This window comes from Antarctobacter albus (genome assembly GCF_900101505.1).
Classification (GTDB): domain Bacteria; phylum Pseudomonadota; class Alphaproteobacteria; order Rhodobacterales; family Rhodobacteraceae; genus Antarctobacter; species Antarctobacter albus.
Window position 1 is genome coordinate 1 of the sequence record NZ_FMZI01000016.1, and the last position, 103,505, is coordinate 103,505.

Consider the following 103,505-nt stretch of genomic DNA (forward strand, 5'->3'; position numbering starts at 1 on the left):
TCGCGGAACCACTCGATCTTGACCTGGCCGAGGGTGAAATCGGTGTTCTTGATCTCACTCGGCTGCTTCATCCAGTCCAGCCGCTGCGCCTGCTCCGCCCAGAAGGCCGCCGGATCGCTGACCGAGGCCGCGTACATCTGATCATACCGCGAAAGGTCGACGTGGGCCTTGGCCGCCAGTTCGGCCGAGGGCGGATAGACGGGGGTGGCTGTCTCGGGTGTGGTCTGTTCGGTCATGAAGGAGCTCCCTCTCCGTTTTGATCCGGCGGCACGCCATTCCCTAGCGTCACCGCGTTCAAGTGGGATAATACCCGAAACGGAAAAGAAATAAATATTGTTAGCGTTATGAATGATTTAGCTGTAAATAGTTTTCACAGATAGCCTGCAAATCGTAAACAAATTTGCCCGCGAGCCGCTAAGCCCCTTGTTTTAATGACGCCTCGGTCAGCACTTTGTAGGGGCGTCTGACCGCCAATTGTGCATCTTGTGGTTGTCGCGCTTGGCGGAGCAGGTGTGACAAAAGGATGCGGTATGCCGATGTATACCGATTGTTAGCGCTCGCCAATGCGAATCCCCTTTTGGCCCAAGGCCCTTGAACCGCGGGGGCATTCGACTAACCTCCCGGCGAGGCGGAGAATACCGCTGGACACATAGGGGAGGATCATATGTCCAACATCACTGCAAAACTGCTGGCGACGACCATTGCCGCGACCCTGGCCACACAGGCCGCCGCGACGGAATGGAACGTCTCGACCTGGGGCTCGCGTCGCGCCTTTACCGAGCACCTGCACAAGATCGCCGAACTGGTCTCGGAAAAGACCGGTGGTGCCTTCACCATGAACATTTCCTACGGTGGCCTGTCCAAGAACACCGAGAACCTCGACGGAATTTCCATCGGCGCTTTCGAGATGGCCCAGTTCTGCGCCGGCTACCATCCCGACAAGAACCGCGCGATCACCGTGCTGGAACTGCCTTTCCTGGGCGTGTCCACGCTGGAAGAGGAAGTGGCCGTCAGCCATGCCATCTATGACCATCCGGCGGTGGCCGAGGAAATGGCGCAGTGGAACGCCCGAATGCTGATGACCTCGCCCATGCCGCAATACAACCTCGTGGGCACCGGAGAGCCGCGCGACGAGCTGACCGAGTTCGACGGCATGCGGGTGCGCGCCACCGGCGGCCTTGGCAAGGCGTTCAGCGCAGTGGGGGGTGTGCCGACCAGCGTGACCTCGTCCGAAGCCTACCAGGCGATGGACTCGGGCGTCGTGGACACGGTGGCCTTTGCCCAGCATGCGCACCTCTCCTTCGGCACGATCAACCAGGCGGACTGGTGGACGGCCAACCTGAACCCGGGCACCGTCAACTGCCCCATCGTGGTCAACATCGACGCCTATGACTCGCTGCCTGACGACCAGCGCCAGGCGCTGGACGAATCCGTGGACGAGGCGATCGCTTATTACCTCGAGAACTACGGCAAGCTGCTGCAGCGCTGGGACGAGGTGCTGGAGGAAAAGGGCGTTGAGAAGGTCATGATCACCGACGACGAGCTGGCCAAGTTCCGCCAGGTCGCCGGTCAGCCGCTGCACGATGCCTGGATCCAGGACATGAATGCGCGTGGCCTGCCCGCAAAGGAACTCTATGATCTGGTGTTCTCGACCCTCGAAAAGGCGCGCGCCTCCAACTGAGGCGGGCCCATCGCGCCCCGGCCTTGCGCCGGGGCCTCCCGCCGGGTCTTCGTGATCCGGCCGGAGGTTCCGACATGGGGCTGGGGCCTGCGTTTCTCCGGACATGAGAGGTGAGCGATGGCGGGACATGCCTCCGTCCTCGAAGATGACAGCCTGCTGTCGCGGCTGGACCGTGCGCTTGCGCGGGTCGAATGGGGCATGGCGCTGGTTTCCGGCGTCGGGGCCTTTGCGCTGATGTGCCTGGCGGTGATTTCCGTCTCGGGCCGCAATTTCTTCAACGAGCCGCTTCGGGGGTACGTCGACTGGATCGAGGCGGCGATGCCTTTCATCGCCATTTTCGGCATTTCCTACGTTCAACGCGTTGGCGGGCATATCCGGATGGACATCGTCATCGGCGTCCTCAGGGGCCGTGCGCTCTGGATCGCCGAGTTCATCACGACGCTGCTGATCCTCGTGCTGATGGTGCTGCTGGTCTGGGGCACCTGGGCCCATTTCGACCGCAGTTTCGATTTCAGCGCCCCGAACTGGAGCCGTGACAGTTCGATCGACATCGGCTTGCCGATCTGGCCTGCGAAACTGGTGGTGCCGGTGGCCTTTGCCGTGATCTCGCTGCGGTTGGTGGTGCAACTGGTGGCCTATGGGCGGGCGATCGTCCTGGGGCAGAGCGAGCCGGTGGCGGTGCCGTTGGTGATGTCCGCGGCGGAACAGGCGGCGGCCGAGGCCGACCAGGTACAGGGGCACGATACATGACGTCGATTGAAATTGGCCTCTGGGTCACCGGCGGCTTGCTGGTCATGGTGGTCCTCGGGATGCGTGTGGCCTTTGCCGCGGCCCTGGCCGGACTGGCCGGGCTGATCTGGATCTTCTGGTCGAAAAAGGGCTACGACCCGGAGGAATTCGGCTGGGCCCTGACCGTTGCGGTCAAGACCGCCGGGCAGGTGCCGCATGGCAAGGTGGCGTCACAGGCGCTGAGCCTTATTCCCACCTTCATCCTGATCGGCTACCTGGCCTATTACGCGGGACTGACGCGCGCCCTGTTCGAGGCCGCGAAACGCTGGATCGCCTGGGTGCCGGGCGGGCTGGCGGTCTCCACCGTCTTTGCCACTGCGGGCTTTGCCGCCGTGTCGGGGGCCAGCGTCGCGACCGCGGCGGTCTTTGCCCGTATCGCCATCCCCGAGATGCTGAAGGTGGGGTATGACAAACGCTTTGCGGCGGGCGTCGTGGCGGCGGGGGGAACGCTGGCATCGCTGATCCCGCCCTCGGCGATCCTGGTGATTTACGCGATCATCGTCGAACAGGACGTGGGGCGCCTGCTGCTGGCCGGGTTCATTCCGGGCATGTTCTCGGCCCTGGTCTACGCATTGCTGATCATCGGGCTGGCGCTGACCATCAAGGGCTTTGGTCCCCCGGTCGGCGGCTTTACCTGGCGCGAGAGGCTGGTCAGCCTGCCGCCCGCGCTGCCCATCGTGGCGGTGGTCGTCATCATTATCTTCTTCGTCTACAATCCGTTCGGCGGGGACAGCTGGGGCACGCCGACCGAGGGCGGCGCCATCGGTGCCTTCATCGTCTTCCTGATGGCGCTCTGGCGTGGCATGCGCCTGCGCGAGCTGAAGGACGCGCTGGTCGAGACGGCGAAACTGTCGATCATGATCTTCACCATCATCTGGGGCGTGCTGATCTACGTGCGCTTCCTGGGGTTCGCCGATCTGCCCTCGGCGTTTTCCGACTGGCTGACCGCCTTGCCCTATTCGCCGATGCTGATCCTGATCTGCATCCTGCTGGCCTACGCGGTGCTTGGGATGTTCATGGATGCCATCGGGATGCTGCTCTTGACGCTGCCGGTTGTCTACCCGGCGGTCATGGCGTTGAATGGCGGAATGTTCGTCAGCGCCGAAGAGGCGGCCTTTGGAATGTCGGGGCCGATGTGCGCGGTCTGGTTCGGCATCCTGGTGGTCAAGATGGCCGAGTTCTGCCTGATTACACCGCCCATTGGATTGAACTGTTTCGTGGTGGCTGGCGTGCGGCCAGAGCTGTCGGTGCAGGACGTGTTCCGCGGCGTGACGCCGTTCTTCGTGGCCGACGCGGTGACCATCGCGCTCTTGGTGGCCTTTCCGGGGATCGTGCTCTGGCTGCCCTCACTGGCCTGATAAAGAAGCCGTAAATGCAAGACCCGCGCCTGGTGGCGCGGGTCCCTTTCAGTTCTCGGCAGGTCAACGGCGTCCTTTGCCGTTTCCGCCTCCGGTATCTCCTCCAGCCCGACCGGAGGCGACGCCAGCCACTCCGCCGCCGCCCCGTGGGTCGTCCAGCTTGCCATGTGCCCGGCGGTTCATCATGCCGCGCATCTCGTCCTCACCCGGCGTCCCGATGCTGCGCGCCTGGTTGGTGTCGTGGTTCTTGGCCAGAACCGTGTCATCCTCATCCGCCCAGGGGTTGGCGTGTTCGGCCTGAACCGGCGCCGACATCAGTGCAATTCCGATGGCCGCGGCAAGCGTCGTCTTGGCTGTCAATTCACTGCTCCTTCTCATACAGGCTTGGGCGTTGGTGCGCCCAAGTGATATGCAAAAAGATTTATATTTAATAAATGGAATTCGTTAGGGTGTGATTGACACAAGCAGCAATCCGCCGCCTCGAAGGCGGCGGGCGCAAAAGCGGTTTCGGTGCCAGGGGGAGAGTCAGGCGGCCCGTCTCAATTCTGTTCGTGTCGCTCTTGCCAGGCGGCGGATTCCCTCGGCCAGGACGTCGGGCGGGTTGAGCGTAAAATTCACCCGGATCGCACGCCGGTCCTGTCCCATCGGGTCAAAGACGCTGGAGGGCGAGATGCAGACACCGTGCTCCAGCCCGGTTTTCATGAGCCGGTCGGTGTCCAGAGCCGGGTCGCGCGCCACGGCCCAGACGAACATGCCGCCCTCGGGGACTTGCCAGGTGAAAAGGTCCGACAGTTCTGCCTGCATCGCCTCGCATAGCGCATCGCGCCGGGTGCGGTAGAGATCCAGGATACCGGGGAGCAACTGTTCCGGAAGGCCACGTTCCATCGCCTCCAGCGCAACGCGCTGGCACAGCCCGCTGGTGAACATGTCCGAGCCCTGCTTGGCCGTGGTCATGGCCACGATGATCTCTGGCGCGGCGATGACCCAGCCGACACGCAGGCCCGGAGCCAGTTGTTTCGAGAATGTGCCAAGGTAGACGACTGGCCCGTTATAGACCTCGGCCCCGTTGGCGGAGAGCTCGAGCATCGGGGGCAGGGGGGCGCCGTCGTAGTAGAGGTGTCCATAGGGATCATCCTCGACCAGCCAGCAGCCCGTCGCCTCTGCCGCCGCCACCAGAGCGCGGCGCTGATCCTCTGGCACCAGCCGTCCGGAAGGATTCGAGAAATTGGGGACTGTGTAGGCGAACTGGGCCCCGGTCATGGCGGCCTCTGCGTCGAAGTCATTGGCCTCCATCACCATCGCACGATACTGCGGCGCGCGCGGCTTCCAGGCGTCGATGGCGCCCAGGTAGGCCGGGGACTGCGCCGCGATGGTCTGACCGGGGTCGAGAAAGACCTTGCCCAGCAGGTCCAGCCCCTGCATCCCGCCGGTGGTGATCAGCACGTTGTCCCGGGTCAGGTTCAGGTCGCCGTGGCTGAACTCTGCCGCGATGCGGTCGCGCAGGTCGGGCAGCCCGTCAATGGGCGAATAGCCCAGCACCTCGGCGGTGTGTTCGGTCACGACGCGGCCTGCGAAATCCGACAGGTCAGAAACCGGCCAGGTCGACGGATCGGGCAACCCGCCCGCCAGGTTCACGAGGTCGGGAATCTGTCCGGCGGCCAGAAAGGTCTGGGTCACATCGTTGGTGTCGTTCAGCCAGCGGGCAAGGGGCGCGCGTCCGGGCATGGGCTTTCTCCGGTCAGACAAGAGGCGAATATGCGGGTCCCCTAACATGCTTTGGTTAACGGGCGCCAACCGTCTGTCAAAATGGTCCACCCGCCTATTTCCGGAAAATCGGAAATAGGGCTTGTCGCAAGGTCTGTATTTCCGTATTTCCGGAAATATGAAATCTGAATCGCTCAACGCCCTTGCCGCTCTTGCCCACGGCCGTCGTCTGGACGTGTTTCGCCTGGTGATGCGGCGTTTTCCGGATGCCGTTCCCGCCGGAGAGATCGCCTTGGCGCTGGACCTGGCGCCCTCGACGCTTTCGGCGGCTTTGTCACAATTGCGTAGCGCGGGTCTTGTAACTCAGTCCCGGCACGGGACCTCGCTGATGTACGCCGCCGATACCGAGGGCGCGGGGCGGCTGTTGACCTATCTCTGGGCGGATTGCTGCCGTGGCCGCCCGGATCTTTGCCTGCCAACATCCCTGACGGAGCGCGAAATGGCTGATCGCACCTACAACGTCCTGTTCATCTGCACCGGCAACTCTACCCGGTCGATCTTTGCCGAAACCCTGCTGCGTGACCTCGCCGGAGGACGTTTTCGCGCCTTCTCGGCAGGGACCAATCCTTATAGTGAGTTGAACCCCCAGGCGCTGCAGGTCTTGCAGGACAAGGGGCATGACGTGTCCGACCTGCGGGCCAAGAACGTGTCCGAATTCCAGGGCGAGGGCGCGCCGCAACTGGATTTCGTCTTTACCGTCTGTGACCGGGCGGCGAACGAGGAATGCCCGCCCTGGCCGGGCCAGCCGATGACCGGCCACTGGGGTCAGCCCGACCCGGTCAAGGCGACCGGCACCGAGGCGGAAAGACATCTGGCCTTTCAACAGGTCTACGGCGCCCTGAAAAACCGCATCCAGGCCTTCACGGCCCTGCCCATCGGCACACTGGATCGCGAGAGCCTGCAGGCCCGGATCGACGACATCGCAAGAACGGAAGACTTCGCATGACCACCTACGCCATCAACGGGCTTGGCCGCATCGGCAAGCTGATCGTGAAACCCATGCTGGAGGCGGGGGACACGATCGCCTTTCTCAACGACGCGGTGGGCGATCCGGCCATGCATGCTCATCTGCTGGAATTCGACACCGTGCATGGCCGCTGGGACGCAGCGTTCAGCGCGGATGGCGACAGCATCACCATCGACGGCACCCGCATCCCGGTGTTCGGCACGCGTGACCTGGCGGACCTGCCGCTGGAAGGGGTGGATGTGGTCATCGACTGCACCGGCTATTTCAAGACGGCAGAGCGGATTGCGCCCTATTTCGAACGGGGCGTGAAAAAGGTGGTCGTGTCGGCCCCGGTCAAGGACGGCGGCGCCGTGAACATTGTCTACGGCGTCAATGATGACATCTATGACGCGGAACAGCACCGGATCGTCACGGCGGCCTCCTGCACGACCAACTGCCTCGCCCCGGTGGTCAAGGTGATCCACGAGAACCTGGGCATCAGGCACGGCTCGATCACCACGATCCATGACGTCACCAATACCCAGACCATCGTGGACCGCCCTGCCAAGGACCTGCGCCGCGCGCGGTCTGCGCTGAACTCGCTGATCCCCACCACGACCGGCAGCGCCACGGCTATCACGCTGATCTATCCCGAACTCAAGGGCCGCCTCAATGGCCACGCGGTGCGGGTGCCGCTGCTGAACGCCTCGCTGACCGACTGCGTTTTCGAGGTGGAGCGCGAGACGACGGCAGAGGAGGTCAACGCCCTCTTCAAGGCCGCGTCCGAAGGCGGACTGAAGGACATCCTGGGCTACGAGGAGCGTCCGCTGGTTTCGACCGACTACACCAACGACCCGCGCAGTTCGATCGTGGATGCGCCCTCGACGATGGTGGTCAACGGCACACAGGTGAAAATCTATGCCTGGTATGATAATGAATGGGGCTATGCGCACCGGCTTGTGGACGTGGCCCATATGGTCGGTGCCTCGCTCTAACCGCGGAGAAGGTCGGATGCGCGTTGCAGCCAGCCTGGTCATGGCATTCCTGGGCACATCGGCCTGCGCCGAGGGGCTTTCCTACACGGTAGGCCAGAGCGTAGCGACGGTCGTTGGCGGGGGCTTTCTGCGTTTCGGGTCCGAATGGGTGAACGGCAGGATGGCGGATAGGGGCCACTACCTGTTCCGGGCACAGGCGGATGGCGCGGCGTCATTGGGCAAGCGCACCATTGCCGGAATGATCGAAACCTGCGGCGCCGATCCCGACCTGAACGTGGCCGTCTGCACAATCCTGTCCGGGGGCACCCGCTACGTGATCGCGGATGATGGCACTGGCGATCCGGACCTGCTGTTGGCCCTCTTGATGGAGCCGGAATGGACCTCTGTCCTGGCGACGGTCGAGGTACTGGATGAGACCGGGACATCGGCGCGGGCGACCTTGCTGGATCTGGAGGTGCGGGCGCAGGATGAATACACCCGGATGGTTGAGGTGCTTGCCGGCTCCTGGCGGGATGTTGCGCGACCCGGGTCCGGGCTGATCTTCGACGACACGCGCCTTGCCGAGACCCTGCAGGATGTTCCGATCAGAAGCGGGCCTTTCGACATCCTGTCCGAATGCCGGGATCTGCCGGGCCCGCACCTGAGCGTTGCCTTCGACGACGGCGAACACCTGTGCTGGGTGATCCTTGACCAAAGCCCTGACCGTCTGCGCCTGCGCAGTGCACGCGACGGGACGGAATTCACATACGAGAAACGCTGACGCCATGAGTGACGCCACCCAAGCCCGGCCGCAGGGGTTCGCGGCCTATATCGCCGTGACCGCCGCCTACTGGGCCTTCATGCTTACCGACGGGGCGCTGCGGATGCTGGTGCTTTTGCATTTCCACACGCTGGGCTTTTCGCCGGTGCAGCTGGCCTACCTGTTCCTGCTGTATGAATTCGCAGGCATCGTCACCAACCTCTCGGCGGGCTGGATCGCGGCGCGGTTCGGGCTGACCTCGACGCTTTACGCGGGCCTGTCGCTGCAGGTCATCGCCCTGCTGGCGCTGGCCCAGCTGGACCCGGCGTGGAGCCTGACTGCCTCGGTGGTCTTCGTCATGGCGGTGCAGGGCCTGTCCGGCGTGGCCAAGGACCTGTCCAAGATGTCGGCGAAATCGGCGGTCAAGCTGCTGGCGCCAAGCGGGCAGGGCGGGCTGTTTCGCTGGGTCGCGATTCTGACCGGGTCCAAGAACGCGATCAAGGGGCTGGGCTTTTTGACCGGCGCGGCGCTGCTGGCGCTGTTCGGCTTTGTCCCGGCGGTGCTGGGCATGGCGGCGGTGTTGGGTGCGGTGCTGCTGGCGGTGGCCTTGCGGATGCCCTCGGGCCTGCCCACCGGCAAGAAGGGCGCCAAGTTCAAGGAGGTCTTTTCCAAGGACCGCAGCGTAAATTGGCTGTCGGCGGCGCGGGTGTTCCTGTTCGGCGCGCGCGATGTCTGGTTCGTCGTCGGCATCCCGGTCTATTTCTACGCGGTGCTGTCGGACGGCAGCGAAGAGGGCAACCGCATCGCCTTTTTCACCATCGGCAGCTTCATGGCGGTCTGGACGATCCTCTACGGCGCGGTCCAGGCCTATGCGCCGAAGGCCCTGCGCGCCGCCACGCGTCCGGCGGCAGAGATCGTGGGCGCGGCCCGGGGCTGGGCCTTGTCGCTGACGGTGATTCCGGCGGTGCTGGCGGTCCTGGTGCTGGCGGCGGGCGACCCGGCGCCCTGGCTGACGGCGACGATCATTGCCGGGCTGCTGGTCTTCGGCGCGCTATTCGCGGTCAACAGTTCGCTGCACTCCTACCTGATCCTGGCCTTTTCCAGGGGCGAGCGGGTGACGATGGACGTCGGTTTCTACTACATGGCCAATGCAACGGGGCGCCTGCTGGGTACGCTCTTGTCGGGGCTCAGCTACCAGGTCGGCGGGTTGCCTTTGTGCCTGGCAACGGCGGCTGTCATGGTGGCCCTCAGCGCGTTGGGCGCGGCGCGGTTGCGCGCCCTGTGAGGGTTGGTCAGGCGACCTGGACCGGTGACAGCTGGCGCCGCGACGAGATCCGGGGCAGGGGCATCTCGCGGATCAGCCGGTCACAGCCGTTCAGCGCCAGGTATTCGTCGTAGTTGTCGAACCCGTCGCGGCGGGCATAGTCGACAAAGCTCTCGGTCGGGATGCCGTTGGCAAGGATGATCTCATGGGCATCCAGTTCCACGTGCCAGTACGTAAAGCTTGCCGGCGCTTCCGAGGCGCGCATCATCCTGATGTCCGAATGGTTGATCAGGGCCGAGGCGTTGACCAGCATCCCGTCGAGCACCAGCGCGTGATCGGGCGAGACATAGAGGTCGCGCTTGGGCAAGCCACTGCCGAGGGCGCCAGCGGCAATACGGATCGGCAGCCGCCCGATGGGTTTGTTCACCGCCTGGGGGCGGACCTCCATCCGGGCCAGCCAGCGCAGGGGCAATGCGCGGCCATCGGCGGCAAGGACCAGGTCGCCATGCGCCAGCGTCTCGATCCGGCGAGGGCCGTCCGGCGTTGCGATGCGGGTTCTGGTCAGGAAGCAGTTGTAGACATTGGCATCATCGCCGGTCTGGGTGATGGCCTGGGTCACGGCAGAGAGGGTCAGCGCCGACAGATCCTCCTGCGAGGAATCGAAGGGGATATAGTATTCCCCCAACCCGTTGGTGAAGATCGCGTAGTAATTGCCACCGATGTTGATCGTGTAGCCGGAATAGCCGGTGGTGATCAGCCCGTAGTAATCCAAGGAATCGATGTTGTCGTCGTTGTTGGAGTCGTTCACCGTCGCCAGTGAGGGCGTGTAGACATAGCCCGTCAGCGGCGACAGGGTCGTGCCCGTATCGGTTGCCGTGAAGGTCAAGACGCCGTCTGCTGCAAGATCTGCCATGTGCGGTCCCTTTCATTCAGGGACAGGCTAGGTCACTACAAATTCGTAGCCTAGAAAATTACCCCAATGAATTAAGGGGCTTATGTCACAATTTTAACGAAATAGAATTTGACTGCGCAACAGTGCGCGCCGTAGTGGCCGCGGAACAGGGGCGGCGGCATCACAGGTCGGGGGGCAGCGTGTCCAGAAGTCGATCCAACCCGGCCTCGAAATCGGCCAGCGTGTCGCCCAGGCGGCGTTCCAGTTCCGCCTGGTAGGTTTTGGCCAGCGGCAGCAGCTCTGCCATGAGCGCGTGCCCCTTGCCGGTTAGGGCAAGACGCACCAAACGCCTGTCACCCGCATCGGCGGCCTTTTCGATATAGCCCGCGGCCTCCAGCCGGCTGGCCGCGCGGCTGACCTTGCTTTTCTCCATCGCCACGCGGGCTTCGATGTCGCGGACAGAGACGGTGCCGCGCCCGTCCAGCGGCTGGGCCAGGTGGACCAGCACCCGCCATTCGGGGATCGAGATGCCAAAGCGCTCGCGGTATTGGCGGGCCAGCGCCTCTGATGTCTTTTCGGCCGCAACCGCCAGCCGGTAGGGGGTAAAGCCTGAAAGGTCGAACTCTGGCAAGGGTTTGGTCATCGCGGGGTCCCGTATCAGTCTGGGCGCAGTGTAGCCCTGTCCTCGTTGCAGTTGCAATGAGGGCGCAGGCGCAATTACCAGGCCTGACAGACCTGCCCAGATTTCGAGCACCCGACCGGGTCTAGAGCACGGCGGCCAGAACCAGCCAGCCCGCTGTCTCGCTGGACAGTTGTGCCGCCCCCAGCACGTCGCCGGTCTGTCCTCCCAGCAGCTTGCGGGCCCGCCAGGCGACCCAGGCAGCGGCCAGCATCATTGCAATCAGCACAGGCAGGGCGGCCATGCCGGTGGCAAGCGCCGCGCAGAGCGTCAAAAGACCGCCCGGCAGCCACATGCGCCAGGGCGCGGCGACCCGGTCTGTGGCGGCCATTTGTCCCAACCCGTCGTGCCGGGCGGGCGGCATGAGGTCCAGCAGGATCAGCATCGCCAGGCGGCTGGCCGTGCTGACCAGCAACATGCCTGCCCATGCGGTCGCGGGCAAGGCGCTCAGCGCAGAGGCTCCAAGCCCGGTGGCAAGGATCAGTGCGATCACACCGTAGCTGCCGACCCGGCTGTCGCGCATGATCTCCAGCCGGTGCGCCCGGTCACGCCCCCCCATGCCGTCGGCGAAATCGGCAAAGCCGTCATGGTGCAGCCCGCCCGTCAGTGCGGCCAGCACCGCCAGCACGGCAAAGCCCGTGGCCAGCGGAGGCAGGTTCAGCGCCTGAAGACCGGCCAGGATCGCCCAGGCCCCAAGCCCCAGCGGCAGACCGGCCAGTGGAAAGCTCCACCGCGCCTGTGCCAGTGTCGGCGCCGGATCATCCAGCCGTCCCATCGGCAGGCGGGTCAGCATCATCATCCCCAGCCGCAGCTCGTCGATGCGGCGGCGCAGGCTCATGCGTCCGAGACACCCGCTTCGGCGAAGGTGGCCATGCCGTTGTGGCAGGCCAGCGCGCCCTTCACGATCGCGAGCGCCAGCGCCGCGCCAGAACCTTCGCCAAGTGCCATGCCAAGATCCAGCAACGGGGGTTTCTCCATCGCATCGGCCAGGCGCCGGTGCCCGGGTTCGCGGCTCATGTGGGCGATCAGGCAGTGGGCCAGAAGGTCGGGTGCGGCGGAATACAGCGGCGTGACCGCAGCGGTGCAGATGAAGCCATCCAGCAGCACCGGGATGCGGGCCATGCGCGCCGCAAGGACCGCGCCGCAAAGCGCCGCCTGCTCGCGCCCGCCAAGGGCGGCAAGGCGCATCATGGGCGCCAGCGCAGCGTGTTTCTCGACCGCCTTCGTCACGACGCGCGCCTTGAGGCTCATGCCATCGGCGTCCGATCCCGTGCCCGGGCCGACCCAGTCCGGTGCGGTGCCACCAAAGGCCGCAAGGGCCAGCGCCGCCGCAACGGTCGAATTGCCGATCCCCATTTCGCCCAAAAGCAGGATATCGGCGCCGGTATCCACCGCCGCCGCGCCCCGGTGCAGCGCGTCAAGGCATTCCTCTTCGCTCATCGCCGGTTGATCGGTGAAATCCCGCGTCGGCCGGTCGAGGTCCAGCGCGATTACGTCCAGCTCGGCGCCCGTGGTCCGGCACAGCTGGTTGATCGCGGCGCCCCCGGCGGCAAAATTCGCCACCATCTGCGCCGTCACTTCCTGCGGAAACGGGTTCACACCCTGCGCGCAGACGCCGTGGTTTCCGGCAAAGACCAGTGCCTGCGCGCGTTCGATCACCGGGCGATCGGTGCCGCGCCATCCGGCCATGAAAGCGGCCAGATCCTCCAGCCGCCCCAGCGAGCCGGGCGGTTTCGTCAGTTGCATCTGGCGCGCTGTCGCCGCCTCGGCCGCGGCCGTGTCGTAACCGGGAAGATCGAGAGAGGTCACCGCGTCCAGCGACGCAAGGGGCAGGGTGCTCATGCGGGTTTGACTTTCAGTGGGTGGCCCGCGACGCAGAACCAGAGTTCGTCGCAGGCTTTGGCGATACGTTGATTGACCAGCCCCGCCGCATCGCGAAAGGCGCGGGCCAGGGCATTTTCCGGGACGATCCCTGCGCCGACCTCGTTGGTGACGAAGATCACCGGCGCGGATTGCGCGGGCAGGGCCTCTGCCAGCGCCTCGACCGCCGCCTGCCAGTCCTCTTCGGCCAGCATGAGGTTGGTCAGCCAGAGCGTCAGACAGTCGACCAGCCGGGGCGCCGAACCATCGGTGTCCCGAAGGGCGGCCAGCAGGTCGCGCGGGGCCTCGACGGTCCGCCAGTCCGCGTCGCGGCGGGCCTGGTGCAGGGCGATGCGGTCGGCCATTTCGGCGTCATGGGCCTGCGCGGTGGCGATGTAGATCGCGGGCCGCCCGAGGTCGAGCGTCATGCGCTCTGCAAGGCTGCTCTTGCCAGAGCGTGCGCCACCCGTGATGAGGATCGACTTTCCCATGCGGTCGTGACAAAGCATGTTCCGATCTGGTTGAAAAGCCCCGAAATGACGCCGCCCGACGCCTCTGAACTGCTGTTGATTCGACACGCGCCCGCGCTGCATGACGGGCGTTTGTGCGGACGCATGGACGTGCCCGCAGAGCTGGGCGAGGCGGCGGTGTGGGCACCTCTGCAGGCCCTCGTGTCAGAGGTCGCGCACCGCGTGGTCAGCCCGGCGCTGCGTTGTCGGCAGACGGCGCAGGCGCTTTGGCCCGGGGCGGAACTGGAACAGGACGCGCGCCTCTGGGAACAGGATTTCGGCGCCCATGACGGGCTGCGGTTCGACGAGATCCCCGACATCGGTGCGCTGACCTCAGGGGAGTTGGCCGAACACCGTCCGCCCGGGGGCGAAAGCTTTGCCGACATGGTCGCGCGGGTACGGCCCGCTCTGAAAGAACTGGCGGAGAAGGCGCGGCAGGATGGGCCGGTCGCCGTCGTGGCCCATGCCGGTACGGTGCGCGGGGGAATTGCGCTGGCCCTGGGCGTTGTGCCGCCTGCGCTGGGGTTCGAAGTGGCGCCCTGGTCTGTGACACGCCTGCGCGCCTATCCCGGCGGTCTTTCCGTGATCTCCACCAACTGGCGCCCGATCTAGCCCAATGGTCTTTGTCGCGGGGCATTTCGGGGAATGGCTGCAGGGGCGGCTGGGGCCTGACGGGCCGGTGGCCCTGGTGACGCTGGTCTGCCCGGATTGGGGTGTCCGGGTGACGCGGCACGGGGATGGGCCGTTGCGGGTTTCGGGCACGCCCGAGGTACTGGCGCCGGACATGGTGCAGGGCTTTCTGACGGCTCTTGGCGTGACGCTTGAGGGGCAGGTCACGATCACACCCGATTTCCCGCCCGGGGGCGGCGCGGGCATGTCGACCGCCGCGCTTGTGGCGCTGGGCCGGCTTGCCGGGAAGGATGGCGCTGAAGTGGCGCGGGCCTGCCTGCAGATCGAGGGCGCGAGCGATCCGCTGATGTGGCCGGGGTCCGACCGACTGCTCTGGGCCTCGCGACGCGCAGAGGTGCTGGACGCACTCGGCCCGGTGCCGCACTGCGAGATCCTTGGCGGGTTCCTTGGCGCGCCGGAACGGACGGACCCCAACGACATGCGGTTTCCCGACGTGGCTGACCTGGTCGCCGACTGGCCGGGGGCCGGATTGGCGGGCAAGGCCGCGCTGGCCAGCGAATCCGCCCGGCGCTGCACGGCGTTGCGCGGCCCTGCCGATGACCCGACCGAGTCCCTGGCAAGGGACCTGGGCGCGCTGGGCCATTCCCGTGCCCATACCGGCCCCGCCCGCGCCTTGATCTATGCCCCGGGAACCTTGCCGGATGAGGCCGAGGCGCAGATGCGGGCGGCGGGCTATGCCGGGGTCTTTCGCTTCATGACGGGAGAGCCGGAATGATCTTTGCACAGGTCATGCTGATCGGCTTGCTGCTGGACGTGGCACTGGGCTGGCCCTCGGCGCTGTTCCGGCGGCTGTCACACCCGGTGGTCTGGATCGGCTCGCTGATTTCAGCGCTTGAGGCGCGGTTGAACAAGGGGGGTGCACGGCGGCGGTTTGCCACGGGCTTGCTGACCGTGATGTTGGTCCTGCTGGTCTCTGTCTGTCCTGCCGTTCTGGTGACGGTTGTGCTGGGCAAGGGCTGGGCGGCGGTCCTGGTGCTGGGCGTATTGGCCTGGCCGCTGATTGCGGTGCGCTCGATGTACGAACACGTCGCTGCCGTCCGCGATCCGCTTTTGGCCGGGGATCTGCCCGCCGCGCGCCATGCCCTGTCGATGATCGTGGGCCGTGACCCCAGTGCGCTGGACGGTGCCGGGATCAGCCGCGCGGCCCTGGAAAGCCTTGCCGAGAACACGTCGGACGGCATCGTCGCGCCGCTGTTCTGGGGCGTGGTGGGGGGGCTGCCCGGCATCGTGGCCTACAAGGCGATCAACACGATGGACTCCATGATCGGCCATCGCAATGAACGATACGAGCATTTCGGAAAGGTGGCCGCACGTCTGGACGACCTGGTGAACCTTGTTCCGGCGCGTTTGACCTCGCTTGTTTTTGCATTGGCTGCCAATGGGTTTTGGAGGTCTCTTCGAGTTGTGTCTCAAGACGCCGCGCGCCACCGCTCGCCCAATGCGGGCTGGCCCGAGGCCGCCTTGGCGGGTGGGCTGGGCGTGCGTCTGTCCGGGCCGCGCGTCTACGGTGACCGCGTTGCCCAGGAACCCTGGGTCAATGAAGGTGCCGCCGATCCGGCGGCGCGTGACATCGCCCGGGGCCTTGCGCTTTATGTCCGGGCGATGTTTCTCTGCGGCGCGGTCCTTACCGGGCTGGCGATACTCTAGGGGAAAAGATGCGCGATCACGGCGGCGATCTGGACCGGGCCAAGGCCCGCTTTGGCGATGGCGACTGGCTGGACCTGTCGACGGGGATCAATGCCGTGCCCTATCCGTTGCCAGACCTGCTGGCCCGGGCATGGGCAGCCTTGCCCACGCGGGCAGAGCTCGCTGCCTTGGAGACTGTGGCGCGGACAACCTACCGGGCCGGAGAGGACACCGAATGCGTCGCGCTCGCCGGTGCGCAGGCCGCGATCCAGCTGGTGCCGCGTCTGGGCATCGGGGGCGAGGCCCGCGTCGTCGGTCCCACCTACAACGAACACGCAGGAGCGCTGACGGCGCAGGGCTGGACCGTGACCCAGGTCGGGGATGCGGATGGCCTGAAGGGCGCGCGGCTTGGGGTCGTGGTCAACCCGAACAACCCGGATGGGCGGTTCTGGACGCCGGAAGAGCTGATCGGCCTGGCGCGGGACGTGGGCCTTCTCGTGGTCGACGAAAGCTTTGCCGACCCGGCGCCGGAATATTCGATCATTCCCTTTCTCGACAGTTTGCCCGAGGGTGTCCTGATCCTCGTCCTGCGATCCTTCGGCAAGTTCTACGGGCTGGCCGGTCTGCGGTTGGGATTTGCGCTTGGCCCGTCCGCGTTGGTGGGCGAAATGCGACGGCTGGCCGGTCCCTGGGCGGTCAACGGGCCGGCAATCGCAACCGGATGCACTGCGCTGGCGGATACGGACTGGCAAGTCCAGACGATCGCGCGGCTGTCGCGTGACGCGGTGCGCATGGATGCGCTGGCCGAGGCGGCGGGCTGGTCCCCGGTGGGGGGCACGGTCTTGTTCCGAACCTATGAGACGGGCGATGCCCTGGTCGCGCAGGAGCGGTTGGCCGAGGCGCGGATCTGGACCCGCGTCTTCCCCTACTCGGCGGGCTGGCTGCGGTTGGGCCTGCCGGGGTCCGAACCCGATTGGGCGCGTCTGGAGGGGGTGCTACAAGGCTGACGGCGCTCAGCGCGCAGCGGCAAGAATTCCCTCGACGTCCAGATGTGCCTCCAGGTGATCGGCGAGCGCCTCCAGCGTCTGTTCAACCGTCGCATCATACGAGGCGCTGGCCGCGACCCCGAAACCCTCCAGCCAGGCGGCGCGAAACCGGTCGTCGCGGAACATGCCGTGCAGGTAGCTGCCCATGACCCGGCCATCGGCGCTGATCGCACCTTCGGGATTGTCCCCGACAAAAGCGAAAGGGCGGGCGCGGTCCGGGCCGTCGCTGCGACCGATGTGGATTTCGTAGCCGTGGAACGTGGTGCCCGTGGCCGCATGGCGGGCGTTGACCTCTGTCAGGCTCTTGTCAGCGGTCATGACGGTGTCGATCTCCAGCAGGCCAAGGCCGGGATCGCGGCCCGCCGGCCCCTCGATGCCCTGCGGGTCATCGACCACCCGGCCAAGCATCTGATAGCCGCCACAGATCCCCAGCACGCGACCGCCACGGCGGTGATGCGCCATCAGGTCCACGTCCCAGCCTTGTTCACGAAGAAAGGCAAGGTCGCCGCGGGTGGACTTGCTGCCGGGCAGGATCACGAGGTCGGCGTCGCCGGGGATCGCCTCGCCGCGCCGGAGCATGGTCAGGCGCACGTCCGGTTCCTGGGCGAGCGGGTCGAGATCATCGAAATTGGCCATGCGCGAGAGGCAGAGGCACACCACATGCAAGCCTTCGGCACGGGTTTGCGCACGGATGTCCAATGCATCCTCTGCCGGCAGGCGCCAGGCCTCGGGGAACCAGGGGGCAACGCCATAGCCGCGCCAGCCCGTGCGCTCTTCGATCAGCTTGTAACCCTCGTCAAAAAGACGAGGATCGCCCCGAAACTTGTTGATAAGAAAACCGGAAATGCGGTTGGCGTCATCGGTCGGCAGGATTGCCTGGGTCCCAACGATCTGGGCGATCACACCGCCCCGGTCAATGTCTCCGGCGAGGATGACCGGCACGCCTGCGGTCTCGGCAAAGCCCATGTTGGCGATGTCGCCCTTGCGCAGGTTCACCTCTGCCGGGCTGCCCGCACCCTCGACGATCACCAGGTCATGCGCGGACCTGAGACGATTGAAGCTTTCGATAACGGAACCAAGAAGTTGCGGTTTCAACTTCGCGTAGTCCCGGGCCTTGGCGGTGGTCAGGCGCTTGCCCTGCACGACGACCTGGGCCCCCACATCCGTTTCCGGTTTCAGCAGCACCGGGTTCATGTCGGTGTGCAGCGGAAGGCCGCAGGCCAGCGCCTGAAGCGCCTGCGCCCGTCCGATTTCTCCGCCGTCAGAGGTCACGGCGGCATTGTTCGACATGTTCTGGGGTTTGAACGGGGCCACGGACAGCCCGCGCCGCCGCGCCGCACGGCAGAGGCCCGCCACCAGCATGGACTTGCCCACGTTGGACCCGGTGCCCTGGATCATCACCGCGCGGCTCAAGGCGCGATCCCCAGCCGCTTGGGCAGGTCATTGCGGTTGCGCGCGTCGAAATGAAAGGTCTGCCAGCCGCGTCGGGCGGCGGAGGCCAGGTTCTGGCGGTTGTCGTCGATCAGAAGCAGGTCTTGCGGCATCAGCCCCGACCAGCGTTCGATCTGGCCGAAGAACCCCGGATCGGGCTTGGCCACGCCCATCGGGCCGGAGGCGAAGATCGTCTCGACATGTGCCGACAAGCCCATGACATCCATGATGTAATCCGCCCGAGGAGCCGGGTTGTTGGTGCCGATCACGGCACGTCCGGGACTGCGTGCCAGCCAGTCGATCACCTGCGCATCGGGCCGGTCCTCGGCCCGCAACCAATGGTCCAGCAGGGTTTCGGCGCGGACATCCGTGTCCTGCGTCGCCAGCCAGTCGGCCAGCGCCCGTTCCAGCGGCAGCGTGCCGCGCAGCACCCGCGCCGCCTGTCCGGGCTGGTTCAGAAAGGCGCGAAAGGCGCGCGGTGACAGGCCCAGCGTCCTGTCGAGGTCGGCCACCCAACCGAAGGGGTGGCCGGGCGGTTCGGCGTTCAGGACACCGTCGAAATCCCAGACGACAAGCTCAGCCGTCATTGCGGGTAGATCAGGGCAGTTGCGACATAGCCCGCGGGCAAGGGCACGGTCGGCGGTGTTTCCAACCCCTGCGCGACGTGATCCGGCAAGAGGTGCGTGTGCGGCCCTTCAGGAGAGGCGCCGTCTGGCGGCGGGATCTCGGCGTCGATTTCCAGCCGCAGGCAGGGCGTCTCGATCACGCGCACCGGGGCGGCGTCCCTAAGCGCCAGGCCGCTGCGCGACAGGTGATCCGGCCAAGCCGTGCCTTGGCTCCGGGCCAGCTTTGTGGCCAGCGCCTTGTCGCACCGCACGGTGAACCGCGCGGCGCGGCTGCCCAGCCCCAGGTCGAAGCGCGTGCCACCGGCATCGCGCGACAAGAGCGCATCATCGTCCGGGCCCAGCGCGGTCAAGGATCGGGCGGGATCGCGCAGGGCGCGGCCCAGGGGCACAGCAAGGGCGATCAGTGTCGGCGCCTCCGGGCGGTCGATCTCGAAGGCGGTGAGATAGCGCGCGGCCTCCAGCCGCAGCGCGGCCTTTTCCAGCCGCAGGATCAGCACGCCGTCGCCGATCTGCCCCGTACATTCGGTTCCCGACAGGCGCGACAGCTCGCCCGATGCGCCCCAGATCCCCGCCACGAGGCGCGCGCCTTCCTCGCCGATGCGCCGCGCCGTTTCCGTCAACAGCGTATCCCCCTGCCAGGACAGGCGGCGCGTCTTCAGCCCCATGTTCGCGGCGCGGGCGGGCAAGGCGGCCCAGACGCCGGCGCGAAAATCGTCCGAGGCGCCGCCCCAGCAGGCGATCTCGTCAAGGCTCCGGGCGCATCCCGTGCACAGTTGCGACGCCTCGTCGATCACGCAGCGGGCGACGCAGGGGCTGGCCGGGGGCAGGCGGGTCATGCGGCTCATGGGCCTAGAACTCCACGCCTTTCTGCGCCTTCACGCCGTCGCGGAAGGGATGTTTGAGCAGCTCCATCTCGGTCACCAGGTCGGCGGCCTCGATTAACTCTGGCTTGGCGTTGCGGCCCGTCAGGCAGACATGGGTCATGGCCGGTTTCTGGTGCAGCAGGAACTCGACCACCTCGTCGATGTCGATGTAATCATAGCGCAGGGCGATGTTGATCTCGTCCAACAGGACGAACTGGATTTCGGGGTCGAGGATCTGCTCCTTGGCGATCTTCCAGCCGTTCTGCGCAGCGGCAATGTCTCGCTCGCGGTCCTGGGTTTCCCAGGTAAACCCCTCACCGGACACGAAGAACCGGCATTCATCGGCAAAGCGTTCACGGAGAAAGGTCTTTTCGCCGGTGTCCCAGTTGCCCTTGATGAACTGGACCACCGCGCAGGGCATGCCATGCGCGATGCAGCGCATGATCATCCCGAACCCGGCCGAACTCTTGCCCTTGCCCTTGCCGGTGTGGACCATGATCAGACCTTTTTCCTCGGTCTTGGTCTTCATCATCTCGTCGCGGGCGGCCTTGATGCGGCGCATCTTTTCGTTGTGGCGGGTTGTGATCTCGTCCATTGCGCGCTCCGTTGATCGATTCTGGCAGGAATTGCATCCGTGTCGCGCCCCGTCAACGTGCTTCGCGATTGACATGTCCGCCCGTCTGTCGCACCACCGCCCACACGATGGTTCCCCGGAGCACCCGGGGAGGACAACAGGGAACGCGGTGAAACCCCGCGGCTGCCCCCGCAACTGTAAGCGGTGAGCGCCCTCGCAACGTGCCACTGGCCAGACCGGCCGGGAAGGCGCGGGGGTGCCGCGACCCGCGAGCCAGGAGACCTGCCATCCCAGGTGCAACTTTAATCCCGGGCGGGGTGCCCCGGAGGAGGTCGGGAATGGATCACGATACGCAACAGGGGGCGGGCCATGCGCCGGTCGAACTGCTGGTCTGCGTCAAGTGTCGGCGCGGCGAAGAGGTGCCAGAGGGCGGCGTACGCCCGGGCCAGCGCCTGCACGATGCGCTGGCGGCGCGCGAGATGCCCGAGGGGGTCACGCTGACGCCGGTGGAATGCCTTCAGAACTGCGACTACGGCTGTTCCGTCGCCATGCGCGGCGGGGCGGAACGCTGGACCTACGTCTACGGAAACCTTCACGAAGCGTCGCATCCGGACCTGCTGGCCGAGGGCGTGGCGCTGTATCATGCGGCCCGTGACGGGGTGATCCCCTGGCGCGCGCGGCCCGAACATTTCAAACGCAATTGCATCGCGCGCATCCCGCCCGAACAGGCCAAAGCGCCGGAAAAGGACAAGACATGACCGATCTCGCCAAGCTTCCCGTCACCGTGATCACCGGCTTTCTGGGCTCGGGCAAGACGACGCTGATCACCCACCTGATGCAGAACCCGGGCGGCAAGCGTCTGGCCGTGGTGGTCAATGAATTCGGCGACGTGGGCGTCGATGGCGAGATCCTCAAGGGCTGTGCCATCCCCGATTGTCCGGCGGAAAACATCATGGAACTCGCCAACGGCTGTATCTGCTGCACCGTGGCCGATGATTTCATCCCGACCATCGAGGCGCTGATGGCGCTGGACCCGCGCCCGGAACATATCCTGATCGAGACCTCGGGCCTGGCGCTGCCGAAACCACTGCTCAAGGCCTTTGACTGGCCCGATATTCGGTCGAAGATCACCGTAGATGGCGTGATCGCCCTGGCCGATGCCGAGGCGGTGGCCTCGGGGCGGTTCGCGCCAGACGTGGCAAAGGTGGATGCGCAGCGGCTGGCGGACGATTCGCTGGATCACGAGACGCCGCTGTCGGAGGTCTTCGAGGACCAGATTTCCTGCGCCGACATCATCCTGCTGACCAAGCCGGATCTGGCGGGGCCCGAGGGCGTGGCCAAGGCCAAGGAGATCATCGCCGCCGAGGCGCCGCGTCCGCTACCGGTGATCGAGGTGGCCGAGGGCGCCGTCGACCCGCGCGTGATCCTGGGGCTGGAAGCGGCGGCAGAAGACGACATGGACGCCCGTCCCAGCCACCACGACGACCACGATGACCACGAGCACGACGATTTCGAATCCATTGTCGTGGACATTCCCGAGGTGTCCGCCCCCGCCGACCTGGTGGCGCGGATCGAGGACCTGGCCAAGAGCCAGAACATCCTGCGGGTCAAGGGCTATGCCAGCGTTGCCGGCAAGCCGATGCGCCTGCTGGTGCAGGCGGTGGGCGCACGGGTGCGGCACCAGTACGACCGTCCCTGGAAAGCGGACGAGGCCCGCCAGGGTCGGCTTGTCGTGATCGCCGAACATGACGACATCCACCCCGAGGCGATCCGTGCCGTGCTGGGCGTGGCCACGGAGGCGGCAGAGTAGGGCGGGGGTCTCCCCGCCGCGCCGGAGCGGTGCCATGCACGTCATCTTTCGCGAAAGCCACGGACTCGAAGAGAGCGAGACCCCGACCGACCTGGCGCAAAGCCCGGCGGACCTGGTGGTGCTGTCCTTCTCGGATTCTGACCTCGGCGCCTTTGCCGCGGGATGGGAGCGCGGCGGCGGGCGCGAGGGGCGGATGCCCTCCCTGCGTCTGGCGAATATCGCGGCGCTGAAGCATCCGCTATCGGTCGACACCTATGTTGAACAGACGCTGGAGGGCGCCAAGGGCATCTTGATCCGCCTGATCGGCGGCGTGCCCTATTGGTCCTACGGCATCCAGCAGATCGCTGCCCTGGCGCAGGCGAAGGGGATCGCTTTGGCCGTTTTGCCCGGTGACGGGCGGGTCGATACGCGGCTGGACGAGGTTTCGACTCTGCCGGTCTCCACCCTGCGGCGGTTGGCCCATCTCTGCGACGCGGGCGGCGCGGTGGCGGCCCAGGCGGCGCTGGCGCAGATGGCGCTGGCGGCGGGGCTTTATGCCGGGCCGGTGCGTGGCGCCAAGGGGCTGCCCCAGGTGGGCGCCTGGCTGCCGGAGCACGGGGTCTGTTGCCCGGTCCTGGCCGCTGTGCGGGATGGCGAAGGCGGAGGGGGGCCGTCTGCCCCCCGCTTGCCGGAGGCAAGCCCCCCCGAGGGTATTTTCGCCAAGAAGAAGCCCGGGCCGCTGGTCTGTTTGGTCTTCTATCGCTCGTATCTCGTCTCGGCGGATATGGCGCCGATGGAGGCGCTGTGCGCGGCCTTGCGGGACCGCGGCTTTGACGTGATTGGGCTCTTTGCCCCGTCCTTGAAGACGCCGGGCGCCTCGGGTTGGCTGGCGCGGCAGGTGGCGCATCTGGCCCCCGTCGCCATCGTCAATGCCACCGCCTTTTCCGGGCGCGGGGCCGAGGGGGCCTCGCCGCTGGATGCGGGCGATGTGCCCGTTTTCCAGGTTGCTCTGGCCACCTCCTCGCGTGCGGCCTGGGCCGAGGCGGAGCGTGGGTTGTCGCCAGCCGACCTTGCGATGCACGTGGTGTTGCCGGAGGTTGACGGGCGGTTGTTCGCCGGGGCCGTGTCCTTCAAGGAGCCTCTGGCGCGCGATCCGGATCTGCAATTCGCCCGTGTCGCCCATGCGGTGGATGCGGTTCAGGTGGCGGCCCTGGCTGATCGTGTCGCGCGGTGGACCGGCCTGGCAGCCATGCCCGCGCGCGACCGGCGGCTGGCGCTTGTGCTTTCGACCTATCCCGGGCGCGACTGGAACCTGGCCCATGCTGTGGGGCTGGATGCACTTGCGTCGGCGGAGGCGATCCTGGAGGACCTGCGCACGGCGGGACACGGTGTCGAGGCGGGGGTGTCCGCCGATGACCTGAGGGCCGCGCGCGTGACCTGGCCGCTGCAGGATTATCGGGCTGCGCTGGCTTGCCTGCCCGAGGTGTTGCAGCAGGATCTGGCCGATGCCTGGGGGGCGCCCGAGACGGACGTGGATTGCGTTGACGGTTTCTTTTCCTTCCGCGTGTTGGAACGGGGCGGGGCTTTGGTGGCGCTGCAGCCGGAACGCGGCACGCCCGAGACGCGCGATGACGACTACCACGACCTGTCCCGCGTGCCGCGCCATGCCTATGTCGCCTTTTACCTGTGGTTGCAGGGGCAGGCAGATGCGCTGATCCACATCGGGGCGCATGGCACGCTGGAATGGCTGCCGGGCAAGGCGGTTGCGCTGTCCGGGGCTTGCTGGCCCGAGGCGCTGACAGGCGGTATGCCGGTGATCTATCCCTTCATCGTCAACGACCCCGGTGAGGCGGCGCAGGCAAAGCGCCGCATCGGCGCGGTGACGCTTGGCCATGTGCCGCCGCCCTTGCGCGAGGCCGCGGTTCCGGAACGGCTGGCCCGGCTTGAATCCCTTCTGGACGAGTTTTCCAATGCTGACGGGCTGGACCCGAAGCGGCGCGACCGGCTGATGCAGGACATCCGGGCAGAGGCGCAGGCGGTTGGTGTGGAAGGCGACCTTGGCCTCGAGATCGGCGCCAGCACCGCCGAGGCGATCACCCGGATTGACCGGTTCGTCTGCGACGTCAAGGAAAGCCAGTTCGGCGACGGGCTGCACGTCTGGGGCCGTATGCCCGTGGCGGGCGGCGGGTTCGATGCGGCGGACTCCGTTGCGTCGGAACGCAGGGCGCTGATCGACGCGCTGGATGGCAAGCGGATCGCTTCCGGTCCGTCGGGGTCACCTTACCGGGGGCGGACCGATGTGCTGCCGACCGGGCGCAACCTGTTTACCACCGATCCACGCTCGGTTCCGACACGCAGTGCCTATGCGCAGGGCGTCAAGCTGGGCGAGGAACTGGTGCGGCGGCATCTGCAGGACGAGGGCGACTGGCCGCGCGGGCTGATCGTCGATCTCTGGGGATCGGCCACCATGCGGACGGCGGGCGAGGAATTTGCGATGGCGCTGCACCTGCTGGGGGTGCGCCCGGTCTGGGACCAGGGCAGCGAGCGGGTGAGCGGGGTCGAGATCATCCCCATCGCCGAGCTGGAGCGGCCCCGGATCGACGTCACGCTGCGGGTGTCCGGCCTGTTCCGCGATGTCTTTCCGACGCTTTCGGTGTTGTTTGGCCAGGCGGTCAAGGCGCTCTCCGAACGGGACGAGGCGCGCGACTGGAACCCCTTTGTCGGGCGGGCCGGGGCGCGGGTCTTTGGCCCGGCGCCGGGGTCCTTCGGGCTCGGGATCGGGGCGCAGATCGGGGACTATTCGGACGGGTCGCGGCAGGCCGCGGGCGAGGCATGGCTTGCGGCCTCGGCCTGGGCCTACGACCGGGGGGAGGGCGAAAGGGATGCCGAGGGCCTGCGGGACCGGGTGCGCGCGGCAGAGGCATTTGTCCACTTGCAGGATCTGCCGGAAACCGACCTTCTGCTGGCCGAGGATTACGCCAGCCACGAGGCGGGCTTTGCCGCGGCGCAGGGTGTGACCGGGGGCAAGGCCGCGCTGTATCACATGGACAACACCGACCCCTCGCGGCCCCGCGCACGCGGTCTGACCGAAGAGATCGCCCGAGTGGTGCAGGCGCGGGCGGCGAACCCGGCCTGGCTGGCGGGGATGCAACGCCACGGGTTCCGGGGGGCGGCAGAGATCGCGGCGACGCTGGAAAACATGGCCGCCTTCGCGCAACTGGCGGACGTCGTGCCGGGGCATCTCTTTGACCTCTTTTACAACGCGACGCTGGGCGACGATGCGGTGACGGCGTTCCTGCAGGACGCCAACCCCGAGGCACTGGCGGCCATGCGGGCGCGGTTTGCAGCCCTACACGCGGCGGGGCTCTGGCAGACGCGGCGCAACTCGATCCTCGCCGCGCTGGAGGCGGCGGAATGAGCGCCCCCGAGATCAAGGGCTGGTGCCCTGGGGCCTGGCGCCCGATGCTGTCGGGCGACGAGCTGGTGGTGCGGGTGCGCCCGCATCTTGCGCGGCTGGACGCCGATCAGGCGCGGGGGCTGGCGGAGATTGCCGAGAGCCTTGGCAGCGGCGTGGTCGAGGTCACGGCCCGGGCCAACCTGCAACTGCGCGGGGTCACGGAGGCGGGCTATCCGCAGGTGATCGCCCGGCTGGATGCGCTGGGCCTCTTGCCCGGCGATGCCGAGAGCGAGGCGCGCCGCAACGTGATCCTCGATCCCTTTGACGATGGCCGGGCCGAACGCCTTGCCGAGGCGTTGTACCTTGGGCTGGAGGCGGCGCGCTTTGCGGCTTTGCCGGGGAAGTTCGGCTTCGTGGTCGATCCGGGGCCCAAGCGGCGGCTGGACGGGATCAGTGGGGACATCCGGATCGAAGCGGCGAAGGACGGGTTGATTGTCCGCGCCGATGGCTGCGCCACAGGGCGTCTTGTGACCGAAGCGCAGGCGGCGCCGCTGGCGCTGGACCTGGCGGCATGGTTCCTCGACAGCGGTGGCGTCGGGGGTGACGGGCGCGGGCGCATGGCGCGACACATCGCGGCGGGTGCGGATCTGCCTGACCCTTTGCGCGGCAATGCCATCCCGAATGACCCCGTCCCGGCCCCCGCGCCGGGACCTCTGGCCTCTGGATTTTGCGTGGCCGCCCCCTTTGGCCTCTTCACTGCACATGCCCTGCGCCACCTCGCCGAAACTGCCACTCAGCTTCGCGTGACGCCTTTCCGGATGCTCTACCTGCCCGGCATACCCACGCTGGACGCGCACGAGGATCTCGTCACAGCGCCGCGCGACCCGATCCGCCGGATCGAGGCCTGCACCGGCGCGCCCGGCTGCCCGCAGGCCAGCGTCGCCACCCGCGACCTGGCCCGCGCCCTTGCCCCGCATGTGCCCGAGGGCCAGCGCTGGCACGTCTCGGGCTGCGCCAAGGGCTGTGCCTTTCCGCGCGATGCCGACCGCACCCTGGTGGGGCGCGGCGGCGCATTCGATCTTGTCATGCCGGGGGCGCCGTGGGATGAGCCGCACCGCCGCGGGCTGACCCCTTCGGACATCAACGAACTCATCAGGCCCTGAACTCAATGCCCTATACATACGAAAAAGACGGCGCGGCCATCTACAAGGAGAGCTTTGCCACAATCCGAGCCGAGGCAGAGCTGGACCGCTTTGCCCGCGACGAGGAACAGGTGGTGGTGCGCATGATCCATGCCGCCGGACTGGTGGGGCTGGAACGCGACGTGAAGGTCTCGCCCGGCATGGTCGCGGCGGCGCGGACGGCGCTGGAGGCGGGCGCGCCGATCTTTTGCGATGCCTTCATGGTGTCCGAGGGGGTGACGCGCAAACGTCTGCCTGCGGGCAATGACGTGATCTGCACCCTGCGCGAGCCTGAAGTGCCGCAACTGGCGGCGCAACTGGGCACGACGCGCTCGGCGGCGGCGCTGGAACTGTGGCGCCCCCGGCTGGAAGGGGCGCTGGTGGCCATCGGCAACGCGCCAACGGCGCTGTTTCACCTGCTGGAAATGCTCGAGGACCCGGAGTGCCCGCGCCCGGCGGCGATCATCGGCTGCCCGGTCGGTTTTGTCGGCGCGCGCGAAAGCAAGGATGCCTTGTGGGAGGCACAGCCGGTGCCCTCGCTGATCGTCGAGGGGCGGCTGGGTGGCAGCGCCATCACCGTCGCGGCGATCAACGCCATCGCGAGCCGCGCGGAATGAGGGGCGGGACGGTTTTCGGCGTCGGGCTGGGCCCCGGCGACCCCGAGCTGATGAGCGTGCGCGCCGATCGTCTGGTCCGCAACGCGCGGCACGTGGCCTTTTTCCGCAAGGCGGGGCGGTCAGGCCGCGCACGCGGGATCGTCGACGGAATGCTGCGCGAGGATGCGGTGGAATTCCCGATGGAATACCCGGTCACGACCGAGATTCCGCTGTCCGACCCGCGCTACAACCAGATCCTCGCGGCCTTCTACGCCGATTGCGTCGCGCATCTGAAGGCGCTGGTCGCGGCGGGTGAGGACGTGGTGGTGCTCTGTGAAGGAGACCCCTTCTTCTACGGTTCTTTCATGCATCTCTATACCCGGCTCAAGGACGACGTGCCGGTGCATGTGGTGCCCGCGATTACCGGCATGTCGGCGGCCTGGACGGCGACCGGCGCGCCGGTCACCTGGGGCGATGACATCCTGTCCGTGCTGATGGGGACGCTGCCCCTGGCGGAACTGACGCGCGGGGCGCTGGATGCGGATGCGCTGGTGGTGATGAAGATCGGGCGCAACCTGCCCAAGATCCGCGAGGCGCTGCAGGCGGCGGGCAAGATGGACCGCGCCTGGTTGGTGGAATACGCCAGCATGGAGGGCCAGACCGTCATGCCGCTGGTCGAGGCGGATGACCGCGTGTCGCCCTATTTTTCCATCGTCATCGTGCATGGTCAGGGGCGGCGGCCATGAGCGGCTGGGTCGTGATTGCCGGGCTTGGCCCGGGGGACGAAGCGTTGGTGACCCCCGAAGTGTCGGCGGCCGTGCAGGAGGCGACCGATATCGTCGGCTATATTCCCTACGTGCGCCGCATCGCGCCGCGCGACGGGCTGCGCCTGCACGAAAGCGACAACCGCGTGGAACTGGACCGCGCGCGCCATGCACTGGAAATGGCGGCAGAGGGGCGACGGGTGGTCGTGGTGTCCTCTGGCGATCCGGGAGTCTTTGCCATGGCCTCGGCGGTGTTCGAGGCGGTGGAGGCCGGGCCGGACGCCTGGCGCGCGCTGGAGATCCGCGTGCTGCCCGGCATCACCGCGATGCTTGCGGCGGCGGCCAAGGCGGGTGCGCCCCTGGGCCATGATTTCTGCGCCATCAACCTTAGCGACAACCTCAAACCCTGGGCGTTGATCGAGAAACGCCTGCGGCTGGCGGCAGAGGCGGATTTTGCGATGGGGTTTTACAATCCCCGGTCCAAGTCCCGTCCCGAGGGCTTTGGCCGTGCCTTGGACGTGTTGCGCGAAGCCTGCGAACCGGAGCGGGTGATCATCTTTGCCCGCGCCGTGTCGACGCCCGAGGAAGAGCTGCGGGTGGTCCGCCTGAGCGATGCCACGCCCGAAATGGCCGACATGCGCACCGTCGTCCTTGTCGGCTCGTCCCTGACGCGGGTGATCGAGCGGGACGGCGCGCCTTGGGTCTACACTCCCAGGTCCGTCCCGGCATGAGCCAACCAGTCGAGCACCTCTGTCGGCGTCGCGACCTCGTGCCTGTCCGGCAGGGCGGGGCGGTCGATCATCACGACGGGGATGTTCAAGGCGCGCGCGGCGTCGAGCTTTGCCGAGGCGCCGCTGCCGCCCGCGTTCTTCGACACCACCAGGTCAATTCCGTGTTCCTGCATCAGCGCGCGGTCGCCATCGGGGGTGAACGGCCCACGATCCACGATGACATGGTATTCGGCAAAGGGCGGCGAGGTTTTCGGCGGATCGACCAGCCGCAGCAGGTAGAAATGCTGCGGGTTGGGGGCAAACTCGTCCAGGTGCATCCGGCCCACGGCCAGCATGACGCGGCGGGGCGTCGTGTCCAGCGCGGCGACCGCCCCGGCAATGTCCGGCACGTGGCGCCAGCGGTCGCCGGCCTGCGGCTGCCAGGCGGGCCGGGTCAGGGCCAGCATGGGGATACCCGCCTGTTGGGCCGCGTGCACCGCGTTCGCGCTCATCTGCGCGGCAAAGGGGTGGGTGGCGTCGACCAGGTGCGTGATGCCGGTGTCGCGGATGTACCTTGCAAGCCCCTCGATGCCGCCGAATCCGCCGACCCGCTGCGGCAAGGGCTGGCGGCGCGGGCGGTCGACCCGTCCCGCAAAGCTGACGGTGCCCCGAAGCCCGCGTTCCGCCATCAGGTTGGCCAGCGCCGTGGCCTCTGTCGTGCCGCCCAGGATCAGGAGGTTCGGGGTCATGTCTGAGGGCGCTCCCTGGCTGGTGATCATCGGTCTGGGCGAAGATGGACCGGAGGGGCTGTCCCCTGCAAGCCGTGCCGCACTGGAACGGGCCGAAATCATCATGGGGCCACCGCGTCACCTGGCCTTGCTGCCGGACATGGGCGCGGAGCGCGTGGAATGGCCGGTGCCTTTTGCCGATGGGCTGGATCTGTTGGAAGGGTACAGGGGCCGTCAGGTGGCGGTGCTGGCCTCGGGGGATCCCTTCTGGTTCGGCGCGGGCAGCGTGATCGCGCGGCGGTTCGAGCCCGGGGAGTGGCAGGCCTTGCCGGGGGTGTCCTGTTTCTCGCTTGTGGCGGCGCGGCTGGGCTGGGCCATGGACAAGGTGCTGTGCCTCGGGCACCACGCGGCGCCCTTGACGCGGTTGCGATCTTACCTGGCCCCTGGCGTGCGGATGATCCTCACCCTGCGCGATGGCGACGCCGTGGCGGACCTGGGCGGATACCTTGCCGGGCTTGGATTCGGCGCCTCGCGGCTTTGGGTGATGGAGGCGCTGGGAGGTCCGCGGGAACGCGTGACCGAGATGCTGGCAGGTGCGGCGTCCGGGGTGTTCTCGCACCCCGTTGTCGTGGCGGTCGAGATCGCGGGCGAAGGGGCCGTGCTGCCCTGTACCTCGGGCATCGACGACGGTTTTTTCGACAGCGACGGCGTGATGACCAAGCGCCCGATGCGGGCGCTGACCCTGTCGGCGCTGGCGCCCAAACCGGGGGAACGGCTTTGGGACATCGGCGGAGGCTCTGGCAGCATCGGGATCGAGTGGCTGCTGAGCCATCCGACGACCCAAGCCGTCGCCATCGAGCCGCGCGCGGACCGGATTGCGCTGATCCGCGCCAATGCGGCAGCGCTGGGCGTGGACCGCTTGCAGGTGGTCGAAGGCCGCGCGCCGGAGGCCCTGGCGGGGTTGGACGCGCCGGACGTGGTCTTTGTCGGCGGGGGATTGAGCGGGGACCTGCTGGACTGGTTGTTTTCGCACCTGCCCGGCGGAACGCGATTGGTGGCCAACGCGGTGACGCTGGAAAGCGAGGCGCAGTTGATCGCGGCCCATGCGGCGCGGGGCGGCGACCTGTTGCGGATCGAACTGGCGCAGGCGGCGGCCCTTGGCCCGCGCCGGGGATGGAAAGCCGCCTACCCGGTGGTGCAATGGAGCGTGACGTTGTGATCGTCGCGGGGTTCGGATTTCGTGGCGCGGTCTCGGTGCAGGGCCTGGCCGATGCATTGGACGGGGCTGGATCGGGGCAGACGGTCTCGGCGCTTGCCACCGCTGCGGACAAGGCGGAAACGCCAGTATTCATGGCCTTCGCACGCCAGATGGGGCTGCCGGTGATCGGGATTGACGCCGCCACGCTCTCGGCGCAGGAGGTGAGAACGCAATCGGTGGCCAGCACGGCGGCGCGCCAGACCGGCAGCCTTGCCGAGGCGGCGGCACTGGCGGCGGCGGGGCCGGGGGCGCGGCTGATCGTGACACGGGTCGTGTCAGAGGACCGAATGGCGACCTGCGCGCTGGCAGAAGGAGAGGGCGCATGACAGTTCATTTCATCGGGGCAGGACCGGGGGCAGCGGACCTTTTGACCCTGCGCGGGCGCGACCTGATCGCCGCCTGTCCGGTCTGTCTTTACGCCGGATCTTTGGTGCCCGAGGCGGTGCTGGCGCATTGCCCGCCGGATGCGAAGATCGTGAACACGGCGCCGATGGATCTTGACGCCATCGTCGCGGAAATCGCCGCGGCCCATGCCGAGGGCATGGACGTGGCGCGGCTGCACTCCGGCGACCTGTCGGTCTGGTCGGCGATGGGTGAACAGCTGCGGCGGCTGGACGCTCTGGGCATTCCCTATGACGTGACGCCGGGCGTGCCTTCTTTCTCGGCGGCGGCGGCAGCTCTGGCGGTGGAGCTGACGGTGCCGGAACTGGCGCAATCCGTTGTCTTGACGCGCACGCAAGGCCGCGCCTCGCCCATGCCCGAGGGCGAGAGCCTCGCGAATTTCGCCCGCACGGGTGCGACGCTGGCGCTGCACCTGTCGGTGGGGCAACTGGAAAAGGTTCAGGCCGACCTGCTGCCCGGCTATGGCGCCGATTGTCCCGTGGCCGTGGTCTATCGCGCCAGCTGGCCCGACCAGCGGGTGATCCGCTGCACGCTGGGCACGCTGACAGAGGCGGTGGACGACGGGATCTCGCGCACGGCGCTGATCCTTGTAGGCGCAGCGCTGGGCGAGGGGCCGCGTGCGGAAAGCCGGCTCTATGCGGCGGATTATGACAGGCGCTACCGGCCGCAGAGCGCCGATAGCCCCTGGGCGGAGTGGCAACATGGCGATGACTGATCTTCCCCCCGGCCTGATGATCTCGGCCCCCGCCTCGGGCACCGGCAAGACCACCGTCATGCTGGGACTGCTGCGGGCCTTGCGCGACGAGGGGCTGTCTGTGCAGCCCTTCAAGTCCGGCCCCGATTACATCGACCCGGCCTTTCACCTCGCGGCCAGCGGGCGGGCGTCGTTCAACCTGGATACCTGGGCGATGGACGGTGGCTTGCTGGATGCGGTCGCGGCGCAGGCGGGTGGCGCGGATATCTGCATCGGCGAAGGGTCGATGGGGCTTTATGACGGTGTGGCGACGCGCGGGCAGTCGGGCTTCGGCTCTTCGGCGGAGACGGCGCGGCGCATGGGCTGGCCCGTCGTGTTGGTCGTCGATGTGGGTGGACAGGCGCAATCGGCAGCGGCCACGGCGATGGGATTCCGTGATTACATGCCCGACCTGCCCTTTGCGGGGGTGATCCTGAACCGCTGCGCCTCGCCCCGGCATGAACGGCTGACGCGGCTGGGCATGGAGAAGGCGGGAATCAAGGTCCTGGGCGTGCTGCCCCGGCGCGGTGACCTGACCCTGCCGGAACGCCACCTGGGCCTGATCCAGGCGGTCGAGCACCCCGACCTTGAGGCGGCGATCGCGGGCTATGCCGATTTCCTGCGTGATCACGTGGACCTTGCCGCGATCCGGGCGGTGGCGGATGGGCGGTCGGACGCCCCGGCCACCGGGCTGCGCCCGGCAGCGGCCCGCCCGCCAGCCGCATCCGACTTGCCCCGCCCCCCGGCGCAGCGGATCGCGCTGGCCCGGGACGCGGCGTTTTCCTTTACCTATCCGCATTTGCTGGAAGGATGGCGCGCGGCAGGAGCCGAGATCCTGCCGTTTTCGCCGCTCGCGGACGAGGCGCCCGATGACAGCGCCGACATGGTCTGGTTGCCCGGCGGCTACCCCGAATTGCACGCCGGGCGGCTGGCCGCGGCGGAGCGTTTCCGAGCGGGATTGCGGAGTTTTGCCGAGACGCGGCCCGTGCATGGCGAATGCGGTGGATACATGGCGCTTGGCGCAGCATTGGTGGACAAAGAGGGCGTTTCGCACCGGATGGCGGGCCTTTTGGGGCTGGTCACCTCGTATGAAAAGCGCAAGTTCCACCTGGGATATCGCCGCGCGGTGCTGGAGGCGGAGATGACGGGCTTTGCGCCGGGGACAGCCCTGCGCGGGCATGAATTCCACTATTCCACTATCCTCGACCAACCCGACGCGCCGCTGGCGGCGGTCGCGGATGCGGATGGCAACCCGGTGCCAGAGACCGGCTCTCGCAAGGGGCATGTCACCGGCACCTTCTTTCACCTGATCACGGCGGAGGTTCCGGCATGAGCGGTTTCGTCAGTTTCGTGGGCAGCGGGCCGGGCGATCCCGAGCTTCTGACGCTCAAGGCCGTGGACCGGCTGAAGCGCGCCGATGCGGTGCTCTTCGATGACCTGTCCTCTGGGCCGATCCTGACCCATGTTCGCCCAGGTGCTGACCTGATCGGCGTGGGCAAACGGGCCGGGCGGCCCTCGCCCAAGCAGAACCATGTCAGCCAGTTGCTGGTGGAGTACGCGCAGGAGGGCGGGCGGATTGTCCGTTTGAAATCAGGGGATTCCGGGCTGTTCGGGCGGCTTGAGGAAGAACAGGTGGCGCTGCGCGCGGCGGGCATCGACTATGAGATCATCCCCGGCATTCCCTCTGCCGTGGCGGCGGCGGCGGCCTGTGGCATTCCCCTGACCCGGCGGCTGACGGCGCGGCGGGTGCAATTCGTCACCGGGCATGATGCCAGCGGCGCGTTGCCCCCGGACCTGGACCTCAAGGCGCTGGCCGATCCGGGCGCCATGACCGTGGTCTTCATGGGCAAGCGGACCTTTCCGAAACTGGCAGAAGCCTTGATTTCCAATGGCTTGCCAGGGACGACCCCGGCCATCCTGGCCGAGGCGGTCTGTACCTCCGAGCAGAGCCTGCACAGGGACACGGTGGCGGGTCTGTCGGCGCGACTGGCGGGCGAGATCGGGACCAAACCGGCGCTGATCCTGTACGGGCCGATGGCCGAATTGGGGGTGGGGTTTGACTGAGCTCTGGCTGGTCGGGATCGGGACAGGCAACCCGGACCATCTGACCTTGCAGGGCCAGCGCGCATTGCGCGAGGCCGCGACGGTCCTGATCCCGCGCAAGGGCGTGGCCAAGGAGGACCTGGCCGAGGTGCGCCACGAGATATTGCGGCGCGCGGGCGCGGTGGCACAGGTTGTGCCCTTTGACATGCCGGTTCGGGATGAGAACCTGCCCTACCAGGAGCGGGTGGCGCGCTGGCACGACGCCATTGCCGACCGCTGGATTGCGGCGCTGGACGGCGCGCCCGAAGGGCCCGTGGCGCTGCTGGTCTGGGGCGATCCGGGGTTGTACGACAGCACGTTGCGGATTGCGGAACGGCTGAGCGGCGAGGTGAAAGTCAAGGTTTTTCCGGGGGTTACGGCGCTTCAGGCGCTGACGGCCGCCCATGCGATCCCGTTCAACACGGTCAATGGGGCGGTCATGGTCACGACCGGACGACGTCTGCGTGATCACGGCTGGCCCGCGGGGGCAGAGACCGTGGTGGTCATGCTGGATGGTGAGTGTTCCTTTCAACAGATTGATCCAAAAAGGATTTCGATCTGGTGGGGCGGCTTTCTGGGGATGCCGGAACAGGTGCTGGAGGCCGGTCCTCTGGCGGAAACATCCGCCCGGATCGTGGCCACGCGAGCCGAGGCGCGGGCGCGGCACGGCTGGATCATGGACACCTACCTGATGCGGAAAGACGAGCGGGGCTGAGGCCCCGGATCTTGTACGTTTTGTACAAAACGTACGTCGAAATCAGCATTTTGTACAAAGCGGCAAGGGATCGTTAACCCATTGCCGTGACCGTCGCGGACCGCTCCGGGAAATCCGGACTCGGTTGCCGGGAAAGTCCTGTTAGACTGCAGGCGGATTTTCCCCTGCCGAAGGACGTTCGTCCGTGTCTATTGCCCGCCTTGCCGCTGCTGTTTCGTTCATCTCAATTGCCGGCGCGGCCCCGGCGCAGGACCTGATGCTGTTCCCGCCCGAGACCTTCGGGCAGGTGGTGGCACCGCGCAACGAGTCGATGCTGGACGTCCAGCTTGAGGCGCAGGTGGGGTCCTACAACAACGAGTTCGTGTCCAGCTATGGCGACAGGTCGATCTTTGCGCGCACGGGCCGCGCGGTGGGGATGTTGCAGATCCTGACCAATGTCGGCCATGCGCCCTGCACCGCCTTTCTTGTCGAGGGCAACAAGCTGGTGACCAATCACCATTGCGTGCCGGGTATCCTGAAACATCCCAGGATGGTGGAGAAGGGCGCAACCAGTATCGCGGCGGTGCAGTTCCACGCCGGTTTCCTGCGCGACGGGATCGAGGCGGGGGTCAAGAGCTTTCACGTCAACCCGGTGCCGCTGGAGACCAGCGAGGCGCTGGACTACACGGTGCTGCAGGTGCTGGGCGATGCCAATGCCGAGTTCGGCGCGCTGGAGCTTTCGGCGGCGGTTCCCAATGACCGCGATCCCTTCTGGGTGATCGGGCACCCGATGGGCGAGGCGCAGCGGATCAGCCGCGAGAAATGCCAGGCGGACAGTCCGGCCCTGGCCGGACATAGGCTGCGGCACACCTGCGATACGCTGCCGGGGAATTCCGGTTCTCCGGTGATCGACGCAGGGTCGCAGAAGGTGATCGGGCTGCATCACGCCGGGAGCCGTGCGGGGGATGTGAATTTCGCCGTGCCGATGGCGGAGATATTGGCTCAGTCGAAGGTGTTGAAGGCGGTCGCCAAGGCGCCGCCAGCCAAGGCGGACGCCGAAAGGGACGCTGAACGGGCGTTGGAAGCGGCGCTGGCCGAGCTGGCGAAGCTGCGCGCGGAAAAGGCGGAACAAGCCGTTGCGGTGCAGGCGAAACCGGTTGAGCCCGCCGACCCGGCGCCGGTTGCAGAGCCGGTGGACGCGCGCGACATCCTGCGCCAGACGCAATCGCATCTGAACAGGCTGGGCTGTGATGCGGGCACGCCGGACGGGATCACGGGGCCACGGACCCGCGAGGCATTCCGCCGGTTTCTTGTCGCGACGGATGTTGCGCTCGAGGCTGGCGATCTTGGGACGGCGCAGGCGCTGGAGGCCATCAAGGTGCGGTCGGGCACCGTCTGCAAACAGGTGGTCGCGGCCCCTGCACCGGAGGCGGACACACCTCGGGAACCGGGGCAGTCCGCGCCTCCTGCACCGGTTTATTCGATGGTCGGGACATGGAGCTGGTCTGCAACCTGTCCGCTGGGTGTGGCCTCCGGGACCACCACCTATCGGTCGGCGGGGGGCAATGCCTTTACCGGGACGATCAGCGGCACATCGGGCAGCGGGACAACGCGAGGCAGTCTGAACGGGCGCAGCTACTCGGCCACGGAGACCTTTGGTTGGGTCACCAATACCGCCAGTGGCACCTTGTCCAAGGATGGCCGGTCACTGAGTATCAGCGTTTCGAATGGCTGTCGCGTCACGGTCCGCAAGAATTAGCGCGGCGGGGTGGACCGTGCCTAGACCCCCACCAGCCGCCCCTCCCGCAACTCCAGCGCGCAGGGCGCGATCCTCTCCCGAAACGCCGGGTCGTGTGACACCAGCAGGATCGGCAGCGGCAGGGCGTCGATGATCTCGGTCAGGCGGGCCTGGTTTTCCGGGTCGAGCGCGTTGGTCGGTTCGTCCAGCAGCAGCACCTCGGGCGACATGGCGAGGACCGTGGCGAGGGTCACGAGGCGCTTCTCGCCGCCCGACAGCTTGTGCGTGACACGGTCGCGCAGGTGCAGCAGGTCGAGCACCATGAGGGTCTGTTCGACCACGGCCAGCGCCTCGTCCCGGCTCTTGCCCAGGTTCAGGGGGCCAAAGGCCACGTCCTCGGCCACGGTGGGACAGAACAGCTGATCGTCGGGGTCCTGGAACACCAGCCCGATGCGGCGGCGGACCTCGTGGAAGTCCTTTTCGCGGCTGCGGGCCTGGTCGAAGATGGTCACGGTGCCTGAGGTGGGCCGTTGCAGCCCGAGGATCATCCGCAGAAGCGTCGACTTGCCGGCGCCGTTGGGGCCGGTCAAGGACAGCCGCTCGCCGGGGCCAAGGCGCATCGAGGCGCCGTTCAGCACCGGGGGCTGGCCGGGATAGGCAAAGTGCAGATCGTCCAGTTCGATCATCGCAGCGTCAATTCCAGTGTCAGCAGCAGGGCGAAGGCGCCGAAGAGAACCAGCGCAAAGAGCGCGTCGGCACGGGTACAGCGGAACTCTTGCAAAAGCACGATCCGGCCCGAGAATCCACGGCATTTCATGGCGCCCAACAGGCGTTCGGAACGCTCGATGGCGCGCACCATCATCATCCCGACCAGGTAGCCGAAGCTGCGGTAGCTGTGCCAGTTGGTGCCGGGACGAAAGCCGCGCACCTTCATCGCGGCGCGCAGGCGCAGGTATTCCTGGCGCAGCACCTCGACGTAGCGGATGGTGAACATCATCAGGTGCACCAGGGTTTCCGGCGTCTTCAGGCGGTAGAGCGCGTGGCCCAGCGTGACCGGCTCCATCGTGCCGACGAGGGTGATGAGGGCGAGGACCACGGCATTGGCGGTCAGGCCGATCTGGATGGCGCGGGCAAACCCCTGCCAGGAGGCAGGATAGCCCCAGAGGGTGAAGATCGGGTCGCCGGGCACGGTGAAGGGCAGGAGCAGCAGCATGAAGAGGATGAAGCCGTCGACCATCGCGACACGTTTCAGCGTCCTTGCCGGGGGCAGGCGCGATAGCGCCAGAAGGGTCAGGGACAGCGCCAGCGCGGCGGTCAGCGCGACCAGGTTGTCCAGCGCCACCACGAAGACGCCATAGGCGATGGCGGACAGGATGCGCACGCGCGGGTCCAGTGCGGCGATGGGGCCGGGGCCGCGCCGGGGGCCGTCACCGGGCAGGGCGGCGCTGGTGTTCGACAGGATATGCGTCACGCCCCGGCCTGCGATTTGAGCTGGCGCCGGGCGGCGATGTAGAAGCCCAGCCCGAAGAGCCCGAGGATATAGCCCATGCCGCCGAGGATGGTCTGCAGGTCGTTCTTTTCGCGGTAGGCGGCGATCTCGCGGCGCAGGGGGCGCATCTCGTCTCGGACGATGCGGGCAATCTCGGCCCGGTCGGCATCCGACAGCGCGAGGCCGGGGGCCGCGGGCGCCGTCGTGGGGGCGGGCGCTGCGGGTTCGGGCGCGGCGACACCCAGGATGCGGGCGACCTCTTCGGCGGGCATGGTGACATTGGCCAGGTGCCCGGCGCCGAGGTCCGAGCGGAAGGTATGGGCGACGGGTTCGGTCGGCGTGTAGATGAAAAACCCGTCGGCGTCGGTCACGGTCTCGCCCAGCAGCGTGCCGTCGGGGCCATAGACCTCGACCGGCTGGTCGGTGGCCATGTCGCCGTTGGAAAAGCCGATTTCGCCCTCGATGGCGCTGCCCGAGGGGAAGACCGCGGCGATGACCTTGTGTGCCAGTGCCGGGACGGGCAGGGCCAGCAGGCACAGGAGCAGCGCCAGCCGGATCATGCCTCGGCCTCCTTCATCGACAGGAAGAGATCGGGTTTGACCTTGCGCGCCAGCAGGACCGCAAAGCCGGTGAGTAGCCCTTCGATGACCATGATCGGCAGGTGGGCGACAAAGACAAGGTGCGCGACGGCGAGGAATTCGTCGCCCGAGAACATCAGCGAGAGGGCGACGAAGAGCGTCGTCAGGGCGGTGGCGCAGGCGCCGCCGATGCCGCCCCAGATCGCCGCCCCGACAGGACCGCCGCGCAGGATCAGCGGGCGGAAGACCAGCCCGACGAGGACCGCCGCAAGGGCGATATTGACGGTGTTCACCCCCAGCACGGTCAGCCCGCCAAAGCCGAAAAAGACCGCCTGCAGCACCAGGCCGACGAAAAGCGCCGGGAAGGCGGCCCAGCCGAGGATCAACCCGGCCAGACCGTTGAGGATGAGATGCACCGACGACGGACCCACGGGCACATGGATCAGCGAGGTCACGAAGAAACTGGCCGAGAGCACGCCTGCCGCCGGGATACGGTCCAGCGGCAGGGCGCGCAGACCCAGGGCAATGCCGCCCGCCGCCGCCACGGCGCCGCCGATGACGACCGGGTTCGAGAGGGCTCCGTCGACGATGTGCATCTTGGGTTACTCCAGTTCCCAGGCGCGGATCCAGAGGACTGCGTCCTGGCTCAGCTCCTTGCCCTCATGCTCGGTCGCCGGACCGGACCCGAGGGCGGCAAAGCCCCAGTACCCGGCCTTGGGGATGCCGAAGGTGAAATAGCCGTTGGCGTCCGAGATCGCCACGACGGCCCCTCCGGGCGGCGGGCTGGCCACGGGGGCGGTGGCGGCGGATCCGTCCATGTCCGGTTCGGCCGCCATGTACTCGATCTCGATTTCCGCGCCGGCGACGGGTTCACCATTGGCCAGCACCTGCCCGGTGAAGGTGGACCCGGCGATGATGTTGTAGGGCTTGTTCAGGGGCAGGATCTCGGTGGGCAGGCCCACGGGCGCCATCCAGTCGGTCGGCAGCGTGTTGCGGTTCAGCACGGACTTGGTGAACTGCTGGATGTACTTGTCCTCGGATTCCTCGAAATAGGGCTGTGGCACCGTCACCAGCACATAGTCGCCAGAGCGTTTCACCGGGACCGAACCCAGGAAGGCGGCGGCGGAATTGCTGGCGCCGGTAAAGGTGATCGGTTGCAGCGTGTCCATCAGGTCGGTCTTTTCGCCGCGATGAATGACATAGAACTCCTGCGGGCGCTCCAGGTCCATGACATGGCCGTTTTCGAAGGGGTGCCAGAACACCAGCTTGACCGGCACCTCACCGGGACGGTCGATCATCGCGTCGGTGGTGTATTCCAGCAGGAAATGCGCGGGTGCCGCCGTGGGCAACGCCAGGAGCGCGCCAACAAGGGCCTGTTTTCCGGGGGCAAAAAAAGTCACTGATATCGTCCTTGTCCAGTCTGCGCCATCCCCGGCGCAATGCGGTGGAGACGTGGGACAAGGCGGCCGGGGTCCGGACAGGACACAGGCCAGACGCTCACCCCGACGTCCGGTGGAGCCGTGGCCATCTGGGCCGCGGGTGTCCGGCAGGTCTCCTGACTCGCGGGTCTTTGCCTGGGCCTGCCTTCCCGGATTGCTCCAGTGGCGTCTTGGCCCGGCTCTCCGCTTACAGTTGCGGGGGCAGTTGCCGGATTGGCGCGGATGCGCCGCACGGCATTCCCTCTTTCCCCCGGAAAGTCGCCTTTCCGGGACCGGTCACGGTTCTGTGTGTGACAGGTTCGCCAATGCGGGGCAATGGTCAAAGTGACAGGCCGGGGGGCTGTTTCGGTTTGACGGTTGACGGGGCGCGGCCGGAGGCGGATAGCTGTGGAAGACCGCTATCGCTAACGGAGGGCAGGGCATGAAACGCTCGCGCATAAACGCCATCATGACGGAGGCGGACGAGATGATCCGTCGCCACGGGTTCACCCTGCCGCCCTTTGCGCAATGGTCGCCAGAGGCCTTCGTGGCGCAGGCGGGCGCGGCGCGGCATGTCATCGACTCTCGTTGTGGTTGGGACATCACCGACTATGGCGCCGGGCGCTATGACGAGATGGGGCTGTTCCTGTTCACCCTGCGCAACGGGCTGCTGTCGGACCTGACCTCGGGGCGGGGGATGTGCTACGCGGAAAAGCTGCTGATCTCGAAACAGGACCAGCTTTCGCCGATGCACACCCATGTCATCAAGGCCGAGGACATCATCAACCGGGGTGGCGCGACGCTGGTGGTGGAGCTGTACGGATCTGACGACCAGGGCAATTTTGCCGAGGATCGCGGCGGCACCGTGATGTGTGACGGGATCGTGCACGACTATGTGGCGGGCGAAAAGCTGCAACTGGCGCCGGGCGAAAGCGTGACCCTGCGGCCCGGCGACTGGCACGCCTTCTGGGGCGAGGGCGGCGACGTGCTGATCGGCGAGGTCAGCACCGTGAACGACGACGAGACCGACAACATCTTTCGCGAACCGATCGGGCGCTTTTCCGACATCGAGGAGGACGAGGCGCCGCTGCACCTGCTGGTCAGCGACTACAAGGCCTGGCTGGGGGCCTGAGGCCGGGACTTGCCAATGCGGGAGGCGGGCGCCACTCTGCGCCCGTCGGCAAGAGGGGGCAGGACATGCTGAGACGGGCACTAGGACAGGGTGGGCCGGAGGTATCGGCGCTGGGCATCGGGGCGATGTCCTTTGCGGGTTTTTACGGCGCGGTGAGCGAGGACGAGAGCCACGCGGTGCTGGATGCGGCGCTGGACGCCGGGGTCGATCACATCGACACCTCGAACGTCTATGGCATGGGCAAATCCGAAGAGATCATCGGCAGCTTCCTGAAACGCTACGCGGGCAAGGGCGGCACCCCGTTCCGCATCGCCACCAAGGCCGGGATCACCCGCGACCCGGACACGGGCGCGCGCATTTTCGACAATACCGCCGCCCACCTTGAGGCGGAGCTGGACAAGAGCCTGCAACGGCTGGGGCTGGAGCGGGTCGACCTGTTTTACGTCCATCGCCGCGATCCCCGGATCGAGATCGAGGAGGTGACGGAGTCGCTGGCGGCGCTGATCCGCAAGGGCAAGATCGCCTCTTTCGGCTATTCCGAGATCGCCCCCACCAGCCTGCGCCGCGCCGCCGCCGTGCATCCGGTGGCCGCCGTGCAATCGGAGTATTCACTGCAGACGCGCCTGCCCGAGATGGGCCTGTTGCAGGCCTGCGAAGAGCTGGGCACCGCGCTGGTTGCCTTTTCGCCGGTGGGCCGGGCGCTCTTGTCCGATACGCCGCCGACGCCGGAACGGGTGGCGGCGGCGGGGTTCCTCAAGGTCAATCCGCGCTTCATCGGCGGCAACCTGGAACGCAACATCGCCGCCAGCCAAGGCTTGCGCGACCTGGCCGCAGAGGCGGGTTACGCCACGGCGACGCTGGCCATCGCCTGGGTGTTGTCGCAGGGGCGGACGGTGCACGCGATCCCCGGCACCCGCAGCCCGGGGCACCTGCACGAACTGGTGCGCGGGGCCTCGATGATGCTGGGCGACGACCTCAAGGCCGAAATCGAGCGCCGCCTGCCGCTGGGCTGGGCGCATGGGTCGCGCTATTCGGCAGAGCAGTGGATCGGCCCGGAATCCTATGGCTGAGCCCGGCCTTCCCAAACACGAGGACAGTTGACATGGATTACGTTTTCCCGCCCGCACCGCAGGCCGGTGCCGCCGTCGCAGGCAGCGCGGCGCGTTTCCCGGTGCGCCGGATCTTTTGCGTCGGGCGCAACTATGCCGCCCATGTGCGCGAGATGGGCAAGGACCCGGACCGCGATCCGCCGTTCTTCTTCACCAAGCACGCGGGCGCATTGGTCGACAGCGGCGCGACCGTGCCCTATCCGCCCGAGACCGGCGATTTTCACCACGAGGCGGAAATGGTGGTGGCCATCGGCACGGGCGGGCGCGACATCGCCGAGGCGGACGCGCTGTCCCATGTCTGGGGCTATGCCGTGGGCAACGACCTGACCCGGCGCGACCTGCAGGCCGAGGCCAAGAAACAGGGGCGGCCCTGGGACTGGGCCAAGGATTTCGATGCCTCCGCCGTGGTCGGCCCGGTGCATCCGGTGGCCTCGGTCGGCCATCCGGACAAGGGGGCGATCCGGCTGACCGTCAACGGCGAGACGCGCCAGGACGGCGACCTGGCCGAGATGATCTGGACCGTGCCCGAGGTGATCTCGATCCTGTCGCACTCGATGAAACTGGCCCCCGGCGACCTGATCATGACCGGGACGCCCGCGGGCGTGGGCGCGCTGGCGCCCGGGGACATCTGCGTGGTCGAAATCGCGGGGCTGGGCCGGATCGAAACGTTGATCGGCCCGCGCGGCTGAGGCGGCGCCCGGTTTCCGGGCCATCCGGGTGACGCAACGACACCCTGCGTCAAAAAACTTGCCAGCCCGGATATTCGGGCGCACGCTCGTCGGAATTTCCCGTGTCCGGATTTTCTGATGAGTGTTTCTGTTCGCGCCCCCCTGGGGCGCCCGCACGCCCGACCCGCAAGGGCCTCAAGACCTGAAATCGCAACGGGCCGCGCCACGGCAAGGCCCAAACGAGGCGCCAAGTAGTGCGGCCCCCCGCCGTTGGCAGGGGGAGGTCCGGCGTCGTGTCCGACACCGGGCGATACCGCAATTTCGACACTCTGCGCCTGTGGGCGGCGGTGGCGGTGGTGCTGTCGCACAGTTTCCTGATCGCCACCGGGACCGAGGACGGAGACCTGTTCAAAGTGCTGACCGGCGAGGTCGCAGGCTTCTACGCGGTGCAGGTGTTCTTTGTGCTCAGCGGTTTCCTGGTCACGCGCAGCCGGTTCGCCTGTGACAGCTCGTGGGATTATGCGCGCAGGCGTTTCCTGCGGGTCTACCCGGCCTACGCGGTCAGCGTGTTGCTTGTCTTTCTCCTGGTGCCGTTCCTGATTGACGGGGCCGGCGCGCATCTGGCGGATGAGCGAACCTGGCGGAACCTGCTGAGGACGCTGGCCGCGGATTCCACCCGGGCGAAAGTGCCGGAGTTCACCTATTACGATGCCCCGGTGGGGGAGAGCCTCAACCCGGTCTACTGGACCATCGAGGCCGAGGTGCTGCTGTACCTGCTGGTTGGCCTGCTGTATGCGCTGCGGCTGCTGACGCTGCCGGGCTGCCTGTTTTTCCTGGTGCTTGCCATCTGGGTGCGGCTGTTTGCGCCTTTCGCCGACGACCTGCACCGCTGGGCCTTGCAGTACGGTGCGCCCGGGTTCTTTTCCGGGGCCGTGATGTGGTTCGTCTTTCGCCACCACAGGCCACGGGCGTGGGTCGCCGCTCTGCTGGCGGTGGTGACGCTGGCGGGGATCTTCCTGTCGGATGCCACCCGTGTCCTGTTCCCGGTCTTCGCGGCCTATCCGCTTCTCTGGCTGGGCAGTCGCGGGGCGCCGGATCTTGGAAACTGGACGCGCGCGGGTGACCTGTCCTACGGCATCTACCTGTTCGGCTGGCCGGTCCAGCAGGTGATCCGTTCGATCACCGGGCCGATGGAGGGCTGGAGTTTCTTCTTCCTTTGTCTCGGCCCGGTCCTGCTGGCGGGCTGGCTGTCCTGGCACCTGATCGAACGTCCCGCCCTGCGGCTGAAGGCAGGTGCGGGCGTCACGCCTCCTGGCCGTCGGGCAGGGGAAACAGCAGGTCGTAGGCCCAGTTGAACGCGAAGGCATAGACCAGGAAGAAGGCGGCAAAGGACAGGTCCATCACCAGCGCCTGCCAAAGCGAGATGTCCAGATACCAGGCCATGAAAGGCATGAGCAGCGCCAGCAGCCCGGCCTCGAACAGCACCGCGTGCAGCAGCCGCAGGCGCAGAGTCTTGGCCGTGGTGCCGCGCCGGTGGTGCAGCACCCGGTCGAACCCGGAATTGTAGAGAATGTTCCACAGCGTCGCGATCGCGGACCCGACAAGACTGACCGCGCCGATGTCATGGGCGGGCATGTGAAAGGCGATCGTGCTAAGGGGGACGATCAGGACAAGAGCAAGGATTTCAAAGCAAAGCGCGTGGCGCAGACGGTCAAGCGGGGGGCGCATGGCAACCTCCTGGAAATTGCCGGGCCGTCCCGGGACTGTTCCATCGCTGGAGGTCGTCCTCTTCCGTCTAGATGGGACAGACTGACTTGGGGTTCAAGCCTGCCGTCAGAGGTTTTTTTCTACTCCCGGCGGCCCTGTCGCGGGCCGCCGGGGGCCTGTGTCAGGAGGCCTGGCTGTAACGCGCGCCGTCTGGCGTGTAGCCGTCGAACAGGCGCGCCACCATCCGCGTCAGGGCGCGGCCCTCGGGGGGGATGGCCAGGGTGTCGTCGCCAAGCGTGACGAGGTCGCCGAACCTTTCGGCGGCCCGGGTCATTTCCCCCCGCAGGCCGTCGGCTTCGGGGCCGAACTCTGCCCGCAGCGCGTCCAGGTCCAGCCGGAAATCGCACATGATCATCTCGATCGCGCGGGCGCGCAGCAGGTCGTCGCCGGTCATCACATGGCCGCGCGCGCCCGCCAGGTCCCCGGCCTCGATCCGCTGGACATAGGCGGGTGTCGCCGGGGCGTTCTGGACAAAGCCCGTCGGCAGGCGCGAGATCGACGAGGCGCCAAGCCCGATCAACGTGGCACAGCGGTCGTCGACATAGCCCTGGAAGTTGCGGCGGAGGTGCCCGGTGCGGGCGGCCAGGGCCAGCCCGTCGTCGGGGCGGGCGAAATGGTCGATGCCGATGCTGTCGAACCCGGCCTCGGCAAAGCGGCGCGCGGCCAGTTCCGCCAGCTGGTAGCGTTCCACCTCATGCGGCAGCGTGGCCTCGTCGATCAGTTTCTGCCGCTTGGACATCCAGGGGACATGGGCATAGCCGAACAGCGCGATGCGGTCCGGTGCCAGCTCCAGCACCTTGGCCACGGTGTCGTTCAGCCGCGCCGCGTCCTGGTGCGGCAGGCCATAAACCAGGTCGGCGTTCAGCGAGCGAATGCCCGCCGCGCGCAGATCCTCGACGCAGGCGCGGGTCACGTCGAAGGGCTGCAGCCGCCCGATGGCCTCTTGCACCACCGGGTCGAAATCCTGGATGCCGATGCTGGCGCGGTTCATGCCCTCGGCGGCCAGTGCGGCAATCTTGGCCCGGTCCACCATCGTCGGGTCGATCTCGACCGAGAACTCGCAATCCTCGGTGGGCGGGATCACCGCCTTGACCGCCTGTGCCAGCCGGTGGATCAGCGCCGGCGGCAGGATCGTGGGCGTGCCGCCGCCCCAGTGCATCCGGCCCATGCGCAGGCCCGGTGGCAGGGTGTCCTTCAGCAGGGCCAGTTCCTGTTCCAGCGTGCCGATGTAGCTTTCGACCGGGGCCAGCGTCTGCGTGCCCTGGGTGCGGCAGGCGCAGAACCAGCACAGGCGTTCGCAAAAGGGGATGTGGATATAGACCGAGACCGGCACATCCGGGTCCAGCGCGGCCAGCGCTTGCGCCTGGTCCGTGGCGCCGACCTGCGGGGTAAAGACCGGGGCGGTCGGGTAAGAGGTATAGCGGGGCACCCGGGCGTCGAAGAGGCCGAGGGATCTGAGGCGGTCGATCTGTTTCATGTCTTCCCCATGCGCCTTTCGCGGGCCGCGCACTTTGCGCCTGATCAACTTCGCTTGCGAAAATGCCGGGGCCGCGCGGGCCTGTCGTTCCGATCTGGCCCAGACGGGCGCGACAGGGTACCCCGTCCGGACCGTGGATTCGCGCGTCCGGTTGGGGCTGAAAAGCCTTTCGGAAGCTGCTAGGGAATGGCGGTCATCGCGCGTGGCACCAGGATGCACAGGGCCAGAGGAGCAGGTGGAGACATGAGAGCAGAGGTAGTTTCGGCCGCCCGCCTGTCCGTGGCACCCATGATGGACTGGACCGACAGGCATTGCCGCTATTTCCACCGGCTGATCTCGGGCCGTGCGCTGCTTTACACAGAGATGGTGACGGCTCCCGCGCTGGTGCGCGGTGGGGCGCTGCACCTGCTGGACTTCGATCCTTCGGAACATCCCGTGGCGCTGCAGCTGGGCGGGTCGGACCCGCGCGAACTGGCGCAGGCCGCGAAACTGGGCCATGCGGCGGGCTATGACGAGATCAACCTGAACTGCGGCTGCCCGTCCGACCGGGTGCAATCGGGCACCTTCGGCGCGGTGCTGATGAAACACCCGCAGACCGTCGTCGACTGTGTCAGTGCGATGCAGGATGCGGTGGATGTCGAGGTGACGGTGAAATGCCGCATCGGCGTCGACGACCAGAACCCCGAGGAGGTCCTGCCCGAGTTCCTCGCCCGGCTGGGCGCCGTGGGCTGTTCGCGCATCATCATTCACGCGCGCAAGGCTTGGCTGCAGGGGCTGAGCCCCAAGGAAAACCGTGACATTCCCCCGCTGGACTATGACCTGGTGCAACGGATGCGGGGCCTGTTCCCGCACCTGCATCTGTCGGTCAACGGCGGCATCACCGATCTCGACCAGGCGGCGGCCTTCCTTGAACAGGGCCTGGACGGCGTCATGGTGGGCCGCGCCGCCTATCAGCAGCCCTGGGACATCCTCGGCGAGGCGGATGCGTGGATCTGGGGCGACGCCCGGGACCAGACCGCCGAGGGCGTGGCCCGCGCCATGCTGCCCTACATCGAGGCGCATCTGGCGGCAGGCGGCAAGCTGCACCAGGTCACGCGGCACATGCTTGGCCTCTTTTCGGGCCGCCCGGGCGCACGGCGCTGGCGGCAGGTACTCTCGACCGGGGCCACGCGCGAGGGCGCGGGGCCGGAGCTTGTCGAAGAGGCGCTTTCACATATCGGACCAGCAAAGGCGGCCTGAACAACATGGATCTTTCGGTACTTCTGCCCCTCGTGGGCATCCTGGTGGTGGCGGCGGGTTTCGCCGGTATCCTGGCAGGTCTTTTCGGCGTGGGGGGCGGGATCATCCTGGTCCCGGCCTATTTCTACGTCTTCTCAGCAACGGGGTTTGACGGGCCGCAGCTGATGCAGATCTGCCTGGCGACCTCGCTGGCCTCGATCATCGTGACCTCGACCCGCTCGGTCATGGCGCACAACAAACGCGGCGCGGTGGACTGGGACATCCTGAAATCCTGGGCGCCGGGGATCGCGCTGGGCGCGGTGGTGGGCGTGCTGATCGCCGCCGGGCTGCGCTCGGACGCGCTGGCGGTGATCTTTGCCGTGCTGGCGACGATCGTGGGGATCTACCTGGCCTTCGGGCGCAAGGACTGGCGCATCGCGCCGCAGATGCCGGGGACGGTGACGCGGTCCATCCTGTCGCCGGTGCTCGGGTTCCTCTCGGTGCTGATGGGGATCGGCGGTGGCAGTTTCGGCGTGCCGCTGATGACGCTCTACAGCGTGCCGATGCACCGGGCGGTGGCGACGGCGGCGGGCTTTGGCCTGCTGATCGCGGTGCCCTCGGTGCTGGGGTTCCTCTTCGTGCAGGTCGATGGCGCACCGCCCTGGACCCTGGGCGCGGTCAATGGCCCGGCCTTCCTGATCACCATCTGCATGACGGTGCTGACGGCGCCCCTTGGTGCAAAGCTGGCGCATGCGCTGGACGCGATGGTGCTGCGGCGGATCTTTGCGGTCTTCATCCTGATCGTCGCGGCCAACATGATGCGCGAGGCGCTGTGGGGCTGAACGACCTGGAGACGCAGGGCTGGACCCGCTTCGACGCCGACCCCGAGACGCTGAAATGGGCCGCGGCGGCGCATGAGGCGGGCCGCGCCGTGCTGGCCGATCCGGCGATGCGGGCGCAATGGCTGCAATGCGAGGGCACCTGGTTCGTGGGCGTCGATGCCCTGCCCACGGCACCCGACGGCAGCATCGGCGGCGTGCCTTTGGCGGGCGCCGCGCCCGCCGCGCTGGCGCCGCTGCCCGCGCTGCACCCGGCGCAGCTCTCGATCACCTTTCCCGGCTACCCGCGCCCCCGCGCGGGCGAAAGCGAGGCCGGGTTTCGCTACCGCCTGAACCGCGACGCGGCCCATGTGGACGGGGTGCTGGCCGAAGGCGCGGCGCGCCGCCGCCATATCCGCGAACCCCATGCCTGGATCCTCGGCCTGCCGCTGACAGAGGCCGATCCCGGCGCCAGCCCTCTGGTCGCCTGGGAGGGCAGCCACCACGTCATGCGCGACGCCCTGCGCGCCGCGCTGGCAGGGAAGCCGCCCGAGACCTGGGCCGATGTGGACGTGACCGAGGCCTACCAGGCCGCGCGCCGCACCTGTTTCGAAACCTGCCGGAGGGTGGTACTGCCCGCCGCGCCGGGCGAGGCGCTTTTGCTGCATCGGCTGACCCTGCACGGGATCGCGCCCTGGGCCGAGGGCGCCCAGGCGCCACCGGAAGGCCGCATGGTGGCCTATTTCCGCCCCCAGGTCATGGGCGGCGCGGAGGCGTGGCTCGCCGGGTGAGTTCCGCGCCAGGCCCCAGGGTTTCTTCTTGGCAAAAATACTCCGGGGGAATCGACCGCAGGGAGATGGGGGCGGCGCCCCCTTTTGCCCGCCCCGGATCTTCGTCGGAGCGGTCGGCCAATGGCATTAGTTCCGGGATTTCATCCGCGCGGCGCGCCCGCCGCGCCGTTTGCGCAGCCGCCCGGCACGGTCAGGCAGGTCATCCATCACTTCGCGGCGTTCTTCTGTGCTCATGCTGGACCACATCGAGATTTCCCGCGCGGTGCGCAGGCAGCCGGTGCAGAGCCGTTCCTGCGGATGGATGACGCAGACCTTGATGCAGGGGCTTTGGACCTCGTTGCGGGACCAGATATCGTCTTTCATACCCACTTGCTCCGGCCTATTCGGGCGCGTCCGCCGCGCCCGGTTGCGCGTTCAGGTACCGCATCCGGTCCAGCGCTCCTTGCAGGATATAGGCGGCGGCGACATGGTCGATGACCTCGGAGCGACGTTTTCGGGTCGTATCCGCCTCGAGCAGGGCTTTTTCCGCCGCCACGGTCGACAGGCGTTCGTCCCAGAAGGTGATCGGCCCCTCCCAGAGGGCGGTGAAATTGCGGGCGAAGGCGCGCGTCGACTGGCAGCGCGGCCCCTCGCTGCCATCCATGTTGCGCGGCAGGCCCAGAACCACCCCGCCGATGTTGCGGGCCTCGAGGATCTTGACCAGTGCCGCCGCATCGACGCCGAATTTCTTGCGCTTGATGGTTTCCAGCGGTGTCGCGACAGAGCGGAAGCTGTCGCTGACGGCCACCCCGATGGTCCGCGTCCCGAGGTCGAGCCCGGCCAGGGCCACCATCGGCGGCAGGTCGGCGGTGAATGTGTCGATGCTGTCGTGGATCATCGTTGCGGCGCTCCGTGGATGGCGGCAATCCGGATGGGCGCCTTGCGGCGCGCAGGTCGTCTCGCCTGCGGCCTTCGGCCTCCGGCTCGGGGCAGGGGGCGCTGCCCCCGTCGCGCGCGGCGCGACTCCCCCGGAGGTATTTGCAGGCCCAAAGAAGGCCAGCGCGCGCAGGGGGCCGGCATGCAGGTCAATCGGCAACCCCGGCGCGTTGGGCGGCGCCTTTCAACAGCTCCAGCGCCTCTGGGCTTTGGGCAAAGACCGTCCGGGCCTCCGTGTAGATCGCGCCGGCGCGCTCCGTCTCGCCGATCACGCCCAGCGAGGAGATCAGCCGCGCCCAGTCCTCGACCGGGCCGCCTTCCTCTGCGAGGCGGCTGGAGAGCTGGCTGACCATGCCGCGGATCATTTCCTGCCGCTCTTCCGGCGTCATGTCGCGGGCGGCGTCGATGTCGGCGGCGCTGGGCCCGCGCGGCGTGGCACCGGCGAGTTGCGGCATCTGGAAGTTCTGCACCCCGGCCATGAAGGCGAGGTCCTCGATCTGGTCGCTGATCGGCTGCACCCAGGGGTCCTGCGCGCTGCTTTCGCGCAGCAGCTTGTTCCACATGCGGAACCCGACGTCGGGGCGGCCCACCTGGGCCATCATCAAGCCGCCGTAGTAGCGCGCCACGCCGTTGTCCGGATCGCGCGACAGGGCCTGTTCCAGCACCGCCTGCGCCTCGGGCGAGACATAGCCGCCGGCGGCCAGGATCATCATGTCGGCAAGATCGGTGAAGTCCTTGGCGGTGGCCGCGTCGCCCTTGAGCCGGATGACCTGCGCCTGGGCATTGTAGGCGGCGGAGAAATTCCCCAGCGCCGCCTCGGACCGGGTCAGCAGGACGTGGCCCTGGATGTCGTCGGGGCGGGCCTTGACCGCCTCGCGCAGCCGTTCGACCAGCGCCAGGTATTGCGGGGTGGCGTCCGGCGCGGCCTGGGGCGGAATGCGCGCCTCCATCGTGGCCTGCGAGGGACGGCTTTTCAGCGCCTCCTCGGCACGGGCCAGCCGCGCCTTGAGCGGCACGTCACCATAGCCCGCCGCGCCGATCCGGGCGTAGAGCCCGAAGGCACCGCCCACCACCACCAACGCGATGACCGCCGACAGGGCAAATCCCAGCGCACGGGGTTGTTCGGCCCGCTCGCCGCGCGCCTGCAGCTTGGCGTCCGCCGCCAGCAACCGGCGCGAGATCTCGACCCGCAGGCGCTCTGCCTCCTCGGCGGGGATCTTGCCGCGTGCCGCGTCCGCCTCGATCTCTTTCAGCTGATCGCGGTAGACCTCGAGGTCATAGGCCTCTGCCGGGCCCGTGGCGCGCCGTCCGCGCAAGAGGGCCAGAACCAGGGCCCCTGCGCTCAGCAGGGCCAGGGCGGTGGTCACTATCCAGAATACGGTCATCGGCCTCCCTTTCTGCTACCTCACTTAAGGCGCTGGCGGGTCGGAAAAAAGGACAAAATCCCACTGTGACGCGCCATGTCGCAACCACACGAGATAGTGACGGTTGCATGCGCCTGAGCTATGACTTTTGTGTGCATCACACCCGAAACGGACCGACCGGATTCGAGCCCATGAAACGTTATTCCGCCTTTGCCATTGCCCGAGAAGCCCTTTCCGGCCACAAGAACTGGGAACGCGCCTGGCGCAATGCCCAACCCAAAAGCCGCTATGACGTGGTTATCGTGGGCGCCGGGGGACACGGGCTGGCGACCGCCTATTACCTGGGCAAGAACTTTGGCATCACCAATGTCGCGGTGATCGAAAAGGGCTGGCTGGGCGGCGGCAACACCGGGCGCAACACCACGATCATCCGCTCGAACTATCTTCAGGATCCCTCTGCCGCGATCTATGAAAAGGCGCGCAGCCTCTACGAGACGCTGAGCCAGGAGTTGAACTATAACGTCATGTTCAGCCCGCGCGGCGTCATGATGCTGGCCCAGACAGAGCACGAGGTGCGTGGCTATTTGCGCACCGCCCATGCCAATGCCCTGCAGGGGGTCGAGACGCGCTTCATCACCCCGCGCGAGGTCAAGGAGATCGTGCCGATCATCAACCTCGACGGGCCGCGCTACCCCGTGCTGGGGGCGCTCTGGCAGGAACGCGCCGGCACCGCGCGCCACGACGCCGTGGCCTGGGGCTATGCCCGCGCCTGTTCCGCAATGGGCATGGACATCATCCAGAAATGCGAGGTGACGGGCGTGCGCCAGGAGGGCGGGCGCGTCGCCGGGGTGCAGACCACCAAGGGCGACATTTCCTGTGAAAAGCTGGGCATCGTCGTGGCCGGACACTCGGGCGACATGGCCGCCAGGGCGGGGTTCCGGCTGCCGATCGAATCCGTGCCGCTGCAGGCGCTGGTGTCAGAGCCGATCAAGCCGGTCATGGATTGCGTCGTCATGGCCAACACCGTGCACGGCTACATGAGCCAATCCGACAAGGGCGAGATGGTCATCGGCGGCGGCACCGACGGGCACAACGCCTATACCCAGCGCGGCAGTTTCCACCACATCGAGGAAACCGTGCGCGCCCTGGTCGAGACCTTCCCGATGGTCTCGCGGCTGAAAATGCTGCGGCAATGGGGCGGCATCGTGGATGTCACCGGCGACCGCTCTCCGATCCTGTCCAAGACCCCGCTGGAGGGATGTTTCATCAACGCCGGCTGGGGCACGGGCGGGTTCAAGGCGATCCCGGGCTCGGGCTGGGGCTTTGCCGAACTGATGGCGCGGGGAGAGTCGCCGCTCTGCGAGGAGTTCTCCATGTGGCGCTTCGGTGAGGGGAAATTCATTGATGAGTCGGTCGCGGCGGGGGTGGCGCATTGAGTTTTTGGAAGCTCGAAACAGAGGCCCATACGAAATTTGCAGCTTTGGTTCTGTGGACGATTGCTCTGTCGTGTTGGGGCCTGGGTGTTTGGTTGGAAAAATATGTACCTGGCGCATTTTCGGCATCTGGGGGCGTTTCAATAGCTCTTACGTTACCGTTTTTGTCCCTCTTTTTAGGTCGGATGATCGACCATACGATTGGATGCCGAGTTGTGCTGTTTCACTACCGCGTGGAACGTAGTTTGGCTGAGGATGCCTTGAAAACCGATCCAAGCCATCTCAATCGCGCCTCGTTCAGGGATGCCTCTCGGGAAGTTGAGGGCAAGATTACTGAGTTCGAAGGAATAAAATTCTCTCTCGTGCGTGGTTTAAAAAGACTAACTACCGCCGAAGTTGTTATTGGAAGCGTAGGGTCTGCCATTTGGGCATTGGGGAACTGGGGAGCTTGTTTGGCAAAAACCGGAGAAATAACATGCTGACCCTCAAATGCCCCTATTGCGGCGTCCAGGCCGATGAAACCGAACTGCACGCGGGCGGCGAGGCGCATCTGACGCGGCACGGCCCCGGCTCCTCGGACGCGGACTTCGAATCCTACCTCTTCATGCGGGAAAACCCCAAGGGCGTGCATTTCGAGCGCTGGCGCCACGTCAACGGCTGCGGCAAGTGGTTCCACGCCGCGCGCTGCACAATGACGCTGGAGGTCTTCGGCACCTATCCCGCCCAGACCACCGAGCCGCCGAAAAAGATCCGCGACGCGATCACCGTCAAACGCCCCGGCTGGACGTGGAGAGAGCTGTCCTGATGTTTCTTCTTGGCAAAAATACCCCAAAATTTATCGTCCTCACAGCGTGGAGGCCTGAGACATGAGCACCCGTCTCACCACAGGCGGCCGCCTGGTCGACCGCAGCAGCGACATCCGGTTCACCTTCAACGGCAAGACCTTCCGGGGCCACGAGGGCGACACGCTGGCCTCGGCGCTCCTGGCCAATGACCAGATGCTGGTGGGGCGCAGCTTCAAGTATCACCGTCCGCGCGGCGTGGTTGCCTCCGGTGCCGAGGAACCCAACGCGCTGATGAACCTCGGGCGGGACAATACCCATGAGCCCAACCAGCGCGCCACCACGACTGAACTCTTCAACGGGCTGCAGGCCACATCGCAGAACCACTGGCCTTCGCTCGACTACGACATCGGCGCGCTGAACGGGCTGTTCGGGCGCTTCCTGACGGCGGGTTTCTACTACAAGATGTTCATCCACCCGCGCCCCTTCTGGAAGCACCTGTACGAGCCCTTCATCCGCCAGTCGGCGGGGCTGGGCCGCGCGCCGGACCCGGAAACCCGCGACCCCGACACCTACGAGCATTTCCATGCCTTCGTCGATGTCGTCGTGATCGGCGGCGGCGTGGCCGGGCTGCAGGCGGCCAAGGCGGCGGCGGACTCCGGCGCCAAGGTGCTGGTCCTGGAACAGACGGCCCATTGGGGTGGGCGTGCGCCGGTGGATGGCGGTTCGATCGACGGCATGACGCCCGGGGAGTGGGTGAGAAAGACCGTCGAAGCCCTTGAAGGCATGGAGAATGTCACCCTGCGGACCCGCAGCATGGGGGCAGGGGTCTATGACCACGGCTACCTGCTGGGCTACGAGCGTCTGACCGATCACGCGCCTTTCATGAAAGGCCCGCGCCACCGGTTGTGGCGCATTCGTGCCAAACAGATCGTGACCGCGACCGGCGCCATCGAGCGGCCGCTGAGCTTTGCCGGAAACGACATTCCCGGCGTCATGCTGGCCTCTGCCATGCGCGATTACCTCGTGAACTACGGCGTCGTGGCAGGCCAGAAGACCGTCGTCGTCACCAATAACGACGACGCCTACCGCACGGCCATCGCCCTGAAACAGGCGGGGGTGCAGGTGCCGGCAGTGATCGACGCGCGCCAGATGGGCGGCGGCGCGCTGATGGAACAGGCGAAATCGCTGGGCATCCGCGTCGAAACCGGCCGGGCCATCGCCAAGGTCAAGGGCGGCAAGCGTGTCACTGGCGTGGCGATTTGCGCGATGGCCGGCGGCGGCGCCATGCTGGAAGAGATCAAGTGCGATACCGTGGCCATGTCGGGTGGCTGGTCGCCGGTGGTGCACCTCTGGTCCCATTGCGGTGGCAAACTGACATGGGACGAGGAACACGCCTTTTTCCGCCCCGATCCCGAGCGTGCACCAACCAGCCACGACGGTCTGCCTTTCGTCACCGTGACGGGCAGCGCCAATGGCGAAATGGACCTCAAGAGTGTTCTGGAAGGTGCTGACAGGGCAGGGAAAACATCCGGGAAGGCCGCCGGCGGCAAACCCCGCCGCTTTGCCCCTCCCAAGGGCGAGAGCGCAGAGGAAATGCCGCTGCGTCCCGTCTGGCTGATGCCGGAAAACGCCTGGGACGATCTGCGCATGAAATCCTGGCTGGACTACCAGAACGACGTCAAGGTCTCGGACGTGCAGCTGGCCGCCCGAGAGGGCTATGAAAGCGTCGAACATACCAAGCGCTATACCACCCTGGGCATGGCCACGGATCAGGGGAAACTTAGCAACATCAACGGACTGGCGACCCTTGCTGCGTCACTGGGTGAAGAGATCCCGCAGGTGGGCACCACAACCTTTCGCCCGCCCTATACGCCCATCAGCATGGGGGCCATCGCGGGCGAGGCGCGCGGCGAGATATTCCAGCCGATCCGCAAGACGCCGATGCACGCCTGGCACGAGAAACACGGCGCCGCATGGGAGCCGGTCGGCCACTGGCGCCGTCCCTACTGCTATCCGCAACAGGGGGAGAGCAAGCACGACGCGGTCCACCGCGAGGTGCTGGCCACCCGCGAGAGCCTCGGCCTGCTGGACGCCTCGACGCTGGGCAAAATCATCGTGAAAGGGCCGGATGCGGGGCGCTTTCTCGACATGCTTTACACCAACATGATGAGCACGCTGAAACCGGGCCGCTGCCGCTATGGGCTGATGTGCACGGAAAACGGCTTTCTGACCGACGACGGCGTGGTGGCGCGGATCGACGAGGACACCTTCCTCTGCCACACCACCACCGGCGGCGCGGACCGCATCCATGCCCACATGGAGGAATGGCTGCAGACCGAATGGTGGGACTGGAAAGTCTATACCGCCAACGTCACCGAGCAGTATGCGCAGGTTGCCGTGGTCGGTCCCAATGCGCGCAACCTGCTGGAAAAGCTGGGCGGCATGGATGTCGGCAAGGACATGCTGCCCTTCATGGCCTGGGCCGACGGCACGCTGGCGGGGTTCCCCGTGCGGGTCTACCGGATCTCCTTCTCGGGCGAACTCAGTTACGAGATCGCGGTGCCCGCCAACCTTGGCCGCGCCTTCTGGGACAGGGTTGTCGAGGCTGGCAAGGAATGGAACATCACGCCTTACGGCACAGAGGCGCTGCACGTCATGCGGGCCGAGAAGGGATTCATCATGATCGGGGACGAGACCGACGGCACGGTGATCCCGCAGGACCTGGGCCTGCACTGGGCGATCTCGAAAAAGAAAGAAGACTATCTGGGCAAGCGCGCGCAGGAACGCAGCCACATGGCCGATCCGAACCGCTGGCAGCTGGTCGGGCTGGAAACCGTTGACGGCTCTGTCCTGCCGGATGGCGCCTATTCGGTGGCGCCGGGCAGGAACGCCAACGGCCAGCGCAACACCCAAGGTAGGGTGACCTCGACCTATCACTCGCCGACGCTGGGCAAGGGGATCGCGATGGGCCTTGTCCACAATGGCCCCGACCGGATGGGAGAGATCATCCCCTTCATCAGGGACGATGGCGAGACCGTGGTCGAGGCCAGGATCGTCAGCCCGGTGTTCTTTGACCCCGAAGGAGAGAAGCAGAATGTCTGATCCGGTTCTGCCGCTCGGCGGCACACAATACGAGGGCTTGGTGGACGTTCGCGAGGCCGGGCCGCAGGGCATGATCGCCCTGCGCGGGAACCTGGCGGATGCATCCCTGCAAGAGGCCGTTACCAGCCTGACCGGGCTGCCCATGCCCGACATGCGCGGCGCGCAGGTTCTGGGCGAAAGCGGGGTGCTCTGGATGTCGCCGGACGAACTGCTGCTGCTGGTGCCCTACCGACAGGCCGCGCGCGTCTGCGCGCAACTGTCCGAGGCCCTGCAGGGGCAGCTCGCGCTGGTCGAGAATGTCTCGGACATGCGGGCGATGTTCCGGCTGCGCGGCACGCAGCTGCGCGACGTACTGGCCAAGCTGGCCCCGGTGGACTTTGCCCGTGACGCCCTGCCGGTGGGCGAATTGCGCCGCACCCGGTTCGCGCAGGTGGCTGCGGGTGTCTGGTTCAGCGATGACACCACGGCGCAGGTCTTCTGCTTCCGCTCGGTTGCGGAGTACATGTTCAACCTGCTCTGCACCGCCGCCGATCCCGACGCCTTCGTGGGGTTTCACGCCGGCTGACCGGGCAGGGCGGTTGCCTTGGAGGGCGGCTCTGCCGATAGTGGCCGGGCCCACCCCGAAACGGAGCCGCCATGCGCCGCCTCATCCTGTCCGCTTTCTTCCTGGCCGCCCTCTCCGGGGGCGCGGCGGCGGAAAAGATGGCCTATCATTGCCGGATCGACGGCACGTCAGAACGCCAGTGGATTCAGCCGATGATCTTCATCGCGCTGGACCGGGCCATCGATCGCGTGGTGGTCTCTGACGCTTCGATCCTGGTTTTCAACGACGGCGTTCCGGTCGAAGGGCAGCTGGTCCGGGACAACCGCTCGCGGGTGACCGTCTCGTGGGAGCTGGAAGTGCGCGCCTCGGGGAACCGGCGGTTGCTGCTGGATTATCGCGCGACATTCCTCAAGGCCAGCGGAAAGGTCAACGTGACGGCGCAACCCCGTGGGAAGGGGCCGCTTTTCAACAGGGCGGGAAACTGTTTGCCGACAAAACTTTCTCCTTGAAGTCACCTTTGGGGACCGAGGCAGGGTTGACCTTCGGCGGGAAGGGGGACACCTATTGGGGCAATGAACCGCCACATCACGAAGGGGTGAACCATGTCTTTCGAACTTCCCGATCTTCCCTATGCGCACGACGCACTGGCCAGCCAGGGCATGAGCCAGGAGACGCTGGAATACCACCACGACATCCACCACAAGGCCTATGTCGACAACGGCAACAAGCTGATCTCCGGCACCGAGTGGGAAGGCAAGAGCCTCGAAGAGATCGTCAAGGGCACCTATGACGCGGGCGCCGTGGCGCAGTCGGGCATCTTCAACAATGCCTCGCAGCACTGGAACCACATGCAGTTCTGGGAAATGATGGGCCCCGGCCCGAACGCCATGCCGTCCGAGCTGGAAGCGGCCATCAAGGACAGCTTCGGCACCGTCGACGAGTTCAAGTCGCAGTTCTCCGCCGCGGGCGCGGGCCAGTTCGGCTCGGGCTGGTGCTGGCTGGTCAAGGACACCGACGGCGGCCTGAAGGTCACCAAGACCGAGAACGGCGTGAACCCGCTGTGCTTTGGCCAGACCGCGCTCTTGGGTTGCGACGTGTGGGAGCATTCCTACTACATCGACTTCCGCAACAAGCGTCCGGCCTACCTGACCAACTTCCTCGACAACCTGGTGAACTGGGAAAACGTGGCTTCGCGCCTGTAATCCCATGTGCGGGGCCGTGCGCGCCCCGACCGGATGAGAAAGACGCCCTCGCAGATTGCTGCGGGGGCGTTTTTCGTGTGATCCTAGGCAAGCCGGTCCACCAGCACGGCGTTCAGCGACGATCCACTGCGCCGCAGCCGGGCAAGCTCCTGGAACTCGGCGGAATTCCAGAATGCCCTGGCATGGTCACGGTCCGGAAAGGCGAGGATGAAGGCCGCGTCGGGCAGGGGATTGTCCCCCTCCAGGTGTTCCGGTGCGCCATCCCGGACAAGGAATTCGCCCGAGTGGGCGGCCACAACCGCCGGGATCTTGGCGAAATAGGCCTCCATCCAGTCCCGACTGTGAATCTGCATCTGGCCGATGACAAATGCCCCCATATCGCTGGTCTCCCGCTGTCTTGCCCTGACAGGCTATGCGGATATGGACCGTGCGACAATCCTCATGCCGGACGCCGCCAAAGCCGGAACCCCACGATTCACAAGGGCGCAAGGACGCCCTATGGTAAGGTTATCCCGGGTCCATCCGGGCCGTCGGCAGCATTTCGGGAAGGTTATTTTTGCATGGATACGACAGGGGCTTTCGTGGATCGCCCGGACGGCAGTCCGGCACGGTCGGGGACAGGTCAGACAGGGGGGGCACGATGCTGCGCAACCTGATCGTCCAGATGAACCAGACCCAGCAATTCCTGTGGCGGACGCATCCGGACGGGCGGCGGCAGGTGTCCTGGCGGGTCTGGCTGCTGATCTTCGTGACGCCGGTGCTGTTCCTGGCGACGGCGGCGCTGCTGGCCTATGACAGCGTCAGTTTCGTGTCGCGCGCGGACCGCACCACCGGCGAGGTGGTGCGCGTCTACGAGTGGGAGGACTGGACCCCCTGGGCGGGCAACCATACGGTCTACGGCCCGGTCTTCCGCTATGAATTCCGCGACGGCGAGATGACCGAGGCCAGCCTGGGACAGTCCTCGGCCAACTGGGGGTTCGAGATCGGATCGCGGCACGATATCCTGTTCAATCCCGAGACCAGGGGCAATGTCAGGCTGCCCCTGTTCGAACACCTCTGGGCGCTGCCGCTGACGATTCTCTGCATCGGGCTGATCACCCTGGTCCCGGCGCTGTTCGGGGCATGGCGGGTGCGGCGCTGGTTGCGCGGCGGGGCAGGTGGCTGAGCAGCCGTCGCGTCGGCTTGCAGTGGTCGGCGCGGCTCTGTAGGGCAGGGGCACTGACCGGAGACGACCATGCCCCCCCAGACCCAAGGCATCCTCCTGATGATCGGCGCCTGTTCGATCTGGGGGCTTTCGCCGATCTACTACAAGCTGCTGCTGCACGTCCCGCCGCTGGAACTCCTGGCGCATCGCACCTTCTGGTCGCTGATCGTCTTTGCCGGGCTGCTGGCGGTGCAGGGCCGACTGCGAGAGCTGCGCGGCGCGGTCGGTCGGCCAAGGGCGGCGCTGATCACCGCTATCGCGGCGCTGATGATCACCGCCAACTGGTTCCTCTTTATCCTCTCGGTGCAGATCGGCCAGGTGCGTGAAACCTCGCTGGGCTATTACACCTTCCCGCTGGTCGCTGTCCTGCTTGGGGTCGTCGTCCTGCGCGAACGGCTGTCGGCGCTGCAATGGGTCGCCGTGGGGCTGGCCACGCTGGCGGTGGCGCAGCTGACCTGGGGGTTGGGGGCGGCCCCCTGGATCGCGCTGGTCCTGGCCACGACATTCGGCATCTACGGCATTGTGAAGAAACGGCTTTCCGTCGGTCCGGTCGTGTCTGTCACGGGGGAGGTGCTGTTGCTGGCGCCCTTTGCCCTGGGCTGGCTTGCGGTGCTGGAACTGCAGGACAAGGCGATCTTTGGCGATGACCTTTATACCTCGGGCCTGCTGGTCTTTTCCGGCTTGCTGACGGCGCTGCCGCTGGTGCTCTTCTCGGCCGCGGCGCAGCGGGTCAACATGACCACGCTGGGCGTGCTGCAATACCTCAACCCGACGCTGCAATTCATTTGCGCCGTGGTCATCTTCAAAGAGCCGCTGACTCCTTTCCACCTCATCGCCTTCGGCCTGATCTGGGCCGCGCTGGCGATCTACTCGGCCTCGGGCTTTGCTCAGGACAGGGCGCGCCGCAAAAGCGCCATGACTTCCTCTGCCGAACCGCCGCTCTGAACGAATTCCAGCAACGAGGGATCGGCAAAGCCGGTGTCCACGACATGCTGCATCAGTGCCTTCAGCGGTTCCCAGTAGCCGGCCACGTCCAGCAGGATGATGGGTTTCGCATGCAGGCCCAGCTGGCGCCATGTCAGTACCTCGAAGAACTCGTCCAGCGACCCCGCGCCGCCGGGCATGACCACCACCGCGTCGGCGTTCATCAGCATGACCTTCTTGCGCTCGTGCATGGTCTCGGTGACGACGAAACTGGTCAGATCGGTCTTGCCGACCTCCAGCTGCAGGAGATGGGTGGGGATCACGCCGAATGTCTCTCCGCCGGCCGCCTGCGTGGCACGCGCGATCAGCCCCATCAGGCCCACGTCGCCCGCGCCGTAGACCAGCCGCCAGCCTTCCTGCGCCAGCGCCTCGCCCAGGGCGGTGGCCTCTGCCGCATAGTCGGGATTTCCCCCCTTGCGGGAACCGCAGTAGACGCAGATGGACATGGTGGACATTTCAGGCTCCAAGGCTTGCAGAAAAAACGACTTTTGACGCTTCGTAGCCTGTGGTTTATAAACGCTCAACCATCCTGTGGCCCCGCTGGGGGGCCGAGGCCGCAGGCGCTGTCATTCGGAAGGCTGCCATGAGCAAGATCGCACTCTACTTGGCCCTCGCCGGCGCCGGCACTGCCGGGGCGGTGACTGTCATGGTCGCCACCGGCATGATCGACCCGCCCTGGGGCGCAACGCCCGATGGACCGGCTCCCGATCCGGTGGTCGCCGCGCCGGATGCGCCGCCGGTTCCCAGCGTCGACGCGCCCGACACGCCGCTGGCGGCCTCGACAGTTGTCAAGCCGTCCGCAGACCCGGTCAAGAGCGACGATCCCGTGCCTGCGCCCTCGGCCACGGTGGACAAGCCCGATCCCGCAACCCGTCCGGTCGAAACCGCGGATGGCCCGGATCCGGCTGACCCGGCAGAGGCGACCGATCCGGTGGCGCCGCCGCTGGATACCGCCGATGCTCCTGTCCCGGCAGAGGCACCGGACGCGCCGGCCCCGACCCCTGCCGAAGGGGCAGAGGCCGCGGCGCCGGATGTCTCGATCGCCGCGGTCGATCCCGATGGCCCCGCGCCGGACCAGACCGTGCCCGGTCCGGCCCCGGATGATGCCCCCGACGAAACCGTCGCCGCAGCCGCCCCCGTGGCAGAGGCCCCCGATCCCGACAGGCCCGATCCCGACAGGCCCGAGGCCGAGTCCCCCGACCCCGAGGCACCGGAGGCGGCAGGTGCGCTCCTGCCGCTCTTCGATCCCGACGCGGCGCCGGTGCAGGAACTGCTGCTGGATGGCGACGAGGCAGTGATCCGCCCCAGCTTTGACGTGGTCCGCGCCGAAACCGACGGCTTTTCGCTGATCGCGGGCGGCGGTGAACCGGGCGCCCTGCTCGAGGTGATCGTGAACGGCGAGCCGGTCGAAAAGCTCAAGATCGGTGGCGACGGAAAATTCACGACCTTCCTCAACCTGCCGCCGGACCAAGGCGCCGTGATCACCCTGCGCCAGACCGCCAAGGAACGCACCGTCCTGTCCGAGGGCGAGGTCATCGTCGCGCCGCGACAGGTGGCCGCCGCCGACCTGACGCCTGAACGCCAGCCGAAAACGCCCGTGGCCACCGGCCCGATCCTGGAACAGGAACCGGACGTGGATGCGCCTGCCGGTGATGCCCCGCTGGCCACCGCCGGTCCCGATGCCGGTCCCGTCGATCCCGAGGGCGCGCCGCCCGCGCCGGGCGATCAGCTGGCCCGGGTCGATCCGCAGCCCGAGGTCGGCGCCGGTCCCGACCCACTGGGTGCGCCCAAGTGGAACGGCGCCCCCCAGCGCGGCCCTCTGCCGGGCACCGATCCGGGGCCTGCCATCGCCGGCGCCCCGCCGCGTCCCGGCGGCCTTCCGGGCACGCAGGCGCCGGTGGACAGCCAGGACCCGACCGCGCCCCGCGCCAGCACGCGCGACCCGGCCAGCCCCGATGGCGCGGTGCCCGTTGCCGGAACCGCCGCTCCGCGCGCCGGGGATGACCCTGTGATCACCGCGCGGGCTGAACCGGACGTGGGCGATGCCCCGCCGACCGCGCTGCCCCCCGCCGTCCTGCTGTCCTCGCCGCGCGGGATCGAGGCGCTGTCGACCGCGCCCATCGCGCCGGGCGACGTGGCGCTCGACTCGATCAGCTATGACGACGAAGGCGACGTGCTGCTCTCGGGCCGGGGCAAGACCGCGGCCTTCGTGCGGATCTACCTGGACAACACCCCCGTCACCACCTCGCGCATCCGCGAGGATGGCCGCTGGCGGGTGCAACTGCCCGAGGTCGACCAGGGCACCTACGTGTTGCGCGTCGACCAGATCAACGAACGCGGCCAGGTCATCGCCCGAGTCGAAAGCCCGTTTCTGCGCGAGAGCGCCACGGTGCTGGAACGGGTGGTCTCCGAGGGGGCAGGCCCGGTGCGCAGCGTGACGATCCAGCCGGGCAACACGCTCTGGGGGATCTCTCGCCAGCGCTACGGCGACGGGATGCAATATGTCCGCATCTACGAGGCCAACCGCGACCGCATCCGCGACCCAGACCTGATCTACCCCGGCCAGATCTTCGACCTGCCGCAGACTGTGACTGATTGATTTCCACCCGGGCTCGGCGCCCGACTGCAACCGGAAATAGGGGGCTCTGCCCCCGTCTCCCTGCGGTCGACTCCCCCGAGGTATTGGTCAAACCAAAGAAGATTGGTGCCTCATCCTGTTTTCTTTGGTTTAAAAAATACCTCGGGGGTGAATGCGCCCCCGGCGCAGAGGGGGCAGCGCCCCCCCTGTTCGGCACCTGATCGGCGGGCGGCTTGCAGAACAGCGCGCCGCGGCCTAGGTGATAGGGCCAAACAGGAAAGCCTTTTATGCCCCCCGACACCTCTACCGATGCCCAGATCGCCCGCGACGAACGCCGTTCGGGGTGGCGCACGATCCGTCGTGTCGGCCCCTATCTCTGGCCCGAGGGGCAGACCTGGGCCAAGCGTCGCGTCGTCATCGCGCTGGGCTTCCTGATCCTGGCCAAGCTTATCGCCGTGGCCACCCCGATCCTCTACAAGCAGGCGGTCGACACGCTGTCGGGGGATGTCTCGGACCTGATGCTGGGGGCGGTCGGGCTGACGCTGGCCTATGGCATGGCGCGGCTGATGACCGTCGGGTTCCAGCAGTTGCGCGACGCGGTCTTTGCCAAGGTCGGCCAGCGCGCCCTGCGGCGGCTGGCGCTGGAAACCTTCACCCATATCCACCGCCTCTCGATGCGCTATCACATCACGCGCAAGACCGGCGGACTGAGCCGCATCATCGAGCGCGGCGTGAAAGGCGTGGAATTCCTGCTGCGCTTCCTGCTGTTCTCCATCGGGCCGCTGATGCTGGAGCTGATCCTGGTCGCGGCGGTGCTCTTCTATCTTTTTGACGTCTGGTACCTGGTCGTCGTGGTGGGTGTGATCGCGCTCTATGTCGCCTTCACCTTCAAGGTGACGGAATGGCGGGTGAAGCTGCGGCGCGAGATGAACAAGCAGGACACCGATGCCAACCAGAAGGCGATCGACAGCCTGCTGAACTTCGAGACGGTCAAGTATTTCGGCGCCGAGGCGCGCGAGGCGGCACGCTATGACCGTGCCATGCAGGGCTACGAACAGGCGGCGATCAAGACGGCCACCTCGTTGGCCATGCTGAACGTGGGCCAGTCGCTGATCATCACCTCGGGCCTGGTGGCCGTCATGGTCATGGCGGCTGTGGGGGTGCAGAACGGCGCGCTGACGGTGGGCGATTTCGTCATGGTCAATGCCTACATGATCCAGATCACCATGCCGCTGAACTTTCTCGGGACGGTCTACCGCGAGATCCGCCAGGCGCTGGTGGACATGGGCGAGATGTTCGACCTGCTGGAACAGCCGCGCGAGGTGTCCGACAAGCCCGGCGCACCGGACCTGGCGGTCTCCGGCGGAGTGGTGGACTTCGCCGGGGTGCGCTTTGGCTATGATCCGGCGCGCCCGATCCTCAAGGGCATCGACGTCGCCGTGGGCGCGGGAGAGAACGTGGCGCTGGTCGGGCCTTCCGGGTCCGGCAAATCCACCATCGGGCGGCTTCTGTTCCGCTTCTACGACGTGGACGGAGGCGCCGTGCGCATCGACGGACAGGATCTGCGCGACGTGACCCAGGACAGCCTGCACGCGGCCATCGGCGTGGTGCCGCAGGACACCGTCCTGTTCAACGACACGATCCGTTACAACATCGCCTACGGTCGCGACGGCGCCAGCGACGCCGAGATCGTGGAGGCCGCGAAAGCCGCGCAGATCCATAGCTTCATCGAAAGTCTGCCCGAGGGCTACGACACCCAGGTCGGCGAACGGGGGCTGAAGCTCTCGGGGGGCGAGAAACAGCGGGTGGGCATCGCGCGCACCCTGCTCAAGGACCCACCGATCCTGCTTCTGGACGAGGCGACCAGCGCGCTGGACACCGAGACAGAGGCCAGCATCCAGGACGCGCTGCGCCGCGCGGGCGAGGGGCGGACGGTCATCACCATCGCGCACCGCCTGTCCACCATCGCCGACGCGGACCGGATCGTGGTGTTGCAAGAGGGCGAGGTGGTCGAACAGGGCACGCATGACGCGCTCCTGGCGCAGGGCGGGCGCTATGCCGCGCTCTGGGCGCGGCAGCAGGCCAGCGAGGAAGAGGCGGCCTGAAACGGGCGCGGCGGCAAGCGGCTTCGAAGCCGCTTGCAACGCCTTTTCAAAGGCGTTGCCTCACCCCGCGTCCAGCGCGGTCTGCACCCCCTCGAAGAACCCGCCCAGGTGTTCGCCGTCCACCAGCGCATGATGCACCTGGATGCCCATCGCCATGCGCCAGCCGGTGCCCTCGGGCACGATCTTGCCCCAGGCCACCCGGGGGATGCAGTCATCTGCATGCGGCAGGGCATTGTCCAGCGCCGTGAAATCCAGCCAGGGCAGGCAGGACATATAGGCCACGCCGTCCATCCCCTCGGCATTGCCGGCCAGCGTCGCGCGGTTGCGGGCTTCGTCTATGGCCGCCTCTGCGCCCGCGTCGAAACGCGCAAAATCGGGGTCGAAGGGAACGTAGGAAAAGTTGAACCCGCCGTCCGGCCGCGGCACCGGGGTCGACAGCATCACCCTGTCATGCCGCACCACGCTGTCGCCGCGAAACCGCATGTTCAGTTCCGGCACGCCGTGCAGCCCGCAGCCGATGGCATGCAGGCTGGCGCGGAACAGCGAGTGCCCCGCCGCCTTGCGCACCTTCATCAGATGTGTCGCATCCATCCGCACGGTCACCGCGTAATGCGGCTTTTCAAAGCTGCGGAACCAGCGGAACTGCGGCGTGCGTGGCCATGTCTCCAGGTCGACGGGGTGTTCGGCCATTTGGGCATCTCCGGAAAGGCCCCGTCCGGATGCCGGTTTCAAACGCACCTTGAAACTGTTTAAGGCCGCGCAGGGGCAATCCGGAGGGTGTCAAATGTTGCCTATCGGAAACAGGATGCTAGGGTCTGCGTCAAGCCATCACGAGAGGTATACTATGGTCGACCGAGTGGAACGCGCCGGGTTGAACGTCGACGAAGGACTGGCCAGCTTCATCGAAGAGCAGGCCCTTCCGGGCACCGGTATCGGGGCCGAGGGGTTCTGGCAGGCGCTGTCGGAGCTGGCGCATGACATTGGTCCGCGCAACCGCGCCCTGCTGGACAAGCGCGAGGCGCTGCAGAAACAGATCGACGACTGGCACAAGGCGCGCGCCAACCAGCCGCATGACCACGAAGCCTACAAGGCCTTCCTGACGGAAATCGGCTACCTTCTGCCTGAAGGCGGCGATTTCGAGATCGAGACCGCCAATACCGACCCCGAGATCGCCACCGTGCCCGGCCCGCAACTGGTGGTGCCGATCACCAATGCCCGTTACGCGCTCAATGCCGCCAATGCCCGCTGGGGCAGCCTTTACGACGGGCTGTACGGCACCGACGCGATGGGCTCGCTGCCACCGAAAGGCGGGTATGAGAACGGCCGTGGCGCCCGGGTGATCGCCCGCGCCCGCGTCTTCCTGGACGAGGCATTTCCTGTCGAGGGTGTCAGCCATGCCGACGCCCGCCGCTACCACGTTCAGGGCGGCGCGCTGCTGGTGGACGATCAACCGCTGATCGACCCGTCGAAATTCCGCGGTTACCGCGGCCACCCCAAGGCGCCCGATGCGGTGCTGCTGTGCAACAACGGTTTGCATGTCGAGCTGGTCTTTGACCGTACCCATTTCATCGGCGCCCGCGACCAGGCGGGGCTGGCGGACGTGCGGCTGGAATCGGCCGTCTCGGCGATCATGGACTGCGAGGATTCCGTGGCCTGCGTCGATGGCGAGGACAAGACCCTGGCCTATGCCAACTGGCTGGGCCTGATGCAGGGCACCCTGTCGGAAACCTTCGAGAAGGGCGGCAAGAGCGTCACCCGCAAGCTGACCCCGGATCACGAGTTCCTGGGCGCCGACGGCGCGCCTTTCACCGTCAAGGGCCGCGCGCTGATGCTGGTGCGCAACGTCGGCCACCTGATGACCAACCCGGCGATCCTCTTGCGCGACGGCTCGGAGATCTTCGAGGGGCTGATGGATGCGCTGATCACCGTGCTGATCGCCCGCCATGACCTGCAACGCACCGAAGGCGGCTTGCGCAATTCGCACACCGGCTCGGTCTACGTGGTCAAACCCAAGATGCACGGACCCGAGGAAGTGGCCTTCGCCGACGAGGTATTCACCTTCGTCGAGAAGGCGCTGAACCTGCCGCAATACACCGTCAAGCTGGGCATCATGGACGAGGAGCGCCGCACCTCGGTCAACCTCAAGGAATGCATCCGCGCCGCGAAACACCGGGTCGCCTTCATCAACACGGGCTTCCTTGATCGCACCGGCGACGAGATCCACACCTCAATGGAGGCCGGCCCCTTCAGCCGCAAGGATTTCATCAAGCGCAAGGGCTGGATCGGCGCCTACGAGGCGCGCAACGTGGACATCGGGCTGGAGTGCGGCCTGTCCGGCAAGGCGCAGATCGGCAAGGGCATGTGGGCCATGCCCGACAAGATGGCCGCCATGCTGGAGGCCAAGATCGAACATCCCAAGGCAGGCGCCAACTGCGCCTGGGTGCCGTCGCCCACCGCCGCCACGCTGCACGCGCTGCATTACCACAAGGTCGACGTCTTCGCCGTACAGAAGGCCCTGCGCGCCGGTGGCCGCCGCGCCCATGTGGACGCGGTGCTGGAGATCCCGCTGGCCTCCTTCCGCAAGTGGCGCCCCGAACAGGTCCGCCGCGAGGTTGAGAACAACGCCCAGGGCATTCTCGGCTACGTCGTGCGCTGGATCGACGCCGGGGTCGGCTGTTCCAAGGTGCCCGACATCAACGATGTCGGCCTGATGGAAGACCGCGCCACCTGCCGCATCTCGGCCCAGCATATCGCCAACTGGCTGCACCACGGCGTCGTGTCGCGTGACGAGGTCATGGAGATCATGAAGCGTATGGCCGAGGTCGTGGATGGCCAGAACGCGGATGACCCGTCCTACCAGCCGATGGCGCCGGGCTTTGACGGCATCGCCTTCCAGGCGGCCTGTGACCTGGTCTTCGAAGGCCGGGTGCAACCCTCTGGCTATACAGAGCCGGTGCTGCACAAGCGTCGGCTGGAGCTGAAGGCGGCGGGCTGACCCTCCGACCGTGGAACCTGCCCCCGTCCGGCGGGGCCGGTTGCCCGGGATTGCAACACTTTTGGGCCGGAAAACCTTGATCTTGTATTAATGATTTGATTGCCATTGGCAAAGAAACCAGACTGCTGCCCGAAAGCGCGCCAGTCGGATCTTGTGCGCAGTTCATTTGACATCATGAAACGTGGGGTAATCAGTCGTGGCCATTACATATACAACCGAAGGATATATCGGCCTGTCCGGCGTCACCATTACAGGCGGGCAGGGGCAACCGGGCAGCACGCTGTCGTGGACAGGGTTGTACAACTTCGCTGATGAAGACGACAACTACCCGATAACCGACGTTGACGAAGACGGGTTGCTCGATGCAGGAACCGACTGGTTCGTCGGCGATAGCGTCGATTTCACGGGGTACACGATCACCATTGGCGGTGTCGAGTATCCCGTTTTTCTGGGCGTTGGTGGTTATGGTGTTCCCCTGCCGCAGAACGGGTCCACCCAGACCCTGATCCCCTCCAGCGGCACGACAAACGCCTACCAGGCCGAGGCCCAGACCTATCTCTGCTTTGCCGCCGGGACAGAGATCGCCGGACCCGAGGGCGCGCGTCCTGTCGAAGACGTGCGGATCGGTGACATGATACTGACGGCGGATGGCCGGGCGGTGCCGGTGAAATGGATCGGGCGCCAAACCCTGCACAAGCGGTTCACCCCGGCAGAGCGCTTTGCGCCCGTGCGGGTGCGGGCCGGGGCGCTGGGGCAGGGTGTTCCGCACAGCGACTTGGTGCTGACCGCCGACCACGCGCTGATCCTCGACGGGCTGGCTGTCAACGCGGGCGCTCTGGTGAACGGCACCACGATCACGCGTGACCCGCTGGCGGATCTGCCCGAACGCGTAACCTATTACCACGTCGAAACCGAAGACCACGAGATCATCCTGGCCAATGGCGCAGCGGCGGAAACCTTTGTCGACTACCTTGGGCGCCGGGCATTCGACAATTTCGCGGAATACCTCGCCCTCTACGGAGAAGACCGCACCATTTTGGAAATGAACCGCCCTCGCGTCAGGTCCGCCCGGCATCTGCCCGCCGCGCTCAGTGCAAGGTTGGCCGGGGGGGCCGCTGCCTGAGGATGCCCGACTGACAGGCAATTCCGCGCCCTGTGTGCCGCCGCAGGTCCGTCTGTGCGGGCGGACACTTTTCGGGCGCGCCCATGTGGTCTACATATTCGCTGTTCACAAGGAGCAGGAACATGGCGCGCCCCATCGTCGGCATCATTGGCAACCAGTACCTGATCAACGATCAGTACCCGACCCACGCGGGCGGCACGATGAACTCCGAGGCGGTCTCGGAGGTGTCGCACTGCCTGCCTGTCGTGATCCCCTCGGACCCGCGGCTGGTCAGTGTCGACGAACTGCTCGAAGCCTTTGACGGCTTCGTGCTGACCGGCGGGCGCCCCAACGTCCACCCCGAGGAATACGGCGAGGAATGGACAGAGGCGCACGGCCAGCCCGACCGCAACCGCGATGCCATCACGCTGCCGCTGGTGCGGGCCTGCGTTCAGCGCGGTCAGCCCTTTCTGGGCATCTGCCGTGGCTTCCAGGAGGTCAACGTGGCGATGGGCGGGTCGCTTTACCCGGAAATCCGCGAATTGCCGGGCCGGATGAACCACCGGATGCCCCCCGACGGCACGCTGGAAGAGAAATTCGCCTTGCGCCACAAGGTCTCGCTGACCGAGGGGGGACCGTTCCACAAGCTGTTCGGCTCTGCCGAGGTGATGACCAACACGTTGCACGGGCAAGGGATCAAGACCGCCGGGTCGCGCATCGTGATCGACGGCTTTGCCCCCGATGGCACGCCAGAGGCGATCTACGTCAAGGATGCGCCGGGCTTTACCCTTTCGGTGCAATGGCACCCGGAATGGAATGCCGCCAACGACCCGGTATCGCGTCCGCTTTTCGAGGCATTCGGCGCCGCCGTACATGCCTGGGCGAAAAAGGGTGCCGAGGGGCTGCGCGTCGCGGGCTGAGATCCGGTCATTCATCGAGTGGGAACGAAAAAGCCCCTGCCGTGATGGCAAGGGGCGGGTAATCGTTAAACAAATGCCCGAGAACAATGATACGGGTCTGGCCTATACTTTAGGGTATATTTCCCGCTTTGCCTAGGGAATGTGGACGAAAGATGGCCCTCTTTACGCGACGTCTGCTTTCCGCCCCTTGATGCAGCGCGTAGGACGATCTGATGCTGCGCCGCAGCTTCGCCAGTGCGGCCATTCGTGCATCGTGCAGCATGTTCTTGGGTCAAATGACCGCAACGCGGTACATTATGAACTTTCGCTGCGGCTGCGCTGATGGCAGCAATCCGTTGCGCCCGATTAGTCGCCGGAACCAGTTCATGGAACACTAGCTGCGCGCATTTAGCTTCGCTCTTGCAAACTTGCCTTGCGCTTGTTGCAGATCTTGTAAGCCCTTGTCTGGAAGCTTGTTGCGTCGAAGAAAATTAAGCGCATGCCCAGATACGATATGCGCGTGCCCTATGCGCTCTTGAATCGTCAATAACTTAGAAGCTGTGCGGTCTTCCAAGAGCATCAGTGAACCGATAACAGCCTCGTCCAATGACATTACTACAATGTAGTCCGCGATCTGCCTTTCAGACAAGGCTCCGGTTCTTTCGGAAATATAGTCAGATAAAGGAATTCGGTTGATTTTCGACTCCACGTGGCTGCCTCGCTTTGCTCCGAAAGATTGATAGCAGGCATTCGTCGATGTCGCAGCATCGATCAACAGGGCTCGAACCCGTCATGCGGCGGGGCTGCGATCAGGGCCGACAGCCTTGCCAGGCGCACCGTCGCTTTCTGCATGTCGGGGGCAAGGCGCCCGGCCGAGGACCGGGCAGACCTCCGGGTAACGGGCCTCAGGTGTAAAAGTCGAAGGCCTTGTTCAGCGGCAGTTCGCGCACCCGCTTGCCGGTCAGGTCGAACAACGCATTGGCCAGTGCCGGGGCGGCGGGCGGCGTGCCGACCTCTCCGATCCCGTTCAGACGCTCCTGGTTTTCCAGGATCGTGACCTGCGTTCGCGGCATCTGGGCCATGCGCAGCGGCTCGTAATCGGGAAAGTTCTTCTGGTCCACGACACCGCCCGCGAATGTGATCTCTTCGCCGATGGCGGCTGACAGGCCATAGGCCATCGCCCCGGTCAGCTGCGCCTCGATGATCGACGGGTCCAGCGCCACGCCGGGGTCGGCGGCGATCCAGGCATCGGTCAGGCGCACCGCGCCGTCCACGTCGCGCACCTCGATCACCATCGCCGTGGGGGTGCCGAAACTGTAGACCATCGCAAGGCCCCGCCCGACGCCCTCCTCGGTCTTGCCGGTCCAGCCGGACATGTCGCGCACCGCCTCCAGCGCGTAGAAGGCGGGCAGCCATTCGTCGCGCGTCAGTTTCAGCCGCATCTCCAGCGGATCGGCCCCGGCGGCATGCGCGAGTTCATCCATGAAACATTCGTGGAAGAAGCCGTTGAAGCTGGCACCCACCGATCGCCAGAAGCCCAGCGGCGGCACGACATCCGCCTTGTGGCCCGCGATGCGGTAGTTCGGAATGCCGTAGGGCTGGTTGTAGATGCCGTCGACGATCCCCTTGTCCGGCCCGCCGGGGGCGAAACCGACCCAGCGTTTCAGCGCCTGCGCGGCGATCGAGGGCGAGGCGACCCTGGCGTCGAAGGCCACCGGTGCGCCGTCCGCCACGGCCCCCGTGATCCGCGCGATGGCGGGTGGGCGGTAGTAGTCGTGGGTCATGTCCTCTTCGCGCGACCAGGTGACATTGACCGGCGTGCCGGGCATGGCCTTGGCGACCTTGGTCGCCACCACGGCATAGTCGAACTCGCCCCGGCGGCCAAAGCCGCCGCCCATCAGCGTCACGTTCACCTCGACCTCTGACGGGTCGACGCCGGCCTCGGCGGCGCAGGCGTCGCGCAGGAAGGTCGGCCCCTGGTTGCCGCACCACAGCCTCAGGTGCTGGCCGTCGAACCAGGCGGTGGCATTCATCGGCTCCATCGTGGCATGGGCCAGGAAGGGCACGCGGTATTCCGCCTCGACCGCCGTCGCGCCTGCGGGCAGGCGGTCTGGATTGCCGTCGTCGCGCAGCACGGAGTCCGGTTCGGTGTCAAAAGCCGCCTCGACCGCGGCCACCATCGCCTCGGTGCTTTCGGGGTAGGGGGCGGGGTCCCACTCGACCTCTATGGCGTCTACGGCCTGCTGGGCCAGCCAGGTGTTGGTGGCGATCACCGCCAGACCGTCGCCCAGGTCCACCACCTTTTCGACGCCGGGCATGCGGCCTGCCTCGAAGGCATCATAGCGTTTCATGCCGCCGCGCGTGGGCGAGCGGCGCACAGCCGCAAAGCGCATCCCCGGCAGGCGCGTGTCGATGCCGAATTGCGCGGTGCCCGTGGACTTGCCCAGCATGTCGACGCGCGGCAGCGACGTGCCCAAGAGCCGCCATTCGCTGCGCTCGCGCAGTTCGATCCGGGGCGGTTCGACCTCTGCCGCCTCGGCGGCCAGGTCCGTGTAGGGAATGCTGGTGCCATCGGGGGCGATCACGGCACCGTTTTCCGTGCGCAGTTCGACCACGCCGACATTCAGCCGCTTGGCGGCGGCGGTCTTCAGCATCTCGCGCGCAGCGGCGCCGGTGACGCGCATCCGCTCATAGCCGTCCTTCATGGCGGTGGACCCGCCCGTGACCTGCATCGAAAAGACCTTGCCCATGACGCCCATCATTTCGCCCAGCGAATGTTGGAAGGCAGAGGCGTCATAACCCTTGTGCGTCTGTCCCTCGCCCATCAGGGCGCTGTTGTAATAGGCCTGTGCGGGCGGGCCGTGGATGACACGCACGTCCTCCCAGGCGAGGTCCATCTCCTCGGCGATCAGCGCGGCCCAGGTGGTCATCGTGCCTTGGCCCATCTCGGCGCGCGGAGCAACGAGGGTCACGCCCTCGCCGTCGATCAGGACAAAGGCGTTCAGGCTGGCCTCGCCCTCGCCGGGTTTCAGCGGGTTGGGGGCGGGGCGGGTGACGTACCAGGCGCCGAAGGCGGCGCCACCGGCGACGGCGACGGCCCCGAAAAGGAATGTGCGGCGGGCGATCTTTCCGAAGCGGGACATGGCTCAGGCTCCTTGCGCGGCGGATTTGATGGCGGCGCGGATGCGCGGGTAGGTGCCGCAGCGGCAGAGGTTGCCGTTCATGGCCGAGTCGATGTCATCGTCCGTGGGGTTCGGGGTTTCGGCCAGCAAGGCGGCGGCCTGCATGATCTGGCCGGACTGGCAATAGCCGCATTGCGCCACCTGGTGATCGACCCAGGCCTGTTGCAGCCGGTGCAGCGCGTCCGGCGTGCCCAGCCCCTCGATTGTCGTCACCTCGCCCCAGACGTCGCCGACCGGCACCTGGCAGCTGCGCACTGCCTCGCCGTCGATATGCACCGTGCAGGCGCCGCAGGCCGCGACGCCGCAGCCGAACTTGGTTCCGGTGAGGTTCAGCGCATCGCGCAGAGCCCAGAGCAGCGGAACCTCGTCGGGCAGGTCCACCTCGTGCGAGGTGCCGTTGACGGTGAGCGTGGTGGCCATGTCGTCCTCCTGGTCGGTTTCTGACAAAATGGGTGAAATGTGTCAGGGTGTCAATTGACAGTTTTGCGTATTTTTGTCAGGACTGATGCCATGATGGATGCACCCCCAGCCGACCAGGTCAAGCAAGAGGCCATACTCACAGCCGCCCTGGCGGTGATGTGCCAGTATGGCTATCGCCGCACCTCGATGGGGGACATAGCGCAGGCCGCGGGCATGTCCCGTCCGGCGCTCTACCAGCATTTCCAGGGCAAGGAGGACATCGCCCGCCGCATGGTCGAAGTCTATTTCGACACCGCCGCGCGCGCGGTTTCCCAGGCACTGGCGGGCACGGGCAGCGTCGAGGACCTGCTGGCGCGGGGGCTTGCCGCCAAGACCGGGCCGATGGTCCGCGACATGCTGGACAGTCCGCACGGGGCCGAACTGCTGGACGTCAAGGACAGCCACGCGCGCGAGGTCGTCGCGGCCGGGACCGCCCGGCTGACCGGCGTCTTCGCCGACTGGCTGGCGCGCGAAGCGGCGGCAGGCCGCGTGCGGCTGGACGGTACGGCCGAAGAGGTGGCCGTGCTGATCCTCGGCGCGCTCGACGGGATAAAGCGCCCGCCCTACGCGCAATTCGTCGAGGCCCGCGAAAGGCTGGCGTATGTGCTGGGGCGGGGGCTGGCGACGGGAAGCTGACGGCGCTGGCCCCAAGGGAACACCGTCGTGTAATACTGCGTGCACGCTTTCTACCGGCCCGGTCCGGTCAGGGCCGCCACGCAAAGGAGATGCACACATGCGTCCAATCCGCCGCCCTCTGGCCTGCCTTGTCCTTCTCGGCGTTGCACTTGCGCAGCCCGCACTTGCTCAAGCGCCATTGTCGGCGCAGATGGATGACGTTGAAAGACTCGAACAGGCACTGGAGGACAGGATTGGCCCCGACGCGGCTCTTGACGTGATGGCGCGGGCCCTGTCCGCGACAGAGGTCACCGAAGGCCATGTCCAGGCCTGGGCGAACGGGCTGACCGCGGTGTATTTCCGTTTCGACGATCTCTACGAGGACGCGGGGATCGCGCTCCGTGCATGGCGCCGGGCGGTCTGGGACGACCGTTATACAGAGCGCGAGGCGCGGCAGCACGTCGACGCCGGGCTGCATGATCTTCGGCTGGCCCATGATGAGATCGTCGCAAGCTTGCCGGACTATCTGTTTCATGTCGCCCGGTCGCAGACGTGGAGCGATCGGGCCCGTCGGATCGCGCGTACCACGTCGATCGCAGGGAAGGGATGCCGCCCGTACTACCGGGCCCTGAACATGGCCGATATGGAACGGTCAATGGCCCGGGCCTCCTTGCCCTATCATCTCTTGGACAGGTCCCTGTTGCCGCTGCCAGAGGAGGAACCGCGCGGGGACGACCTGTTGCGGATCTTCGCGGCAGTCCTGCCCAGGGACCCGGTTCCCCCCGCGGTCCTGCGCCGCCGGTATGATCGTCTGCTGTCGGAACTGGAATCAGCCGGGCTGCCAGCGGAGGATCCGCTGGTGTTTTCTGTCAGGATGGCTGCAGCGCAGACCGGGCAATGGCAGACGACTTTGCCAGTCCTGGTGGGCGGGCTCGGCAAGGTCGACGGACAAGCCCGCGACCGGATCGCAGCCGAAACGGCGGGGATCCTCGCGACCCGGATTTCAGAGCTTTTGCCTTTGCTTGCCTTGATCGAGCCCGGGGAAGGGTGGCTCGACAGGGCACATGATCTGGTCGACGTCGCCCAGCGGCTTGTGCTCTTGCATGACGACCTTGAACGGCGCGGGGTCGATGCCAGCCCGCTTTTGCGCGGGCTTTCGGCGGTGCGGTCGGCCCTTCTGGTCCTGCGGACGCCCGGCAGCGGCGAAGAGGCCCGGCGTCTCAACGCGGCCATTGCCGACCTTGGCCGCTTTGCAAGCCGCGACATTCCTCCGACGGCGCCGATTGCCGTGCCGGCCGCAATAGCCGCCGGGGTGATCGACGTGGCCGGGGAGGGTTTCGACCAAAGCGCCCAAACCCTTGACCACTTGGCGCGCTACCTGGAAACGGGCGATCCGGCGGACTACCAGCGTATTCTCGAAGCGGCCCGGGGCGTGCAGGACGTGCTCAGCCCCCGCAATTTCCTGCGACATGCGGTCGTCGGCGGGATCGAGGGCGTGGTTTCCAACGTACCGGGCCTGCGGAGTTTCCTCGGTCGTCATATCGAGGATCTTGCCGAATGGGCCCTCGACTCGGAGCCTTATGACTGGGAGGCGTCATACGATCCCGGCCTGTTTGGTCCGCGAGGGCAGGGTGTGTGCCCTCGGTCGTGACAGCCCCACCTGCCGGGGCCGGCAGGGGCCGTCCCCGAGCTTTTGTACAAAACGCTGATTTCCGTGTACGTTTTGTACAAAACGTACAGGCCTCAGATCTCGCCGCCCGCGATCTGGATGGCCTGTCCGTTCACGCTGCCAGAGGCCGCGTGGCACAGCCAGACCGCCGCCTGCGCCACTTCCTCGGGGGCGATCAACCGCCCGTGTGGGTTGACGTCGACCATCGCCGCGCGCGCCTCTGCCTCGGACCAGCCGGTGCGCTTCATGATGTTGTCGACGTTCATGGTCACGATGTCCGTGTCCACGTAGGCCGGGCACAGGGCGTTGAAGGTAAAGGGTTTTCTTGCGTAATCCGCAGCCAGTGCCCGGATCAGCCCCATGAGCGCGTGTTTCGAGGCCGTATAGGTCGGCGCGCCCTTCAGCCCCTTGATCCCCGCGATCGAGGACACGGCGATCACCCGGCCCCAGTCGGTCTCGACCATGCTTTTCAAGCATTCGCGAATGGTCAGAAAGGCGCCGTCGACATTTGTCGCCATCATGGTCCGCCAGAATTCCATATCCGTCTTGAGGATCGCCCGCCCCTCCGCGATCCCGGCATTGGGCACGCAGATCTGAACCGGGCCGCGTGCGTCCACCGCCTCTTTAACCCCATGAATTACCGAGGTTTCATCCCTCACGTCCATCGAGATCGGAAAGATCCGCTCGCCCCGCGCCGCCTCCAGCCGCGCGGCATTGCGCCCGGTGATGGTGACCAGTGCGCCTTCGGCCGCCAGCGCCTGTGCAATCGCCAGTCCGATGCCGCTGCCGCCGCCCGTCACAAGCGCGTGTTTGCCTTCGATCATGTCTGCCTCCCTGTCGTGGCCCGAACCCTACCGCGCCCCGACGCTGTGACAAGAGGTCCGCGAGAGGTTGCTTGGCAATACTATTCACGCATGCGAATATGTTGGAGATTTTCGGGAGGATCTCATGAACACACGTTTTGCCCTGACCTCGGCGTTGGTACTGGCGGCGGTCACCGCACAGGCCAGCGAGGACATCGCCGACAAGTACCCGCAGTCCGAGCTGTACGACAAGCCGGTCGAAGTCATCCCGCATGTCTTCTCGGCCATCGGCGCGACGGCGCCGCCGACCTATGAAAATTCCGGCCATAACAACAACTTGTCTTTTGTCATTACCGGCGACGGCGTGGTGGTCATCAACGGCGGTGCCTCTGCGCGGCTGGCCAGGGCCCTGCATGACGAGATCAAGGCGATCACCGATCAGCCGGTGAAACTGGTCATCAACGAGAACGGGCAGGGCCATGCCGTGCTCGGCAATTCCTACTGGGCCGACCAAGGCGTCGACATCCTTGCCCATGCCGAGGCCATCGAGGAGGTCGAGGAGAACGGTGATTTCATCCTGCAGGGGATGCAGCGCTACAACCGGGACAAGGCCGAGGGCACCCGCGTCGTGGTGCCGAACATGTCGTTCGACGATGAATACGCCTTTACACTGGGTGAGGTCGAATTCCATGTCCTGCACCTTGGCCCCGCCCACGGCCCCGGCGACACCCAGGTCTGGATCCCGCAATGGGGAATCGTGATCGCTGGCGACATCGCCTTTCACGAACGCATGCCGCCGATCTTTGCCGATACCTGCACCAGCTGCTGGATCGAGACCTTCGACGGCCCCTTCACCGGACTTGGCGCGACCTATGTCATTCCCGGTCACGGGCACCCGACGAACATGGCGCAGGTGACGCGGTATACCACCGACTATCTCAAGGACCTGCGGGCCAAGATCGGCGACCACATCGACGAGGGCGGCGAGCTGGCGGATGCCTATTACATCGACCAGTCCAACTGGGCGCATCTGGATACCTTCGAGGAACTGGCCACCAAGAACGCCGGGCGGGTCTTTGAAGAGATGGAGTGGGAATAACCGGTTTCGGGTATAGGATAAGGGACGCGGCGCCGGGCGATTGTCCGGCCCGCCTCTTGCCTTTGGCGAAACGACAAGGGGACCTGCCATGCATTCCAGTCTCAAAGCGGTCGCCTGCGCGGTCGGCCTCGCGGCGGTTGCGCCCTTTGCCCCGGCTCTTCCCGGAGAGCTGGAGGATGAAATCATCGGCTACATGGACTTTGCCACCGAGACCGCGGGGATCATCCTGCCGCAGCAGCTGACGCGTGAGGTCTGGGAGGGCATCCATTTCATCGACACCCGCAGCCTGGCGGATTTCGAGGCCGGCACGATCCCCGGTGCGCGTCACATCGAGTGGAGCGAGGTGCCGGGCCGGCTGGACGAGATCCCGGAGGAAGGCATGGTCATCCTGTTCTGCAACACTGGTGTCCGGTCGTCGCAGGCCACTTTCGCCGCGCGGGTGATGGGACGGGAAAACGTGCTTGTCATGCAGTCGGGGTATGAGGGATGGCTGAGGGACGGTGCCTATCATCCCGAATAGGCTTCGCCGGTCCGGAGCAACAGTTGCAGGAGAGTGCTTGGTGATGAAATGGATCGACATGCCGCCGGTCTGGCTGCTGGGGGCCTTGTGTCTGGCCTGGGTGCAAAAGACCCATTTCGGCTATGGTCTGGGGTTTGGCCCTGTCGTCGCCGATCTTCTTGGCGGGCTGCTGGTCGGGGGCGGGATAGTCCTGATGGCGCTGGCGTTCTACGAGATGCGGCGCCATCGGACCACCGTCATCCCGCACCAGGAGGCGGACAGGCTGGTGACAAGCGGCATCTTCAAACGATCGCGCAACCCGATCTACCTTGGCGATTCAATGATCCTCCTGGGGATGATCTTTTACTGGGACGCGGTCCTGGCGCTGCCACTTGTGCCGATCTTCGTCTGGGTGATCGAACGGCGTTTCATCACGCCCGAAGAGGATCGACTGCGCCGGAAATTCCGCGCCGCCTTTGCCCGCTACGAAAGGGATGTGCGGCGGTGGGTCTGATCGCCGAATGACTGCGGATTAAGCACTAATCCTTTGGTAGAAGTGACCTGTGGTCGCATGGTGCCCGTAGCATGCCGACCAAGGTTGTTCCCGGGCCGGGGGTTCGGCACATCTTGCACCGGGCAAGTTACCGAAACCACTAGGAATATTCCGCCGATGTGCCAGGCTGGTATACGATCGTGCGCAATATTGTTTCGATATTGCTGCATGTTGCGCAATAATAGTTGTCTGGCTTTAACTTTGGGTCATGGTGTGTTTTACAACCCGCGCTGCCTGTCGCTGCAGAGCCGCATGATTGCGCTGAAATGCGAATTAACGCCTCATCAGGGGCGTAGGAGTACCTGAGAACAAAGGGGAATACCGTGAAGATAGGGACGCCAAGAGAGGTCGAAGCAGGAGAGAATCGCGTTGCGATGACCCCGGATTCGGCCCGCCAGCTGCAAAAGCTGGGCTATGAATGTTTGATTGAATCCGGCGCGGGGTCGCGGGCAGAGTTCTCCGATGCGGATTACGAGGCTGCGGGCGTCAAGGTTGTCGGCAGTGCCGCCGATCTCTGGGGTGAGGCAGACATCATTGCCAAGGTGCGCATTCCGACGCTGGACGAGCTGGAGCACCTGACACCAGAGAAGACGCTGATCACCTTCTTCAATCCGGGCGGCAACCAGGAAGGTCTGGACATCGCCAAGGCGAAGGGCGCCAACGTCATCGCGATGGAAATGGTGCCGCGGATCAGCCGCGCCCAGAAGATGGACGCGCTGTCCTCGATGGCCAATATCGCCGGCTACCGCGCCGTGATCGAGGCCAGCAACAACTTTGGCCGGTTCTTCACCGGGCAGATCACCGCCGCGGGCAAGGTGCCCCCGGCCAAGGTTCTGGTCGTGGGCGCCGGTGTTGCCGGCCTGGCCGCCATCGGCACCTCGACCGCGCTGGGTGCAGTCACCTACGCCTTTGACGTGCGGCCCGAAGTGGCCGAGCAGGTCGAATCGATGGGCGCCGAGTTCGTCTATCTCGACTTCGAGGAAGAGCAGCAGGACGGCGCGGCAACCGGCGGCTATGCCTCGGTCTCGTCCCCAGAGTTCCGCGAGGCGCAGCTGGCCAAGTTCCGCGAGCTGGCCCCCGAGGTGGACATCGTCATCACCACCGCCCTGATCCCCAACCGCGAGGCGCCCAAGCTGTGGCTCGAGGACATGGTCAAGGCCATGAAGCCGGGGTCGGTCATCATCGACCTGGCCGCCGAAAAGGGCGGCAACGTCGAAGGCACCGTCAAGGACGAGAAGGTCGTCACCGACAACGGCGTGACCATCGTCGGCTACACCGACTTCCCCTCGCGCATGGCGACGCAGTCCTCTACGCTTTACGCCACCAACATCCGTCACATGATGACCGATCTGACGCCCGACAAGGACGGCAAGATCAATCACAACATGGACGATGACGTGATCCGTGGTGCTACCGTCACCCACCAGGGCGAGATCACCTTCCCGCCGCCGCCGCCCAAGGTACAGGCGATCGCGGCCAAGAAGCAGGAAAAGCCCAAGGAGCTGACGCCCGAGGAGAAGCGCGCCCAGGAAGTCGCGGCCTTCAAGGCGCAGACCAGGCAGCAGTTCACGCTGCTGGGGATCGGCGGTGTGCTGATGCTGCTGGTGGGCCTCGTCGCCCCGGCCAGCTTCCTGCAGCACTTCATCGTCTTCGTCCTGTCGGTCTTTATCGGCTTCCAGGTGATCTGGAACGTCAGCCATTCGCTGCACACCCCGCTGATGGCGGTCACGAACGCGATTTCGTCGATCATCATCCTTGGCGCCCTGATGCAGATCGGAACCAGCGGAACGCTTGTTCTCATCCTTGCCGCCATCTCGGTCTTCTTTGCCGGGATCAACATCTTCGGCGGCTTCCTCGTGACCCGGCGCATGCTCGCCATGTTCCAGAAATCGTAAAGAGGACAAGGACTCATGGAATACGGATTTACCACGGCGGCCTATGTGGTCGCGGCTGTCCTCTTCATCCTGTCGCTGGGCGGCCTGTCGGGCCAGGAAAGCGCCAAGCGCGCGGTCTGGTACGGCATCGTCGGCATGGCGCTGGCGGTCTTCGCCACGCTGATCGGACCTGGTTCGGGCCTCTGGATCCTGTCGGTCATCCTGATCGCCGCAGGCGGCATCATCGGCTACTTCCTGGCCTCCAGGGTCGAGATGACCCAGATGCCGGAACTGGTTGCCGGGATGCACGCACTGGTCGGCCTGGCGGCCGTCTTTGTCGGCTACAACGCCGAACTGGTCATGAACACCGTTGCCGCGCTGCAGGCCGAGGGCGCCACCGAGGCGCTGGAGGCGCTCAAGGGCTTCTCGGCCAAGGTCGCGCACAAGACCCCGGCAGAGATCAACATCCTCAAGATCGAGGTCTTCCTGGGCGTGTTCATCGGTGCCGTGACCTTTACCGGGTCGGTCATCGCCTATGGCAAGCTTTCGGGCAAGGTGACCTCGGCGGCGAAAAAGCTGCCCGGCGGCCACATGCTGAACGCCGGCGCGGCGCTGATCTCGATCCTGCTGCTGATGATCTACATGGGCAGCTCGGGCGGCTGGACGCTGCTGTTGATGTCGGTTGCGGCCTTCTTCATCGGCTATCACCTGATCATGGGCATCGGCGGCGCCGACATGCCGGTCGTGGTCTCGATGCTCAACAGCTACTCTGGCTGGGCGGCGGCGGCGATCGGCTTCAGCCTCGGCAACGACCTCTTGATCGTGGTTGGCGCGCTGGTCGGCTCGTCGGGTGCGATCCTGTCCTACATCATGTGCAAGGCGATGAACCGGTCCTTCGTCAGCGTCATCCTGGGCGGCTTCGGCGGCACGGGTGGCCCGGCGATGGAGGTCGAGGGTGAACAGGTTGCCATCGACGCGGACGGTGTGGCGCAGGCCCTGGAAGAGGCCGACAGCATCATCATCATCCCCGGCTACGGCATGGCGGTGGCTCAGGCCCAGCAGAATGTGGCTGAACTGACCCGTCGGCTGCGCGCCCAGGGCAAGGAAGTGCGTTTCGCCATCCACCCGGTCGCGGGCCGTCTGCCCGGGCACATGAACGTGCTGCTCGCAGAGGCCAAGGTGCCTTACGACATCGTTCTGGAGATGGACGAGATCAACGAGGACTTCCCGGACACGGACGTGGCCATCGTCATCGGCTCGAACGACATCGTGAACCCGGCGGCCCAGGAAGACCCGAACTCTCCCATCGCGGGGATGCCGGTTCTGGAATGCTGGAAGGCCAAGCAGGTCTTCGTTTCCAAGCGGGGGCAGGGCACGGGCTACTCGGGCATCGAGAACCCGCTGTTCTACAAGGAGAACACGCGGATGTATTACGGCGACGCGAAACAGTCGCTGGGCGAGTTGCTCAACCGGATCAGCTGAGGCTCGACCGAAATGTTCCAGCGGCCCCGCCTTGTGCGGGGCCGTTTTTCTTTTGCAGGCCTTGATCTGGGGCAACGACGCGCAACGGGCGTTGTTTCAGCCTTCGTCCCATGTCTGTCTTTCGCCTCTCGCCAATGCTGACCGCAAAGTTTGATCATGGCGGGCTTCCGCGCCTGGCGGCGATTGCCGGAGCGATGGTGGGCGGCGCAGTCTGCGGCGTCATCCTTGATCTGGTGTTCCTGCAAGCGGCGACCCGGACCGAGGGCGCCTTCGCGCATGACAACGCGCAGGCAGTTGGGTTGTTCATCGGGATCGAAGTGGCTGGTCTGATGTTTCTGGCACCGGTCGGTCTGATTGGCATTTTCGCTTTGCTGCAATGGGCAGCGCGTCACGGCTTCATGACGCCGGCGAGTTTCATGCTTGGGGGCTTTGGCATCACCGCATTTCTGGTGCTCGTGGTCCTGCTGGTGCTCATCCTCGCCAATCTTGCCCTCGCGACCGGCAGCGTGACAAATTTCAGCGTCGTGTTCCTTCTGCTGTGGCCCGTGCATATTGGTGTATTTTACGGGCTGCCCGCTGGTATTTCCCTCTGGACGATCCTTGCACATGCGCATTCGCAGCTGCGCCCGATGGGCGGCGGAGGCGCGGTGCTGCTTGTCGGGGCGGTCCTGATCCTCCTTTGGGGCAGCATCGTCGTTCGCATCTTTCAGGGTGCCGGCTGAATGCCGGAATTCCTTGCCTTGACGCGCGCCAATGGCGCTGCGCCGGGGCTGAGTTGAGAGCAGGACGCGGCGGGTTTCCGCCATTGCCACATCTCGACAAGATCATGGGGGTCGCCGTTTCGGCGGCCCCATTTTAGTCTGACGCGAAAAGAGGGGACACTATGGAACTGGCACTGCAGATCAATTCGGTGTTTCGCGTGGCTGGCTGGCAGATCGTCAAGCCTCTGGAGCCGCTGACACCGGATCACTTGATCGAGGATCTCGCGCAGTATTCAAAGCGCGCCGTGGTGGTCGACCTGGGGTACTACCCCGAGAACGACGCCGAGAACGGGGCCTTTCGGATTCATGCCGTGCGCGACCAGGACTGGGAGCATCCCCTGGTCGATATCAAGGTGCGGGACGCGAATATGGCGCTGGACCTGTTGCGCCAGATGCCGGGTTTGCTGGGGCGGCTGGGTCCGCTTTGAGTCCCGGCTTTGCAACCTGTTTCCCTAAATTTTGCAAATGGCTGGGTTGGCAGGGTTTGCACATCTGCTCGATGCTCCCTTGCGGCGACGCAGCAAGTCGAGCAACAACATGAGTGAAATATTCATGGCGAGGGGGAGCGCCATGAACCTGACGATGAACCGCAATGTCCTGGCCGAAGCCTTCGGCGCCAACGAGGGCGCTGCGCTGCGCCTCAAGCAGGTGGCGCTGGTGGTGCTGGGCATCGCCGTGCCGGCCGCTGCGGCCAAGATCAAGGTGCCGATGTGGCCCGTCCCGATCACGATGGGCACCTTTGCCTTCCTGACCGTCGGCGCCGCCTACGGTCCGCGCCTGGGTCTGGTGACGATCCTTGGCTACATGATCATCGGCGCGCTGGGTTTCGATGTCTTCGCGGGTTCCTCGGCCGAGGCCTTCGGCATCGAATACATGATGGGCGGCACCGGTGGCTACCTCGTAGGCTACGTCCTGGCGACCGTCGCGCTGGGTGTCCTTGCCCGCGCGGGCTGGGACCGCTCGGCCCCGAAGATGGCTGGCGCCATGCTGTTGGGCAACGTCATCATCTACGTTCCGGGCCTGATCTGGCTGGGCATGCTCTACGGCTGGGACAAGCCGATCCTGGAATGGGGCCTGACGCCCTTCCTCGTCGGTGACGCGATCAAGGTGGCGCTGGCTGCCGTGATCCTGCCGCTGGCCTGGAAACTGGTGGGCCGCGCGCGCGGCTGATCCCCAACGATCCGATTGACCGAAAGGCCGGGCGCATCGCCCGGCCTTTTTCGTTTCAGCCCCTGCGATCGGCGGCGAAGGCCGAGAGATCGGCGTTCACCGGTTCGCCCGCCATCATCTGCGCCAGCCAGCGCCCGGTGCGCGGGCCACCTGTCAGGCCGATATGCTGATGTCCGTAGCCCAGATAGACATTGGCCAGCCGGGGACTGGGGCCGATTACGGGCAGGGAATCCGACGTGGCGGGCCGGTGGCCCATCCATTCGCTGGTGTGGCTGTAGGTCAGATCGGGAAAGATGCGCGCCACGCTGCGCCGCATCAGTTCGAAAGGCGCGCGGGAAGCCGGGGCTTTCAAGCCGCCGAACTCCACGATGCCCGCGGCCCGCAGGCGCCCACGCATCGAGGTGGCGACGAATTTGCCCGAGGCCACCATCACCGGCGCGCGCAATTCGATGTTGGGGGAATGGAATTCGACGTGATAGCCGCGTTCGCTTTCCAGTGGCACCGTGACGCCAAGGGCGCCTGCAATCCCGCCCGACCAGGCGCCAAGCGTCACGGCAAAGCCCTCTGCCGCGATCTCGCCCTTGTCGGTCAGCGCGGCCACGGCGCGTCCGTCTTCCTCGCGAAAACCGGTCACGCTGGCCTGTACGATCTGCCCGCCACCTGCCTCGAAGGCGGCAGCCAGCGCGCGGACATAGGCGCCGGGGTCGGTGATCGTGCCGTGCCGGGGGCTGTCGACGCCATAGCCAAAGCGGCCCGCCAGCGCCGGGTCGAAGGCGGCCATGTCCCCGGGCGTCATCTCGCGTACCGTGTAGCCATTGCGCCGCCGCAGGTCCCAGCCATAGGCATCTGCCTCGAAGGCCTGCTTGCTGGCATAGCCGTGCAGGTAGCTGCCGGGCTGGATGAATTGGACGGCCTCCGTTCCCTCTGCCAGGGCCTGGTGCTGGTCGGCGCTGTCCTGCAGCAGCAGGGTCAGCGCGCGGGTGATCTGCTCGACCTTGGCCTGTCGCGCGTGCCCCATGTAGCGCAACAGGAAGGGCAGGAGGCGCGGCAGGTAGCCCCATTTCAGGAACAGTGGCTGTCGGGGATCGAACAGCATCCCCGGCGCCTTCCAGATCAGGCCGGGGACGGGCAGGGGCACCACGGCCCCCGCCGCGATGATGCCCGCGTTGCCGGTCGAGGCACCGGCCGCCGGGCCTTCGCGGTCGATCAGCGTGACCTCGCATCCCATGCGCTGCAGCCAGAGCGCGGTGGAGACCCCCACCATGCCCGCACCGATCACGGCCACCTGACGATATGCCTTCATGCTGCCCCCCATGTTGCGGCGCGACAGTGGCGCGGATCAGGGACCGGAGGCAAGAGGGCTTCAGGCCAGTTCCGTCTCGATTTCGGCGCCCTGTTCCAGCGTCTTGTGGACCGGGCACTTGTCCGCGATTTCCAGCAGCCGGGCGCGTTGGTCGGCATCGAGGTCGCCTTCCAGCGTGATCCGGCGCACAAAGCGGTCCACCCGTGTCGTCGCGCTTGTTCCCGCGTCCTGGGCATGAACCTTGTCATGGGTCACGTCCACGCTGATCCCGGTCAGCGGCCACCCCTTGCGCCGGGCGTACATGCGGATGGTCATCGAGGTACAGGCGCCCAGCCCCGCCGAGAGGAACCCGTACGGCGACATGCCCCGGTTGCTTCCGCCATAGGCCTCGGGCTCGTCCGCAAGCGCATGGTGGTGCGGCCCGTTCTGGATGTCCTGCAGAAAGCCGTCAGCGGCGGCCTCTGTCACCCGCACCACGCCCTCTGGCGCGCCGATGGGCGGGGCAGGTGCGGGCAGGTCGAGGTAGCGGTCGGCCCAGGCCGTGATAACCTCGGCGACATATTCCGCATCCTCGGGGGACGAGACGAGGTGGTCGGCATTGTCCAGCGTGACAAAGCTCTTGGGGTGTTTGGCGGCGGTGAAGATCCGCGTGGCGTTGGAAATATCCACCACGGCGTCGCGCGGCGCGTGCAGCACCAGCAGCGCCTTTTTCAGAGACCCGATGACCGGTTCCAGTTCCTGCGCCTTCACGTCCCGCACGAATTCGCGCCCGATGGTGACGGGCCGCCCACCCAGATCCACCTGTGCCTGGCCCTCTTCCTCGATCCGGTCCAGCGCATCGGCAAAATTGTGCGTGACGTGATCGGGATCGAAGGGCGCACCGATGGTCGCCACGGCCCGGGCCGAGCCAATGTCGGGCGCCGCCCGCAGGACCGCCGCTCCCCCAAGCGAATGGCCTATCAGCAGGCTGGGCGCCATGCCGCGTCCCTCGAGGTAGTCGGCGGCGGCCTTCAGGTCGCCCACGTTGCTGTGAAAGGTCGTATTGGCGAACTCGCCACAGGAATGGCCCAGCCCGGTGAAATCAAAGCGCAGCACCGCGATCCCCATCGCGGAAAGCCGCTGGGCGATGCGCCGCGCGGCGGCGATGTCCTTGCCGCAGGTAAAACAATGGGCGAAGAGGGCAGTGGCGAGCGGTGTGTCCTCGGGCAGGTCCAGCCGTGCGGCCAGCCTGTCTCCGGCATGACCGGGGAATGTGATGCGTTCGGTGGGCATTGGGTCGTCCTGACGTTTTGTGGTTGGGTCAGAGAATGGGTCGGGCCGGGGCGGCTCACAAGCAAACTGTCAGGAGCGTCACGGCATGGTGAGTTTGATGCGCGCGCTGGTGAGCATTGTTGCAGGGGTCTTGGTGTTGGTCGCGCTGGCCACCTGGGGCGGGGCGCTGCACCCGGCAGGAGACTCCCTGGCTGTTGCGCGCCTGCCGCTTGTGGCGCTGGCGGGTTTGGCGGTGATCTGGACGGGGTGGCCGCGCTGGCTGCGCTGGGGGCTTGCCGGCGCGGCACTGGTGGTGTTGGGGCAGGCGGTTGTCATGAAGCTGGCCGCGCCGTCACCGGGCGGATTTGCCGTTTACCAGAAAAACCTTCTGTACCGGAACGCGCAGATCCCCGAACTGGCGGCGGACATGCTGGCCCAGGCGCCGGACGTCATCACCCTGCAGGAACTGACCAGCCGCAACGGCGACATCCTTGATCGACTGGCACCGGTCTATCCACATCGCGCCACCTGTCCCTTCTACAGCTGGAGCCGCAATGCCGTGCTCTCGCGCCACCCGGTGCTGCCCGGCGGGATGCTTTGCCTGCCGGGGCAGGGAGTGGCGGGCCTGCACCTGGACACGCCACAGGGGCCGGTCTGGGTTCTGTCGGTGCACCTGCGCTGGCCCTGGCCGCATCCCCAGGCGTCCCAGGCAGAGGCGCTGGAAGAGGTGCTGGCCGGGCTGGAGGGGCCAGTGGTCCTGTCCGGCGATTTCAACATGATGCCCTGGGGGCATTCGGTGCGGCGACTGACGTGGGCTGCGGGTGTGCGGCGCGCCGGGCCATTGCAACCGACCTACTGGCTGGCGCCACATGGCTGGCCCGCCGGGCAGGCGTTGCCGATCCCGCTGCCCTTGGATCAGGTCTGGGCGCCCGGCGGCGGACAGGTTGAGACGCGACCGCTCTGGGGATCGGATCATGCCGGAGTTCTGGCACGGGTGCATCTGGATGCAGATTGACGGTATCGGGCGTTTCGTGCCGCGTGACGCGCGGGACGGGGAAGAATGGGACCGATTGAGGGACTTCTGCGCGCGGTGGGGGCTGGCGGCCTTTTCGCGCGACCCATTCATCGGCGGTCATGTCACCGGCTCTGCCTTTGTGCTGTCGCCGGACGGGCGGTCCGTCCTGCTGACCCATCACGCCAAGCTGGATCGCTGGTTGCAGCTGGGGGGCCATTGCGACGGTATCGCGGATGCGCGCTTCGTGGCCATGAAAGAGGCCTACGAGGAAAGCGGGCTGGCGCGGATCGCGCTGCTGTCCCCGGATGTCTTCGACGTCGATATCCACGAGATCCCGCCGCGCGGGACAGAACCGGCGCACCTGCATTACGACGTCCGGTTCCTGATGCGTGCCGAAGCGGGCGAACTCAGCGCCTCGGCAGAGTCGAAGGCGTTGGCCTGGGTGCCGCTGGATCGTTTGCCGCGCTACACGCAGGCGGAGTCGGTCCTGCGCATGGCACACCGGGTAAAGGTCGGGGCGTGACGCCCTAGGTGCCCATCAGCATCGGGTCGAAAGGATAGGAAATCAGGTTCTCGTAGCCGTCCTCGGTGATCAGCACCTGTTCCTCCAGCTTGATCGAGAAATCGCCGCCGTCCGGCGAAACCAGCACCTCGACACAAAGCGTCATGCCCGGCTCCAGCTCATAGTCGAAGGCGCCGTCCACCATCTGGTCCGGGTAGGCCACCAGGGGCCATTCATCGCAAAGCCCCACACCATGCATGAGGCAGCCGTATTTCAGCCGCTGGAACTCGGGCCTCAGGACGTGGGTGTTGCGGGACAGATCCTGGATGTTCACACCGGGGCGCAGCATCTCCATGTTGGTCATGACGTGTTCATGCCCGTGGCGCATGGCATCGATCATGTCGGGCCGGGGCGCCCGGTCACCCACCCACCAGGTACGCGAGATGTCCACGCAGATGCCGTAGCTGCCGACAAGATCCGTATCGAAGGCGACGATTTCATTGTTCTGCACGATCCTCGGGCCACATTCCTGGAACCAGGGATTGGTGCGGGGGCCGGACGTCAGCAGGCGCGTCTCGATCCATTCGCCGCCGCGGCGGATGTTCTCGGCGTGCAGGACGGCCCAGATGTCGTTCTCGGACACGTCGCCACGCGGGACGTTCAGACGGGTAAACCGCTCCATCTCGTGCATCGCGGCCTCGCAGGCGTTGACGGCGCAGCGCATGGCCTTGATCTCGTCCGGGCCCTTCACGGACCGGGCCTTTTCGGTGACTTCTTCGCCGGGGAAGACGGTCAGGCCCTGCGCCTCGAGCGCGCGCAGCCCGTGGATCATGGGTTTGTCCACCGCCAGCCGCGTGTTGCCGGGCGCGTGCCGTGCCAGCAGGTCGGCGACCTCGGCGGCAAAGCGGTCGGCGGCCACGTCGACGCGATCCCCCCGGTCGAAATAGAACAGGTCCGCGCCCGAGCGCGCCTCGCGCACCAGCGGGTTGAACGAGGACAGGAAAGGTGCGTTCTTGTAGTCCCAGATCACCATGTACCCATCGGCACAGACCAGCACCGCCCGGAACGGGTTGTGGGTGTTCCAAAGCTGCATGTTCGTGCTGTCGGTCGCGTAGCGGATGTTGAGCGGGTCGAAAACCAGCAGCCCGGCAAGATCACGCGCCACGACATGATCGGTCAGCCGCTGCCATCGATAGCGCCGCATTTCCTGCAGGTCGGGCAGTTCCAGCCCCGCCGCGGCCCATTCGCCCAGTGCAAGGCGCGTGGGGCCGATCTCGATCCGGTCCATGTCGTTGGGGGTATTGTCGCCGGTCACGGCGCCGCGTGTCGGGTCGATTTTGCGGGTATCGCGGAAATGGGTGTTCATGGCGTCTTCCGAAGGCTGGTTGCATCAGCCTGCCGGGGCGCCCAGGGGCTGGCGCGCGAAATTGCGACCGTACAGCGGGTCGTTTTTCGACCGCTTTCGTTCAGGTGACGTGGGGTCGCGCGGCTGGCGGAGGCCGCGTCGCGGGCCTAGCCTGCGCGCATGATCCTGCAAGACCGAATCCCGTATGATGTCACAGCGCCGCGCCCCTTGCCGGGGATTGCGCCGCTGGATCCGTCGGAATGGTTGATCGTGGACGAGGCCTATGCCGGGCAGATGGCAGAGCGCCGCCGCCTGCTAGCCGACCGCTGCAACGAGGTGCTGGCCTTGTCGTCCGGGGCCGTCCCGGCGGCGGAAGAGTTGCTGGAAACGGTGCTTGCGGCGTTGCCTGACGGGTTTTCGCGGGCCGAAGACAGTGTTCTTTGCCCCGATGGCGCGCGTGTCGCGCTGGACAGGATCGATCCGCTGGGGACGCTGGGGCGGATCGTGCAGGAAGACCTGTGCCTGATGGAAAAGCATGGCGATCAGCATGTGTTGACAGGGGCCGTTCTGTGTTTCCCGGCCAGCTGGCGCCTGGACGAGAAATTCATGCGTCCGATGACGGATATCCACGCGCCGGTCGACAGTTTCGACGACAACATCGCGCGCCGGGTGCAAAGACTGTTCGATGGGGTGCAGGCGGGGCGTCCGCTGTGGCGGTTCAATGCCCTGCGATACGCCGAGTCAGAACTGTTTCATCCACGCTCGATGCACAACCCGCGCGCGCCGGTCGATCCCGCCGCCGCACCCTTCTGGCGGTCAGAGCGGCAGTGCATCCTGCGCCTGCCACGGACCCGCGCGGTGGTCTTTTCAATACACACCTACTTGGTGCGCAGCGAAGCGGTCACTGCAGCAACTGCCTGAGGAAATAGTCCATCTGACCGGTCGTGCTGAGCACGGCGATCAGGCTGGTCACGGCCATCATCTGGCTGGCACGCCGCAGGCCGAACCTGGACGGGCGCCGTTGCATCGCGGATTGCGCCACCACGGCGGGCAGGTTGGGGATTTCGGCCGGTTTCGAGCGTTTGGGGTAGAGCGTGCCGCAGATACCCTGCGCGGCGGCGGCGCTTTCGAACAGTGCGTCCTCGATTTCCGTGTCGACCCGGCCGATGCGGCGCGGCGAGACGAAGTTGCGCAGCCGGATGAAATCGTCCCGGTCGATCAGTGTATCGGGGGCGAACCATTCCAGGATGTCCGCCGAGGAGTGATCCAGCGCGGCCCGCACCGTATCCGACAACAGGCGCGCAGCGTCGGTTTCGTCGGGCGGTGTCCCGTCGGCGGTCACCACCTCCAGCACCACCCGGGGGCCGTAGTCGCTAAGTTCTTCGGACAGCACCGAGATGCCCAGATGGTGGCCCATCACGCGGCCCGGTTGTCGCCGTGTCGGAGACTTGGCGTCCGGGCGTGGATCAAGACGGGCCAGCACCTTGGCGGCGCTTTCGAGATAGGGCTCGGGGTGCAGATCCCGCACGTCCGGCAGGATCATCCCCGCGTAGGGGTATTCGAAGGTCATTCTGCTCTCCTGTGGCGGCATTCTTGTCCGCACAGGGAAAGACTGACCCCGAAACATGTTAACAATCGGGCGATTCGGGGAAAATTACGCGGTTTTGCGCTCTTTGTTTCCGGATCGGGCTCAGCGGCCGATCCTCTCGGCCGCGGCCGCGATGGCCTGCTGATAGACGGTGGCGGCGTTCCATTCGTTCAGGACGCGGAAGTTGTGCGTGCCAGGTCCGAAGGGCTGCCCCCGCTTCCATCCCTTCTGGCGCAGGAAATTGGCGGTCGAGGCCAGTGCATCGGCCTGGTTGTAGAAATCGACCCGTCCGTCACCAGTGGCATCGACGCCGTAGCGCATGGCATTGCCGGGCAGGAACTGGGTGTGGCCCAATTCGCCGTGAAAGGCGCCCTTCTGGCTCGGGGACAGCATCCCGCGATCCACCATTTTCAGCGCCGCGATGGCATGGGGCCGGAACAGTTGCGGGCGGCGGCAGTCATAGGCGACCGTCAGGATCGAATTGATCACAGGTTCTGTGCCCATCGTGCGGCCATAGCCGGTTTCCATGCCGTGAATGGCGACGATGATGCCTGCCGGAACGCCAAAGTGCTTTTCGAGGCTGTCGTAAAAGGCCTTGTTTTGGTTGATCCGGTTACGGGCACCGTTGGCGAAACTGTCGAGCGACCCAAGGCGGATCTGCACGAACCGTTCGAAGCTGTATTTCACGCCCTTCTGGTTGCGGTCCGCGCCGATCGTCTTGGTGGAATAGCGCGCGTTCATCAGGGCGTTGATGCCCCGGTCGCCGACCCCGGCGCGGCGCGCCTCGGTGGCGAATTCACCTTTCCAGGCGTCAAAGCCCGAGGCGGTGTTCCCGCAGCCCGCGGCAAAGGCGGGGACAGCGGTAAGGATGGCAAGGGCAAGGGCAGGGGCGAGGCGGCGCATGGCAGGGCTCCGGTTCGGACAGGTTTCCTGGAAGGTTAGCCGCGACTGGAGGAGGCGCCAAGAGGGTAGAGCGTGGGGTGGCGGGCTGCCGCTTCGCGCGGGGAGGGGGGCGGAAATGAAAACGGGCGCCTCAGGGGCGCCCGTTTCGCTGTGGATCGCGTGGCGATCAGCAGCTGTAGTACATGCCGAACTCGACCGGGTGCGGCGTGTGTTCGAACAGTTCGATCTCTTCCATCTTCAGTTCGATGTAGCCGTCGATCTGGTCCTTGGTGAAGACGTCGCCGGCGAGCAGGAACTCGTGGTCGGCCTTCAGGCAGTCGATGGCTTCACGCAGCGAGCCGCAGACGGTGGGGATGCCTTCCAGCTCTTCGGCCGGCAGGTCGTAGAGGTTCTTGTCCATCGCCTCGCCGGGATCGATCTTGTTGGTGATGCCGTCCAGGCCGGCCATCAGCAGCGCTGCGAAGCACAGGTAGGGGTTCGCCGACGGATCGGGGAAACGGGCCTCGACGCGCTTGGCCTTGGGGCTTTCGGTCCACGGAATACGGACGCAGCCGGACCGGTTGCGGGCCGAGTAGGCGCGCAGAACCGGCGCTTCGAAGCCGGGGATCAGGCGCTTGTACGAGTTGGTCGACGGGTTGGTGAAGGCGTTCAGCGTCTTGGCGTGCTTGAGGATGCCGCCGATGAAGTACAGCGCCTCCTGGCTGAGGTCCGCGTATTTGTCACCCGCGAACAGCGGCTTGCCGTCCTTCCAGATCGACATGTTGCAGTGCATGCCGGTGCCGTTGTCGCCGTAGATCGGCTTGGGCATGAAGGTGGCCGACTTGCCATAGGCATGTGCCACGTTGTGGATGATGTACTTGTACTTCTGCAGCTCGTCCGCCTGCTTGGTCAGCGAACCGAAGATCAGGCCCAGCTCGTGCTGGCAGGACGCCACCTCGTGGTGGTGTTTGTCGACCTTCATGCCGATGCGCTTCATGGTCGAGAGCATTTCCGAGCGCAGGTCCTGCGCGTCGTCAGTCGGGTTGACCGGGAAATAGCCGCCCTTGACGCCCGGACGATGACCCATGTTGCCGGTCTCGTACTCGGTGTCGGTGTTCCACGATGCGTCGACCGCGTCGACCTCGTAGGAGACCTTGTTGATCTTGTTCGAGAAGCGCACGTCGTCGAACAGGAAGAACTCGGCTTCCGGGCCCCAGTACGAGATGTCGCCGATGCCGGAGGACTTCAGGTAGGCTTCTGCCTTTTCGGCGGTGCCGCGCGGGTCACGCTCGTACGGTTCGCCGGTGTCGGGCTCGACGACCGAGCAATGCAGGCAGAGCGTCTTTTCGGCGTAGAACGGGTCGATATAGGCGCTTTCCAGGTCGGGCATGAGTTTCATGTCCGAGGCTTCGATCGACTTCCAGCCGGCGATCGAGGAGCCGTCAAACATGAAGCCCTCTTCGAGGAAATCCTCGTCGACCTCATCCGCGATCACGGTCACGTGCTGCAGCTTGCCGCGCGGGTCTGTGAACCGGATGTCGACGTAGGCGACGTCCTCTTCCTTCATCATGTCGAGAACAGCGTTGCTCATAACTGTTGAGTCCCTTTCTGTCATACTTTGGGGATGCCTGCGGCCCAGCAGTGCCGCGGTCAATTTCTGGAATTACAGCGCGTCCGAGCCGGTTTCGCCGGTGCGGATACGGATGGCCTGTTCGACGTGGCTGACAAAGATCTTGCCGTCGCCGATCTTGTCGGTCTTGGCGGCCTCGACGATGGCCTCGATGGCGGCATCGACCTGGTCGTCGTCAAGAACGATCTCTATCTTCACCTTGGGCAGGAAGTCGACGACGTACTCGGCGCCACGGTAGAGCTCGGTATGGCCCTTCTGACGGCCAAAGCCCTTCACCTCGACGACGGACAGACCCTGGATGCCCGCTTCTTGCAGCGCCTCCTTCACCTCATCAAGCTTGAATGGCTTGATGATCGCTTCGATCTTTTTCATGAGACCTCGCTCTCCCTTGCGCTCTTCGTGGACTTGGCAGATCACTTCTGGATGATCGCCACAATCCGATAGGCCCTGCGAGGGCCGGAAGCGGAGAGCGAATTTTTGGGCGAGGTCAAATTTTGTGCGAGTTGCGCAAAAATAGTGCAGAATTGAATCGCGGGGCAAAATGACAGAGCTTTTGACCTCGGCGCAGATGCGCCAGATCGAGCAGGCGGCCATCGACAGCGGCGCCGTGACGGGTCTTGAGTTGATGGAGCGGGCAGGTGCCGGCGTGGTCGAAGCGATCTTGGCGGAATGGCCGGAACTGGGGCAGGGCGCGCATCGGGCGGTCGTTCTCTGCGGGCCGGGGAACAATGGTGGCGACGGGTTTGTCGTGGCGCGATTGTTGCAGGAGCGCGGGTGGGACGTAGGGGTGTTCCTTTACGGCGATGCCGAAAAGCTGCCACCGGATGCGAGAGCGAATTATGAGCTGTGGCGGAAGATGGGCGCCGTCTCGTCTTGGGAAGACTTGAACGCTGAGCAAACCACCGCGGACCTGTTCATCGACGCGGTCTTTGGGACCGGCCTTACACGGCCCTTGCCCGAAGAGGTCGGGCGCGAACTGATCATGACCGCAACGCACGACAAGACGACAACAAAGGTTGTGGCCGTGGACATGCCATCGGGACTTTGCGCGGACAGCGGCAAAATGCTTGGCGGCGGCGGGGATTTCAGCGACCTCGTGGTATCGTTCCACTCGGCAAAGGTTGGGCACTATCTGGATCGTTCGTATCAGCGCTGCAATTCGTTGGTCGTCAAGGATATCGGCTTGGACCACGTGTTTGATGAAAGCCAGGTGCATTTGGTGGACCAAGCCCGCCTTTCGGACGACTCGTTCCCAGGGATTTCGAAACGGAAGTTCGACCACAAGTACACCCACGGCCACGCGCTGATCCTGTCCGGCGGTTTCGGCAAAACCGGCGCAGCGCGTCTGGCGGCGCGCGGCGCCCTCAGGATCGGGGCCGGGCTGGTGACTATGGGTGTGCCGGGTGCGGCGCAGATGGAGGTGGCAAGCCGGATCACCGCACTGATGCTGACCCGGGTCGAGGATGCCGGTAACCTGGCCGAGGTTCTGGAGGACAGGCGCCTCAACGCGCTATGTCTAGGGCCCGGCATGGGGGTTGAGCGGGCACGCGATCTGGTGCCTGTGGCGTTGGCTGCAAGGCACGGGCCTCGCGTGGTGCTCGATGCCGATGCCTTGACCGCCTATGCGGATTGTCCCGAGACGCTTTTTGCGATGCTGCACGCGAATTGCGTTCTGACACCGCATGGCGGCGAGTTCGCGCGGCTCTTCCCCGACATCGCGGAAAGGTTGAACAAGGAACCAACACGCGGCCCGGCCTATTCCAAGGTGGACGCAACGCGGGACGCTGCCGCCCGCGCGGGCTGCGTCGTGTTGTTCAAGGGGCCCGACACGGTGATCGCCGACCCGAACGGGGCCTGTTCGGTCAACGCGGCAGTCTACGACAGGGAGGCGCCCTGGCTGGCGACCGCAGGATCAGGCGATGTACTTGCCGGTTTCATTACCGGGTTGCTGGCCCGTGGCCTGACGCCAATGCGGGCCGCAGAAACCGGCGCCTGGCTGCATGTCAAGGCGGCGCGCAGTTTCGGCCCCGGCCTGGTCGCCGAGGACCTGCCCGAGGAACTGCCCAAGGTGTTTCGCAGGCTGGGGCTGTGACGCCTGTCAGGCGGTGACGTCGCTTGTGGCAGAGGCCAGTTCCAACCCGTCCGCATAAAGGATGTGCGGCGCGTCGAAGGCCAGTGCGACCAGTTGCATGTCGATTGTGCCCGCGCTGCGGATGAATTTGCCGTCGATCAGCCGTGACAGCGGCACCAGCGCCCGGTCCTTGCCGAACAGCGCCCTGGCCCGCCAGTCGCGCAACAGCACCTCTTGCGCGGCGGGCAGGACCAGCGTCAGGTCGGGCCGCATGTGCCCGAGGCTGCCAGGTGCCACGAAAACCGCTGGCAGGCGGCGGCGCAGGGGCCGCAGGGCTGCAAGCCGCGCCGTCCCGCTGTCGCGCGTGATGATCCTGTCCCCTGAGGAGAGATATTCCACCGGCAGCGCGCCATCGAGCGTCAGCACGAGAGTGCCGAGAGGGAGTGCATTGCAGGGGGCATTGGCGGATGCTTGGCACACGGACTCCACACCGTTGCCACGCCGGACCATGTCATGGGCCATCGTTTCTTGTTCCTGTATGTTACTGCCGGTCTTTTCTTGTTTTGCGGCAGGATAGGCCAAGATCCGGTTTATGTCGCCTGCAATTGCATAGGCTTTTCCAGGAATTTTCCGCTCGCCTCGGTCACGGCGCTTTGCTATTCAGCGCGACGTTGCGGGTGTGGCGAAATTGGTAGACGCACCAGATTTAGGTTCTGGCGCCGCAAGGCGTGGGGGTTCAAGTCCCTCCACCCGCACCAGATCAAGCCGAGGCAAGGGCCAAGACCCCAATTAGGTCAAGGCGTTGTTCCCCTCTTTTGCAATAGCTTGCGGCGCGGGCTGTCGCGAAGGGTTGCGGGCAAGTGGTCACGCCCGCTGGGCGCTGGATGTCTCTTCCCGGTGTCGCGCTTCAGGCCATGATGGTTTCAAGCGACCAAGGTCCTGTTTCCGGATTCATTGACCCGCTTGTCCAGGCGTGTGGCACGCTTGGTCTGCAGGGGGCCTTTCGGCAGCCCGTCAGGATGGGGCCGGTTTCCTGGCGCTGATCGCATAGCGGTGTTCCGACCGGCGAAGCAGGGCCTTTTGCCAGCCGAACTGCCTTGCCTGCGCGCGGTGGACCGGCCCGAGGTTCGTGTCGACCCGCAGATCTGTGAATCCCGCCGCTTCAAGCATGTCCGCCACCTGATCTGCGCGGGCGCCTCCCGAGAAATGGACCTGGCTCAGGATCCTCTGGTGTCGTGTGCGCTGGCCGTTGACCGGCGCGCGGCGAAGCCCGCCCAGCAGGCGCGCAGCCCAGGACTTGGTGACAAAGTCACCGTCCACCACCAGAAGTCGCCCGCCGGGAGCAAGGATGCGCAGCCATTCGGCGAAGGCCGCCGCCGGATCGACCAGCGTCCAGACCAGGTGCCGTGTCACGATCACATCGGTGCTGGCCTCGGGCTGCATTGTCCGTTCCGCATCGGCCTGCAGAAAGGTGACTTCGGGCAGTTTGCTGCGGGCCCGCTCCAGCATCGGTTCCGACCAGTCCAGCCCGGTGACCACAAATCCCATCCCCTGGCAGAGCCGCGCGATTTCTCCGGTGCCGGAGGCCAGGTCGAGCAGGCGGCGCCCTTCTGGCGGGCCGAGGTGGCGGCGGAACAGCGCCGCCCAGGCGGACATCTCGGCCCCGTCGGAAATCCTGTGCCCGGGATCGTCGTCGAAGGTGGCGGCGCGGTCGGACCAGTAGTCGCGGATCTCGTCGCGCAGGTTTCGGTTGCTGAGGGGGGCTGTCTGCATCTGCGGGCCTCTTGGTCGGTTTCGCGGGATGTCGCAGATGTTGACTGAATAAGTCAACTTAGTTGTTGACTGAAACAATCGGAATTAATAGCGGTGCACCATCCGATACCAAGAGGATTCCAAATGACCCTTCGCAGCCTACTCGGCGCCTCGGCGCTGAGCCTCATCGCAGCCAGCCTCGTGCAAGCCGACCCCATCACCCTCACCGACATCGCCGGTCGCGAGGTCACGGTCGACGGGCCGGTCGACCGCGTGATCCTGGGCGAAGGGCGGCAGATCTTCTTTGCCGCGGTGCTGGACCCTGAAAACCCGTTCGAGCGCGTGGTCGGATGGCGTGACGATTTCCGCCAGGCCTCGCCCGAAAGCTATGAGATCTACGCCGAGACATTCCCGGCGCTGACAGAGATCCCGGTTTTTGGCGGGTTCAAGGACGGCACTTTCGACATCGAACAGGCGGTCTCGTTGAACCCGGACGTGATGATCATGAACCTCGAGGCCAAGGCCGCGACAGACGAGGCCGGCTACGAGGACAAGCTGGCCAAGGTCGGCATCCCGATCGTCTATGTCGATTTCCGTGAAAAACCCTTCGAGAACACGGCGAAGTCTATGCAGATCATCGGCAAGCTCTATGGCGAAGATGCCAAGGCGGCCGAGTTCAACGATTTCTACCAGGCGCAGATCGCCCGCGTTACCGACGTGATCGAGGCGCAGACGGACCTGGACCGTCCGCTGGTCTTTGTCGAACGGGCCGGCGGTTATTCCGAAGATTGCTGCATGTCTTTCGGCGACGGCAACTTCGGTCGTTTCGTGGCGCTTGCGGGTGGCACGAACTTGGGCAGCGAGTTCATTCCCGGCACCTTCGGCACGGTGAACGCCGAACAGGTCATCGCCTCGGACCCCGATCAGATCGTGGTCACGGGCGGCAACTGGGAGGCCTATGTGCCCGGCGGCGACTGGGTCGGCATGGGGCCGGGGTCCGACGTGGAAGAGGCCGGGCGCAAACTGGCCGCGCTGATGGAGCGCCCCGCCTTTACCGGCGCGAAGGCGGTCGAGACCGGGCAGGTGCACGGCATCTGGCACCAGTTCTACAATTCGCCCTACAGCTTTGTCGCGGTTCAACGCCTGGCGACCTGGCTGCACCCCGAGTTGTTCCCCGACATGAATCCCGAGGCGACCTTGCAGGAACTGCACGAGCGCTTTCTGCCGGTGGATTATCGTCCGGGCTACTGGGTGTCGTTGCAAGCTGCCGAAACCAACTGATCCGATGAAAGTGCAGGGTGGCCCGGGTTGGGCCACCCTTTCCTGACGGAGCGTCCATGACCACAGTCACGACAGAGATTTCCACGCATGCCGGTGCCTATCGCGGATTGGTTGCCCGGCGTATCGCGATCCTGGCCGGGCTTTCCGCGCTCCTTGTCGTGTCCGTTGCGGTGGATGTGTCGCTGGGACCCGCGCGGTACGCGGTCTGGGATGTACTGAAGACGATTCTTGCTCCCGGCGCGGCGGAGCTGCAGATGCGGGTGGTTGTCTGGGACATCCGGATGCCGATGGCCGTTCTTGCCGTGACCGTGGGCGCGAGCCTGTCACTGGCGGGCGCCCAGATGCAGACCATCCTTGCCAACCCTTTGGCCAGTCCCTTTACCCTTGGCCTCTCCGCGGCCGCCAGTTTCGGCGCGGCGCTGGCTATGGTTCTGGGGGTGGCGCTTTTCCCGGCGGCGCTGTCGCTGATGGTGCCGATCAATGCCTTTGTCATGGCGATGGCGGCCTCGCTGCTGATTTTCGGCCTCAGCACCCTGCGTGGCGTGACCGTGGAGACCATCGTTCTCCTCGGTATCGCCCTGGTGTTCTCCTTCAACGCGGCGCTGGCGTTGCTGCAGTATTTCGCCTCGGAACAGGCGCTTTCGGCGGTGGTGTTCTGGACAATGGGCAGCCTGACCAAGGCGACCTGGGGCAAGGTCGCGGTCACCGCCGTCATCCTGGCAATCTGCACGCCGCTCTTTGCCCGCCGCGCCTGGGCGCTGACCGCGATCCGCCTGGGCGAGACCCGCGCGGCGGCAATGGGCGTGCCGGTCAAGCGTCTGCGGCTGGAGGCGCTGGTGCTGGTCTCGCTGTTGGCGGCGGTGCCGGTCAGTTTCGTCGGAACAATCGGGTTTATCGGCATCGTCGGCCCGCATGTGGCGCGCCTGCTGCTGGGAGAGGACCAGCGGTTCTTCCTGCCCGGAGCGATGCTGTCTGGGGCGGTGATCCTCTCGGCGACCTCGGTCCTGTCCAAGGCGATCCTGCCGGGCGCGGTCCTGCCCATCGGGATCATCACCGCGCTGGTCGGCGTGCCGTTCTTTGCGGCCCTCATTCTGACGAAAGGACGCAAGTCATGGTGAGCCTGACGCTTGAGCGTGTCGGTGCCGGTTACGGGCGCCGTAAGATCCTGACCGAGGCGAGCACGCCGCCGATCGCGGGTGGCATGTTGACCGCGCTGGTGGGCGCGAATGCCGCCGGCAAGTCGACACTCTTCCGCCGGATCGCGGGGCAGTTGCGCGGGGCAGGGGCCGTGCGGCTGAACGGCGCCGCGCAGGCGGACCTGCGGTACATGCCGCAGGACACGGGCATGAACGCGGCGCTGACGGTCTACGAATCCATCATTCTCGCGCTCAAGCAGGGGGAAGGGGGATGGCGCCTGTCGTCGGGTGAACTGGCAGCCGTGGACGAGGTTCTGGGCCGGTTCGGCATCGCACACCTCGCGGATCACCAACTGCCGGAATTGTCCGGCGGCCAGCGTCAGGCGGTGTCCGTTGCGCAGACGCTGGTGGCGCGCCCCCGCGTGGTGCTGATGGACGAGCCGACCTCGGCGCTTGACCTCTATCGCCAGTTCGAAGTTCTGGAGGCGCTGCGCGCATATGCCGAGGAAACCGGCGCGGTGATGATCCTTGCGTTGCATGATCTCAATCAGGTGATGCGCTGCTGCACGACGACGATCGCCCTCGCCGAGGGGCGGCTGCTGGCCTGTGGCGATACGCCGGAGGTTCTGACACCGGAGCTGATCCGCCGTCTTTATGGCATCGACAGCCGGGTCGAACGCTGCTCGCGCGGGTGCCCGATGATGATCGTGGATGGGCCGGCTGCGGCCTAGGAAAGAGGGCAGGCCAGGCCTGCGTGAACAGGGCGCACTGGTGATTGTCCTGCGCTCGAGTTTATTCAACCGGGAACGATTGACTGCCGGTCCTTGTCCTCGGTTGTGACGGAGTGCAATAGCGGCAGCGGTGCGAACTGAGTCATCGCAGACTTTTCTTAACTTTTGAAACACGTTAGCCCTGTGTCCGCTGCGAACAGTAACGGCACAGGATCAATGTCATGAGTAACGGGCGTGTATCGCCGATCGAGCTTTATCTCGGGAACGGCCGGGCACATAACGTCGTCCAGCGGCAGGCCGGAACCGTCGAGATGACCTGGCAAAGACACCCCGGCACGGACGGCAGTGGTGTCAGTTGGAGCCTGTCGCGATTCCGGACCTCCGGACCGGACAGCGTCGAGGTTGCGAGTTCGCGCAACTCGGGTTTCGTGTTCACCCAGGTCGTGCTCAAGGGCGGTTTCCAGGCAGAGCTTGCCTGTGGCCGGCGCTACCAGGACAGTGCGCCGGGCTTGATCCGGCCCAGTGTCTCCGGGGCGCTGTATCGCTTCGGAGCGGGCGACAACGCCATCTTCGGTGCGCTTGTCTCGCTTGAGACGGTCAAGGATTGGTTCGGCGGCCCGGTTCCCAAGGGCATCCGCCCCTTGCTCGAGGGCGGAAGCAACACCTACCACCGCGCAAGGGCGTTGCCGGTACACCTGCGACAGGCATTGATGACTGCCCTGTCGAACAACTCGCCGCTGGGGCGCCTCATGGTGAGCGCCGCGGCCCAGCAGATCCTGGGATTTCACCTGCAAAGCCTGTGCGAGGATGGCGTGCCGAATGTGACGCCCCTGGCTGGTAGCCTTGCCCGCGACGCACATGCGCTCTTGCAGGAGTGCCTAGTGGATCCGCCCTCGCTTGCCGAAATCGCCAACCAGTTCGGGGTCTCGCCCCGCCGCCTGGATCGGGCGTACCGTGTCGAGTTCGGGATCAGCTTCAATCGGTCTCTGCAACAGGTCCGCTTGGCGGCGATCTGTGCCGCGTTGCAAGAGGGCATGCCCATCAAGGTTGTGGCGCACAGGTTCGGCTATTCCAGTGTCAGCAATTTTTCTTCGGCCTTCCGCCGCTGGACCGGGCTGCCGCCGCGCCAGTGGTTGGAACGACAGGCAGCCTCCCGCACCTGACCCTGTCGAATGCAGGGGTGCTGTGGTCGTTCGCAAACAAACTCTACCGGAAATCAACAAAGACGCGGCTGGGGGGCCGTTTCGCTCCCCCGTAGGGTCCCGCGTGCGGAGCTTCTCCGCGCCGGGCGTGGCCACCGGATCAGCCCCCCGTTGTCGGGAGGCCGCGCCCGGCTGATCCAAACCCCTGCAGTGGAGAAAATGATTCTATGCCCACATCTTTTACGTTCGGAAGTTCCGTCGGCTCGGACGGGTTAGCCGCTACTTGGCAAGACGACGAAGGAACGATCACCGCTGTCCTGGATGATGGCAGCATCCTGCCCGGTGACGAGGTCGCCATCACAGGGTTCGACGTCAACACCATGTCCTTTGGCGGGGTATCGGGGGGAACCGGTTTCTACCTCGGGAGCGGGATGTTCAACGGAACCAAGGGATATGTCTTCGGCAGTGCCGATACCGTGGCCGGCAACACGGCTTTCTTCGTGGTCTTCGATGCCCCCGATGGCGCCCAGTTCGGCACAGCCATCGGGGTCAACGTATACGCGGATGATCCGTCGTCCCAGGTTCTGAGCAGCGATGCGGCCTGTTTTGCCTCCGGAACGCTGATTGCCACGCCGGACGGCGAGCGCGCGGTCGAGGCGCTGAAGATCGGCGATTTTGTCACGACGGCGGACGGTCGGACTGTTCCGGTCCGGTGGATGGGTCGCCAGACCGTGCACAAGGCCTTTGCTTCGGCGCGCGTGCAGCCTGTCCGGATCACCGCCGGGGCATTCGGCGACAGGGCGCCCTACCGTGATCTGGTGCTGACCTCCGACCATGCGGTCATCCTCGACGGTGTGGCGATCAATGCCGGGGCACTGGTGAACGGGACGAGCATTCAAACCGTGCCGATGGAACAGCAACCGGACCTCGTTACCTATCACCATGTGGAAACGGATTCGCATGACATCATCCTGGCAAACGGGCTGCCGGCGGAAACCTACGTGGATTTTGTCCGTCGTCAGGCCTTCGACAACTATCAGGACTACCTGTCTTTGTACGGCGAAGAGCGGAGCATCGCGGCGATGCCGGTGCCAAGGGCATCTTCGGCGCGATTGATTCCCGCGGCGGTGCGCATGCATTTGGGCCTGGGCGCCTAGCCGGGAAGGGGGGCTGACTGTCGGGGCGCGGCGGTGCGTGTAGCGTGCGTGCCTTATACGCCCGCGCCCTGAGGCGGCCTTGCGCACAGAACGGAGCATTGAATCACCGGGGGCGTGATTCAACGCCGGGGCAGGGGGCATCTAGGGTCAGGACCCATTGATTTGGTCTGACTGGCATGTTTCACGGTTCGAAAACGAGCGGTGATCATGTCTGATCTTTTCTGGTTGAGCGACGCACAGATGGCGCGTCTGGAGCCTTACTTTCCGAAGTCGCACGGCAAGCCCCGCGTCGACGACCGGCGTGTCTTGAGCGGGATTATCTTCATCAATCGCAACGGTTTGCGGTGGCGCGACGCCCCAAGGGAGTACGGCCCCCACAAGACACTCTACAACCGGTGGAAGCGGTGGAGCGATCGGGGCGTCTTCGCCCGGATCATGGCGGGTCTGGCGGCCGAGCACGGTGAGGAAACGA

At 66.1% G+C, this 103,505-nt stretch carries 105 protein-coding genes, 1 tRNA gene and 2 riboswitches; of the genes, 67 read left to right on the forward strand and 39 right to left on the reverse strand.

All coding sequences use genetic code 11. The features are described from left to right. Nucleotides 1–236, reverse strand: a 236-nt coding sequence (locus tag BLQ71_RS21510; RefSeq protein WP_282957171.1) for an acetyl-coenzyme A synthetase N-terminal domain-containing protein, incomplete at its 3' end; no start/stop codon positions are given. Nucleotides 237–664: 428 nt separating this feature from the next. Here BLQ71_RS21510 and BLQ71_RS21515 point away from each other — a divergent pair. The 3 genes from BLQ71_RS21515 (at nucleotide 665) to BLQ71_RS21525 (ending at nucleotide 3,828) form a co-directional block, all read left to right on the forward strand. Next, nucleotides 665–1,681, forward strand: coding sequence for a C4-dicarboxylate TRAP transporter substrate-binding protein (locus BLQ71_RS21515; protein WP_074623195.1), 1,017 nt, complete (start codon nucleotides 665–667; stop codon nucleotides 1,679–1,681). A 117-nt stretch (nucleotides 1,682–1,798) separates the two neighbouring features. Further along, the gene (locus tag BLQ71_RS21520) at nucleotides 1,799–2,431 is read left to right on the forward strand and encodes a TRAP transporter small permease subunit (RefSeq protein ID WP_074623196.1); all 633 of its coding nucleotides are present in this window, start codon (nucleotides 1,799–1,801) and stop codon (nucleotides 2,429–2,431) included. Then, nucleotides 2,428–3,828 carry a TRAP transporter large permease gene (locus BLQ71_RS21525; protein WP_043146503.1) on the forward strand — a complete coding sequence of 467 codons (1,401 nt, stop codon included), beginning with the start codon at nucleotides 2,428–2,430 and terminating at the stop codon, nucleotides 3,826–3,828. Before BLQ71_RS21520 ends, BLQ71_RS21525 begins: the two co-directional genes overlap by 4 nt. Before the next feature lie 63 nt (nucleotides 3,829–3,891). Here BLQ71_RS21525 and BLQ71_RS21530 read toward each other — a convergent pair whose 3' ends face one another. Continuing rightward, nucleotides 3,892–4,188, reverse strand: coding sequence for a hypothetical protein (locus tag BLQ71_RS21530; RefSeq protein ID WP_074623197.1), 297 nt, complete (start codon nucleotides 4,186–4,188; stop codon nucleotides 3,892–3,894). A 165-nt stretch (nucleotides 4,189–4,353) separates the two neighbouring features. Continuing rightward, nucleotides 4,354–5,553, reverse strand: coding sequence for an aminotransferase-like domain-containing protein (locus BLQ71_RS21535; RefSeq protein ID WP_074623198.1), 1,200 nt, complete (start codon nucleotides 5,551–5,553; stop codon nucleotides 4,354–4,356). A 157-nt stretch (nucleotides 5,554–5,710) separates the two neighbouring features. Here BLQ71_RS21535 and BLQ71_RS21540 point away from each other — a divergent pair, with 157 nt between their 5' ends. Genes BLQ71_RS21540 through arsJ form a run of 4 tightly spaced genes read left to right on the forward strand, consistent with a single transcriptional unit; the run spans nucleotide 5,711 to nucleotide 9,557 of the window. Continuing rightward, nucleotides 5,711–6,538 (forward strand): arsenate reductase/protein-tyrosine-phosphatase family protein, encoded by an 828-nt coding sequence (locus BLQ71_RS21540; protein ID WP_074623199.1) that lies wholly within the window; start codon nucleotides 5,711–5,713, stop codon nucleotides 6,536–6,538. After that, nucleotides 6,535–7,533 carry an ArsJ-associated glyceraldehyde-3-phosphate dehydrogenase gene (locus BLQ71_RS21545; protein ID WP_074623200.1) on the forward strand — a complete coding sequence of 333 codons (999 nt, stop codon included), beginning with the start codon at nucleotides 6,535–6,537 and terminating at the stop codon, nucleotides 7,531–7,533. The genes BLQ71_RS21540 and BLQ71_RS21545 overlap by 4 nt, the downstream gene beginning before the upstream one ends. A 16-nt stretch (nucleotides 7,534–7,549) precedes the next feature. After that, nucleotides 7,550–8,293, forward strand: a complete 744-nt coding sequence (locus BLQ71_RS21550; RefSeq protein ID WP_074623201.1) for a hypothetical protein — start codon at nucleotides 7,550–7,552, stop codon at nucleotides 8,291–8,293. Nucleotides 8,294–8,297: 4 nt separating this feature from the next. Further along, complete coding sequence (gene arsJ, locus BLQ71_RS21555) at nucleotides 8,298–9,557, forward strand: organoarsenical effux MFS transporter ArsJ (protein ID WP_074623202.1); 1,260 nt, start codon at nucleotides 8,298–8,300, stop codon at nucleotides 9,555–9,557. A gap of 7 nt (nucleotides 9,558–9,564) precedes the next feature. Here arsJ and BLQ71_RS21560 read toward each other — a convergent pair whose 3' ends face one another. The 5 genes from BLQ71_RS21560 to cobU all read right to left on the reverse strand — a co-directional run bounded on the left by BLQ71_RS21560 (nucleotide 9,565) and on the right by cobU (nucleotide 13,458). After that, entirely contained in the window at nucleotides 9,565–10,449 is an 885-nt protein-coding gene (locus tag BLQ71_RS21560; protein WP_074623203.1) for a Hint domain-containing protein, read from the reverse strand. Between the two features lie 160 nt (nucleotides 10,450–10,609). Then, the gene (locus BLQ71_RS21565) at nucleotides 10,610–11,071 is read right to left on the reverse strand and encodes a MarR family winged helix-turn-helix transcriptional regulator (protein ID WP_074623204.1); all 462 of its coding nucleotides are present in this window, start codon (nucleotides 11,069–11,071) and stop codon (nucleotides 10,610–10,612) included. Between the two features lie 121 nt (nucleotides 11,072–11,192). Beyond that, complete coding sequence (locus BLQ71_RS21570; RefSeq protein WP_074623205.1) at nucleotides 11,193–11,945, reverse strand: adenosylcobinamide-GDP ribazoletransferase; 753 nt, start codon at nucleotides 11,943–11,945, stop codon at nucleotides 11,193–11,195. Continuing rightward, on the reverse strand, nucleotides 11,942–12,949 hold the full coding sequence (gene cobT / locus BLQ71_RS21575; RefSeq protein ID WP_074623206.1) for a nicotinate-nucleotide--dimethylbenzimidazole phosphoribosyltransferase: 1,008 nt from the start codon (nucleotides 12,947–12,949) through the stop codon (nucleotides 11,942–11,944). The genes BLQ71_RS21570 and cobT overlap by 4 nt, the downstream gene beginning before the upstream one ends. Further along, a complete protein-coding gene (gene cobU / locus BLQ71_RS21580; RefSeq protein WP_074623274.1) occupies nucleotides 12,946–13,458 on the reverse strand; it encodes a bifunctional adenosylcobinamide kinase/adenosylcobinamide-phosphate guanylyltransferase in 513 nt (170 codons plus the stop codon). Before cobU ends, cobT begins: the two co-directional genes overlap by 4 nt. A 45-nt stretch (nucleotides 13,459–13,503) precedes the next feature. On the opposite strand from cobU, the gene BLQ71_RS21585 reads away from it, so the two are divergent. The 4 genes from BLQ71_RS21585 to BLQ71_RS21600 are packed head-to-tail and all read left to right on the forward strand — an operon-like array spanning nucleotide 13,504 to nucleotide 16,799. Then, nucleotides 13,504–14,088, forward strand: a complete 585-nt coding sequence (locus BLQ71_RS21585; protein ID WP_074623207.1) for a histidine phosphatase family protein — start codon at nucleotides 13,504–13,506, stop codon at nucleotides 14,086–14,088. Between the two features lie 4 nt (nucleotides 14,089–14,092). Next, nucleotides 14,093–14,881 carry a hypothetical protein gene (locus tag BLQ71_RS21590; RefSeq protein ID WP_074623208.1) on the forward strand — a complete coding sequence of 263 codons (789 nt, stop codon included), beginning with the start codon at nucleotides 14,093–14,095 and terminating at the stop codon, nucleotides 14,879–14,881. Continuing rightward, on the forward strand, nucleotides 14,878–15,813 hold the full coding sequence (cbiB, locus tag BLQ71_RS21595; protein ID WP_074623209.1) for an adenosylcobinamide-phosphate synthase CbiB: 936 nt from the start codon (nucleotides 14,878–14,880) through the stop codon (nucleotides 15,811–15,813). The genes BLQ71_RS21590 and cbiB overlap by 4 nt, the downstream gene beginning before the upstream one ends. Before the next feature lie 8 nt (nucleotides 15,814–15,821). Further along, nucleotides 15,822–16,799, forward strand: a complete 978-nt coding sequence (locus BLQ71_RS21600) for a threonine-phosphate decarboxylase (RefSeq protein WP_074623210.1) — start codon at nucleotides 15,822–15,824, stop codon at nucleotides 16,797–16,799. Nucleotides 16,800–16,805: 6 nt separating this feature from the next. Here the strand turns inward: BLQ71_RS21600 and BLQ71_RS21605 are convergent, their stop codons facing one another. The 4 genes from BLQ71_RS21605 to cobO are packed head-to-tail and all read right to left on the reverse strand — an operon-like array spanning nucleotide 16,806 to nucleotide 20,353. After that, a complete protein-coding gene (locus BLQ71_RS21605) occupies nucleotides 16,806–18,251 on the reverse strand; it encodes a cobyric acid synthase (RefSeq protein ID WP_211318930.1) in 1,446 nt (481 codons plus the stop codon). After that, on the reverse strand, nucleotides 18,248–18,856 hold the full coding sequence (locus tag BLQ71_RS21610; protein ID WP_074623211.1) for an HAD family hydrolase: 609 nt from the start codon (nucleotides 18,854–18,856) through the stop codon (nucleotides 18,248–18,250). The genes BLQ71_RS21605 and BLQ71_RS21610 overlap by 4 nt, the downstream gene beginning before the upstream one ends. Continuing rightward, nucleotides 18,853–19,740, reverse strand: coding sequence for a DUF1289 domain-containing protein (locus BLQ71_RS27100; RefSeq protein WP_074623212.1), 888 nt, complete (start codon nucleotides 19,738–19,740; stop codon nucleotides 18,853–18,855). Before BLQ71_RS27100 ends, BLQ71_RS21610 begins: the two co-directional genes overlap by 4 nt. Nucleotides 19,741–19,744: 4 nt before the next feature. Continuing rightward, nucleotides 19,745–20,353 carry a cob(I)yrinic acid a,c-diamide adenosyltransferase gene (cobO, locus tag BLQ71_RS21620; RefSeq protein WP_043146488.1) on the reverse strand — a complete coding sequence of 203 codons (609 nt, stop codon included), beginning with the start codon at nucleotides 20,351–20,353 and terminating at the stop codon, nucleotides 19,745–19,747. A 91-nt stretch (nucleotides 20,354–20,444) separates the two neighbouring features. Then, nucleotides 20,445–20,636: riboswitch (cobalamin riboswitch) on the forward strand. A gap of 34 nt (nucleotides 20,637–20,670) precedes the next feature. Between cobO and BLQ71_RS21625 the strand changes: the two genes are divergently transcribed. Genes BLQ71_RS21625 through cobJ form a run of 7 tightly spaced genes read left to right on the forward strand, consistent with a single transcriptional unit; the run spans nucleotide 20,671 to nucleotide 28,790 of the window. Further along, nucleotides 20,671–21,090, forward strand: coding sequence for a DUF1636 family protein (locus tag BLQ71_RS21625; RefSeq protein WP_074623213.1), 420 nt, complete (start codon nucleotides 20,671–20,673; stop codon nucleotides 21,088–21,090). After that, nucleotides 21,087–22,142: a cobalamin biosynthesis protein CobW gene (cobW, locus tag BLQ71_RS21630; RefSeq protein WP_043146487.1), complete on the forward strand. Its 1,056-nt coding sequence runs from the start codon at nucleotides 21,087–21,089 to the stop codon at nucleotides 22,140–22,142. Before BLQ71_RS21625 ends, cobW begins: the two co-directional genes overlap by 4 nt. Before the next feature lie 34 nt (nucleotides 22,143–22,176). Continuing rightward, nucleotides 22,177–25,539, forward strand: a complete 3,363-nt coding sequence (gene cobN / locus BLQ71_RS21635) for a cobaltochelatase subunit CobN (protein ID WP_074623214.1) — start codon at nucleotides 22,177–22,179, stop codon at nucleotides 25,537–25,539. Next, nucleotides 25,536–26,681: a ferredoxin-like domain-containing protein gene (locus BLQ71_RS21640; protein WP_074623215.1), complete on the forward strand. Its 1,146-nt coding sequence runs from the start codon at nucleotides 25,536–25,538 to the stop codon at nucleotides 26,679–26,681. Before cobN ends, BLQ71_RS21640 begins: the two co-directional genes overlap by 4 nt. Nucleotides 26,682–26,686: 5 nt before the next feature. Next, a complete protein-coding gene (locus tag BLQ71_RS21645) occupies nucleotides 26,687–27,316 on the forward strand; it encodes a precorrin-8X methylmutase (RefSeq protein WP_074623216.1) in 630 nt (209 codons plus the stop codon). Next, nucleotides 27,313–28,041 (forward strand): precorrin-2 C(20)-methyltransferase, encoded by a 729-nt coding sequence (locus tag BLQ71_RS21650; RefSeq protein ID WP_074623217.1) that lies wholly within the window; start codon nucleotides 27,313–27,315, stop codon nucleotides 28,039–28,041. Before BLQ71_RS21645 ends, BLQ71_RS21650 begins: the two co-directional genes overlap by 4 nt. Beyond that, nucleotides 28,038–28,790, forward strand: coding sequence for a precorrin-3B C(17)-methyltransferase (gene cobJ, locus BLQ71_RS21655; RefSeq protein WP_074623218.1), 753 nt, complete (start codon nucleotides 28,038–28,040; stop codon nucleotides 28,788–28,790). The genes BLQ71_RS21650 and cobJ overlap by 4 nt, the downstream gene beginning before the upstream one ends. Here the strand turns inward: cobJ and BLQ71_RS21660 are convergent. After that, nucleotides 28,763–29,518: a cobalt-precorrin-6A reductase gene (locus BLQ71_RS21660; RefSeq protein ID WP_074623219.1), complete on the reverse strand. Its 756-nt coding sequence runs from the start codon at nucleotides 29,516–29,518 to the stop codon at nucleotides 28,763–28,765. The two genes, cobJ and BLQ71_RS21660, sit on opposite strands and share 28 nt — an antisense overlap. Here BLQ71_RS21660 and cbiE point away from each other — a divergent pair. The 7 genes from cbiE to BLQ71_RS21695 all read left to right on the forward strand — a co-directional run bounded on the left by cbiE (nucleotide 29,517) and on the right by BLQ71_RS21695 (nucleotide 36,425). Continuing rightward, nucleotides 29,517–30,716, forward strand: a complete 1,200-nt coding sequence (gene cbiE, locus BLQ71_RS21665) for a precorrin-6y C5,15-methyltransferase (decarboxylating) subunit CbiE (protein ID WP_074623220.1) — start codon at nucleotides 29,517–29,519, stop codon at nucleotides 30,714–30,716. The genes BLQ71_RS21660 and cbiE overlap by 2 nt on opposite strands. After that, nucleotides 30,713–31,081 carry a cobalamin biosynthesis protein gene (locus BLQ71_RS21670; RefSeq protein ID WP_074623221.1) on the forward strand — a complete coding sequence of 123 codons (369 nt, stop codon included), beginning with the start codon at nucleotides 30,713–30,715 and terminating at the stop codon, nucleotides 31,079–31,081. Before cbiE ends, BLQ71_RS21670 begins: the two co-directional genes overlap by 4 nt. After that, nucleotides 31,078–31,872 (forward strand): precorrin-4 C(11)-methyltransferase, encoded by a 795-nt coding sequence (cobM, locus tag BLQ71_RS21675; protein ID WP_074623222.1) that lies wholly within the window; start codon nucleotides 31,078–31,080, stop codon nucleotides 31,870–31,872. The genes BLQ71_RS21670 and cobM overlap by 4 nt, the downstream gene beginning before the upstream one ends. Beyond that, nucleotides 31,865–33,223: a cobyrinic acid a,c-diamide synthase CobB gene (locus BLQ71_RS21680; RefSeq protein ID WP_069209614.1), complete on the forward strand. Its 1,359-nt coding sequence runs from the start codon at nucleotides 31,865–31,867 to the stop codon at nucleotides 33,221–33,223. Before cobM ends, BLQ71_RS21680 begins: the two co-directional genes overlap by 8 nt. Further along, nucleotides 33,220–33,954, forward strand: a complete 735-nt coding sequence (gene cobA / locus BLQ71_RS21685) for a uroporphyrinogen-III C-methyltransferase (RefSeq protein WP_074623223.1) — start codon at nucleotides 33,220–33,222, stop codon at nucleotides 33,952–33,954. Before BLQ71_RS21680 ends, cobA begins: the two co-directional genes overlap by 4 nt. Further along, nucleotides 33,947–34,687 (forward strand): precorrin-6A synthase (deacetylating), encoded by a 741-nt coding sequence (cobF, locus tag BLQ71_RS21690; RefSeq protein WP_074623224.1) that lies wholly within the window; start codon nucleotides 33,947–33,949, stop codon nucleotides 34,685–34,687. The genes cobA and cobF overlap by 8 nt, the downstream gene beginning before the upstream one ends. Before the next feature lie 184 nt (nucleotides 34,688–34,871). Next, complete coding sequence (locus tag BLQ71_RS21695) at nucleotides 34,872–36,425, forward strand: trypsin-like peptidase domain-containing protein (RefSeq protein ID WP_133066184.1); 1,554 nt, start codon at nucleotides 34,872–34,874, stop codon at nucleotides 36,423–36,425. Nucleotides 36,426–36,445: 20 nt separating this feature from the next. Here BLQ71_RS21695 and BLQ71_RS21700 read toward each other — a convergent pair whose 3' ends face one another. The 5 genes from BLQ71_RS21700 to BLQ71_RS21720 are packed head-to-tail and all read right to left on the reverse strand — an operon-like array spanning nucleotide 36,446 to nucleotide 39,871. Continuing rightward, nucleotides 36,446–37,090, reverse strand: coding sequence for an energy-coupling factor ABC transporter ATP-binding protein (locus BLQ71_RS21700; protein ID WP_074623226.1), 645 nt, complete (start codon nucleotides 37,088–37,090; stop codon nucleotides 36,446–36,448). Further along, nucleotides 37,087–37,875: a cobalt ECF transporter T component CbiQ gene (gene cbiQ / locus BLQ71_RS21705; RefSeq protein ID WP_082024791.1), complete on the reverse strand. Its 789-nt coding sequence runs from the start codon at nucleotides 37,873–37,875 to the stop codon at nucleotides 37,087–37,089. The genes BLQ71_RS21700 and cbiQ overlap by 4 nt, the downstream gene beginning before the upstream one ends. Next, entirely contained in the window at nucleotides 37,872–38,453 is a 582-nt protein-coding gene (locus tag BLQ71_RS21710; RefSeq protein WP_074623227.1) for a NikL family nickel/cobalt ECF transporter subunit, read from the reverse strand. The genes cbiQ and BLQ71_RS21710 overlap by 4 nt, the downstream gene beginning before the upstream one ends. Then, complete coding sequence (gene cbiM, locus BLQ71_RS21715) at nucleotides 38,450–39,067, reverse strand: cobalt transporter CbiM (RefSeq protein ID WP_069209570.1); 618 nt, start codon at nucleotides 39,065–39,067, stop codon at nucleotides 38,450–38,452. Before cbiM ends, BLQ71_RS21710 begins: the two co-directional genes overlap by 4 nt. A 6-nt stretch (nucleotides 39,068–39,073) precedes the next feature. Then, nucleotides 39,074–39,871 (reverse strand): DUF4198 domain-containing protein, encoded by a 798-nt coding sequence (locus BLQ71_RS21720; RefSeq protein ID WP_268236902.1) that lies wholly within the window; start codon nucleotides 39,869–39,871, stop codon nucleotides 39,074–39,076. Between the two features lie 128 nt (nucleotides 39,872–39,999). After that, nucleotides 40,000–40,202, reverse strand: a riboswitch (cobalamin riboswitch). Between the two features lie 129 nt (nucleotides 40,203–40,331). On the opposite strand from BLQ71_RS21720, the gene BLQ71_RS21725 reads away from it, so the two are divergent. The 4 genes from BLQ71_RS21725 (at nucleotide 40,332) to BLQ71_RS21740 (ending at nucleotide 44,153) form a co-directional block, all read left to right on the forward strand. Then, nucleotides 40,332–41,021 carry a D-lyxose/D-mannose family sugar isomerase gene (locus tag BLQ71_RS21725; RefSeq protein WP_043146472.1) on the forward strand — a complete coding sequence of 230 codons (690 nt, stop codon included), beginning with the start codon at nucleotides 40,332–40,334 and terminating at the stop codon, nucleotides 41,019–41,021. 65 nt (nucleotides 41,022–41,086) lie between these two features. Next, complete coding sequence (locus BLQ71_RS21730; RefSeq protein ID WP_074623228.1) at nucleotides 41,087–42,091, forward strand: aldo/keto reductase; 1,005 nt, start codon at nucleotides 41,087–41,089, stop codon at nucleotides 42,089–42,091. A 32-nt stretch (nucleotides 42,092–42,123) separates the two neighbouring features. Continuing rightward, a complete protein-coding gene (locus BLQ71_RS21735) occupies nucleotides 42,124–42,819 on the forward strand; it encodes a fumarylacetoacetate hydrolase family protein (RefSeq protein ID WP_074623229.1) in 696 nt (231 codons plus the stop codon). 272 nt (nucleotides 42,820–43,091) lie between these two features. Further along, entirely contained in the window at nucleotides 43,092–44,153 is a 1,062-nt protein-coding gene (locus BLQ71_RS21740; protein WP_074623230.1) for an acyltransferase family protein, read from the forward strand. Here BLQ71_RS21740 and BLQ71_RS21745 read toward each other — a convergent pair. Together BLQ71_RS21745 and hemN are read right to left on the reverse strand one after the other, a co-directional pair. Continuing rightward, entirely contained in the window at nucleotides 44,101–44,526 is a 426-nt protein-coding gene (locus BLQ71_RS21745) for a PACE efflux transporter (protein WP_074623231.1), read from the reverse strand. The genes BLQ71_RS21740 and BLQ71_RS21745 overlap by 53 nt on opposite strands. 160 nt (nucleotides 44,527–44,686) lie before the next feature. Next, entirely contained in the window at nucleotides 44,687–46,042 is a 1,356-nt protein-coding gene (hemN, locus tag BLQ71_RS21750) for an oxygen-independent coproporphyrinogen III oxidase (protein WP_074623232.1), read from the reverse strand. Nucleotides 46,043–46,285: 243 nt separating this feature from the next. Here hemN and dusA point away from each other — a divergent pair, with 243 nt between their 5' ends. From dusA to BLQ71_RS21765, 3 genes are read left to right on the forward strand one after another with little or no spacing between them, the layout of a single operon-like run. Next, complete coding sequence (gene dusA, locus BLQ71_RS21755) at nucleotides 46,286–47,281, forward strand: tRNA dihydrouridine(20/20a) synthase DusA (RefSeq protein ID WP_074623233.1); 996 nt, start codon at nucleotides 46,286–46,288, stop codon at nucleotides 47,279–47,281. A 5-nt stretch (nucleotides 47,282–47,286) separates the two neighbouring features. After that, nucleotides 47,287–48,102 (forward strand): sulfite exporter TauE/SafE family protein, encoded by an 816-nt coding sequence (locus BLQ71_RS21760; RefSeq protein WP_069209577.1) that lies wholly within the window; start codon nucleotides 47,287–47,289, stop codon nucleotides 48,100–48,102. Further along, complete coding sequence (locus tag BLQ71_RS21765; protein ID WP_373286052.1) at nucleotides 48,093–48,869, forward strand: phytanoyl-CoA dioxygenase family protein; 777 nt, start codon at nucleotides 48,093–48,095, stop codon at nucleotides 48,867–48,869. The genes BLQ71_RS21760 and BLQ71_RS21765 overlap by 10 nt, the downstream gene beginning before the upstream one ends. A 126-nt stretch (nucleotides 48,870–48,995) precedes the next feature. Here the strand turns inward: BLQ71_RS21765 and BLQ71_RS21770 are convergent, their stop codons facing one another. The 3 genes from BLQ71_RS21770 to ccmI all read right to left on the reverse strand — a co-directional run bounded on the left by BLQ71_RS21770 (nucleotide 48,996) and on the right by ccmI (nucleotide 51,169). After that, nucleotides 48,996–49,232, reverse strand: a complete 237-nt coding sequence (locus BLQ71_RS21770; RefSeq protein ID WP_043146464.1) for a DUF1289 domain-containing protein — start codon at nucleotides 49,230–49,232, stop codon at nucleotides 48,996–48,998. 16 nt (nucleotides 49,233–49,248) lie between these two features. After that, complete coding sequence (gene ruvX, locus BLQ71_RS21775) at nucleotides 49,249–49,746, reverse strand: Holliday junction resolvase RuvX (RefSeq protein ID WP_043146463.1); 498 nt, start codon at nucleotides 49,744–49,746, stop codon at nucleotides 49,249–49,251. Nucleotides 49,747–49,933: 187 nt separating this feature from the next. Next, nucleotides 49,934–51,169, reverse strand: a complete 1,236-nt coding sequence (gene ccmI, locus BLQ71_RS21780; RefSeq protein WP_074623234.1) for a c-type cytochrome biogenesis protein CcmI — start codon at nucleotides 51,167–51,169, stop codon at nucleotides 49,934–49,936. Nucleotides 51,170–51,339: 170 nt separating this feature from the next. Between ccmI and BLQ71_RS21785 the strand changes: the two genes are divergently transcribed. The 7 genes from BLQ71_RS21785 (at nucleotide 51,340) to BLQ71_RS21810 (ending at nucleotide 58,214) form a co-directional block, all read left to right on the forward strand. After that, complete coding sequence (locus BLQ71_RS21785) at nucleotides 51,340–52,584, forward strand: sarcosine oxidase subunit beta family protein (protein WP_074623235.1); 1,245 nt, start codon at nucleotides 51,340–51,342, stop codon at nucleotides 52,582–52,584. Beyond that, a complete protein-coding gene (locus BLQ71_RS26130; protein ID WP_133066185.1) occupies nucleotides 52,581–53,063 on the forward strand; it encodes a hypothetical protein in 483 nt (160 codons plus the stop codon). The genes BLQ71_RS21785 and BLQ71_RS26130 overlap by 4 nt, the downstream gene beginning before the upstream one ends. Beyond that, nucleotides 53,057–53,386, forward strand: a complete 330-nt coding sequence (locus tag BLQ71_RS21790) for a sarcosine oxidase subunit delta (protein WP_074623236.1) — start codon at nucleotides 53,057–53,059, stop codon at nucleotides 53,384–53,386. The genes BLQ71_RS26130 and BLQ71_RS21790 overlap by 7 nt, the downstream gene beginning before the upstream one ends. Before the next feature lie 61 nt (nucleotides 53,387–53,447). Beyond that, the gene (locus tag BLQ71_RS21795; protein ID WP_074623237.1) at nucleotides 53,448–56,468 is read left to right on the forward strand and encodes a sarcosine oxidase subunit alpha family protein; all 3,021 of its coding nucleotides are present in this window, start codon (nucleotides 53,448–53,450) and stop codon (nucleotides 56,466–56,468) included. After that, nucleotides 56,461–57,033, forward strand: a complete 573-nt coding sequence (locus BLQ71_RS21800; RefSeq protein WP_074623238.1) for a sarcosine oxidase subunit gamma — start codon at nucleotides 56,461–56,463, stop codon at nucleotides 57,031–57,033. The genes BLQ71_RS21795 and BLQ71_RS21800 overlap by 8 nt, the downstream gene beginning before the upstream one ends. Before the next feature lie 71 nt (nucleotides 57,034–57,104). Next, nucleotides 57,105–57,521 carry a hypothetical protein gene (locus BLQ71_RS21805; RefSeq protein ID WP_074623239.1) on the forward strand — a complete coding sequence of 139 codons (417 nt, stop codon included), beginning with the start codon at nucleotides 57,105–57,107 and terminating at the stop codon, nucleotides 57,519–57,521. A gap of 93 nt (nucleotides 57,522–57,614) precedes the next feature. After that, nucleotides 57,615–58,214, forward strand: coding sequence for a superoxide dismutase (locus BLQ71_RS21810; protein WP_043146455.1), 600 nt, complete (start codon nucleotides 57,615–57,617; stop codon nucleotides 58,212–58,214). Nucleotides 58,215–58,297: 83 nt separating this feature from the next. Here BLQ71_RS21810 and BLQ71_RS21815 read toward each other — a convergent pair whose 3' ends face one another. Further along, entirely contained in the window at nucleotides 58,298–58,591 is a 294-nt protein-coding gene (locus BLQ71_RS21815) for a DUF1330 domain-containing protein (protein WP_074623240.1), read from the reverse strand. Nucleotides 58,592–58,854: 263 nt separating this feature from the next. On the opposite strand from BLQ71_RS21815, the gene BLQ71_RS21820 reads away from it, so the two are divergent. Further along, entirely contained in the window at nucleotides 58,855–59,379 is a 525-nt protein-coding gene (locus BLQ71_RS21820) for a DUF3592 domain-containing protein (protein WP_074623241.1), read from the forward strand. Nucleotides 59,380–59,448: 69 nt separating this feature from the next. Beyond that, nucleotides 59,449–60,363: an EamA family transporter RarD gene (rarD, locus tag BLQ71_RS21825; RefSeq protein WP_074623242.1), complete on the forward strand. Its 915-nt coding sequence runs from the start codon at nucleotides 59,449–59,451 to the stop codon at nucleotides 60,361–60,363. Here the strand turns inward: rarD and BLQ71_RS21830 are convergent. Continuing rightward, complete coding sequence (locus BLQ71_RS21830) at nucleotides 60,306–60,857, reverse strand: LOG family protein (protein ID WP_074623243.1); 552 nt, start codon at nucleotides 60,855–60,857, stop codon at nucleotides 60,306–60,308. The two genes, rarD and BLQ71_RS21830, sit on opposite strands and share 58 nt — an antisense overlap. A 128-nt stretch (nucleotides 60,858–60,985) precedes the next feature. Between BLQ71_RS21830 and BLQ71_RS21835 the strand changes: the two genes are divergently transcribed. Together BLQ71_RS21835 and BLQ71_RS21840 are read left to right on the forward strand one after the other, a co-directional pair. Further along, nucleotides 60,986–63,001 (forward strand): LysM peptidoglycan-binding domain-containing protein, encoded by a 2,016-nt coding sequence (locus tag BLQ71_RS21835; RefSeq protein WP_074623244.1) that lies wholly within the window; start codon nucleotides 60,986–60,988, stop codon nucleotides 62,999–63,001. A 266-nt stretch (nucleotides 63,002–63,267) separates the two neighbouring features. Then, nucleotides 63,268–65,085, forward strand: coding sequence for an ABCB family ABC transporter ATP-binding protein/permease (locus BLQ71_RS21840; protein ID WP_074623245.1), 1,818 nt, complete (start codon nucleotides 63,268–63,270; stop codon nucleotides 65,083–65,085). A gap of 60 nt (nucleotides 65,086–65,145) precedes the next feature. Here the strand turns inward: BLQ71_RS21840 and BLQ71_RS21845 are convergent, their stop codons facing one another. Continuing rightward, nucleotides 65,146–65,775, reverse strand: coding sequence for a chloramphenicol acetyltransferase (locus tag BLQ71_RS21845; RefSeq protein ID WP_074623246.1), 630 nt, complete (start codon nucleotides 65,773–65,775; stop codon nucleotides 65,146–65,148). Between the two features lie 154 nt (nucleotides 65,776–65,929). Here BLQ71_RS21845 and BLQ71_RS21850 point away from each other — a divergent pair, with 154 nt between their 5' ends. The 3 genes from BLQ71_RS21850 (at nucleotide 65,930) to BLQ71_RS21860 (ending at nucleotide 70,102) form a co-directional block, all read left to right on the forward strand. Then, a complete protein-coding gene (locus BLQ71_RS21850; protein WP_074623247.1) occupies nucleotides 65,930–68,080 on the forward strand; it encodes a malate synthase G in 2,151 nt (716 codons plus the stop codon). Between the two features lie 196 nt (nucleotides 68,081–68,276). After that, nucleotides 68,277–69,203 carry a Hint domain-containing protein gene (locus BLQ71_RS21855; RefSeq protein WP_229754950.1) on the forward strand — a complete coding sequence of 309 codons (927 nt, stop codon included), beginning with the start codon at nucleotides 68,277–68,279 and terminating at the stop codon, nucleotides 69,201–69,203. A gap of 122 nt (nucleotides 69,204–69,325) precedes the next feature. Beyond that, entirely contained in the window at nucleotides 69,326–70,102 is a 777-nt protein-coding gene (locus tag BLQ71_RS21860; RefSeq protein ID WP_074623248.1) for a gamma-glutamyl-gamma-aminobutyrate hydrolase family protein, read from the forward strand. Nucleotides 70,103–70,475: 373 nt separating this feature from the next. Here BLQ71_RS21860 and BLQ71_RS26135 read toward each other — a convergent pair whose 3' ends face one another. The 3 genes from BLQ71_RS26135 to BLQ71_RS21870 all read right to left on the reverse strand — a co-directional run bounded on the left by BLQ71_RS26135 (nucleotide 70,476) and on the right by BLQ71_RS21870 (nucleotide 73,683). After that, a complete protein-coding gene (locus tag BLQ71_RS26135) occupies nucleotides 70,476–70,856 on the reverse strand; it encodes a hypothetical protein (protein WP_133066186.1) in 381 nt (126 codons plus the stop codon). 130 nt (nucleotides 70,857–70,986) lie between these two features. Beyond that, the gene (locus BLQ71_RS21865) at nucleotides 70,987–73,224 is read right to left on the reverse strand and encodes a xanthine dehydrogenase family protein molybdopterin-binding subunit (RefSeq protein ID WP_074623249.1); all 2,238 of its coding nucleotides are present in this window, start codon (nucleotides 73,222–73,224) and stop codon (nucleotides 70,987–70,989) included. A gap of 3 nt (nucleotides 73,225–73,227) precedes the next feature. Continuing rightward, a complete protein-coding gene (locus BLQ71_RS21870) occupies nucleotides 73,228–73,683 on the reverse strand; it encodes a (2Fe-2S)-binding protein (protein WP_074623250.1) in 456 nt (151 codons plus the stop codon). Between the two features lie 90 nt (nucleotides 73,684–73,773). Between BLQ71_RS21870 and BLQ71_RS21875 the strand changes: the two genes are divergently transcribed. Both BLQ71_RS21875 and BLQ71_RS21880 read left to right on the forward strand, forming a co-directional pair. Next, nucleotides 73,774–74,358, forward strand: a complete 585-nt coding sequence (locus BLQ71_RS21875; protein ID WP_074623251.1) for a TetR/AcrR family transcriptional regulator — start codon at nucleotides 73,774–73,776, stop codon at nucleotides 74,356–74,358. A 97-nt stretch (nucleotides 74,359–74,455) separates the two neighbouring features. Next, nucleotides 74,456–75,988 carry a hypothetical protein gene (locus tag BLQ71_RS21880; protein WP_139168483.1) on the forward strand — a complete coding sequence of 511 codons (1,533 nt, stop codon included), beginning with the start codon at nucleotides 74,456–74,458 and terminating at the stop codon, nucleotides 75,986–75,988. A 92-nt stretch (nucleotides 75,989–76,080) separates the two neighbouring features. Here the strand turns inward: BLQ71_RS21880 and BLQ71_RS21885 are convergent, their stop codons facing one another. Then, nucleotides 76,081–76,830 (reverse strand): SDR family NAD(P)-dependent oxidoreductase, encoded by a 750-nt coding sequence (locus BLQ71_RS21885; protein ID WP_074623253.1) that lies wholly within the window; start codon nucleotides 76,828–76,830, stop codon nucleotides 76,081–76,083. 124 nt (nucleotides 76,831–76,954) lie between these two features. Between BLQ71_RS21885 and BLQ71_RS21890 the strand changes: the two genes are divergently transcribed. The 8 genes from BLQ71_RS21890 (at nucleotide 76,955) to BLQ71_RS21925 (ending at nucleotide 84,247) form a co-directional block, all read left to right on the forward strand. Further along, nucleotides 76,955–77,908, forward strand: coding sequence for an MBL fold metallo-hydrolase (locus tag BLQ71_RS21890; RefSeq protein WP_043146812.1), 954 nt, complete (start codon nucleotides 76,955–76,957; stop codon nucleotides 77,906–77,908). A gap of 88 nt (nucleotides 77,909–77,996) precedes the next feature. Continuing rightward, nucleotides 77,997–78,428, forward strand: a complete 432-nt coding sequence (locus tag BLQ71_RS21895) for a rhodanese-like domain-containing protein (RefSeq protein WP_074623254.1) — start codon at nucleotides 77,997–77,999, stop codon at nucleotides 78,426–78,428. A 43-nt stretch (nucleotides 78,429–78,471) separates the two neighbouring features. Then, complete coding sequence (locus tag BLQ71_RS21900) at nucleotides 78,472–78,921, forward strand: methyltransferase family protein (protein WP_074623255.1); 450 nt, start codon at nucleotides 78,472–78,474, stop codon at nucleotides 78,919–78,921. Between the two features lie 362 nt (nucleotides 78,922–79,283). Then, nucleotides 79,284–80,855, forward strand: coding sequence for a Re/Si-specific NAD(P)(+) transhydrogenase subunit alpha (locus tag BLQ71_RS21905; RefSeq protein ID WP_074623256.1), 1,572 nt, complete (start codon nucleotides 79,284–79,286; stop codon nucleotides 80,853–80,855). A gap of 15 nt (nucleotides 80,856–80,870) precedes the next feature. After that, a complete protein-coding gene (locus tag BLQ71_RS21910; protein ID WP_074623257.1) occupies nucleotides 80,871–82,316 on the forward strand; it encodes an NAD(P)(+) transhydrogenase (Re/Si-specific) subunit beta in 1,446 nt (481 codons plus the stop codon). A 134-nt stretch (nucleotides 82,317–82,450) separates the two neighbouring features. Beyond that, nucleotides 82,451–83,038, forward strand: coding sequence for a hypothetical protein (locus BLQ71_RS21915; RefSeq protein ID WP_133066188.1), 588 nt, complete (start codon nucleotides 82,451–82,453; stop codon nucleotides 83,036–83,038). A 161-nt stretch (nucleotides 83,039–83,199) separates the two neighbouring features. Then, on the forward strand, nucleotides 83,200–83,505 hold the full coding sequence (locus BLQ71_RS21920; RefSeq protein WP_043146800.1) for a hypothetical protein: 306 nt from the start codon (nucleotides 83,200–83,202) through the stop codon (nucleotides 83,503–83,505). A 142-nt stretch (nucleotides 83,506–83,647) separates the two neighbouring features. Then, nucleotides 83,648–84,247, forward strand: coding sequence for a biotin transporter BioY (locus BLQ71_RS21925; protein ID WP_074623259.1), 600 nt, complete (start codon nucleotides 83,648–83,650; stop codon nucleotides 84,245–84,247). Between the two features lie 55 nt (nucleotides 84,248–84,302). On the opposite strand, the gene BLQ71_RS21930 is transcribed toward BLQ71_RS21925, so the two are convergent. Next, nucleotides 84,303–85,550, reverse strand: coding sequence for an NAD(P)/FAD-dependent oxidoreductase (locus BLQ71_RS21930; RefSeq protein ID WP_074623260.1), 1,248 nt, complete (start codon nucleotides 85,548–85,550; stop codon nucleotides 84,303–84,305). A gap of 60 nt (nucleotides 85,551–85,610) precedes the next feature. Then, complete coding sequence (locus tag BLQ71_RS21935; RefSeq protein WP_074623261.1) at nucleotides 85,611–86,822, reverse strand: bifunctional alpha/beta hydrolase/OsmC family protein; 1,212 nt, start codon at nucleotides 86,820–86,822, stop codon at nucleotides 85,611–85,613. 85 nt (nucleotides 86,823–86,907) lie between these two features. On the opposite strand from BLQ71_RS21935, the gene BLQ71_RS21940 reads away from it, so the two are divergent. Together BLQ71_RS21940 and BLQ71_RS21945 are read left to right on the forward strand one after the other, a co-directional pair. Further along, complete coding sequence (locus tag BLQ71_RS21940) at nucleotides 86,908–87,816, forward strand: endonuclease/exonuclease/phosphatase family protein (RefSeq protein WP_074623262.1); 909 nt, start codon at nucleotides 86,908–86,910, stop codon at nucleotides 87,814–87,816. Then, entirely contained in the window at nucleotides 87,806–88,339 is a 534-nt protein-coding gene (locus tag BLQ71_RS21945) for an NUDIX hydrolase (RefSeq protein ID WP_074623263.1), read from the forward strand. Before BLQ71_RS21940 ends, BLQ71_RS21945 begins: the two co-directional genes overlap by 11 nt. 4 nt (nucleotides 88,340–88,343) lie before the next feature. On the opposite strand, the gene dddP is transcribed toward BLQ71_RS21945, so the two are convergent. Beyond that, entirely contained in the window at nucleotides 88,344–89,684 is a 1,341-nt protein-coding gene (gene dddP, locus BLQ71_RS21950) for a dimethylsulfonioproprionate lyase DddP (protein ID WP_074623264.1), read from the reverse strand. A gap of 159 nt (nucleotides 89,685–89,843) precedes the next feature. On the opposite strand from dddP, the gene BLQ71_RS21955 reads away from it, so the two are divergent. Beyond that, nucleotides 89,844–90,584, forward strand: coding sequence for a heme-dependent oxidative N-demethylase family protein (locus BLQ71_RS21955; protein WP_074623265.1), 741 nt, complete (start codon nucleotides 89,844–89,846; stop codon nucleotides 90,582–90,584). Here the strand turns inward: BLQ71_RS21955 and BLQ71_RS21960 are convergent. The 4 genes from BLQ71_RS21960 to BLQ71_RS21975 all read right to left on the reverse strand — a co-directional run bounded on the left by BLQ71_RS21960 (nucleotide 90,565) and on the right by BLQ71_RS21975 (nucleotide 94,135). Then, on the reverse strand, nucleotides 90,565–91,233 hold the full coding sequence (locus tag BLQ71_RS21960; RefSeq protein WP_043146793.1) for a hypothetical protein: 669 nt from the start codon (nucleotides 91,231–91,233) through the stop codon (nucleotides 90,565–90,567). The two genes, BLQ71_RS21955 and BLQ71_RS21960, sit on opposite strands and share 20 nt — an antisense overlap. Nucleotides 91,234–91,353: 120 nt before the next feature. Further along, entirely contained in the window at nucleotides 91,354–92,154 is an 801-nt protein-coding gene (locus BLQ71_RS21965) for a lytic murein transglycosylase (RefSeq protein ID WP_074623266.1), read from the reverse strand. 166 nt (nucleotides 92,155–92,320) lie between these two features. Continuing rightward, nucleotides 92,321–93,724 (reverse strand): type I glutamate--ammonia ligase, encoded by a 1,404-nt coding sequence (glnA, locus tag BLQ71_RS21970; protein ID WP_043146791.1) that lies wholly within the window; start codon nucleotides 93,722–93,724, stop codon nucleotides 92,321–92,323. 72 nt (nucleotides 93,725–93,796) lie between these two features. Next, nucleotides 93,797–94,135, reverse strand: coding sequence for a P-II family nitrogen regulator (locus BLQ71_RS21975; RefSeq protein ID WP_043146790.1), 339 nt, complete (start codon nucleotides 94,133–94,135; stop codon nucleotides 93,797–93,799). Nucleotides 94,136–94,304: 169 nt separating this feature from the next. Between BLQ71_RS21975 and BLQ71_RS21980 the strand changes: the two genes are divergently transcribed. Continuing rightward, nucleotides 94,305–95,855 carry a bifunctional ADP-dependent NAD(P)H-hydrate dehydratase/NAD(P)H-hydrate epimerase gene (locus tag BLQ71_RS21980; protein ID WP_074623267.1) on the forward strand — a complete coding sequence of 517 codons (1,551 nt, stop codon included), beginning with the start codon at nucleotides 94,305–94,307 and terminating at the stop codon, nucleotides 95,853–95,855. A 6-nt stretch (nucleotides 95,856–95,861) separates the two neighbouring features. Here the strand turns inward: BLQ71_RS21980 and BLQ71_RS21985 are convergent, their stop codons facing one another. Beyond that, the gene (locus tag BLQ71_RS21985; RefSeq protein WP_229754951.1) at nucleotides 95,862–96,260 is read right to left on the reverse strand and encodes a Hint domain-containing protein; all 399 of its coding nucleotides are present in this window, start codon (nucleotides 96,258–96,260) and stop codon (nucleotides 95,862–95,864) included. Between the two features lie 247 nt (nucleotides 96,261–96,507). On the opposite strand from BLQ71_RS21985, the gene BLQ71_RS21990 reads away from it, so the two are divergent. Continuing rightward, a tRNA-Leu gene (locus BLQ71_RS21990) sits at nucleotides 96,508–96,592 on the forward strand. A 256-nt stretch (nucleotides 96,593–96,848) separates the two neighbouring features. On the opposite strand, the gene BLQ71_RS21995 is transcribed toward BLQ71_RS21990, so the two are convergent. Beyond that, nucleotides 96,849–97,607, reverse strand: coding sequence for a class I SAM-dependent methyltransferase (locus tag BLQ71_RS21995; protein WP_043146786.1), 759 nt, complete (start codon nucleotides 97,605–97,607; stop codon nucleotides 96,849–96,851). Between the two features lie 123 nt (nucleotides 97,608–97,730). Between BLQ71_RS21995 and BLQ71_RS22000 the strand changes: the two genes are divergently transcribed. The 6 genes from BLQ71_RS22000 to BLQ71_RS22025 form a co-directional block, all read left to right on the forward strand. Then, nucleotides 97,731–98,867 (forward strand): ABC transporter substrate-binding protein, encoded by a 1,137-nt coding sequence (locus BLQ71_RS22000; protein ID WP_074623268.1) that lies wholly within the window; start codon nucleotides 97,731–97,733, stop codon nucleotides 98,865–98,867. Between the two features lie 56 nt (nucleotides 98,868–98,923). Continuing rightward, on the forward strand, nucleotides 98,924–99,985 hold the full coding sequence (locus tag BLQ71_RS22005) for a FecCD family ABC transporter permease (protein WP_074623269.1): 1,062 nt from the start codon (nucleotides 98,924–98,926) through the stop codon (nucleotides 99,983–99,985). Further along, nucleotides 99,979–100,734: an ABC transporter ATP-binding protein gene (locus BLQ71_RS22010; protein ID WP_074623270.1), complete on the forward strand. Its 756-nt coding sequence runs from the start codon at nucleotides 99,979–99,981 to the stop codon at nucleotides 100,732–100,734. The genes BLQ71_RS22005 and BLQ71_RS22010 overlap by 7 nt, the downstream gene beginning before the upstream one ends. Before the next feature lie 221 nt (nucleotides 100,735–100,955). Further along, a complete protein-coding gene (locus tag BLQ71_RS22015) occupies nucleotides 100,956–101,897 on the forward strand; it encodes a helix-turn-helix domain-containing protein (RefSeq protein ID WP_074623271.1) in 942 nt (313 codons plus the stop codon). Nucleotides 101,898–102,103: 206 nt separating this feature from the next. Further along, complete coding sequence (locus BLQ71_RS22020; protein WP_074623272.1) at nucleotides 102,104–103,033, forward strand: Hint domain-containing protein; 930 nt, start codon at nucleotides 102,104–102,106, stop codon at nucleotides 103,031–103,033. A gap of 207 nt (nucleotides 103,034–103,240) precedes the next feature. Further along, nucleotides 103,241–103,505, forward strand: a 265-nt coding sequence (locus tag BLQ71_RS22025; RefSeq protein ID WP_074623273.1) for an IS5/IS1182 family transposase, incomplete at its 3' end; no start/stop codon positions are given.

Coding starts and splice junctions, on each gene's coding strand:
- BLQ71_RS21995 (WP_043146786.1), bottom strand. CDS start 97,607: ATGCAGACAGCCCCCCTCAGCAACCGAAACCTGCGCGACGAGATCCGC.
- BLQ71_RS21550 (WP_074623201.1), top strand. CDS start 7,550: ATGCGCGTTGCAGCCAGCCTGGTCATGGCATTCCTGGGCACATCGGCC.
- BLQ71_RS21645 (WP_074623216.1), top strand. CDS start 26,687: ATGCCCTATACATACGAAAAAGACGGCGCGGCCATCTACAAGGAGAGC.
- BLQ71_RS21515 (WP_074623195.1), top strand. CDS start 665: ATGTCCAACATCACTGCAAAACTGCTGGCGACGACCATTGCCGCGACC.
- BLQ71_RS21800 (WP_074623238.1), top strand. CDS start 56,461: ATGTCTGATCCGGTTCTGCCGCTCGGCGGCACACAATACGAGGGCTTG.
- hemN (WP_074623232.1), bottom strand. CDS start 46,042: ATGAAACAGATCGACCGCCTCAGATCCCTCGGCCTCTTCGACGCCCGG.
- cobW (WP_043146487.1), top strand. CDS start 21,087: ATGACCGATCTCGCCAAGCTTCCCGTCACCGTGATCACCGGCTTTCTG.
- BLQ71_RS21920 (WP_043146800.1), top strand. CDS start 83,200: ATGGAACTGGCACTGCAGATCAATTCGGTGTTTCGCGTGGCTGGCTGG.
- BLQ71_RS21965 (WP_074623266.1), bottom strand. CDS start 92,154: ATGCGCCGCCTCGCCCCTGCCCTTGCCCTTGCCATCCTTACCGCTGTC.
- cobT (WP_074623206.1), bottom strand. CDS start 12,949: ATGAGCACCCTGCCCCTTGCGTCGCTGGACGCGGTGACCTCTCTCGAT.
- arsJ (WP_074623202.1), top strand. CDS start 8,298: ATGAGTGACGCCACCCAAGCCCGGCCGCAGGGGTTCGCGGCCTATATC.
- BLQ71_RS21535 (WP_074623198.1), bottom strand. CDS start 5,553: ATGCCCGGACGCGCGCCCCTTGCCCGCTGGCTGAACGACACCAACGAT.
- dusA (WP_074623233.1), top strand. CDS start 46,286: ATGAGAGCAGAGGTAGTTTCGGCCGCCCGCCTGTCCGTGGCACCCATG.
- BLQ71_RS21885 (WP_074623253.1), bottom strand. CDS start 76,830: ATGATCGAAGGCAAACACGCGCTTGTGACGGGCGGCGGCAGCGGCATC.
- BLQ71_RS21820 (WP_074623241.1), top strand. CDS start 58,855: ATGCTGCGCAACCTGATCGTCCAGATGAACCAGACCCAGCAATTCCTG.
- cobO (WP_043146488.1), bottom strand. CDS start 20,353: ATGGACGAGATCACAACCCGCCACAACGAAAAGATGCGCCGCATCAAG.
- BLQ71_RS21840 (WP_074623245.1), top strand. CDS start 63,268: ATGCCCCCCGACACCTCTACCGATGCCCAGATCGCCCGCGACGAACGC.
- BLQ71_RS21640 (WP_074623215.1), top strand. CDS start 25,536: ATGAGCGCCCCCGAGATCAAGGGCTGGTGCCCTGGGGCCTGGCGCCCG.
- BLQ71_RS21735 (WP_074623229.1), top strand. CDS start 42,124: ATGGATTACGTTTTCCCGCCCGCACCGCAGGCCGGTGCCGCCGTCGCA.
- BLQ71_RS21560 (WP_074623203.1), bottom strand. CDS start 10,449: ATGGCAGATCTTGCAGCAGACGGCGTCTTGACCTTCACGGCAACCGAT.
- BLQ71_RS21830 (WP_074623243.1), bottom strand. CDS start 60,857: ATGTCCACCATGTCCATCTGCGTCTACTGCGGTTCCCGCAAGGGGGGA.
- BLQ71_RS21545 (WP_074623200.1), top strand. CDS start 6,535: ATGACCACCTACGCCATCAACGGGCTTGGCCGCATCGGCAAGCTGATC.
- ruvX (WP_043146463.1), bottom strand. CDS start 49,746: ATGATCCACGACAGCATCGACACATTCACCGCCGACCTGCCGCCGATG.
- BLQ71_RS21650 (WP_074623217.1), top strand. CDS start 27,313: ATGAGGGGCGGGACGGTTTTCGGCGTCGGGCTGGGCCCCGGCGACCCC.
- BLQ71_RS21790 (WP_074623236.1), top strand. CDS start 53,057: ATGCTGACCCTCAAATGCCCCTATTGCGGCGTCCAGGCCGATGAAACC.
- BLQ71_RS21680 (WP_069209614.1), top strand. CDS start 31,865: ATGACTGATCTTCCCCCCGGCCTGATGATCTCGGCCCCCGCCTCGGGC.
- BLQ71_RS21890 (WP_043146812.1), top strand. CDS start 76,955: ATGAACACACGTTTTGCCCTGACCTCGGCGTTGGTACTGGCGGCGGTC.
- dddP (WP_074623264.1), bottom strand. CDS start 89,684: ATGAACACCCATTTCCGCGATACCCGCAAAATCGACCCGACACGCGGC.
- cobA (WP_074623223.1), top strand. CDS start 33,220: ATGAGCGGTTTCGTCAGTTTCGTGGGCAGCGGGCCGGGCGATCCCGAG.
- BLQ71_RS21935 (WP_074623261.1), bottom strand. CDS start 86,822: ATGCCCACCGAACGCATCACATTCCCCGGTCATGCCGGAGACAGGCTG.
- ccmI (WP_074623234.1), bottom strand. CDS start 51,169: ATGACCGTATTCTGGATAGTGACCACCGCCCTGGCCCTGCTGAGCGCA.
- BLQ71_RS21570 (WP_074623205.1), bottom strand. CDS start 11,945: ATGAGCCTGCGCCGCCGCATCGACGAGCTGCGGCTGGGGATGATGATG.
- BLQ71_RS21875 (WP_074623251.1), top strand. CDS start 73,774: ATGATGGATGCACCCCCAGCCGACCAGGTCAAGCAAGAGGCCATACTC.
- BLQ71_RS21730 (WP_074623228.1), top strand. CDS start 41,087: ATGCTGAGACGGGCACTAGGACAGGGTGGGCCGGAGGTATCGGCGCTG.
- BLQ71_RS21770 (WP_043146464.1), bottom strand. CDS start 49,232: ATGAAAGACGATATCTGGTCCCGCAACGAGGTCCAAAGCCCCTGCATC.
- BLQ71_RS21565 (WP_074623204.1), bottom strand. CDS start 11,071: ATGACCAAACCCTTGCCAGAGTTCGACCTTTCAGGCTTTACCCCCTAC.
- BLQ71_RS21895 (WP_074623254.1), top strand. CDS start 77,997: ATGCATTCCAGTCTCAAAGCGGTCGCCTGCGCGGTCGGCCTCGCGGCG.
- BLQ71_RS22005 (WP_074623269.1), top strand. CDS start 98,924: ATGACCACAGTCACGACAGAGATTTCCACGCATGCCGGTGCCTATCGC.
- BLQ71_RS21900 (WP_074623255.1), top strand. CDS start 78,472: ATGAAATGGATCGACATGCCGCCGGTCTGGCTGCTGGGGGCCTTGTGT.
- cobN (WP_074623214.1), top strand. CDS start 22,177: ATGCACGTCATCTTTCGCGAAAGCCACGGACTCGAAGAGAGCGAGACC.
- BLQ71_RS21590 (WP_074623208.1), top strand. CDS start 14,093: ATGGTCTTTGTCGCGGGGCATTTCGGGGAATGGCTGCAGGGGCGGCTG.
- BLQ71_RS21880 (WP_139168483.1), top strand. CDS start 74,456: ATGCGTCCAATCCGCCGCCCTCTGGCCTGCCTTGTCCTTCTCGGCGTT.
- BLQ71_RS21525 (WP_043146503.1), top strand. CDS start 2,428: ATGACGTCGATTGAAATTGGCCTCTGGGTCACCGGCGGCTTGCTGGTC.
- BLQ71_RS21710 (WP_074623227.1), bottom strand. CDS start 38,453: ATGATCCGGCTGGCGCTGCTCCTGTGCCTGCTGGCCCTGCCCGTCCCG.
- cbiE (WP_074623220.1), top strand. CDS start 29,517: ATGTCTGAGGGCGCTCCCTGGCTGGTGATCATCGGTCTGGGCGAAGAT.
- BLQ71_RS21835 (WP_074623244.1), top strand. CDS start 60,986: ATGAGCAAGATCGCACTCTACTTGGCCCTCGCCGGCGCCGGCACTGCC.
- BLQ71_RS21520 (WP_074623196.1), top strand. CDS start 1,799: ATGGCGGGACATGCCTCCGTCCTCGAAGATGACAGCCTGCTGTCGCGG.
- BLQ71_RS21540 (WP_074623199.1), top strand. CDS start 5,711: ATGAAATCTGAATCGCTCAACGCCCTTGCCGCTCTTGCCCACGGCCGT.
- BLQ71_RS21725 (WP_043146472.1), top strand. CDS start 40,332: ATGAAACGCTCGCGCATAAACGCCATCATGACGGAGGCGGACGAGATG.
- rarD (WP_074623242.1), top strand. CDS start 59,449: ATGCCCCCCCAGACCCAAGGCATCCTCCTGATGATCGGCGCCTGTTCG.
- BLQ71_RS21585 (WP_074623207.1), top strand. CDS start 13,504: ATGACGCCGCCCGACGCCTCTGAACTGCTGTTGATTCGACACGCGCCC.
- BLQ71_RS21955 (WP_074623265.1), top strand. CDS start 89,844: ATGATCCTGCAAGACCGAATCCCGTATGATGTCACAGCGCCGCGCCCC.
- BLQ71_RS21805 (WP_074623239.1), top strand. CDS start 57,105: ATGCGCCGCCTCATCCTGTCCGCTTTCTTCCTGGCCGCCCTCTCCGGG.
- BLQ71_RS22010 (WP_074623270.1), top strand. CDS start 99,979: ATGGTGAGCCTGACGCTTGAGCGTGTCGGTGCCGGTTACGGGCGCCGT.
- BLQ71_RS21915 (WP_133066188.1), top strand. CDS start 82,451: ATGCTGACCGCAAAGTTTGATCATGGCGGGCTTCCGCGCCTGGCGGCG.
- BLQ71_RS21660 (WP_074623219.1), bottom strand. CDS start 29,518: ATGACCCCGAACCTCCTGATCCTGGGCGGCACGACAGAGGCCACGGCG.
- cobM (WP_074623222.1), top strand. CDS start 31,078: ATGACAGTTCATTTCATCGGGGCAGGACCGGGGGCAGCGGACCTTTTG.
- BLQ71_RS21625 (WP_074623213.1), top strand. CDS start 20,671: ATGGATCACGATACGCAACAGGGGGCGGGCCATGCGCCGGTCGAACTG.
- BLQ71_RS21865 (WP_074623249.1), bottom strand. CDS start 73,224: ATGTCCCGCTTCGGAAAGATCGCCCGCCGCACATTCCTTTTCGGGGCC.
- BLQ71_RS21700 (WP_074623226.1), bottom strand. CDS start 37,090: ATGATCGAACTGGACGATCTGCACTTTGCCTATCCCGGCCAGCCCCCG.
- BLQ71_RS21810 (WP_043146455.1), top strand. CDS start 57,615: ATGTCTTTCGAACTTCCCGATCTTCCCTATGCGCACGACGCACTGGCC.
- BLQ71_RS21815 (WP_074623240.1), bottom strand. CDS start 58,591: ATGGGGGCATTTGTCATCGGCCAGATGCAGATTCACAGTCGGGACTGG.
- cbiM (WP_069209570.1), bottom strand. CDS start 39,067: ATGCACATCGTCGACGGAGCCCTCTCGAACCCGGTCGTCATCGGCGGC.
- BLQ71_RS27100 (WP_074623212.1), bottom strand. CDS start 19,740: ATGAGCCGCATGACCCGCCTGCCCCCGGCCAGCCCCTGCGTCGCCCGC.
- BLQ71_RS21940 (WP_074623262.1), top strand. CDS start 86,908: ATGGTGAGTTTGATGCGCGCGCTGGTGAGCATTGTTGCAGGGGTCTTG.
- BLQ71_RS21610 (WP_074623211.1), bottom strand. CDS start 18,856: ATGACGGCTGAGCTTGTCGTCTGGGATTTCGACGGTGTCCTGAACGCC.
- cbiB (WP_074623209.1), top strand. CDS start 14,878: ATGATCTTTGCACAGGTCATGCTGATCGGCTTGCTGCTGGACGTGGCA.
- cobJ (WP_074623218.1), top strand. CDS start 28,038: ATGAGCGGCTGGGTCGTGATTGCCGGGCTTGGCCCGGGGGACGAAGCG.
- BLQ71_RS22015 (WP_074623271.1), top strand. CDS start 100,956: ATGAGTAACGGGCGTGTATCGCCGATCGAGCTTTATCTCGGGAACGGC.
- BLQ71_RS21845 (WP_074623246.1), bottom strand. CDS start 65,775: ATGGCCGAACACCCCGTCGACCTGGAGACATGGCCACGCACGCCGCAG.
- BLQ71_RS21860 (WP_074623248.1), top strand. CDS start 69,326: ATGGCGCGCCCCATCGTCGGCATCATTGGCAACCAGTACCTGATCAAC.
- BLQ71_RS21850 (WP_074623247.1), top strand. CDS start 65,930: ATGGTCGACCGAGTGGAACGCGCCGGGTTGAACGTCGACGAAGGACTG.
- BLQ71_RS21945 (WP_074623263.1), top strand. CDS start 87,806: ATGCAGATTGACGGTATCGGGCGTTTCGTGCCGCGTGACGCGCGGGAC.
- glnA (WP_043146791.1), bottom strand. CDS start 93,724: ATGAGCAACGCTGTTCTCGACATGATGAAGGAAGAGGACGTCGCCTAC.
- BLQ71_RS21910 (WP_074623257.1), top strand. CDS start 80,871: ATGGAATACGGATTTACCACGGCGGCCTATGTGGTCGCGGCTGTCCTC.
- BLQ71_RS21930 (WP_074623260.1), bottom strand. CDS start 85,550: ATGAAGGCATATCGTCAGGTGGCCGTGATCGGTGCGGGCATGGTGGGG.
- BLQ71_RS22020 (WP_074623272.1), top strand. CDS start 102,104: ATGCCCACATCTTTTACGTTCGGAAGTTCCGTCGGCTCGGACGGGTTA.
- cobU (WP_074623274.1), bottom strand. CDS start 13,458: ATGGGAAAGTCGATCCTCATCACGGGTGGCGCACGCTCTGGCAAGAGC.
- BLQ71_RS21975 (WP_043146790.1), bottom strand. CDS start 94,135: ATGAAAAAGATCGAAGCGATCATCAAGCCATTCAAGCTTGATGAGGTG.
- BLQ71_RS22000 (WP_074623268.1), top strand. CDS start 97,731: ATGACCCTTCGCAGCCTACTCGGCGCCTCGGCGCTGAGCCTCATCGCA.
- BLQ71_RS21760 (WP_069209577.1), top strand. CDS start 47,287: ATGGATCTTTCGGTACTTCTGCCCCTCGTGGGCATCCTGGTGGTGGCG.
- BLQ71_RS21925 (WP_074623259.1), top strand. CDS start 83,648: ATGAACCTGACGATGAACCGCAATGTCCTGGCCGAAGCCTTCGGCGCC.
- BLQ71_RS21600 (WP_074623210.1), top strand. CDS start 15,822: ATGCGCGATCACGGCGGCGATCTGGACCGGGCCAAGGCCCGCTTTGGC.
- BLQ71_RS21745 (WP_074623231.1), bottom strand. CDS start 44,526: ATGCGCCCCCCGCTTGACCGTCTGCGCCACGCGCTTTGCTTTGAAATC.
- BLQ71_RS21785 (WP_074623235.1), top strand. CDS start 51,340: ATGAAACGTTATTCCGCCTTTGCCATTGCCCGAGAAGCCCTTTCCGGC.
- BLQ71_RS21795 (WP_074623237.1), top strand. CDS start 53,448: ATGAGCACCCGTCTCACCACAGGCGGCCGCCTGGTCGACCGCAGCAGC.
- BLQ71_RS21960 (WP_043146793.1), bottom strand. CDS start 91,233: ATGACCTTCGAATACCCCTACGCGGGGATGATCCTGCCGGACGTGCGG.
- BLQ71_RS21980 (WP_074623267.1), top strand. CDS start 94,305: ATGACAGAGCTTTTGACCTCGGCGCAGATGCGCCAGATCGAGCAGGCG.
- BLQ71_RS21870 (WP_074623250.1), bottom strand. CDS start 73,683: ATGGCCACCACGCTCACCGTCAACGGCACCTCGCACGAGGTGGACCTG.